General features: G+C 56.2%; 112 protein-coding genes and 2 tRNA genes. 53 read left to right on the forward strand and 61 right to left on the reverse strand.

The features are described 5' to 3' along the window. The first annotated feature begins 437 nt into the window (after positions 1 to 437). The 4 genes from ACR0L3_RS14175 (at position 438) to ACR0L3_RS14190 (ending at position 4,358) form a co-directional block, all read left to right on the forward strand. Positions 438 to 1,190, forward strand: a complete 753-nt coding sequence (locus tag ACR0L3_RS14175) for a 5-oxoprolinase subunit B family protein (protein WP_480746403.1) — start codon at positions 438 to 440, stop codon at positions 1,188 to 1,190. Next, positions 1,187 to 2,185 carry a 5-oxoprolinase subunit C family protein gene (locus ACR0L3_RS14180; RefSeq protein WP_480746404.1) on the forward strand — a complete coding sequence of 333 codons (999 nt, stop codon included), beginning with the start codon at positions 1,187 to 1,189 and terminating at the stop codon, positions 2,183 to 2,185. Before ACR0L3_RS14175 ends, ACR0L3_RS14180 begins: the two co-directional genes overlap by 4 nt. Positions 2,186 to 2,197: 12 nt before the next feature. Then, a complete protein-coding gene (locus tag ACR0L3_RS14185; RefSeq protein WP_480746405.1) occupies positions 2,198 to 2,959 on the forward strand; it encodes a LamB/YcsF family protein in 762 nt (253 codons plus the stop codon). Positions 2,960 to 3,110: 151 nt separating this feature from the next. Beyond that, the gene (locus tag ACR0L3_RS14190) at positions 3,111 to 4,358 is read left to right on the forward strand and encodes a hypothetical protein (RefSeq protein WP_480746406.1); all 1,248 of its coding nucleotides are present in this window, start codon (positions 3,111 to 3,113) and stop codon (positions 4,356 to 4,358) included. 58 nt (positions 4,359 to 4,416) lie between these two features. Here the strand turns inward: ACR0L3_RS14190 and ACR0L3_RS14195 are convergent, their stop codons facing one another. Next, positions 4,417 to 5,799 carry a D-alanyl-D-alanine carboxypeptidase family protein gene (locus ACR0L3_RS14195; protein WP_480746407.1) on the reverse strand — a complete coding sequence of 461 codons (1,383 nt, stop codon included), beginning with the start codon at positions 5,797 to 5,799 and terminating at the stop codon, positions 4,417 to 4,419. Between ACR0L3_RS14195 and ACR0L3_RS14200 the strand changes: the two genes are divergently transcribed. Then, the gene (locus ACR0L3_RS14200; protein ID WP_480746408.1) at positions 5,778 to 6,059 is read left to right on the forward strand and encodes a hypothetical protein; all 282 of its coding nucleotides are present in this window, start codon (positions 5,778 to 5,780) and stop codon (positions 6,057 to 6,059) included. The genes ACR0L3_RS14195 and ACR0L3_RS14200 overlap by 22 nt on opposite strands. 19 nt (positions 6,060 to 6,078) lie before the next feature. On the opposite strand, the gene ACR0L3_RS14205 is transcribed toward ACR0L3_RS14200, so the two are convergent. Beyond that, complete coding sequence (locus tag ACR0L3_RS14205; protein WP_480746409.1) at positions 6,079 to 6,780, reverse strand: HAD family hydrolase; 702 nt, start codon at positions 6,778 to 6,780, stop codon at positions 6,079 to 6,081. Positions 6,781 to 6,873: 93 nt separating this feature from the next. On the opposite strand from ACR0L3_RS14205, the gene clpS reads away from it, so the two are divergent. From clpS to hemF, 4 genes are read left to right on the forward strand one after another with little or no spacing between them, the layout of a single operon-like run. Continuing rightward, on the forward strand, positions 6,874 to 7,215 hold the full coding sequence (gene clpS / locus ACR0L3_RS14210) for an ATP-dependent Clp protease adapter ClpS (RefSeq protein ID WP_480746410.1): 342 nt from the start codon (positions 6,874 to 6,876) through the stop codon (positions 7,213 to 7,215). A gap of 28 nt (positions 7,216 to 7,243) precedes the next feature. After that, positions 7,244 to 8,209 (forward strand): class I SAM-dependent methyltransferase, encoded by a 966-nt coding sequence (locus ACR0L3_RS14215; RefSeq protein WP_480746411.1) that lies wholly within the window; start codon positions 7,244 to 7,246, stop codon positions 8,207 to 8,209. A gap of 37 nt (positions 8,210 to 8,246) precedes the next feature. Next, complete coding sequence (locus ACR0L3_RS14220; RefSeq protein ID WP_480746412.1) at positions 8,247 to 9,047, forward strand: SDR family NAD(P)-dependent oxidoreductase; 801 nt, start codon at positions 8,247 to 8,249, stop codon at positions 9,045 to 9,047. A gap of 5 nt (positions 9,048 to 9,052) precedes the next feature. Then, on the forward strand, positions 9,053 to 9,937 hold the full coding sequence (gene hemF, locus ACR0L3_RS14225; RefSeq protein ID WP_480746413.1) for an oxygen-dependent coproporphyrinogen oxidase: 885 nt from the start codon (positions 9,053 to 9,055) through the stop codon (positions 9,935 to 9,937). Between the two features lie 7 nt (positions 9,938 to 9,944). Here hemF and ACR0L3_RS14230 read toward each other — a convergent pair whose 3' ends face one another. From ACR0L3_RS14230 to modA, 4 genes are all read right to left on the reverse strand, one after another. Further along, positions 9,945 to 10,358 (reverse strand): hypothetical protein, encoded by a 414-nt coding sequence (locus ACR0L3_RS14230; protein ID WP_480746414.1) that lies wholly within the window; start codon positions 10,356 to 10,358, stop codon positions 9,945 to 9,947. 183 nt (positions 10,359 to 10,541) lie between these two features. Continuing rightward, positions 10,542 to 11,639, reverse strand: a complete 1,098-nt coding sequence (gene modC, locus ACR0L3_RS14235; RefSeq protein WP_480746415.1) for a molybdenum ABC transporter ATP-binding protein — start codon at positions 11,637 to 11,639, stop codon at positions 10,542 to 10,544. After that, entirely contained in the window at positions 11,636 to 12,328 is a 693-nt protein-coding gene (modB, locus tag ACR0L3_RS14240) for a molybdate ABC transporter permease subunit (protein WP_480746416.1), read from the reverse strand. Before modB ends, modC begins: the two co-directional genes overlap by 4 nt. A gap of 3 nt (positions 12,329 to 12,331) precedes the next feature. After that, a complete protein-coding gene (gene modA, locus ACR0L3_RS14245) occupies positions 12,332 to 13,111 on the reverse strand; it encodes a molybdate ABC transporter substrate-binding protein (RefSeq protein ID WP_480746417.1) in 780 nt (259 codons plus the stop codon). A gap of 219 nt (positions 13,112 to 13,330) precedes the next feature. Between modA and ACR0L3_RS14250 the strand changes: the two genes are divergently transcribed. Beyond that, a tRNA-Val gene (locus tag ACR0L3_RS14250) sits at positions 13,331 to 13,406 on the forward strand. Between the two features lie 334 nt (positions 13,407 to 13,740). On the opposite strand, the gene ACR0L3_RS14255 is transcribed toward ACR0L3_RS14250, so the two are convergent. From ACR0L3_RS14255 to ACR0L3_RS14270, 4 genes are all read right to left on the reverse strand, one after another. After that, positions 13,741 to 15,624 (reverse strand): amidohydrolase family protein, encoded by a 1,884-nt coding sequence (locus tag ACR0L3_RS14255; RefSeq protein ID WP_480746418.1) that lies wholly within the window; start codon positions 15,622 to 15,624, stop codon positions 13,741 to 13,743. Positions 15,625 to 15,693: 69 nt separating this feature from the next. After that, a complete protein-coding gene (locus ACR0L3_RS14260) occupies positions 15,694 to 16,872 on the reverse strand; it encodes a carbohydrate porin (RefSeq protein WP_480746419.1) in 1,179 nt (392 codons plus the stop codon). Next, positions 16,869 to 17,633 (reverse strand): DUF3299 domain-containing protein, encoded by a 765-nt coding sequence (locus ACR0L3_RS14265; RefSeq protein ID WP_480746420.1) that lies wholly within the window; start codon positions 17,631 to 17,633, stop codon positions 16,869 to 16,871. Before ACR0L3_RS14265 ends, ACR0L3_RS14260 begins: the two co-directional genes overlap by 4 nt. A 26-nt stretch (positions 17,634 to 17,659) precedes the next feature. Then, entirely contained in the window at positions 17,660 to 19,057 is a 1,398-nt protein-coding gene (locus tag ACR0L3_RS14270; RefSeq protein WP_480746421.1) for a metal-dependent hydrolase family protein, read from the reverse strand. Positions 19,058 to 19,199: 142 nt separating this feature from the next. Between ACR0L3_RS14270 and ACR0L3_RS14275 the strand changes: the two genes are divergently transcribed. Next, positions 19,200 to 20,204, forward strand: a complete 1,005-nt coding sequence (locus ACR0L3_RS14275) for a helix-turn-helix domain-containing protein (protein ID WP_480746422.1) — start codon at positions 19,200 to 19,202, stop codon at positions 20,202 to 20,204. 457 nt (positions 20,205 to 20,661) lie between these two features. Here the strand turns inward: ACR0L3_RS14275 and ACR0L3_RS14280 are convergent, their stop codons facing one another. Next, complete coding sequence (locus tag ACR0L3_RS14280) at positions 20,662 to 21,723, reverse strand: hypothetical protein (RefSeq protein WP_480746423.1); 1,062 nt, start codon at positions 21,721 to 21,723, stop codon at positions 20,662 to 20,664. A 392-nt stretch (positions 21,724 to 22,115) separates the two neighbouring features. Between ACR0L3_RS14280 and ACR0L3_RS14285 the strand changes: the two genes are divergently transcribed. Then, positions 22,116 to 23,114, forward strand: a complete 999-nt coding sequence (locus ACR0L3_RS14285; RefSeq protein ID WP_480746424.1) for a LacI family DNA-binding transcriptional regulator — start codon at positions 22,116 to 22,118, stop codon at positions 23,112 to 23,114. On the opposite strand, the gene ACR0L3_RS14290 is transcribed toward ACR0L3_RS14285, so the two are convergent. Both ACR0L3_RS14290 and ACR0L3_RS14295 read right to left on the reverse strand, forming a co-directional pair. Next, positions 23,115 to 24,248, reverse strand: coding sequence for a Gfo/Idh/MocA family protein (locus ACR0L3_RS14290; protein ID WP_480746425.1), 1,134 nt, complete (start codon positions 24,246 to 24,248; stop codon positions 23,115 to 23,117). A 36-nt stretch (positions 24,249 to 24,284) separates the two neighbouring features. Continuing rightward, a complete protein-coding gene (locus ACR0L3_RS14295) occupies positions 24,285 to 25,388 on the reverse strand; it encodes a Gfo/Idh/MocA family protein (RefSeq protein ID WP_480746426.1) in 1,104 nt (367 codons plus the stop codon). 112 nt (positions 25,389 to 25,500) lie between these two features. Here ACR0L3_RS14295 and iolC point away from each other — a divergent pair, with 112 nt between their 5' ends. From iolC to ACR0L3_RS14310, 3 genes are read left to right on the forward strand one after another with little or no spacing between them, the layout of a single operon-like run. Further along, positions 25,501 to 26,481 (forward strand): 5-dehydro-2-deoxygluconokinase, encoded by a 981-nt coding sequence (iolC, locus tag ACR0L3_RS14300; protein ID WP_480746427.1) that lies wholly within the window; start codon positions 25,501 to 25,503, stop codon positions 26,479 to 26,481. A gap of 9 nt (positions 26,482 to 26,490) precedes the next feature. Beyond that, positions 26,491 to 27,327 carry a 5-deoxy-glucuronate isomerase gene (locus tag ACR0L3_RS14305; protein ID WP_480746428.1) on the forward strand — a complete coding sequence of 279 codons (837 nt, stop codon included), beginning with the start codon at positions 26,491 to 26,493 and terminating at the stop codon, positions 27,325 to 27,327. Next, the gene (locus ACR0L3_RS14310; protein WP_480746429.1) at positions 27,324 to 28,163 is read left to right on the forward strand and encodes a class II fructose-bisphosphate aldolase; all 840 of its coding nucleotides are present in this window, start codon (positions 27,324 to 27,326) and stop codon (positions 28,161 to 28,163) included. The genes ACR0L3_RS14305 and ACR0L3_RS14310 overlap by 4 nt, the downstream gene beginning before the upstream one ends. Before the next feature lie 9 nt (positions 28,164 to 28,172). Here the strand turns inward: ACR0L3_RS14310 and ACR0L3_RS14315 are convergent, their stop codons facing one another. The 13 genes from ACR0L3_RS14315 to ACR0L3_RS14375 all read right to left on the reverse strand — a co-directional run bounded on the left by ACR0L3_RS14315 (position 28,173) and on the right by ACR0L3_RS14375 (position 39,168). Continuing rightward, a complete protein-coding gene (locus ACR0L3_RS14315; protein WP_480746431.1) occupies positions 28,173 to 28,931 on the reverse strand; it encodes an SDR family NAD(P)-dependent oxidoreductase in 759 nt (252 codons plus the stop codon). After that, a complete protein-coding gene (gene iolB / locus ACR0L3_RS14320; RefSeq protein WP_480746432.1) occupies positions 28,928 to 29,734 on the reverse strand; it encodes a 5-deoxy-glucuronate isomerase in 807 nt (268 codons plus the stop codon). Before iolB ends, ACR0L3_RS14315 begins: the two co-directional genes overlap by 4 nt. A gap of 28 nt (positions 29,735 to 29,762) precedes the next feature. Continuing rightward, complete coding sequence (locus ACR0L3_RS14325; protein WP_480746433.1) at positions 29,763 to 30,944, reverse strand: phytanoyl-CoA dioxygenase family protein; 1,182 nt, start codon at positions 30,942 to 30,944, stop codon at positions 29,763 to 29,765. A gap of 42 nt (positions 30,945 to 30,986) precedes the next feature. Continuing rightward, positions 30,987 to 31,886: a myo-inosose-2 dehydratase gene (iolE, locus tag ACR0L3_RS14330; RefSeq protein WP_480746434.1), complete on the reverse strand. Its 900-nt coding sequence runs from the start codon at positions 31,884 to 31,886 to the stop codon at positions 30,987 to 30,989. Next, positions 31,883 to 33,715 (reverse strand): 3D-(3,5/4)-trihydroxycyclohexane-1,2-dione acylhydrolase (decyclizing), encoded by a 1,833-nt coding sequence (gene iolD / locus ACR0L3_RS14335; RefSeq protein ID WP_480746435.1) that lies wholly within the window; start codon positions 33,713 to 33,715, stop codon positions 31,883 to 31,885. The genes iolE and iolD overlap by 4 nt, the downstream gene beginning before the upstream one ends. A gap of 85 nt (positions 33,716 to 33,800) precedes the next feature. Further along, on the reverse strand, positions 33,801 to 34,619 hold the full coding sequence (locus ACR0L3_RS14340; protein WP_480746436.1) for an ATP-binding cassette domain-containing protein: 819 nt from the start codon (positions 34,617 to 34,619) through the stop codon (positions 33,801 to 33,803). A 1-nt stretch (position 34,620) separates the two neighbouring features. Continuing rightward, on the reverse strand, positions 34,621 to 35,745 hold the full coding sequence (locus ACR0L3_RS14345; RefSeq protein WP_480746437.1) for an ABC transporter permease: 1,125 nt from the start codon (positions 35,743 to 35,745) through the stop codon (positions 34,621 to 34,623). A gap of 82 nt (positions 35,746 to 35,827) precedes the next feature. Further along, a complete protein-coding gene (locus tag ACR0L3_RS14350; protein ID WP_480746438.1) occupies positions 35,828 to 36,769 on the reverse strand; it encodes a sugar ABC transporter substrate-binding protein in 942 nt (313 codons plus the stop codon). A gap of 125 nt (positions 36,770 to 36,894) precedes the next feature. Further along, positions 36,895 to 37,908, reverse strand: a complete 1,014-nt coding sequence (gene iolG / locus ACR0L3_RS14355; protein WP_480746439.1) for an inositol 2-dehydrogenase — start codon at positions 37,906 to 37,908, stop codon at positions 36,895 to 36,897. Positions 37,909 to 38,021: 113 nt separating this feature from the next. Beyond that, positions 38,022 to 38,219, reverse strand: coding sequence for a hypothetical protein (locus ACR0L3_RS14360; RefSeq protein WP_480746440.1), 198 nt, complete (start codon positions 38,217 to 38,219; stop codon positions 38,022 to 38,024). Between the two features lie 61 nt (positions 38,220 to 38,280). Beyond that, positions 38,281 to 38,357, reverse strand: a tRNA-Arg gene (locus ACR0L3_RS14365). Positions 38,358 to 38,378: 21 nt separating this feature from the next. Then, the gene (locus ACR0L3_RS14370) at positions 38,379 to 38,855 is read right to left on the reverse strand and encodes a GNAT family N-acetyltransferase (protein ID WP_480746441.1); all 477 of its coding nucleotides are present in this window, start codon (positions 38,853 to 38,855) and stop codon (positions 38,379 to 38,381) included. Position 38,856: 1 nt separating this feature from the next. Next, complete coding sequence (locus ACR0L3_RS14375; RefSeq protein ID WP_480746442.1) at positions 38,857 to 39,168, reverse strand: ETC complex I subunit; 312 nt, start codon at positions 39,166 to 39,168, stop codon at positions 38,857 to 38,859. 152 nt (positions 39,169 to 39,320) lie between these two features. Between ACR0L3_RS14375 and uvrB the strand changes: the two genes are divergently transcribed. Next, positions 39,321 to 41,507, forward strand: coding sequence for an excinuclease ABC subunit UvrB (gene uvrB, locus ACR0L3_RS14380; RefSeq protein ID WP_480746443.1), 2,187 nt, complete (start codon positions 39,321 to 39,323; stop codon positions 41,505 to 41,507). Positions 41,508 to 41,566: 59 nt separating this feature from the next. Here uvrB and ACR0L3_RS14385 read toward each other — a convergent pair whose 3' ends face one another. Next, the gene (locus ACR0L3_RS14385) at positions 41,567 to 42,631 is read right to left on the reverse strand and encodes a DUF4917 family protein (RefSeq protein WP_480746444.1); all 1,065 of its coding nucleotides are present in this window, start codon (positions 42,629 to 42,631) and stop codon (positions 41,567 to 41,569) included. Between the two features lie 229 nt (positions 42,632 to 42,860). Here ACR0L3_RS14385 and ACR0L3_RS14390 point away from each other — a divergent pair, with 229 nt between their 5' ends. Next, complete coding sequence (locus tag ACR0L3_RS14390) at positions 42,861 to 43,568, forward strand: ORF6N domain-containing protein (RefSeq protein WP_480746445.1); 708 nt, start codon at positions 42,861 to 42,863, stop codon at positions 43,566 to 43,568. Here the strand turns inward: ACR0L3_RS14390 and ACR0L3_RS14395 are convergent. From ACR0L3_RS14395 to ACR0L3_RS14415, 5 genes are all read right to left on the reverse strand, one after another. Next, entirely contained in the window at positions 43,565 to 43,918 is a 354-nt protein-coding gene (locus ACR0L3_RS14395) for an MmcQ/YjbR family DNA-binding protein (RefSeq protein ID WP_480746446.1), read from the reverse strand. The two genes, ACR0L3_RS14390 and ACR0L3_RS14395, sit on opposite strands and share 4 nt — an antisense overlap. A 39-nt stretch (positions 43,919 to 43,957) precedes the next feature. Continuing rightward, a complete protein-coding gene (locus tag ACR0L3_RS14400) occupies positions 43,958 to 44,251 on the reverse strand; it encodes a hypothetical protein (RefSeq protein ID WP_480746447.1) in 294 nt (97 codons plus the stop codon). A 99-nt stretch (positions 44,252 to 44,350) separates the two neighbouring features. Next, entirely contained in the window at positions 44,351 to 44,773 is a 423-nt protein-coding gene (locus ACR0L3_RS14405; RefSeq protein ID WP_480746448.1) for an excalibur calcium-binding domain-containing protein, read from the reverse strand. Between the two features lie 31 nt (positions 44,774 to 44,804). After that, positions 44,805 to 45,212 carry a universal stress protein gene (locus tag ACR0L3_RS14410; protein ID WP_480746449.1) on the reverse strand — a complete coding sequence of 136 codons (408 nt, stop codon included), beginning with the start codon at positions 45,210 to 45,212 and terminating at the stop codon, positions 44,805 to 44,807. Positions 45,213 to 45,277: 65 nt separating this feature from the next. Beyond that, positions 45,278 to 45,604, reverse strand: coding sequence for an antibiotic biosynthesis monooxygenase family protein (locus ACR0L3_RS14415; RefSeq protein WP_480746450.1), 327 nt, complete (start codon positions 45,602 to 45,604; stop codon positions 45,278 to 45,280). 126 nt (positions 45,605 to 45,730) lie between these two features. Here ACR0L3_RS14415 and ACR0L3_RS14420 point away from each other — a divergent pair, with 126 nt between their 5' ends. After that, positions 45,731 to 46,417 carry a hypothetical protein gene (locus ACR0L3_RS14420; protein ID WP_480746451.1) on the forward strand — a complete coding sequence of 229 codons (687 nt, stop codon included), beginning with the start codon at positions 45,731 to 45,733 and terminating at the stop codon, positions 46,415 to 46,417. A gap of 45 nt (positions 46,418 to 46,462) precedes the next feature. On the opposite strand, the gene ACR0L3_RS14425 is transcribed toward ACR0L3_RS14420, so the two are convergent. From ACR0L3_RS14425 to phhA, 5 genes are all read right to left on the reverse strand, one after another. Beyond that, the gene (locus ACR0L3_RS14425) at positions 46,463 to 48,751 is read right to left on the reverse strand and encodes a glycosyl hydrolase family 28-related protein (RefSeq protein WP_480746452.1); all 2,289 of its coding nucleotides are present in this window, start codon (positions 48,749 to 48,751) and stop codon (positions 46,463 to 46,465) included. A gap of 134 nt (positions 48,752 to 48,885) precedes the next feature. Beyond that, the gene (locus ACR0L3_RS14430; protein WP_480746453.1) at positions 48,886 to 49,287 is read right to left on the reverse strand and encodes a DUF4864 domain-containing protein; all 402 of its coding nucleotides are present in this window, start codon (positions 49,285 to 49,287) and stop codon (positions 48,886 to 48,888) included. 48 nt (positions 49,288 to 49,335) lie between these two features. Continuing rightward, entirely contained in the window at positions 49,336 to 50,910 is a 1,575-nt protein-coding gene (locus ACR0L3_RS14435; RefSeq protein WP_480746454.1) for a lysine--tRNA ligase, read from the reverse strand. A 134-nt stretch (positions 50,911 to 51,044) separates the two neighbouring features. Beyond that, on the reverse strand, positions 51,045 to 51,398 hold the full coding sequence (locus ACR0L3_RS14440) for a 4a-hydroxytetrahydrobiopterin dehydratase (protein ID WP_480746455.1): 354 nt from the start codon (positions 51,396 to 51,398) through the stop codon (positions 51,045 to 51,047). A gap of 7 nt (positions 51,399 to 51,405) precedes the next feature. Then, positions 51,406 to 52,206, reverse strand: coding sequence for a phenylalanine 4-monooxygenase (phhA, locus tag ACR0L3_RS14445; protein ID WP_480746456.1), 801 nt, complete (start codon positions 52,204 to 52,206; stop codon positions 51,406 to 51,408). A gap of 109 nt (positions 52,207 to 52,315) precedes the next feature. Between phhA and ACR0L3_RS14450 the strand changes: the two genes are divergently transcribed. Further along, entirely contained in the window at positions 52,316 to 52,783 is a 468-nt protein-coding gene (locus ACR0L3_RS14450) for an Lrp/AsnC family transcriptional regulator (RefSeq protein WP_480746458.1), read from the forward strand. A gap of 156 nt (positions 52,784 to 52,939) precedes the next feature. Here ACR0L3_RS14450 and ACR0L3_RS14455 read toward each other — a convergent pair whose 3' ends face one another. Beyond that, entirely contained in the window at positions 52,940 to 53,692 is a 753-nt protein-coding gene (locus ACR0L3_RS14455; RefSeq protein WP_480746459.1) for a TylF/MycF/NovP-related O-methyltransferase, read from the reverse strand. 233 nt (positions 53,693 to 53,925) lie between these two features. Between ACR0L3_RS14455 and ACR0L3_RS14460 the strand changes: the two genes are divergently transcribed. After that, positions 53,926 to 54,348, forward strand: coding sequence for a tellurite resistance TerB family protein (locus ACR0L3_RS14460; RefSeq protein ID WP_480746461.1), 423 nt, complete (start codon positions 53,926 to 53,928; stop codon positions 54,346 to 54,348). A 2-nt stretch (positions 54,349 to 54,350) separates the two neighbouring features. On the opposite strand, the gene dacB is transcribed toward ACR0L3_RS14460, so the two are convergent. The 3 genes from dacB to ACR0L3_RS14475 all read right to left on the reverse strand — a co-directional run bounded on the left by dacB (position 54,351) and on the right by ACR0L3_RS14475 (position 57,019). Continuing rightward, positions 54,351 to 55,829: a D-alanyl-D-alanine carboxypeptidase/D-alanyl-D-alanine endopeptidase gene (dacB, locus tag ACR0L3_RS14465; RefSeq protein WP_480746462.1), complete on the reverse strand. Its 1,479-nt coding sequence runs from the start codon at positions 55,827 to 55,829 to the stop codon at positions 54,351 to 54,353. A gap of 66 nt (positions 55,830 to 55,895) precedes the next feature. Next, entirely contained in the window at positions 55,896 to 56,516 is a 621-nt protein-coding gene (locus ACR0L3_RS14470) for a nicotinate-nucleotide adenylyltransferase (RefSeq protein ID WP_480746463.1), read from the reverse strand. Positions 56,517 to 56,548: 32 nt separating this feature from the next. Continuing rightward, positions 56,549 to 57,019, reverse strand: coding sequence for an MOSC domain-containing protein (locus tag ACR0L3_RS14475; RefSeq protein ID WP_480746464.1), 471 nt, complete (start codon positions 57,017 to 57,019; stop codon positions 56,549 to 56,551). 138 nt (positions 57,020 to 57,157) lie between these two features. On the opposite strand from ACR0L3_RS14475, the gene ettA reads away from it, so the two are divergent. Then, a complete protein-coding gene (gene ettA, locus ACR0L3_RS14480; protein WP_170514038.1) occupies positions 57,158 to 58,825 on the forward strand; it encodes an energy-dependent translational throttle protein EttA in 1,668 nt (555 codons plus the stop codon). Between the two features lie 101 nt (positions 58,826 to 58,926). Here ettA and ACR0L3_RS14485 read toward each other — a convergent pair whose 3' ends face one another. Further along, entirely contained in the window at positions 58,927 to 59,622 is a 696-nt protein-coding gene (locus ACR0L3_RS14485; RefSeq protein ID WP_480746465.1) for a hypothetical protein, read from the reverse strand. Between the two features lie 184 nt (positions 59,623 to 59,806). On the opposite strand from ACR0L3_RS14485, the gene ACR0L3_RS14490 reads away from it, so the two are divergent. Both ACR0L3_RS14490 and ACR0L3_RS14495 read left to right on the forward strand, forming a co-directional pair. Beyond that, the gene (locus ACR0L3_RS14490; protein ID WP_170350547.1) at positions 59,807 to 60,013 is read left to right on the forward strand and encodes a cold-shock protein; all 207 of its coding nucleotides are present in this window, start codon (positions 59,807 to 59,809) and stop codon (positions 60,011 to 60,013) included. 190 nt (positions 60,014 to 60,203) lie between these two features. Next, positions 60,204 to 60,764: a L,D-transpeptidase gene (locus ACR0L3_RS14495; protein WP_480746466.1), complete on the forward strand. Its 561-nt coding sequence runs from the start codon at positions 60,204 to 60,206 to the stop codon at positions 60,762 to 60,764. Here ACR0L3_RS14495 and ACR0L3_RS14500 read toward each other — a convergent pair whose 3' ends face one another. Further along, entirely contained in the window at positions 60,765 to 61,424 is a 660-nt protein-coding gene (locus ACR0L3_RS14500; protein ID WP_480746467.1) for an arylesterase, read from the reverse strand. 27 nt (positions 61,425 to 61,451) lie between these two features. On the opposite strand from ACR0L3_RS14500, the gene ACR0L3_RS14505 reads away from it, so the two are divergent. Further along, positions 61,452 to 62,147, forward strand: coding sequence for an ABC transporter ATP-binding protein (locus tag ACR0L3_RS14505; protein ID WP_480746468.1), 696 nt, complete (start codon positions 61,452 to 61,454; stop codon positions 62,145 to 62,147). Beyond that, entirely contained in the window at positions 62,144 to 64,672 is a 2,529-nt protein-coding gene (locus tag ACR0L3_RS14510; protein WP_480746469.1) for an ABC transporter permease, read from the forward strand. Before ACR0L3_RS14505 ends, ACR0L3_RS14510 begins: the two co-directional genes overlap by 4 nt. Here the strand turns inward: ACR0L3_RS14510 and ACR0L3_RS14515 are convergent. Further along, positions 64,669 to 65,115, reverse strand: coding sequence for an RrF2 family transcriptional regulator (locus tag ACR0L3_RS14515; RefSeq protein WP_480746470.1), 447 nt, complete (start codon positions 65,113 to 65,115; stop codon positions 64,669 to 64,671). The genes ACR0L3_RS14510 and ACR0L3_RS14515 overlap by 4 nt on opposite strands. 93 nt (positions 65,116 to 65,208) lie before the next feature. On the opposite strand from ACR0L3_RS14515, the gene ACR0L3_RS14520 reads away from it, so the two are divergent. After that, positions 65,209 to 65,778, forward strand: coding sequence for a gamma-glutamylcyclotransferase family protein (locus ACR0L3_RS14520; protein WP_480746471.1), 570 nt, complete (start codon positions 65,209 to 65,211; stop codon positions 65,776 to 65,778). Between the two features lie 51 nt (positions 65,779 to 65,829). On the opposite strand, the gene gltX is transcribed toward ACR0L3_RS14520, so the two are convergent. Then, complete coding sequence (gene gltX / locus ACR0L3_RS14525; RefSeq protein WP_480746472.1) at positions 65,830 to 67,155, reverse strand: glutamate--tRNA ligase; 1,326 nt, start codon at positions 67,153 to 67,155, stop codon at positions 65,830 to 65,832. Between the two features lie 60 nt (positions 67,156 to 67,215). Continuing rightward, positions 67,216 to 67,650, reverse strand: coding sequence for a DUF1801 domain-containing protein (locus ACR0L3_RS14530; RefSeq protein ID WP_480746474.1), 435 nt, complete (start codon positions 67,648 to 67,650; stop codon positions 67,216 to 67,218). A 116-nt stretch (positions 67,651 to 67,766) separates the two neighbouring features. On the opposite strand from ACR0L3_RS14530, the gene ACR0L3_RS14535 reads away from it, so the two are divergent. Continuing rightward, complete coding sequence (locus ACR0L3_RS14535; protein WP_480746476.1) at positions 67,767 to 68,699, forward strand: MBL fold metallo-hydrolase; 933 nt, start codon at positions 67,767 to 67,769, stop codon at positions 68,697 to 68,699. Between the two features lie 2 nt (positions 68,700 to 68,701). Here ACR0L3_RS14535 and ACR0L3_RS14540 read toward each other — a convergent pair whose 3' ends face one another. The 3 genes from ACR0L3_RS14540 to ACR0L3_RS14550 form a co-directional block, all read right to left on the reverse strand. Then, on the reverse strand, positions 68,702 to 70,030 hold the full coding sequence (locus ACR0L3_RS14540; protein ID WP_480746477.1) for an NAD(P)/FAD-dependent oxidoreductase: 1,329 nt from the start codon (positions 70,028 to 70,030) through the stop codon (positions 68,702 to 68,704). Positions 70,031 to 70,188: 158 nt separating this feature from the next. Beyond that, complete coding sequence (locus tag ACR0L3_RS14545) at positions 70,189 to 70,467, reverse strand: hypothetical protein (protein ID WP_480746478.1); 279 nt, start codon at positions 70,465 to 70,467, stop codon at positions 70,189 to 70,191. Positions 70,468 to 70,754: 287 nt separating this feature from the next. After that, positions 70,755 to 72,413 (reverse strand): NAD+ synthase, encoded by a 1,659-nt coding sequence (locus ACR0L3_RS14550; RefSeq protein WP_480746479.1) that lies wholly within the window; start codon positions 72,411 to 72,413, stop codon positions 70,755 to 70,757. A 146-nt stretch (positions 72,414 to 72,559) separates the two neighbouring features. Here ACR0L3_RS14550 and ACR0L3_RS14555 point away from each other — a divergent pair, with 146 nt between their 5' ends. Further along, positions 72,560 to 74,017, forward strand: coding sequence for an MORN repeat-containing protein (locus tag ACR0L3_RS14555; protein WP_480746480.1), 1,458 nt, complete (start codon positions 72,560 to 72,562; stop codon positions 74,015 to 74,017). 10 nt (positions 74,018 to 74,027) lie between these two features. On the opposite strand, the gene ACR0L3_RS14560 is transcribed toward ACR0L3_RS14555, so the two are convergent. Then, positions 74,028 to 74,693: an SDR family NAD(P)-dependent oxidoreductase gene (locus tag ACR0L3_RS14560; RefSeq protein ID WP_480746481.1), complete on the reverse strand. Its 666-nt coding sequence runs from the start codon at positions 74,691 to 74,693 to the stop codon at positions 74,028 to 74,030. A 288-nt stretch (positions 74,694 to 74,981) separates the two neighbouring features. On the opposite strand from ACR0L3_RS14560, the gene ACR0L3_RS14565 reads away from it, so the two are divergent. Beyond that, entirely contained in the window at positions 74,982 to 76,550 is a 1,569-nt protein-coding gene (locus tag ACR0L3_RS14565; protein WP_480746482.1) for a 2-isopropylmalate synthase, read from the forward strand. A 145-nt stretch (positions 76,551 to 76,695) separates the two neighbouring features. On the opposite strand, the gene ACR0L3_RS14570 is transcribed toward ACR0L3_RS14565, so the two are convergent. Further along, positions 76,696 to 77,505 (reverse strand): 23S rRNA (adenine(2030)-N(6))-methyltransferase RlmJ, encoded by an 810-nt coding sequence (locus tag ACR0L3_RS14570; protein WP_480746483.1) that lies wholly within the window; start codon positions 77,503 to 77,505, stop codon positions 76,696 to 76,698. A gap of 155 nt (positions 77,506 to 77,660) precedes the next feature. Here ACR0L3_RS14570 and ACR0L3_RS14575 point away from each other — a divergent pair, with 155 nt between their 5' ends. Genes ACR0L3_RS14575 through ACR0L3_RS14600 form a run of 6 tightly spaced genes read left to right on the forward strand, consistent with a single transcriptional unit; the run spans position 77,661 to position 84,225 of the window. Then, a complete protein-coding gene (locus tag ACR0L3_RS14575) occupies positions 77,661 to 78,707 on the forward strand; it encodes a rod shape-determining protein (protein ID WP_008756832.1) in 1,047 nt (348 codons plus the stop codon). 56 nt (positions 78,708 to 78,763) lie between these two features. Then, positions 78,764 to 79,666 (forward strand): rod shape-determining protein MreC, encoded by a 903-nt coding sequence (gene mreC / locus ACR0L3_RS14580; RefSeq protein ID WP_480746484.1) that lies wholly within the window; start codon positions 78,764 to 78,766, stop codon positions 79,664 to 79,666. Then, positions 79,659 to 80,195 (forward strand): rod shape-determining protein MreD, encoded by a 537-nt coding sequence (locus ACR0L3_RS14585; protein ID WP_480746485.1) that lies wholly within the window; start codon positions 79,659 to 79,661, stop codon positions 80,193 to 80,195. The genes mreC and ACR0L3_RS14585 overlap by 8 nt, the downstream gene beginning before the upstream one ends. Then, positions 80,192 to 82,141 (forward strand): penicillin-binding protein 2, encoded by a 1,950-nt coding sequence (gene mrdA, locus ACR0L3_RS14590; protein ID WP_480746486.1) that lies wholly within the window; start codon positions 80,192 to 80,194, stop codon positions 82,139 to 82,141. Before ACR0L3_RS14585 ends, mrdA begins: the two co-directional genes overlap by 4 nt. Next, on the forward strand, positions 82,138 to 83,277 hold the full coding sequence (rodA, locus tag ACR0L3_RS14595) for a rod shape-determining protein RodA (protein WP_480746487.1): 1,140 nt from the start codon (positions 82,138 to 82,140) through the stop codon (positions 83,275 to 83,277). Before mrdA ends, rodA begins: the two co-directional genes overlap by 4 nt. Before the next feature lie 15 nt (positions 83,278 to 83,292). Continuing rightward, a complete protein-coding gene (locus ACR0L3_RS14600) occupies positions 83,293 to 84,225 on the forward strand; it encodes a 2-hydroxyacid dehydrogenase (RefSeq protein ID WP_480746488.1) in 933 nt (310 codons plus the stop codon). Here ACR0L3_RS14600 and ACR0L3_RS14605 read toward each other — a convergent pair. From ACR0L3_RS14605 to ACR0L3_RS14630, 6 genes are all read right to left on the reverse strand, one after another. Beyond that, positions 84,222 to 86,237, reverse strand: a complete 2,016-nt coding sequence (locus ACR0L3_RS14605) for a M3 family metallopeptidase (RefSeq protein WP_480746489.1) — start codon at positions 86,235 to 86,237, stop codon at positions 84,222 to 84,224. The genes ACR0L3_RS14600 and ACR0L3_RS14605 overlap by 4 nt on opposite strands. 57 nt (positions 86,238 to 86,294) lie before the next feature. Continuing rightward, positions 86,295 to 87,341 carry a HesA/MoeB/ThiF family protein gene (locus ACR0L3_RS14610; RefSeq protein WP_480746490.1) on the reverse strand — a complete coding sequence of 349 codons (1,047 nt, stop codon included), beginning with the start codon at positions 87,339 to 87,341 and terminating at the stop codon, positions 86,295 to 86,297. Continuing rightward, on the reverse strand, positions 87,341 to 87,796 hold the full coding sequence (dut, locus tag ACR0L3_RS14615) for a dUTP diphosphatase (protein ID WP_480746491.1): 456 nt from the start codon (positions 87,794 to 87,796) through the stop codon (positions 87,341 to 87,343). The genes ACR0L3_RS14610 and dut overlap by 1 nt, the downstream gene beginning before the upstream one ends. A gap of 18 nt (positions 87,797 to 87,814) precedes the next feature. Then, complete coding sequence (gene coaBC, locus ACR0L3_RS14620; protein ID WP_480746492.1) at positions 87,815 to 89,011, reverse strand: bifunctional phosphopantothenoylcysteine decarboxylase/phosphopantothenate--cysteine ligase CoaBC; 1,197 nt, start codon at positions 89,009 to 89,011, stop codon at positions 87,815 to 87,817. A 63-nt stretch (positions 89,012 to 89,074) separates the two neighbouring features. After that, positions 89,075 to 89,890: a ChaN family lipoprotein gene (locus tag ACR0L3_RS14625; protein WP_480746493.1), complete on the reverse strand. Its 816-nt coding sequence runs from the start codon at positions 89,888 to 89,890 to the stop codon at positions 89,075 to 89,077. Further along, a complete protein-coding gene (locus tag ACR0L3_RS14630) occupies positions 89,887 to 90,765 on the reverse strand; it encodes an RNA polymerase factor sigma-32 (RefSeq protein ID WP_480746494.1) in 879 nt (292 codons plus the stop codon). Before ACR0L3_RS14630 ends, ACR0L3_RS14625 begins: the two co-directional genes overlap by 4 nt. Before the next feature lie 100 nt (positions 90,766 to 90,865). On the opposite strand from ACR0L3_RS14630, the gene cobU reads away from it, so the two are divergent. From cobU to ACR0L3_RS14650, 4 genes are read left to right on the forward strand one after another with little or no spacing between them, the layout of a single operon-like run. Continuing rightward, on the forward strand, positions 90,866 to 91,387 hold the full coding sequence (cobU, locus tag ACR0L3_RS14635) for a bifunctional adenosylcobinamide kinase/adenosylcobinamide-phosphate guanylyltransferase (RefSeq protein WP_480746495.1): 522 nt from the start codon (positions 90,866 to 90,868) through the stop codon (positions 91,385 to 91,387). After that, on the forward strand, positions 91,384 to 91,962 hold the full coding sequence (locus tag ACR0L3_RS14640; RefSeq protein WP_480746496.1) for a histidine phosphatase family protein: 579 nt from the start codon (positions 91,384 to 91,386) through the stop codon (positions 91,960 to 91,962). Before cobU ends, ACR0L3_RS14640 begins: the two co-directional genes overlap by 4 nt. A gap of 58 nt (positions 91,963 to 92,020) precedes the next feature. Further along, positions 92,021 to 92,905, forward strand: a complete 885-nt coding sequence (locus tag ACR0L3_RS14645) for a glutathione S-transferase N-terminal domain-containing protein (RefSeq protein WP_480746688.1) — start codon at positions 92,021 to 92,023, stop codon at positions 92,903 to 92,905. A gap of 45 nt (positions 92,906 to 92,950) precedes the next feature. Continuing rightward, positions 92,951 to 94,465, forward strand: a complete 1,515-nt coding sequence (locus ACR0L3_RS14650; protein WP_480746497.1) for a YifB family Mg chelatase-like AAA ATPase — start codon at positions 92,951 to 92,953, stop codon at positions 94,463 to 94,465. Here ACR0L3_RS14650 and gshB read toward each other — a convergent pair. From gshB to rsmI, 3 genes are read right to left on the reverse strand one after another with little or no spacing between them, the layout of a single operon-like run. Continuing rightward, complete coding sequence (gshB, locus tag ACR0L3_RS14655) at positions 94,462 to 95,394, reverse strand: glutathione synthase (RefSeq protein WP_480746498.1); 933 nt, start codon at positions 95,392 to 95,394, stop codon at positions 94,462 to 94,464. The genes ACR0L3_RS14650 and gshB overlap by 4 nt on opposite strands. A gap of 60 nt (positions 95,395 to 95,454) precedes the next feature. Further along, on the reverse strand, positions 95,455 to 95,826 hold the full coding sequence (locus ACR0L3_RS14660) for a YraN family protein (RefSeq protein WP_480746499.1): 372 nt from the start codon (positions 95,824 to 95,826) through the stop codon (positions 95,455 to 95,457). Between the two features lies 1 nt (position 95,827). Further along, positions 95,828 to 96,685, reverse strand: a complete 858-nt coding sequence (gene rsmI / locus ACR0L3_RS14665; protein WP_480746500.1) for a 16S rRNA (cytidine(1402)-2'-O)-methyltransferase — start codon at positions 96,683 to 96,685, stop codon at positions 95,828 to 95,830. An 88-nt stretch (positions 96,686 to 96,773) separates the two neighbouring features. Between rsmI and ACR0L3_RS14670 the strand changes: the two genes are divergently transcribed. The 3 genes from ACR0L3_RS14670 to murJ are packed head-to-tail and all read left to right on the forward strand — an operon-like array spanning position 96,774 to position 102,263. Continuing rightward, positions 96,774 to 97,946 (forward strand): penicillin-binding protein activator, encoded by a 1,173-nt coding sequence (locus ACR0L3_RS14670; protein ID WP_480746502.1) that lies wholly within the window; start codon positions 96,774 to 96,776, stop codon positions 97,944 to 97,946. After that, a complete protein-coding gene (locus ACR0L3_RS14675; RefSeq protein ID WP_480746503.1) occupies positions 97,906 to 100,725 on the forward strand; it encodes a [protein-PII] uridylyltransferase in 2,820 nt (939 codons plus the stop codon). Before ACR0L3_RS14670 ends, ACR0L3_RS14675 begins: the two co-directional genes overlap by 41 nt. Next, positions 100,722 to 102,263, forward strand: coding sequence for a murein biosynthesis integral membrane protein MurJ (gene murJ / locus ACR0L3_RS14680; RefSeq protein WP_480746504.1), 1,542 nt, complete (start codon positions 100,722 to 100,724; stop codon positions 102,261 to 102,263). Before ACR0L3_RS14675 ends, murJ begins: the two co-directional genes overlap by 4 nt. Here murJ and ACR0L3_RS14685 read toward each other — a convergent pair whose 3' ends face one another. After that, positions 102,264 to 102,950: a rhomboid family intramembrane serine protease gene (locus ACR0L3_RS14685; protein ID WP_480746505.1), complete on the reverse strand. Its 687-nt coding sequence runs from the start codon at positions 102,948 to 102,950 to the stop codon at positions 102,264 to 102,266. It abuts the gene before it with no gap. An 86-nt stretch (positions 102,951 to 103,036) separates the two neighbouring features. Between ACR0L3_RS14685 and trpS the strand changes: the two genes are divergently transcribed. From trpS to ACR0L3_RS14740, 11 genes are all read left to right on the forward strand, one after another. Continuing rightward, entirely contained in the window at positions 103,037 to 104,065 is a 1,029-nt protein-coding gene (gene trpS / locus ACR0L3_RS14690; protein ID WP_480746506.1) for a tryptophan--tRNA ligase, read from the forward strand. A gap of 58 nt (positions 104,066 to 104,123) precedes the next feature. Beyond that, the gene (locus ACR0L3_RS14695) at positions 104,124 to 104,987 is read left to right on the forward strand and encodes a branched-chain amino acid aminotransferase (RefSeq protein ID WP_480746507.1); all 864 of its coding nucleotides are present in this window, start codon (positions 104,124 to 104,126) and stop codon (positions 104,985 to 104,987) included. 61 nt (positions 104,988 to 105,048) lie between these two features. Then, positions 105,049 to 105,504, forward strand: a complete 456-nt coding sequence (locus tag ACR0L3_RS14700) for a universal stress protein (RefSeq protein ID WP_480746508.1) — start codon at positions 105,049 to 105,051, stop codon at positions 105,502 to 105,504. A 9-nt stretch (positions 105,505 to 105,513) separates the two neighbouring features. Continuing rightward, a complete protein-coding gene (locus ACR0L3_RS14705) occupies positions 105,514 to 106,107 on the forward strand; it encodes a DsbA family protein (protein ID WP_480746509.1) in 594 nt (197 codons plus the stop codon). Between the two features lie 69 nt (positions 106,108 to 106,176). Then, positions 106,177 to 106,740 (forward strand): NifU family protein, encoded by a 564-nt coding sequence (locus ACR0L3_RS14710; protein ID WP_480746510.1) that lies wholly within the window; start codon positions 106,177 to 106,179, stop codon positions 106,738 to 106,740. Further along, positions 106,730 to 107,314: a tRNA (adenosine(37)-N6)-threonylcarbamoyltransferase complex dimerization subunit type 1 TsaB gene (gene tsaB / locus ACR0L3_RS14715; protein WP_480746511.1), complete on the forward strand. Its 585-nt coding sequence runs from the start codon at positions 106,730 to 106,732 to the stop codon at positions 107,312 to 107,314. The genes ACR0L3_RS14710 and tsaB overlap by 11 nt, the downstream gene beginning before the upstream one ends. Next, a complete protein-coding gene (locus tag ACR0L3_RS14720; protein WP_480746512.1) occupies positions 107,311 to 107,724 on the forward strand; it encodes a GNAT family N-acetyltransferase in 414 nt (137 codons plus the stop codon). Before tsaB ends, ACR0L3_RS14720 begins: the two co-directional genes overlap by 4 nt. 159 nt (positions 107,725 to 107,883) lie before the next feature. Continuing rightward, on the forward strand, positions 107,884 to 108,882 hold the full coding sequence (locus tag ACR0L3_RS14725) for a BMP family lipoprotein (protein ID WP_480746513.1): 999 nt from the start codon (positions 107,884 to 107,886) through the stop codon (positions 108,880 to 108,882). Positions 108,883 to 108,968: 86 nt separating this feature from the next. After that, complete coding sequence (locus ACR0L3_RS14730) at positions 108,969 to 110,498, forward strand: ABC transporter ATP-binding protein (protein ID WP_480746514.1); 1,530 nt, start codon at positions 108,969 to 108,971, stop codon at positions 110,496 to 110,498. A gap of 1 nt (position 110,499) precedes the next feature. Beyond that, positions 110,500 to 111,591, forward strand: a complete 1,092-nt coding sequence (locus ACR0L3_RS14735) for an ABC transporter permease (RefSeq protein WP_480746515.1) — start codon at positions 110,500 to 110,502, stop codon at positions 111,589 to 111,591. Further along, a complete protein-coding gene (locus tag ACR0L3_RS14740; protein WP_480746516.1) occupies positions 111,591 to 112,559 on the forward strand; it encodes an ABC transporter permease in 969 nt (322 codons plus the stop codon). The genes ACR0L3_RS14735 and ACR0L3_RS14740 overlap by 1 nt, the downstream gene beginning before the upstream one ends. Positions 112,560 to 112,716 lie beyond the last annotated feature (157 nt).

Genomic DNA, 112,716 nt, shown 5'->3' on the forward strand with positions numbered 1-112,716 from the left:
TCACCGCCGCTTCCGCAGCGTCCCAAGCGCCTCAGCAGCGCCGGTGAAGGGGGTTCTAAGTATAACCGACACTAGCCGCAAGTGGAAAATTACATCTTGCGCGTTTTTTTTGCGCATCTGAAAATTACTATTTTAAATCAGTTGGTTAAGTTCCACCCTACCCTGCCGAACACCATCAGATTGGCAAGGAACCAACTAACAGAACTACAGTCCCAAGCCGCTCGCACTCACCACCACCCCACATTTAGTGAGTCCGTCAAACTAAACCACAAGCCCGAAGCGAGTCGCCACCGTCAAACCGATTCAGATTTCACCCAAATCAACCGACTCGTCGCGCTTCACAGGGATGAAAAAACTGTGAGTAGTGGCTTCGGTCTTGCGCATTTGCGTCGGATACAGTCACCTCACCAAAATGATACGCTCAAAACCCTTGTAATATGACGCCCACTCGCCCCGACCGATTCCCCCGCGTACGCACTGTTGGCCTGGACGGCCTCTTGATCTCGTTTGACGATACGATGGCAGAATCGTCCAACCGGGCGGCACTGGCTTTCCGTAATGCAATTGATACCCAAGAGTGGGACGGGGTAATTGAAACGTCCGCTTCCTTAGCTTCAACATATGTCCGGTTTGATCCGCTTGGCCTACCGTGTTCGGAAATTCGCGCACGCGTGACGCAATTGCTGGATCAAAACGATTGGTATCACGCTTCGTTGCCTGTTGGGCGGAGACTGTGGAAGGTGCCCACAGTTTACGGGGGTGAGCTTGCACCTCAGTTGGATGAGGCTGCGGCGACGGCCGGGCTGTCTTCCGCAGAGGCGATACGACGCCTGAGCGAAACACGCGTACGCGTTCTCACGATCGGCTTTGCACCCGGGCAACCGTACCTGGGGCCGTTAGGGCCAGAATTCAACATCCCACGCCTAAAGGAACTGACCCCGATGGTGCCCACGGGCGCACTGGTTCTGGCAATATCGCAATTTGTGCTGTTTTCTGGCCCGACTCCGACCGGGTGGCGGCATGTAGGCCAAACAGCTTTTCGCTGTTTCCGTCCTGAATCCGAGAGTAGCTTTGCGTTGCGTCCAGGAGACGAGATGCAATTCTATCCCATCACTCGGGAAGAATTTGAGACCATACAGGCGACCGAAGACAACTCGGGCGGCGCGAGCTGCGAGGAGATTCCGGCATGAGCCTGATTGTCCGTACCATCGGTCCGGCCTGCACCGTGCAAGATCAGGGGCGCGTAGGATACCTGGATCAAGGTCTGTCGCGATCCGGCGCCGCCGACCAACAGGCTTTGCATGAGGGGGCAGCCCTACTGGGGCAAAGCCCAGATCATGCCGCGTTAGAAATGGCTGGAATGGGCGGCACGTTTGAGGCCACTCAAGCGGTCAATGTCGCTCTGACCGGTGCACCTATGCAGGCGAGTATTGATGGCACGCCGATTGTCTGGAATGCCTCTCATTACCTGAAGGCCGGCCAGCAACTGTTCATTGGGGCTGCAACGCAAGGCAACTACGGCTACCTGCACATCGGTGGGGGCATTGATACACCGGAATTCCTAGGGTCACGTTCAACACATCTGACTGCAAAGGTTGGGCGCGCCGTGGAAGCAGGGGATTTGCTGCCGATTGGTCCGCATTCGGGCTATGCGGGTATGAAGTTGCCACCAAACGCCCGGTTTGCCGGGGGCGTCCTTCGCGTGCTGGCCAGTTTTCAGACCAACCTTTTTGATGAGGAAACACTGGATCGGTTTAGCCAGACTACGTTTAAGCGTGGCACGCGGGCGAACCGGATGGGGATGCAGTTGGACAGAGATGGCAAAGGATTTGCCGCTAAAGGCCAGCTAAATATCTTGTCCGAGGTGATAACCCCCGGCGATATTCAAATGACCGGGACGGGGAACCCCTTTATCCTGCTGCCCGAATGCCAAACCACTGGAGGCTACCCTCGCATTGCCACGGTTCTACCCTGTGACCTGCCCCGCGCGGCGCAAACCCCGGCAGGCGGGCACATACAATTCCAATTCGTATCGATGGAAGAAGCCATCAAGCTGCACGCAGCCTATCTTTCCGAACTATCTAACATGCGGGCTCGAGTGGAACCATTGGTCCGCGATCCGCATGACATCCCCGACCTGTTATCCTACCAACTGATAAGCGGAATGATCTCTGCCACCGACTAAGGAGTTTTGCCGATGCCCAGCGTCGATCTGAATGCTGATATGGGAGAGAGCTTTGGCCCCTGGAAAATGGGCGATGACGAAAGCCTGCTGAAAATCATCACCTCGGCCAACATCGCCTGCGGTTTTCATGCCGGCGACCCGGATGTTATGGTCAAGACGATGGAGCTGGCAGCCGAAAATGGCGTGGGTATCGGTGCGCATCCGGGTTTTCCTGATCTTCAAGGCTTTGGCCGCCGCAACATGAAAGTACCCCATGCTTCATTGCGCAATCTGGTACGCTATCAGCTCGGTGCAGCTAAGGGTGTCGCCAAGGCTATCGGCACCGAGGTCCGGCATCTGAAACTGCACGGGGCGCTGGCCAATATGTGCTCTGTCGATATTGACATGGCGCGAGCGTGCTATCAGGGCGCTTTGGACGTGGACCCAGACATCATCATCATGGTTTTGGCCGTAACCAAGCAGGAAACAGCCGTGCGCGAATTGGGCTGTAAGTGGGTCGGCGAAATTTTTGCGGACCGTGCTTATAACGACGACGGTACTCTTGTTGATCGCAGCCTGCCCGGAGCGGTCATCCACGACCCCGCGCTTGCCGGGCCGCGTATCCTGAACATGGTCCGCGAAGGCGCCATAGTCACCGAATCCGGCAAACTCCTGGAAACCTCGATTGACACGATCTGCCTGCATGGGGATGGCCCAACCGCGGTACAGATCGCCCGGTCTGTGCGAGAGAACCTAATCACGGGTGGTGTCGAGGTGACAAAATTCATCCGATAGTCATCACGGCGTAAGTTTTGCGCCCTACCTTCTTACTGTTGCTCCGTCGGGTTTCTAACCCTAGCATGCCTACAAGTGCATGTTCTGATTATTGGAAATTCACATAGGGCCAAGTCCGCATACCACCGGGCAGGCGCAAGGAGGAAAATTCATGTCTTTCGATTTGATGTCTTACGAGCCTCGCGGCGACAAAAAAAACTCAGACTTCTTTCAGGAGTACTTGCCCAAGATTTACGAGAGGCGCAGCAGCTCGGGGGTTGCGGACCAGGTCAGCGCGATGCGCGCGATCGTTTTGCAGGTAGAGTCAACGGCGCTGTTCGATACATTGATCGAGCTGTATGTGATGACCCCTTACCGTCACACTGCCTCATATTTGGGTCAGACCCACAAGTTCGCGATCCTGCATTCGCATCCCAATTACCCAGCAATGATTGTGATGGCTCCGCTCAGCCCCAGTTTTGAGGACTTTATACCCCGCATCAACCGAATGTACCCGCTGGCCCGCAATACCCCGCAGACCCGCTATGTCGGAGAGATTTACGGCGCGACCGACCTAAAGGCTCTGACCAAGACACTGGAAGATCAGAACATCCGCTTTGAATATAGCGGCGACACTGAGAATCCGTTCTACACTTTGGACGGATTTCGATTCACCACCCCGTCAGATTTCACCTGCAACCGTGTCGGCTATTCCGTACTGGATTTTAATGAACCCGACAGTTTGGGTTTAGGCGACCGTGTCCTGCTGAGCGATGCCGAGCAAGCGCAGTTGGATCAGGCCGCAGCCTTCGGAGCGGACAGCAAGATCGCCCCGCTGATGCTGGGCATCGACCACCTTGCAACCCGCATTCTGGCCGGTGAGCGTGAGGACGCGATCCTCGAATTTCTGACGATGGTGCCTTATTACTTCTGGGGCGCGTACAACATCTTTGACATGAACTCGTCAACCAATGTGAACCGGAACGCGGATGTGGATGATGACAAGAAATCCCCCGCCAAGGTCTTCACGGCAAACAACACGCCATCATTTGTGAATTCCTTCGAGCAACTGCCAATGCCGACCGAAGACTTTGTCCGAAACTTTGGTCGCCGTCTTCATCACATGGCGGTTGAGATTCAGGATGGCGATCACGGCGCCGGGGAAAAGAACGTGGACTTTGTTGTGAACACGTTGAAGGACAAAGGCGTGCCATTCCTCGCCCATGTGGTGGGAGAGTGCAAAGACGACCCGAACCTCAAGCAGATCTTCTCTAAACACTCAAAGTACACCCTGCTCATCACCGAATATATCGAGCGCTGCCATCACTATGATGGGTTCTTCACCAAGGATAACGTAGCGGCCCTGACTGCTGCGGCCGGACAAGACGAGCAATATCACCACGGCGCGGTATTTGACTAAAAAAGGGCTGCGAGTTTCCCCGCAGCCCAGACCCATCCAGGAGAACACATGTCGGATCTTATGATGGTCCGATCATGAAACAGGTGACATTCCGGGCCTGAAGCCTGCGGCAAGCCAAATCAGCTTGTTCGCGGGTCATTCCTTGGAAAGTCGCTTCGAAACCGCGCGAGCTTTGGTTCACCTTGCGCAGCGTACCTTCCAGAGTGGTCATCTCCGACAGGGCAGTTTTCAGTAATATTTTCTCGGCTTCGTACCGGGTGGTATAGCGGCCTACATTGACGCCCCAAAGGTGCCCACCTGAGGTGGACAGTCGGGTCACGATTTCCTGCTCGGGTTCAGGAATGTCGGCCGGAGCGGTCGATGCAAGAACCACATCGTCCTCACGCGCTACAGGGCGTGTCGCATCGCCGGTCGTTTCCTGGATATCGGCGGCTGCAATCGCCGCCGCGATACCGTCTTGAATCCGCGTGCCATTTTTGGCGGCAGTTGCAGCAACGGTACCTGCAACTTGCACCGCAGCGCCTGGTCCCGGACGCAACACTGGCCGTAGGCTGGAGGCTGGCGCGCCGGTCAGGGCTGCTACTGTTGCGCCCAGTCCAGCGTTCCCGGCATAGGTTGGGCGGGCCGGCTTCCGGATAGGTGCGCGCGAAGGCGCGCGACGGAAGCCCATATCCAGCAGTTCTGCCACCCTGGCGTTGCGTGATGCACCGGACTTTCCACCGAAAACAGTCGCGATAATGCGTTCATCTTTGCGCTTGGCGGAAGCAACCAAGTTAAAGCCTGCGGCCCGCGTATAGCCGGTTTTTATCCCATCTGCGCCTTGATACGCAGCCAGCAAACGACGGTTGGTGTTCGGAACCGTCTTGATCCCGGCATGAGTCGATTGGCGCGAGAACAGGTTATAATACTGCGGATAGTCATACAGCAGATGGCGGCCCAGCGTGGTCATGTCCCGTGCAGTCGACAAGTGGCCCGATTCTGTTAGCCCATGGGCATTCTTGAACGTTGTGCGGCTCATGCCCATCGCCTTGGCGGTCCGGGTCATACGACGGGCAAACGCGGCCTCTGATCCGCTGATCGCGATCCCAATGGCAGTGGCGGCGTCATTGGCCGATTTCACCGCAGCCGCGCGAATCAGATATCGGAATGCAATCGTCTGACCCGAGCGCAAACCCAGTTTCGAAGGCGGCTCAGCCGCCGCTGCCCGAGTGATGCGAACCGGTGTGTCCAGCTCAATCTCGCCATTCCGCACCGCTTCGAACGCAATGTAGAGGGTCATCATTTTTGTAAGTGAAGCCGGATGAAGCCTTGTGTCGGCATTTCGCGAATGCAGCACTTCACCTGTGCGCGCGTCAATCACCATCGCCGCGTAGGGCGCTGCCACCGCTTGCAACGGCGCGAATGAGAGCAGCCACAAGAATGCTAAAAGAAATAAGCCCATTCGGGCCGGAACTGTCCGCCGAACCTGCACGATTTTTGCCTCTGTCTACCTCACGCCGCCGGGTTTTCCCGGTCAGCAGAAAACTTTTTATTAACGATGAGGCTAGCACATGGGCTTGGCGAAATAAACCAAAAGCTCGTGATTTGGCAATCTATAGAGACTTCTGGCTCGCACAACATTTTGTCGGACGCCAGCTACGCACCCACCACATCAATGAAAATGACGAAAGTTTGCCGTTGCCGGGCGTTGTTTTTCTATGACTGAGACCATTCGGCAACATTAGCTTAGTGCCTGCACAAGCTTTGCTAGCTGTCCCAAATCCTTCAACTCGTGGAAACGCGGATTGTCCGACGGCTTCTCGGCCTGCTCGATTTCCCAGACCAAGCCATGCGGCACATACACGCCCCAACATCCAGCCTGAATCGGCGCTACAACATCAGATCGCATTGAGTTGCCGACCATCATCGCGGATTCAGGTCCGCCTTTGTACTGATCAAATATGTGCCGGTATGTCTGAGGCATCTTTTCCGACACGATCTCAACCCCGTCAAAAAACTCGCCCAATCCTGACTGCGCGAGCTTTCGTTCTTGATCAATCAGATCGCCCTTGGTGATCAGCACGACTTGATGCGTGTCAGCCACGCTCTCGATCGCCTCGCGCGCATGCGGCAACAGCTCGATCGGATGCGCCAGCATCTCTTGCCCGGCTTCGATTAATTGACGGATCACCGAGGCCGGAACGCGGTCTTCGGTCACCTCGATGGCTGTTTCGATCATCGACAGGGTAAACCCCTTGATTCCATAACCATAGTGCCGGATGTTCCGCTTCTCAGCCTCTAACAAACGATCCAACAGGTGTTCCCGATCGGCATGATCGGCAAGCAAATCCGTGAAGTGAGCCTGTGTAAGCTGAAAAAACCGTTCGTTGTGCCATAAAGTATCATCCGCATCGAAGCCGATTGTGGTAAGGTTTTGACCCATGTCGATTACGTCCTGCTGGCTCTTTTCTCTGGCCCGTTCGACGTTATATAAGCGCTCAGATAAACCGAAGCCTGAATCGGACAGTAGAACGCGATGCTTGAACACCAATGGATGATGTCTGACAAATCGGACGACGAGGGCGACTCGTCCGTTCTGGTTGAGACGCGCCCCAAGACCAAGCGCCCGCCGCTGTACAAGGTTCTGCTGCTGAATGACGACTACACTCCGATGGAGTTTGTCGTACATGTGCTTGAGCGGTTCTTCGGCATGACCCACGCGCAAGCATTCGAAATCATGCTGACCGTCCACAAAAAAGGCGTGGCGGTTGTTGGCGTATTCAGCCACGAAATCGCCGAGACCAAAGTGGGACAGGTCATGGACTTTGCTCGCAGGCACCAGCACCCACTGCAGTGCACTATGGAACGAGAAGAGTAAGGCCCCGCCGCTCTGACCTGTATCGCTTATGTCCCCTCGCCTTGATCTTGCCTTGCAAAGCGGCCTGACACTGTCGCAACCGTTGACCGTTCTTGGGCCGACATTGGCTAGCGATTTGTCTGCATTGCCGCGTGAGACGCAAGTGGTGCAGCCCTTTAAACCCTTTCACGACCACTTTTCCAATCTGGGCTTTAACGTCAAACCCGAGACGCAAGACCCGTGTCATGACGCCATCGTCGTCCTGCCGCGTGCCAAAGCGCTGGCCCGGTCCATGGTGTACCAGGCCTGCAACCGCGCCACCGGTGTTGTTGTTGTCGACGGCACCAAGACCGACGGAGTGGACAGTCTGCTGAAAGATATACGCAAGCGCGTTGCCGTTGAGGGCCTGATTTCCAAGGCTCATGGCAAGATTTTTTGGTTTCAGTCTGACGCAAAAGCTTTCAAAGATTGGGCTGCACCCAAAAACCAGACCGCCGATGGATTTCAAACGGCGCCCGGCGTGTTTTCTGCCGACGGTATCGATCCTGCCTCAGCCCTTTTGCTGGAGGCGCTGCCCAAGAATCTAGGCGCCCGGGTTGCTGATCTGGGCGCCGGTTGGGGGTACCTCTCGGCGGGGTTGCTGCAGGCAGCCGGACTGAAAACCTTGCATTTGGTCGAGGCCGACCACACCGCTTTGACCTGCGCTCGGGCCAATGTGGTCGATCCCCGCGCTCAGTTTCACTGGGCAGATGCCGTGACATGGCATGCATCTGAACCCGTCGACATCGTCGTCATGAACCCACCATTTCACACGTCGCGCAGTGCCGAACCGGCATTGGGGCAGGGCTTCATCAAATCCGCAGCCAAAAATCTGACCCGTAACGGTTCACTTTGGATGGTAGCGAACCGCCACCTGCCCTATGAAACCACGCTTAACGAAACGTTCGCCCATGTTGAAGAAGTTGCTGGCGACAATCGGTTTAAGGTGTTCCACGCCTCTCGCCCTCGTCGGTGATCCTAGTTAACCTGCCCTGTGATTCAGGAGGAAACGCATGTCCTTTTCCATAGCTGGCAAAACAGCAATCGTAACCGGTGGCGCCAAAGGTGTGGGCCTAGCCATCGGACGTCACTTTGCCGATGCAGGTGCCAATGTCATGTTTGCCGACATGGACGAAAAACGGCTAATCGAAGAGTTGGGCGAACAGGCCGATGACAGCAACATCCGTTTCTTCGCGGGCGATTTGCGGGAAAAGCTGACCATTGCCAACTTGCTGTCAGCCACAATCGACGCGTTCGACCAGGTTGACATCCTGGTCAACGGCGCACGCCAAGTGATCCCATCTGATCCGCTGGATGTCGAAGATGACTCGGTACGCACACTGCTGAACCAAAACCTGATGCCTGCACTACGCCTCAGCCAACTAGTTGCAAAGCGAATGATCAAACAGGCCGGAGAAGACGAAAACAGCATCGCGGGTTCGATCATCAATTTGTCATCGATTGCGGCACGCCGCACTCACCCAGACCTCATGGCCTATTCGGTGTCTACCGCCGCCTTGGACCAGATGACCCGTTCTCTGGCCGTGGCGTTTGCGCCGAACCGCATTCGGGTGAATTCCATCGCACTGGGTTCTGTGATGAGTGCCTCGCTACAATCCACCTTGAAAGAAAACCGTGATTTCCGGGACGATATCGAAAAACACACGCCTTTGGCCCGCATCGCCGCCCCGACCGAACTGACAGAAACCGCACAGTTTCTGGCCTCTGACGCAGCCGGTTTCATTACCGGACAAATCCTGACCATTGACGGAGGTCGAACCTTGCTGGACCCCGTTGCAGCCCCGGCCCACTGACCCGCATGTTCGAAACTGAAAAATCTACCGCCTCGGCCTGGTTTCGCCAACTACGAGACGAGATCGTCGCCTCGTTTGAGGCTTTGGAAGACAGCCACGAAACGGGGCCGTTTTCAGACGCCAAACCTGGCAGATTTGAGGTCAAAGAAACCAGGCGACAGTCAGAAGATGGTTCCGACGCGGGTGGCGGGTTGATGTCTGTGATGCGTGGCGGTCGCGTGTTTGAAAAGGTTGGCGTCAATATTTCAACCGTTTATGGCACGCTTGGCGTTCGCGCGCAGCAAGCGATGGCTGCTCGCAAGGGCATTCCCGGCATGACCGAAGATCCACGCTTTTGGGCCTCGGGCATTTCGCTGGTCGCACATATGCAAAACCCACACGTCCCAGCGGTCCATATGAACACCCGCATGTTCTGGACTCCGCACGCGTGGTGGTTTGGTGGCGGGTCAGACCTGAATCCTTGCATTGAATACGAAGATGACACAGCCCATTTTCACGACACACAAAAAGCGCATCTGGATCCGCACGGACCAGCGCATTACCCACGCCTGAAGGAATGGGCAGACGAGTATTTCTACATCCCGCACCGAAAACGTGCGCGTGGCGTCGGTGGGATTTTCATGGATGACTACTGCACTGGTGATTGGGCTGCGGATTTTGCACTGACACAAGACATCGGTCGCGCTTTTCTACCTGCCTTTGTGCCACTGGTCGAAAAGCGCCGTGTGCAGGGGTTTAGCGACGACGACAAAAATACTCAGCTCGTGCACCGCGGTCTCTATGCCGAGTACAACCTAGTTTACGACCGGGGCACCAAATTCGGGCTGGAAACAGGTCACGATCCGGATGCCGTACTGATGAGTCTGCCGCCTATGGCGAAATGGATCTGATCCGCTTTCAGAAATCAAAATCCATAATATTGTCGAAGCAATGGCTCTGGGCCCCGCTGGCCGACATATTCTCACCTACGCGGCTAACCGTGATCGAATAGCTCTTTGACGTATCGGCACCTTCTGGCGGTGTCAGCGAGAACTGCACGGTCCTCGTCTGCTTTTCGTAGGCTTTCGAGACATAAATCCGTTGGTTTGTCGGCAGGCCAAGGGTGCGGATAGCGAAATCACCAATGCCACACCAGTAAGCAATTGCAGCCGACGACCCGTGTGTGGCCACCCTATAGGTCCCATCGTCCAGTGGCGTCACGGTCGCACGAAAGGCTGGATTGATACCAAACCCGATCCCGACTCCAGCTGAATGCGCCAGCGCAGGCAGTAACGCCACAACACCAACGCCGAAAACTTTGAATAATCTCATGGCATAACGCCTCTAATAAAAAAACTCTTGCCGTACATAGGATTATAGAGGGCATATCCGATGAGTAAAGTTTGAGACTCTCTGGCTGGGTCCTTCAACTATACGCTTTTTCAGGGGGACAGCTTGAACAGGACGTTCGCCCAACCGGCTGATTAGAGATTCCAGCCGCAATACTCACGGAATTTAGCGTATAGCTAACCGCCCTCCAACGTCCTGGGGCGCCAATGCCACAGTCTTGATTACCGCAAAACAGGACTTGCCGGGCGCCAAACCCAACGTTTCGACCGATCGGCGGGTAACACGCGCCAACACCGGTCCCGCCGGGGTCTTGACCGAAACAATGGCCCCCGGACCCTCGCCTGCGCGAATGGTTTCGACGACACCTTCAAGAATGTTGAGGGCCGACAACCCTTCAGGTCGTTTGTTGGACAAAATGACTTCTTGTGCGGGGATACGAATGCGCAGTTGTTCCCCTATCCGATGCGGGATGTTTGGCAGGAACAAGCGCGCGCCGCCTGCCTCAAGCTCGGTCAAACCGTCGACATGATGTTCCCGTACACACACATTTAGCACCGCACCCACGGCCCGAACGCCAGCCGGGGCCACGGACGGGTCGGCCATCACTTCAGAGGCTGGGCCATGCCGAACCGCTTTGCCGTCCTGCAAAGCAACCACGGATGTTGCTAGCCGAGCGACCTCGGCCGCAGAATGGGTTACATAAAGAATGGGCACTGAAACCTCATCCCTCAGCCTCTCGAAGTAAGGCAGGATTTCTGCTTTGCGTGCGTCATCCAGCGCCGCCAAAGGTTCATCAGCCAATATGAGCCGTGGACTGGCCAGCAGCGCGCGTCCGATAGCAACACGCTGCTTTTCCCCGCCCGACAGACCTGCCGGACGGCGATCCAACAGGTTTTCGATGCCCAGCATTTCGATCACTTTGTCTGAGTTTTCCAAGCGCGCACGCTTCGGTGCGAACCAACGACCATAGGCCAAGTTCTGCCGCACCGTCAGATGCGGAAACAGACGACCTTCCTGAAAGATATAGCCTAACCGCCTGCGATGTGGGGGTAGCCAATGGTTTTGCTCAGTATCGAACAGCTCCCAGTCGTTGACGGTGACACGCCCGGATTGAGGGCGCAACAGCCCGGCGACTGCATTCACAACAGTGGTCTTTCCCGAACCAGACCGCCCAAACAAGACCGTCACACCCGAAGGCGCATCAAAGCTTAGGTCCAATTTGAGATTGGGCAGGTCGTGTTGCAAGCGTACTGACAGGCTCATGATCCGGACACCCGAGCCGCGGCGCGACGCCCGACATACTCTGACAATAGAAGCGCGCCCATAGCGATGATGATGGACACCACGACAAGCCGAGTTGCGGCCGCCTCCCCTCCTGGAACCTGTAGGAATGCGTAAACCGCCGATGGCAGTGTTTGAGTTTGCCCTGGAATGTTCGACACGAAGGTGATCGTGGCCCCGAACTCTCCCATCGCCTTGGCGAAGGCTAGGATACTTCCGGCGATCACACCGGGCAAGATCATCGGCAAGGTAACCGTGGCGAACACAAACATCCGCGACGCACCCAGAGTGGCTCCGGCTTGTTCCAATTTTGGGTCCACGGCCTCAATCGACAGGCGAATGGCCCGGACCATCAAGGGAAAGGCCATAATTCCGGCTGCCAACGCAGCACCCGTCCAGCGAAATGCTACGACGATGCCAAACTCGGCCAACAATATCCCCAACGGACCTTGGATGCCGAAGGTCAACAGCAACAGATAACCCGTCACAACTGGAGGCAGAATCAGCGGCAAATGCACCAGCCCATTCAGCAACTGACGCCCGGGAAACCTCCACCGCGCCAACGCATAAGCTACAAAAATACCAAATGGCAGGGTCACTAGTGTGGCCCAGAAAGACACGCGCAGTGACAGTTTCAGCGCTTCAAGTTCCGCAGGACCGAGCCACCCCATGCGTCAACCGCCCGGCAGGGCAAAGCCCTGTTCCAAAAAGATGGATTGCGCCACCTCCGTTTCCAGAAAATCGAGAAAGGCCTGCGCATTAGGTGAAGCAGATACTGTTACTGCTGCCGGGTAGATGATGGGCGGGTGCAAATTTTGCGGAAAGGTCGCGACGATCTGAACCCGATCTTCGACCAACGCGTCCGATTGGTAAACAATCCCCAGCGGCGCCGCCCCCACTGAAACGAGTGCCAGCGCCGCACGGACATTGTCGGTTTGCGCAATCTGCGCCTGAACCTCATCCCACTGCCCAAGGCTCTGAAGAGCGGCTTTGCCGTAGATACCGGCCGGAACCGCGTCGACCAGAGCCATTGCCAGATATCCATCGTCCAATACAACTGACAGGTTGGTGTCCGGCTGGATTTCACCAATCTGAACCTTATCCAGCCCACCAATCAGGACCAACTCATTGCCCAGCAGTTCCGCCCGCGAGCTTACGTCAATCAACCCGTCATCTTGCAGGACATTCATCCAGTCTACATTGGCGGAAATGAAAACATCCACCGGCGCGCCCAACTGAATTTGACGCGCCAGAACGGATGAACCCGCATAGGATACGGTGATTGTGTTCCCCGTTTCTTGTTCAAAGATTGGTGCGATTTCATCCAATGCGGTCTTCAGACTAGCCGCAGCGAACACCAAAATATCAGCCGCTCCGGCCCGGACCGGCGCCAGCATCAATGTACCCAACACCAAGGCCGCGACGAGGTATCGGCGGGCAAGGGTCAGGATCATGGGCTCTCCCGTCTGAAAGGTTGCAGTCCCTTCGGGAATATCTGAGGCAACGGGGGGCGCGCAAGTAGCTTTACCGAGCACTGGAAACACAGCCTTTGGAATACAAGCGGTATTCACAGGGCCTGCGACAGCCAAAAAAGATCGTTCTGAAAATTAAGCAAAGAAATTGTGCTGAACCCTCTTGCACCCGCGCGCAGGCTTGGCTACATGCTCCGTCACGGGTGATTAGCTCAGTTGGTAGAGCGCTTCGTTTACACCGAAGATGTCGGGAGTTCGAGTCTCTCATCACCCACCATCGTTTCCCCACAATACACAAAGAACTTACGCAACTATTGTCTCTTTTGTGCCGCGCTCGAAAGTACGACCGCTGAGCCTGCGTTGCGCTTAAAACGAAGAAAGATGTCTCCAACGCAGTAGATTTGGTCCATTGCAACAAAAGCTTCATCTAACGCTTTTGAAGACCTGCTGCGAAGAAACTCAACGGCTGCATCCAGTGGTTGGCGGTTCGGCCTGTCAAAGATACAACCAGTCGAAGTCGTGCGAGCTCCGTAGTGCGCCCTTGCGTCGCCAGATGTTCGCGTCGTGCCAAAGGCGGGTTTTCGGCTTGCAGTAACTGTGCATTCCGAGAGTTAGTTTGCTCTTTGCATCTCTATTTGTTTGGATTTGTTGCCCCCAACCTTGGACAACATAGCCCTCGCATAGTCACGTTTTGCAGTCTCGCGATCTTCGAAGCGCGCGTGAACTACGCAAAAGAAGAGGGCACCGTCATCCAAGCCGTTGAGAGGTGCAAACCAATCATAAAGGTCGTATGGTTTTGCCGAGGCAAACTGATGGGGTCGTGGCACTACAGGTGCAGAATTGGATTCACTATTTGTGATATCATCGAGCAGTGTTGGACGGGCTGTGCCAGTGTCCGGCGTGAGAATACCCATGATTTGTTCGCGACCAGCAGGAACAAAGCGCCCGTTTTCCTCGACGGGAAACCGGATCGGCTGCCCCGCATAAACATCTCGCTGCACTTCACTGTTCTTAACAACAATGGTTCCGTTAACGAGCACATACGGAATACCTTCTGACGGAAGGCCTTGCTGACCAAGAGTATAGTTCGCCTTTTCGGTCACAGTTTCAGGATCAAAAATCGTGATGTCCGCGACCATCCCTTCTTGCATACGCCCACGCACCTGCATTGCTCGCAAGCCCGTGTCACCTAATCGCTTCGCATGGATGTAGCTTAGCTGAGTCAGTGTAAGCATTAGCGGCACATTCGCTTCACGGGCCAACCTCAAGACAAGCGCGTGGCTGCCTGCTGACCGAGGATGTCCTGCATAGTCTTCGTAGGGGGCATCCCAACTCATCAGATTGCCCTCGATGTCCAGCCCGGCCATACCGTCGCCCGAGATGCCATAGCCCGCAATGGTGATCCAATCGTTTAGCCATTGCTCTCTTGGAGGGCTAAAAACAATGGCTGTCCGTCCCGGTTCATTCTCAGCAAAACTCAAAAACTCGTCTTTGGTTACAAAGCGATCGAGCTGGGGGTCAAAGATGGTGTCTTCGTATTTGTAACCCATCGAACCTTCCCAATTTTCGGGGGCGATGATCGAGGCTCCGTAGTTTCCCGATCCGGCGGTCCAAGGATAGTAGCTGGACCAGACGTTGTAGCCTTGATCGCGAGCCATTTGGAGTTTTTCTTGGTTCTCCCACCAGCCATAGTCATTGTCATGGTGTATGTGAAGCGGTGCACCAAGCACCATCGCATTGACCAAGATTTCATTTACACCCGTCTGTGTTTCTGTCGGCGTCGAAGCACTTGGATGAAATCGGTGATGGACAGAGGTCAATCTACCGTAACGCGCCGCAGCCCGCTGCGCTTCGAACATCTCATAGGTTGTAATTCCTTCGCGGGCGTAGCCGATGGTCGATCCCACGCCGAGTGCTCCAAGACGCAGCCCCTCGTCAAGCTGCGCAGTGATTTCGTTCATTTGCTCACGGTTGCTTGGAACAGAGGACCACCCCTCGACGCCATCTTCCACGGATTGCGCCCTCAGTGCGAAGAAGTTCCGGAAGTCAATGTCCCCACCTTCAAGCACGAGGCCGTCATGAACCCGTATACGTGCGAATTCTTGCCCAACAACCGTGCCATAATTGGCCTGCGTTGCACCCTGTCGTGCTTCATACCATTCATCAATGTTAGCGGCCCCGACCTCAAAATCCATTTGGGTTGTGACGCCATCCCTAAGGTTTACTTTGATACCCCAAGGGTCCAACCCGTGTTGCTCCAGGTCGATAAATCCGGGAGCCACAACGTGTCCTGTCGCATCGATGGTCTCGCTACCGTTAATTTCCTCGTCGGTAATCGCAGTGATCCAGCCGTTGCTTATTCCTACGTTAGCAATCTGGTCGAACCCGGTTTCCGGGTCCATTACCCGACCGTTGAGAATGACGACGTCGTAAGTCTGCGCGGCGCATAGTGTCGAAAAAACAGACATCGTGCCCGCCAGAAACAAGGTACGCATGGATGGATCCTCCCTTTTACCGACAAAACTGAATGTTTCGTTATTTTTGGCGTCTGCTTTCCAACCACCTCAGAAAACGATCCGGGTTCTAAGGCCGAACAGCGTAATGCTATCCTGATCCGGGTTCAGAAGAGGGTCGGAAATGAACTGCACCGACGGTGTGATCTGCAGCCCCGGTGAGATTGAAAAGCGGTAGAAGGCTTCCAGCGTAAACTGATCACCGTCTATGCCTCTTGCTTCGGCCCAGTTCAGGCCCAGACCGGCCAAATCGGTATTGCGACCGTAGTAGCCAAGACCCGCAGAAACTGACCGATCGAAAAGTGCCGCTGTCCCTTTTGATGCCCCGGCCCGAAAGAACGGCATCCATTTATTGCCAACAAACCAAGCCGCTGAGAAGGCAGCCCCGTAATCTTCAGGGCGGCTGCCATCGTCGGCTGCATCCGCATGCCAAAGGGTCAAGTGGATATTGTCGAAGTAGATGCGATCAAAGCCGGAGGTGTAGCCAAGTTCGAGTGATTTGAAGAGACTGCCATCGCTAAACACATCAAAATTTGGATCAGACGGGTCAGCGTTTGCGTCTGATACGCTGGCAACGACGTAAAGGTTCTCACTCAGCTTTACCCCGCCGGCAATGCCAAGACCTTGGTTGGGCGTGTTAATAGTCGGGTTGGTGTTGAAGGACAGGTTCTGAAACCCACTAAAGGGACTGACCAGTCCGTATATATCCACAAAGTCGGTTACATCAATTTGGCCGACTTGCAGCGTCCACGAGCCGTTCTCGGCCCGTTGGGTCCAAAACAGGTTGGTCAACAACAGGCCATTGTCGTTAAACGCTGTGCCTGTGATCGAAAGTGCTCCGCCATCCAGCCCCAGAAACTGCGGGGCAACATCGGTGTAACTGTGCCGGTCTTCGATCTTGAATGTCAGAGACCCCCGTTCAGTTGCCTGCCAACTGCCGTAGAAACGCGCAATCCCGCTGGCCGCTTCACCGGTTCCCAGATCAGCATTCGTGGATTGGCCCAATGCCAAGTAATCGATATTGAACCGAAACCCACCCTCAGCCACACGGTCTTTCCACTGGAACCAACCCGGTGCGATATTGCGCGGAAAATCCGAACGGTATTGGGGATCAGTTAGCCCATCCCCGGGCTCTAGATCAGCTTCAACAGAAGAAGGTCCGGACAGTCCTTGCGCCGAGACCGCGCTCGCGAAGGCAACACTCAATGCGGCAATCAGAATTCTTATCATTCAGACGCCTTTGTCCCACCGGTCTTGCGATCCCCCGCCGCCCGGATGCGATCGGCGGCACGCTCTTTCCATTCCAACTTGCCTACCTCAGTTTCCAGAGTCTCTACGCTGCCTGTTTCCAACTGGAACGTCGCACTCATGGGCATCGGGCCGTCCACAACCATCATACTCTGAACAGAAGGATCGATAGTCAGCGTTCCCGTTAACCTTACGGGTTCATGAAAATAGCTGGGCGTCCAATCGCCGTTCAACCGCACACGGATCATCTGGTTGGGCGGAGGTGGAGGCATGTGACTGCACATCCCTCTTTCTGGCACCAAATATGCCACAGGCCGACCGTCCGGATCACTCGGAGCGGGAATGGCAAAGCCCGCAAGAGTGATTGTTTGACCATCGAATTGCGGATTTCCGATCGTGCCAGCCTTTCTTCGGCGTTCAGTCACAACCTCTCGCTGATCGAGTAGCCAGTCGACATCAATCCCATCACCTGCCAAGGCATCCTCAGTCTCGTTCAGAAGCTCCTGCCATTTTAGTCTCTCTTCTTCGCTGCCACTATCCTGCTGTAGCCTGCCGCGCAGCCTTACGACGTAAAGAACATCGTCGAATTGTTCGGCGCTAAGTTCGCGATAGGGGTCTTCAAAGACCTGCGCGGACGGGTCAGGCAAGTCAGACCAGTCCAACGCGGTTCCTGGCGTCGCCATGACAGGATGGCCACACCAAACCAACCCTGCAATTAGTAAGGAGCGGAACCAATGGTGCATAAATACTCTCCGGCTGTTTAGACTGGTCAGTCCAGTGTGTTTTTGTAGATGACGCCGTCCTTCATTATCAGGCGGATCGTATCTGGGCTTTCAGGCCTCGGGTCGGCACCGAACCACTGATCACCTGTCCCAACAACCGAGAAGTCTTCAAGTGGATTGCCGTCGATTAGCAGGATATCCGCATAGGCCCCTTCTTCGATCACACCCAGATTGCCCTCGGGATAGGGATTCATGAACGGTCCGGACAAAGCGGCGATTTCACCGCCAGTAGATGTCATTGCTACCAACGAGGCGTGAGAGCCAAAGAACTCATTATTGAGATGTTTTTCATAGGCAATTTGAATATTGCAGGCGGCTACAGAACCTACGCAATCCGTGTGAAACCCTCTTTTAGCTGGGCACTCATTCATGTTTTTTATGTAGTCGCCAAAAGCCTGCGTAGCTGACTGTGCCTTTCGCAAACTGGCTGGGACATCTCGAATGGCAGGAATATCGAAGAGATTTGGATCAAATGCAGTGAGATTGGTTGTGATGTAGGCCCCTTTCTCTTCCATCAGCGCCGATATTTCACAATCAAACATGAACCCGTGTTCAATTGATCGGACACCAGCATTCAGCGCCGCCATAATCGTTTCCTTGCGGTAGGAATGGGCCATGACGTAGCTTTCGTATTCGTTGGCGACCTGAACGGCCGCTTCTAGTTCTGCCGTCGATCCAGCCAACAACTGCCACGGGTCAAACGCTGAAACTACACCGCCTGACTGCATGTACTTCAGTTGCGTAGCTCCCATCCGGAAGTTGTTACGAGCAAACTTGTACATGTCAGAGACACTATCGACTTCTTGAGCCATGTTCAGACGGCTGAAGTTTGAAGACTGGCCAACAGGTGCTGTAAAGTTGGCAAAATCAGCATGCCCGCCTCGTGTACTTAGGAAAGCAGCTGCAGGGTAGAAACGCGGCCCGGCAATGGTTCCGGAGTCGATTGCGCGACGAAGACCTCCGTTAGCGCCGCCCGCGTCTCTTACTGTAGTGAACCCTTGCATTAAGTACATCTCAGCCATTTGAGTGCCGTGAATCGCAAGGTCTTCCCAAGTGCTGTTGGCTTCCATTGCGGGCAATGTGGGCCCGGGCAGCATCAGGTGTGCGTGATTTTCAATGAAGCCGGGGGTCAGTGTGCGCCCACCGCCGTCAATCACAGTTGCGTCTGGTGCGTCTATTACATCGGTTGAGACGGCTTTGATCAGATTGCCCTCAATCAGAACATTAGCGTTTTCAATACGCTGCTCATTCACACCGTCGAAGACATGAACATTGGTAAACAGCGTTTGTGGTTGTTCTTGATCCTGAGCCCTTGCGGACGCCGCAAAAGTAAGAACTGCTGCGACAATCACTGTCGAGCAAAGGGACATTCGTAAGCCGGACATAAGGTCTCCCTTCATATTCACGTTTTGCCAACTGTAGTCCGGAAAATCTTGGCTCGGTTGCCACTTTTGAATTATAATGTTCGAATGTGATTGCAAAAGTGGCCACTGTACAAAACTAACAATCCTAACAAAGGTGCCGAGCTTGCCTTTTAATTCCACCTCGCCAGAACATAGCGAGGGCTTTATTCGCCTCGCGTTAGCAGCTCCGTTTCTGGAATATCTCACCCAACACGGGATTGATCCGCAGCCAGCCTTGGACCAAGTCGGTTTAAAAGCTGAACTGTTGTCTGACCCATCTGTCTATGTCCATTCAGAGTTGGTCTATGGTTTGTTGAATGCCTTTTCGGATTTGTCGGGGGATCGATATCTTGGTCTAAACGTAGGAGAGACGTTTAACCTGCAGAGATGGCCTCCGTTTGCTCAGGCCCTGCAATCAACACAAACGTTGTTCGAGTTTTTTGCCCGTTTTGTCGGGCTTGTTCCACAAGAGTCCAATTCGGTGCGGCACAGCCTTGTCATTGAGGCGGACAAAGCGACTTATCGGATCGAGAGGCAACAAGAACCAACTGTCCCGCCCATTCAGGTCACCGGATTTGGAGCCGCGATCTATGTGCGCCTATTGCAGACAGTAGTTGGAAATTCCTGGGATCCATCTCGTGTGCGATGGGAAAGCAGGTACATTAATGGTCTGCCAATTGACTACAAAGGGATTGAAGTTGGTCTTGGGACCGATCCCGGGATGCAAATTAGCTTTCCTGTGGAATGGTTATTCTTGCACCATGTTTCAGAGGACTCTGCCACGCCAATAGCCTCGTATCGCGAAGATGAAGAAGTAACCGTGGTGGCCGCTTTGCGATCTGTCTTGCGTGATAAACTTGATGAAACGGACTTGGGGCCAGAGATGGTGGCCGGACTGCTGGGGATACAGCCAGAACGGTTATTGAAAGCACTTAAGCAACAACGCACAACGTTAACACGCGAGGTCAAACGACTGCGTATCGATGTCGCTAAGGAGCACCTCAAAAAGGACAAAATGACAATAGCTGAGATCGGCCTCATGCTTGGCTACTCGGACAAATCCCACTTCACTCGGTTTTTTCGTGGGCAGACCGGAGTGACACCCACCAAATTCCGTCTGGGTTCATAACTACCGTGCAAACACTCGGCTTGGCCGTCCAATGTTGGAACAGTAAAAGCCAACGAGAGCTTACAACGCATTTTGGGTCAAAATCTAACTATCGCAGGGGGCAATTGTCCCCTAGCGTCTTTAGCCGAGCATGCTGCGCTGCGCCGCCGCTGCGCAAACACTTTGCTTTTGTTCGAACGGCAATAAAATTGATCGCAGCAAGATGTCAGATGCGATTGAACCATCTGGAAGGTTGCGCAACATTCAACCTGCGAACAGTTCTGGACATCTCTCCAAGTGAGCGCTGGTTTCAGCAGTTCCAGACAATACATCGTGCACATGCGGATTGAGGCAGGGCGCTCAGCTTACTCTGTAGTCTAAGAGTTAATGAGTCCCTCACCACCCACTGTAAACTCGCAACTTAAGCATGGAAGTATAGCACAGAATTAGCTCCTATTGGCAGAGCCTTAGCTCATGTCTACTCGGTAGCGCCGCATAGCTCACGGATTGTGCGGGCTATGAGTTGGTCGACTTTGCTCTGATCAAATTGAAGTATTTCTTCCAATCCGGCTGAGTTAAGATCTAGTTCCGGCTGCACGTCTAGATTGTCATAGTCGATGCCGTCGAAGACAATGCCCAATTTCGATTTCAACCACCTCAACTCGTCCCGATTGTTATACAAGACAGTATTCGCAACATTTTCTTTCAATGCAGGCCGGTTAAGTTCTAGCCCTTCGGCCGCCCGAGCCAGCGCGAGGTTCAATTGTCTGTTCGGACCGGCAAAAACGCCCTCCAGATCCATGAATGCGCGGCTCCGGATCCAGTATTGCGCCACGATGACTTCCGCAGGATCCGAGATGTTCTTATTCACTCGTTTCAAAGATTTTATCGTAGCATCATCCACGCCCACAAAACTCAAAAAGTCGTCGACCACATCCCCTTGTCTTGAGTTTGCTTGGTCGAACGAGCGAATAGTTACAGCATCTCCGAAAACAGCGGAGAATTTCTCATATTTCTTGGAAATCGGTCGAGAAAATTTTTGAAAGTTTAATTTACTACCGCTGGCCTTCATCCGTTGCTGAATTTTGGACAAATAGGATTGGACCGGGTGCCTATAATAGCAGAGTACTCTTATTTTGGCGTTGAGTGGATCGAACAGAGCCTTTAAACGCGCAACCGAATTGCGGGTCAGCCCACCCAAGGATTCCGATGATATAACCACATGATCAGCTTCTGAGCTTGCGATCCGCTTCAAAACGCGTTCAAAAATCTGTTTTTCATGGTCAACAGCTGTGGCTACCATGGACTCCGGAATTCGTCCCCGTAAGCTTCGGGTCCAACAATTGCGATCGGGTTCGGCCAGAATAACCAAACCTCGGTGATTTCTGTTACTCCATTTTCGAAAAGAATCTTTAGTAGAATTCTCCAATGGGTATAAAAGGCCGTTTTTCTCCAAAAGCTTGCAATTGGCTTTGAGCGTTTCCTGGATGGATGTCGTGCCGGTTTTCGGATTTCCTATATGAATTGTGATGGTCTTCATAAATCTGAAACTTCCTCTCCCACCCATTAACACTTTAGACTATTGGTCGAGATCCAACTACACTAATCAGATGAACCACGGCCCGCCGAACCCTTCTTGCGGGTTGTGGGTGCATGAACTGATAAGCTCGCGCATGAATGTATTGACTGGGATGGCTTGGTACCCGAAGACGGTACCCAAACTGGAGTATCCCAATGCGTCGTGGACTTCGGACGCTTAACTTCCTGCAAATCTTCACCCAAATTCAATCTACCCAAGTCTACGAATAGTCGCAAAAACCGCATCCATTTGCATCACAGCCTTGCAACCGATTGCAAGTCTTGATCAATGGTGCATAGTATTTCCCCGATGAAGTCACTTATCAGCCTCACCTCAATCAGTGGACACCAGCCATGAGTGTCACCCTGAAGGATGTCGCCGCGTTGGCCGGTGTTTCGCGATCGGCCGTCTCGCGCACTTTTACCGAGGGCGCATCGGTCTCGGCCAAGACACGCAGCAAAGTTGAAAAGGCTGCCAAAGAGCTGGGCTACAGTCCCAATGCGCTGGCATCCTCGCTAACCACAGGGCGAACGAAGCTTATTGGTTTGATTTCAAACAACTTTCACAACCCAATTTTCCTTGAGGTTTTCGACCAGTTCACCCGCGCCTTGCAAGAACGCGGGCTGCGGCCACTGATTGTAAATCTGACTGACGAGACTGAACCTGCCAATTCGGTTCGAATGCTACGGCAATATTCTGTGGACGCCGTGATCGTAGCCTCATCCACACTGCCGCCCAGCTTTGCTAAGGCGTTCCACGATGCTGGTGTGCCAGTTGTGCACACGTTCGGACGCTCGGCAACTTCGCCAGAGGTCCACGTGGTGGGGATTGACAACATCGAATGCGGGCGTATGGCGGCGCGCGAATTGCTAGCGCGCGGGTATAAGCGCGTTGCATATATGGGCGGCCCCCAGAACGCGACTTCGGCCATGGACCGGTATCGTGGTTTTATGGAAGAGGTCGAAAGGCATTCTGACCTGGAAGTTTCGCACTCGTTTGCTGAAAACTATTCGTTTGAAGCCGGTCGGACCGAGATGTTGCGACTGCTGTCGGGCGCTCCAGCCCAAGGCTATTTCTGCGGCGACGACATCCTGTCAATCGGGGCGCTGTCCGCCCTACGAGACCACGGGCTAAAGCCAGGCAAGGATATCGGCATAATTGGTTTAAACGACATGGAGATGTCGCGGTGGGAAAGCATCGACCTGACTACCATCCACCAGCCGATCAAACAGATCATCTCGTCATCCGTTGATCTTGTTGTCGAAATGCTAAAAGAGCCTCAGAGATACCCAGAGGCTCGGATCTTTCCCTGCCGAGTGATCGAACGGGGAACGCTACGCCCCCGCCCCTGATTACCGGAACATCGGTGGTCTTGCGTCTTTCCAAGCACCGTCTTCTTTACCTGACGCAACCGCCGCATGTACGGCAGCAATGGAGCGAACCCCGTCTGATGCGCCTGGTAGACCGTCACGAACCTCGCCCTGTATCGCATCCGCCAAATCACAATAGATATTGGCGACCGCCAGCGGGAAACCCTCGGGGTGTGCGATGGCCACTCGAGACAGGCGTTGCACCTCATCGTGTAGGCCGCTCTCACCTTTTTCGATGATCTGAGTGCGCCCACCAACGGGCGTATAGATCAACTGATTGGGTTGTTCAGAGGCCCAACGAAGTCCGCCGGTTTCACCAAAAACCTGAATGTCGAAGCCGTGCTGCCGACCGATCGCTACGGACGAAGTCCACAGTCGGCCCACGGTTCCTCCTTCCATTCGGAAATTGACCATGGCGTCATCCTCCAACTCACGGCTGGGGATGGTCGAGGCCATGTCAGCGGACAACGTTTTTACCTCATCATCACAAATGAAACTGGCCATGTGCAGCGCATGGATACCGCAATCGGCGAACTGGCCCGAAACCCCCGCCATTGCAGGATCATATCGCCAACGAACGCGCGGGTTGTCGGCGTCCGTGGCATCACCGTGGTGACCGTGGCTGAAACTGGTCACGACCAGACGAACCTTGCCAATTTCCCCTGCCCGCACCATCGCACGTGCCTGCCGAACCATCGGATAGGCGGAATAACAGTAGTTCACGGCGCAGATTTTGCCCGAGGCTTCCGCAATTCGAACGATCTCTTCACCCTCTTCCACCGTCATGGTCATCGGCTTTTCACAGAGCACGTTGAACCCGGCCTCAAGAAAGGCTTTGGCGATCTCAAAATGCGTTGAGTTCGGGGTTGCAATCGTCACCAGATCAATTCGGTCATCGCGGTCTTTTTCACCTGCCAGCATCTCTTGCCAATCGCCATAGGCGCGGTCGGCGGCAACACCCAGCCGTTGCGCATAGTCCCGACCCACTTCCGGGCGGTGATCCAACGCGCCGGCGGTGAATTCGAACATTCCGTCCGCCAATGCTCCCAGACGGTGTGCCGGACCAATCTGGCTACCCTCACCGCCACCAATCATGCCCCATCTCAGCTTTGCCATGGTACTTGTCTCTCTTCAGGTTTTACGGTTGCGCGATCAGAAGTCGCGAATGTCTTGCCATGTCCGCTTTTCGGACGACGCCAGTGCTGCGGCTAAAACCCGGTTGACCTCGTGCCCGTCGTGGAACGTGGGCCAGATCGGTTGGCCAGTGTGTATGGATTCAAGGAAGTCTTTGGCTTCGATGATGATCTGGTCCTGATAACCGGTGCCGTGTCCCGGCCCCTGGCAGAACGGTTCGTAATCCGGATGTGCCGGGCCGGTCAAAATCTTGGTGAAGCCACGATGCGCCTCAGGGCCTTCTCGGCGATAGAACCACAGGGCATTCTGGTCTTCCTGATCGAACCGAAGCGCGCCTTTGGTGCCCGAAATCTCATAGGCGTAGCCCATCTTGCGACCGGTTGAGATGCGGCTGACATAGATGTTACCCATCGCACCGTTTTCGAACCGGCACATGATCTGGGCATGGTCGTCATTGGTGACCTTACCGCCGGGGCGGGTTTCGTGGACGGTTTCAACCTCGGCCATCACCTCGGCAATCGGTCCCATCAATGCCAGCGCACCGTTAACCATATGCGGCGCAAGATCGCCAATGGTGCCGTTGGCCATACCCGTGGTGCGCCACGTGGCCGGAGCATCGGGGTCGGCATAAAAGTCCTCGGTATGCTCGCCCCTGAACCAGGTGACATCACCCAGTTCACCATCGGCAATCAGTTTTCGCGCGAATTGAGTGGCGGGTGTGCGGACATAGTTGAACCCGACCATGTTCGTGACACCTGACGCCTGCGCCGCGGCAACCATCGCTTCGCCATCTGCCATCGACGCGCCCAAGGGTTTTTCACACAACACCGGTTTACCCAGTGCAAACGCCGCTTCGGCAATCTGCCGGTGGGTTTCCTGTGGCGAAGCAATGACCACAGCATCAACAGCCGGGTCATTGACCAGCGCCCGCCAGTCCCCGGTTGCGCGCTTGAATCCATAGGCTGTTCGATACCGCTCAGCACTTTCAGGACTTGATGCACAAATCATCTCCAATCGTGGGCGCAACGCCGTGTTGAACACCGCGCCTACGGCTGACATCGCGACCGAATGGGCCTTACCCATATAGCCGCCACCAACGATTCCAATTCCGATTTCAGGCATCTATCACGGCTCCGAACATATTATTTGCAACCGGTTGCAAAATCAGTATCGTGTGAATCGATTCAGCGCAAGGTCCAAACTTTGCCGACCCCACTTTGCCGGAGGACATGACGTGAGCGCTTTGATAGACGGTATCAAAGGAAACCGCTTTGCCGTACTAGGGCGTGCCGGCATGGACCTGTATGCCGACCCGGTCGGTGTCAAAAGCGAGGATGCCGACACGTTCCACGCCGATCTGGGCGGGTCATCCGCAAATATCTGCGCCGGTCTGGTCAAGCTGGGCAGTCAGGCCTCGCTGATCACCTCAGTCTCGGATGATGCGGTGGGGCGGTTCTGCGTGAACAAGCTACACCACTACGGCGTGGATACGTCCTATATCCGCGTTCTGGGCGGCGAATACCGTATGTCGCTGGCCGTCTACGAAAGCCGGATCGAGAACTTCCAGAACGTCATCTATCGCAATGGCGCAGTCGATTTTCAGGTCACAGAAGAAGATATGGACAGAATCGATTTCTCGGCTTTCTCTGCTGTGATTTCGGCTGGAACCGTCTTTGCCGCCGAACCTTCACGCAGCGCCACATTCCGAGCCTTCGACAATGCCCGCGCGGCTGGTCTGCCGATCATCTTCGACATCGACTATCGCCCCTACAGCTGGCCCTCGCCCGAAGTTGCCGCTGATGTGCTGTCGCGCGCAGGTGACGCCAGTGACCTGATCGTCGGCAATGATGAAGAATTCGGCTTCATGGCTGGAGGATTGGAGAAGGGGTTCGACAAGGCCAAGGAACTGGCCCAGAAACCGGGCCGCATAGTCATCTACAAGATGGGCGAAAAGGGTGCAGTCACGTTGGTGGACGGGCAGGAAATCCACACCGGCATCTACCCTGTCACAGCCGTTAAACCGAACGGAGCGGGCGACAGTTTCATGGCGGGCCTACTGGCATCCATCGCTGCGGGGCATTCGTTAGAAAATGCGGTCATGCGCGGCTCGGCTTGCGCCTCGATCGTGGTGTCACTGCCCGGCTGCGCTCCTGCCATGCCGACGACGTCGCAGCTGGACGCGTTCCTTTCCGATCATCCCGGCCCGACCACATAGGAGTATCCCATGCATATCGCGCCCTACGACAATCAGAACATACCCATCGTTGATGCAGATGACCCAACGGTGCCCCTCAACTATTTCAACATCGTCAAGCTGAAGAAAGGCGAGGCGTTCGAATATCAGGTCCCCGGCTATGAGACCTGTATTGTCCCTGCCACAGGAAGTGTGGATGTTGACGTGGAAGGCGTCCAATTTGCCAAGCTGGGCAACCGTGGCGAAGACGTTTGGGATGGTGAACCCGAAGGTGCTTATGTCCCGGTCGGTGCGAGGGCGCAAATGGTTTGCGTGTCGGATGAGGCAGAGGTATTCGTTGCCGGAGCCAAATTTGACAAGGTGCTAGAGCCCTTTGATGTTCGGCAGCATGATCTTGTGCAATACGGCAGCGATGACACCAAGACCCATCGCAAGATCAAACACATCCTGGGTCAAAAACAGCATGACAAGGTCGGACGCCTGCTTGTCAGTGAACTGTTCACTGTCGGCCAGGGCGGCTGGTCCGGCTTTCCGAGCCACAAACACGACACCAACCGCCTACCGGATGAAACACGGCACGACGAGACCTATAACTTCCGGTTCAAACCCAATTGGGGCTCGGGCCTTCAGATGTTGCAGCGCGAAGACAATGAGCCAGGAGATGCCTATCACATCGTCGATGGCTCAACGATCTGCATCGACACAGGCTACCACCCCTGCTGCGTGTTGCCGGGCTACGAGATGTACTATTTCACCATTCTCGGCGGCCTGAGCCAACGTTCTCTGGTTCAGTATTTCCAACCGACCCACGCCTATCAGATCGAGACCATTCCGGGCATCAAAGACATGATCGCGAAGTTCAAATGACCCTTGTTACACTCAAGGACGTTCTGCAGCCTGCGTATCAACAGGGTTACGCTGTCGGCGGGCTTGTGACGCTCGGTTGGGAGGACATGCGCGCCTACGTGGCAGCCGCCGAAGCAGAAAACGCCCCAGTGATCCTGCAAGCCGGACCCAGCTGCCGCGAACACACACCGCTGCCCATTTTGGGCAAAATGTTTCGCCATCTGGCCGAAAACGCCTCGGTTCCTGTGGTCGCCCATCTGGACCATGGCTATACATTCGAAGAGTGCAAGATCGCGCTGGACAGTGGCTTTACCTCACTCATGTTCGATGGGTCGCGCAAGCCGTTGCAGCAGAATATCGACGAAACCGCTGCAATCGCCGATATGGCCCATGCTGCTGGGATATCCTGTGAAGGTGAGATCGGATTTGTCGGTTATTCCGGCGGTGAAGGTTCCAACGGAACCGACCCCAGCGAAGCTGCGCAGTTCGCAAAGGAAAGTGGCGTTGATGCGATGGCCATCTCTGTCGGTAACGTGCACCTTCAGCAGAACAAAGAGGGCGGTTTGGACGAAGAACGCATCCACCAGATCGACGCCGTGACAGACGTCCCTTTGGTCATCCATGGCGGATCGGGCGTTCCGGTCGCGCAACGATCAAAACTGGCGCGAGAAACCTCGATCTGCAAATTCAACATAGGGACCGAACTGCGTATGGCCTTTGGCGCGGCGCTGCGCGAAGCGGTGAATCGGGACCCAGAAAGGTTCGACCGAGTTACCATCCTGAAAGAAACTCACGACCCTGTCGAAGCTGCCGCGCGTGTTATGATCCGCGCTTTTGGTGCACCGCCGCAAAGGTGAAGCTTTGCCCTAAATCGACCCACCCTCGACCATGAAGTTCCCTGCGCTGCACATTGCGGCATCGTCCGAGGCGAGAAAGACTACCATCCGCGCTACGTAGACCGGATCAATAGGATCGGGCAGGCATTGGCGTTCGACCTGTTTGGCCAATGCTTCAGGCGTAACCCAAAGGTCTTTTTGCCTCTCCGTCATGACCCAACCCGGTACAACCGTATTGACGCGGATGCGGTGATCGCCCAGCTCGCGCGCCATTGAGCGTGTCAGGCCATGAACGGCGGATTTGGCGGTGGCATAGGCCGGGAAACCAGCGACCGCTTCCCACCAGGAATTTGAGCCGAGATTAACGATAGATCCTCCGCCACGTTCGATCATTGCGGGAGCTACGGATTGAATGGCGAAAAACATGTGGCGAATGTTGGTCGCCATTCTCTCGTCCCAGTACTCCGGCGTCAACTCGCGCCAATCGTGTCTGTCGTCATGGGCGGCATTGTTGACCAGAATATGGGCGGCGCCCAGCTCCTCAGCCAGTTGCTCCAAGGCCACTCGCAATGCTTCGACGTCGCGCAAGTCGCATTGGGCAAAAGCATGTTCACCGTCTAGCTCAGCCAGCAAATCAAACCCGGCGTCGGTGTTGATGTCCAGAAAGCCGACCCTGGCACCTTGGGCAGCGAACGCCCGTACGGTTTCTGCGCCGATGCCCCCTGCCCCGCCAGTGATGAACACGGTTTTGCCGTTCAAACTGGGATAGGTGGCAAACTCTTGGGTCATCCGTCGCGCTCCATGATCCACTCGACCTCAGGGGCCGGAACAAAACGCCATTTCCGCAATGGGCCGGCCATAACGTTCAGGTAATACATCTCAAACCCATAAGGTGCACCGCAAGGGTGATGACCGCGAGGAACGGTCACAACATCGCCATCGGACACCGCCATCGTCTCATCCAATTGACCGTCATCGGTATAGACCCGCTGAATGCCAAACCCGTTGGCCGGATTCAGACGGTGATAATAGGTCTCTTCCAAATAGGTAATGCGAGGGTAATCATCCTCGTCATGACGATGGCTTGGGTAAGAAGACCAATGACCGTTTGGCGTGAACACTTCAGTGACCAAAAGGCTGTCGGCATAGTCTTCTGCCTCCATCGCGATGTTGTTGATGTGGCGCGTGTTTGCGCCCTTGCCGCGTTCCGTCAGGGTGATGCCGTCGGGCCCAATACGCCGCGCCTTATGCCCGCCTTTGCCCGGCGCGGTACAGACGGCAATGACACAGTCAGTCTCAGCAGTAGCTTCCCATTCGGTCCCATTCGGGAGGTAAAGGCAATGCGGTGGCGTCTTTTCGAACACGTTCATCCGGTCGCCCAAAACACCCCAATCCTGCCCCGCGCCATGGAAGCGGGCCTTGCCTTCCACCATGACGAGAATGACCTCGCGGTCGCCAGTTGCTTCGGCGGCCTTATCCCCCTCCCGAAGGTGGTAGAGACCAAACCCGACATAGCGCCATCCGGCACTGGCCGGGGTGATATCATGTACCTTGCCGTGCGCCCCAAAGGGTTTTTTCAACAGATCTGCCATTTTGCTGCTCTCCAAAAGGTCCGTTTCGTCAGGCCACCTGCCGCTTTTGCAGCGCCGCCAAAACTTCGGACAATTGCGCCTCGGACCAGGCCTCGGCCACCGCTCGACGCAGGATGTCCGCCTGACTTTCCGGAGCCAGCCCACCTACCGGCAAATCGGTGTCCAGATTGGTCGGAAAGGCGTAACCCTCGGCTGTTGCTGCAATGGCGGCATCCAATTCCGCGTCGGTCAGTTCTCCGCGCTGTTTCAGCGCTTTGAGCGACGGGAATACGGCCTGAGACATCGCGCGTCTGTCGACACTCTCGATTGAGCGTCCAAAAGGTGATGAGACCTGCAAAAGGTTCGCCATCCTATTGATGTCAGTGCTTCTGTTTTCACCTGCGGCATGAAAGAGCGCCGGATTGAAGAACAATGCATCGCCTTTGGTCAGCGGCAACTGCACACACGCCTCATCAAAATACGCCTGAAAATCAGGATCGTGAAACGCCAGATACCCCGGCGGATAAAGCTGGGAGAACGGCAGCAGTTTGGTTGGACCGCTTTCAACCGGCATGTCGCAATGAGCAATCCCACCCTGCAACGTCAACGCCGCCGAGACTAGATGCGCCTGCGCGGGAAACCGGGCGGCACTTTCGGCGGTCATAAAGCCTAGATGATAATCCCGATGCGCTTTCTGGGCCTTGCCACCCGGACGCACCTGATTGACCTGCGCGGTGATCTGGTAGTTCGGACCCAACCATGCCTCGCTGGCGGCCGCGACAATGGTGTTTCCGAAGTAAAGCGCGAACCCTTCCGGGTCGTGCAAGCACAGCTTTTGTAATGCATTCCAGATGCGGTCATTAGCGCCAGAAGGCGCGAAGTGATCTCCGTCGCCGGCGCCGGTCTGGCGCTCTTCCTCAATAATTTGGTTGAAGATGTCGGTGGCGCGATCGATCACCGAAGTGTCGGCAAACGCGCCCTTCAACACGATGATGCCTGCGGAGTTTCCCAGAACCCAGCCCCATTCTTTCAGCAGTGCTTGCCGTTGTTCTGGATCGGCCAGATTGGAACGCAACTTACTCATGTCATAGAGCGGGATGTTACGTTCTATACTTGCCGCATGAGGCACCGCAGAAGCCAAAAGATTTTGGGAGGTCAAAACCTTGAAATCATCCAGGTCACAAGAGTCCGGACCAAAGTAGCCGACATATCCAAGTTCCTGGCGTTCCATCGCAGTCTCCTTTGTCATCGCGCCAGCTGAGCCCAAGAGGCGCTAGGCCGCGATCTTCAACCCCGCCGCATTGCACACGTCGAGAATGTGCTCGTAACCCATCTTCGAATACTCATAGGGTGGTGCCTTGGCTGGGTCCTGCTCTGCCTCAACGACGATCCAGCCGTCATAATCCATCGCTTTCAAAGCGTTGGCGACAGATTGAAAATCAATGGAGCCATCGCTGGGAACGGTGAAAGCACCGGCGATCACTGCATCCAGAAAGCTAAGATCTTTTTCGCGAGTATTCTGTACAACCGCTGGCCGGATATCCTTGAAATGCACGTGATGCACCCGGTCTCCCCAGCGGTTCAGGGTCGCCAAAACGTCGCCTCCACCGAACAGCAGGTGGCCGGTATCAAAACAAAGCTTCACTTCGGGGCCCGAGCTCTCCATCAACCAGTTCACGTCATCTTCGCTTTCGATGATCGTACCCATGTGGTGATGGTAGGCCATCGGCATGCCCAGATCGGCCATCCATTTCGCCAGCTCAGTGATTTTGGTGGCATAGTCCTGCACCTCGTCGCGCGACAGTTTCGGACGGTGATTAACTGGCGTGGCGGCATGGGTCTGGATGGTGTTGGAGCATTCTGCATACACGATGCAAGGGCTGTTTAATGCCACGAATTGTTCAACTTGCTCCCGCACGGCTTCCCGTTCAGTGGCGAAATCATTGACGAGTGACGCGCCCGAACACCATCCACCGCACAGCGCGATGTCGTTGCTTTCGAGATAGGCCCGCAGCCCTTCGGTATCGCTGGGCATCCGTTGGCCGCGTTCGACACCGATATAGCCGATCTCGCGCGCTTCTTTCAGCGCTTGTTCCATTGTAAAGCCAGCCGTCAAATCCGGCAGATCATCATTCTGCCACGCGATCGGAGAGATCCCGATTTTCACGCTCATTTCGTATTTCTTTCTTTGATGGCGACTTCATAGGCCGCACGTTTTTCATTTACTTCGGGGCGGATGCTGACCTCGGGTATCGCCACTTCCCACCATGTGCCGCCATATTCGGTCGAAGGGTACGGGTCGGTATCAATGACAACCACGTACGGACCTTTGATTTCGGACCGTTTGGTTAGCGCTTCTTCAAGTTCAGCAATCGAGTTGACCTTGACCGAGGTTGCACCCATCGCCGCGGCATGGGCGGCAAAATCGATAGCCGAAGGGGTATCGTGCGCTGCATGATCCAGCAGGTTGTTAAACTCAGCTCCACCTGTGCCCATCTGCAGTCGGTTGATGCAGCCAAACCCGCGGTTGTCCGTGATCACGACTGTAAAGGACACGCCCATCATCGCCGCCGTCGCCATTTCCGAATTCGCCATCATATAGGTGCCGTCGCCGGTAAAGCAGATAACGTCGCGATCGGGTTGGGCCATCTTGATGCCCATTGCACCCGCGATCTCGTAGCCCATACAGCTGAACCCGTATTCCATGTGATAGGCCCCGGGCCGTGGCGCCTTCCAAAGCTTGTGCAGCTCACCCGGCATCGTGCCCGCAGCGCACATAACAACAGTACCGTCGTGCGAGGCGCGTTGCACCGCGCCGACCACCTGCATATCGGTGGGCAGGGCATTGCCATCACCGGGCGCGTCTGTCAGCTTATCAACTTTGCCAAACCACTCGGCCTTAAGCGTGTCGGCCACTGGATCTGCCCGGTAGCCCTGCAGCGCAGTGCCCAGCTCCTCTAACCCAGCACGTGCGTCGGATAGCAGCGGTATAGCCCCATGTTTCTCGGCATCATAGGCGGCGGTGTTTAAACACAGCATTTCGCGTTCGGGGTTCGAGAATAGCCCCCACGAACCGGTGGTGAAATCCTGCAATCGCGTGCCCACCGCCAACACCAGATCGGCTTCGGCACAAGTGGCATTGGCTGGTTCGCCCCCGGTCACACCAACCGGCCCAAGGTTCAGCGGATGATCCCAGGCCAGTGACGACTTGCCAGCCTGAGTCTCGGTAACGGGGATGTTGTGCGTTTCGATAAAGCTCTGTAACGCGTCGGTTGCGCCTGAATAATGCACCCCGCCCCCGGCGACGATAACCGGGCGTTTAGCTGCTTTGATCGCTGCCACTGCACGCGCCAACTCGCCTTCATCCGGGCGGATACGGCGCTGATACCATACGCGCGGCTCAAAGAAGCTTTCCGGATAATCGTAAGCCTCGGCCTGCACGTCCTGACAAAATGCCAGCGTCGCCGGGCCGCAATCTGCCGGATCGGTCATGGTGCGGAATGCGCGCGGCAACGCGGTTAGCAGATGCTCGGGGCGCGAGATACGATCATAGTACCGGCTTACGGGGCGGAAGCAGTCATTTGCGCTTACTGTTCCGTCTCCGAAGCTTTCGATTTGCTGAAGCACGGGGTCCGGACCACGGGACGCGAAGACATCTCCGGGGATAATCAGAACCGGCAAGCGGTTCACATGCGCAAGCGCCGCCGCTGTGACCATGTTCGTGCCCCCCGGCCCGATTGAAGATGTCACAGCCATTGCGCGTGTGCGGCGCATTTGCTTGGCATAAGCAATCGCGGAATGTGCCATAGTCTGTTCGTTGTGGCCACGGTAGGTGGGCAAGCTGTCTTTGACAGCGTGCAACGCCTCACCCAGCCCCGCCACGTTTCCATGACCGAAAATGGCCCAGACACCAGCGATGAAGGGCTCTCCGGCCTCATTCATCTGCGCACCCAGATAGCGCACCAAAGCTTGCGCTGCGGTCAGTCGGACTGTTTTGCCCATTGTGATCCCTTTCAACACACGGCCAGTTTGGCCAAGCCTGCAATTTTATTTGATGTCGGGCCGCAGCCCAAATGGGGAAACGATTCTAAACCGTCCCGCCCAGCGATCCTTCCAACTCGGCCAATTCCTGACCGCCTGCCATCAGGTCCTGCAACTCTTCCGGCGTGATTTCTCCACGACGTGCAGTGCCCAGTGTCTTGCCACGGTTCAGCACCGTAAAGCGGTCGCCCACCGCCAGTGCATGGCGCACGTTGTGGCTGATGAAAACAACACCCACACCCTGACTGCGCACCTTGTCGATGGTCGCCAAGACGTTAGAAGTCTGACGCACACCAAGGGCCGAGGTCGGTTCGTCCAGGATCAAAATCTTTGCGCCAAAATGAACCGCGCGAGCGATGGCCACTGTCTGACGCTCACCGCCCGACAAGGTGCCAACGGCCTGATCCGGGCCACGCAGGTTGATGCCCATCTTGCGCATCTCTTCCATGGTGATTTCGTCGGCAAGCTTCTTGTCGAAGAAATTGATCCCCGCCACCTTGCGCGTCGGTTCATTACCCATAAAGAAGTTCCGGCTAACGCTCATCAGCGGGATCATCGCCAGATGCTGGTGTACCGTCGCGATCCCGGCTGAAATCGCGTCACGCGGGTCTTCGAAATGCATCGGCTTGTCTTCAAAGAAGATCTCGCCAGCGGTTGGCTTGTGCACGCCTGACATGGTCTTGATGAACGTCGACTTGCCTGCTCCGTTGTCGCCCAGCAAACAGTGACATTCGCCGGGGCACAGGTCAAAGCTGACGCCAGCCAGTGCGATAACCGAACCGAAGTGCTTCTGAATATCGACCATGCGAATGATCGGTTTTTTTGCATGCGCATCGCCGTGATGGAATTTGGTGTCTTCGGTCATCTCAGCGTTCTCCTGTGATGATGCGACGGATGTATGTGTTCAGGATCACCGCACCAAGCAGGATGACACCCAGGAACACCCGGAAGAGCGAGCTTTCGACCCCCGCGAAGAACAGACCCTGCTGCACGACACCGAAAATCAACGCACCCAACGCCGCGCCGAGAACGGAACCATATCCGCCGGTCAACAGCGCGCCTCCGATCACAACGGCGATGATCGCCTCGAACTCCTTCAGCAACCCGCGATCAGCACCGGCCGAGCCGAACTCCATCACCTGACATGTGGCAAACACTGTGGCGCAGAAAGCCGTGAACATGAACATCAAAACCTTGACCCGGTTCACCGGCACACCCGAATTCCGGGCAGCTTCTGCATCACCGCCCGAAGCAAAGATCCAGTTTCCGAACTTGGTTTTTGTCAGCAGAACATGGCCAAAGATGATAAGCCCGACCGCCCAGATCAGCAGCATGGGTATCCCATCCACCACTGGCTGCCCCTCACGCGTGCCACGCTCGAACGTTTCGATCAAACCCTTGTCGCCTAGCCAGACAAAGAGACCTTGAAACACCTTGCCGCCAAAGATCGACGCCAGCCAGTCACCCTCGGCCACGTCCTTGATGCCGCCGATGATTGTCTTGCGCTCGATTGTCTGAGGCAGATAGATGGTAAAGCCGCGCAAAATGAACAGAAAAGCCAGTGTGACGATAAAACTAGGCAGGCCTGTTCGAATAACGATAAAGCCATTCAGCGCGCCGATTGAGACACACAAGGCAAACGTCACCAGGATCGCCATCCAGACCGGCCAGCTTAGCGTGACCGAGAAGATTGCGATCATCATGCCCGCAAATCCGATCATCGATCCGACGGACAAGTCAAATTCACCCGCGATCATCAGCAGGCAGGCCCCTACAGCGATGATCATGAACTGCGCCGAGACAATGGACCAGTTCATGATGCCCTGGCTGTTGAACATGCCGCTGTCAAAGGCGAACAACAGGAAAAAAGTAAACACGGCAACCGTTCCGACCATACCACCCAATTCGGGGCGGATCAGGGCGCGACGCAGTGGCGAGATCTCTTTGATCCGTTCGTCACCGCCTGCCGTGGATTGAACTGTCTCAGACATAGTGGTCCTCCCTAGCGCGGGCTTTCCAAAACTTGGAACCGTCAGCGGGCGCACTCCTCTTGCGCCCGCTGCGTTGCAATAATCAGCGGTATTCGCCTGCGAATTCTTCGATCTTCGCCAGACCGTCAGCTGTCACGAAGCCGGGGCCAGAATTGATGTTGTTGCCCGGCAGGACGCCATAACGGTGATAGTTCGCCATCACCACGACCGGCAGATAGGCCTGCAGGAAGGGCTGCTGATCGATACCCCACTGAATGGTGCCGTCTTTGATGCCTTTGACAATTTCACCGCCCAGATCGAACGTTCCGAAATAGATGTCACCGGCCATGCCATTTTCCTGCAGCGCCAGAATGGTCGGGTCAGCAGATGTCGGACCAAGCGTCAGAACAGCATCGGTGTCAGGATTGGCCGACAGGTAGGCCAGAACCCGGTTTTTGATCTCTGCAGGGTCCTGCCCTGCGTCGATCATCTGCTCGCCCAGTTCAACACCCAGACCGTCTGCAAAACCCTGGCAGCGTTCTTGGCTTGAGGGTTGAACAATATAGTGGTTCACGCACAGAAAGGACCCAATCCCATCCGCCTTGGCACGCTGACCGGCAGCCAAGCCGGCGTCATATTCAGGCTGACCGACATACATCAAGGCACCAACCTCGCGCGCCTTTTCAGGTGTACCGGTGTTCATGATAATCACGTCAATGCCGGAATCCACAGCGGCCTTGATCGGACCTTCCAGAATGTCAGGATCTGCCAGTGTAGTAATGATGCCATTGGGACCGGACGCTGCCGCCTGATCGATGATCCGAGCCATGTCGGCCAAGTCGCCCGTGGGCGGGTTGCGGTATTCAACCTCGACACCCATCTGTTCGCCCGCCAGGGCGATGCCATTCTTGATTGTGTTCCACCAGCTGTCGCTGTCAGGGGCGTGGCTGACCAGAATGTATTTTTCACCCTCTGCCGACGCACCGGTTGCGGCGACCAGCGCCAGTGCACTGGCTGCCAATGCGCCTTTTACGAACTTATTCATTTGGTTTCCTCCCATAAGAACAGTTTGTCTTTTTTGCCAGGGCACCAGCCCCAGTCATTCGGACGGGCCGAATCTCCTCCGCTCCGGGAATCTGGCGGAGCTTCCCCCAGTTTCCGGATATCCGGTCATTTTGCAACCGGTTTCAAAACGTCAGCCATCGCGACCGGTAGACCGGACCGCGCAGACCGCGTTGCGGCCTCGGCCATCGCAAGTGCTGCGACCCCATCCCCAAGTGTCACCGGCATTGCAGAACCAGACTGCACAGCCTGTACAAACGCATCCCATTCCGCACGGTAGGCAGGCATATATCGTTCAAGAAAAAAGTAGGTCGGTTTCGCCCCAGTCACGCCATCGGCCGTCGACTTGACCACGGCGTTTTCAAGTATGTTATGCGCCTGCAACAGCCCACCCGAACCCAACATCTCGATCCGCTGGTCGTATCCGTAAACAGCCCGACGCGAATTCCTGATAACCGCAATCTGACCATTTGCATAAGTCATTGTGGCAACAGCGGTATCTACGTCTCCGGCACGCCCAATCTCGGGGTCGACGATCGACGTACCAACAGCCGAAATCTGAACCGGCAGCTGGCCCATCAGATAGTTTGCCATGTCAAAGTCATGGATCATCATATCCCGAAACAATCCACCCGAGACCTTGATGTAATCAACCGGTGGTGGGGCTGGGTCAAATGACGTGATCGACAACATTTCGGCAGTACCAATCTCACCCTGATCCGCAGCGGCTTTTAGCGCCGAGAAACTGGGGTCAAAACGCCGGTTGAACCCCAACATCACCGGCTGACCGGTTTCTGCCACCACCGATTGACAGGCCAGCGCCCGTTCCAAACTTAGGTCAACGGGTTTTTCACATAAAACCGCCTTACCCGCCCGAGTCGCGGCTTCGATCAGGTCAGAATGCGTGTCTGTAGGCGTGGCAATCAGGACGGCATCTATCGATGGGTCCGCGATGATATCCATGGATTCTCGCGCTGTTGCACCTTGTTCGGCGGCAAGGCTTTCAGCAGCATCGGAAATCGCGTCAGACACCGCACAGAGTTGGCTTTGCGGATGCGCGGCAATGGCGTGCGCGTGTACGCGTCCAATGCGCCCGGCGCCAAGCAAACCAATTCTGAGCATGCGAGTCTCCCGATTCTTTACTTGGGGGACACCATGAGTCTCTTTGCAACCGGTTGCAAGATTTTTTTCAAGTAACCAACTATGGGACCGCAACCCGCCTGGGTCGCGTTAATTCAACTTGGTCGTACAGCGACTAAAACAACGTCCAGTTCATCTTCCAATGCCTGCAACTTTTTCAGGTCTCCCTTCGGTAAATTTGCAGAATCCGCTTCCACAGCGGCAAGCGCCACAACCGGGCTACCGATTTCCTTTTCAAGCGCCCGTACAGCTTCCAGTTTGTCAGCTTCCAGCGTTGCAATTGGGTAAAGCATGCGAGTCTCCTGTCTATCGATGACAGCGAGTATACCCGATTTTCTTTTGTTCCGAGTAATCTGGCGATCCCTGAAGGACTCGAACCCTCAACCTGCTGATTAGAAGTCAGCTGCTCTATCCAGTTGAGCTAAGGGACCGCTGAACCCTTCTTGCGGCTTTTATGTGCGGGGTTCAAGACCCAAGCGCATGAAGGCTGAATTTGGATCGGATTTGTATCCAAAGATCGGCCCGCAGTAGGAATATCCCAAAGCCTCATATAGTTTACGCGCTGCGTCATATTCCTGCAGATGAGCCGCGCCTGTTTCCAATACCAGCGCCTTGAAGCATTCGGTCCGTGCAATATCCTCAAGATGCATCATCATCTTGCGCGCCAGACCGCGTCCTCGGGCTTGCGAAAGAACGTGCACTGATTTCACTTCTGCGGACCCATCCGGCAGAACCTTGAGCGCACCACATCCGACGGCCTGCCCATCATCATACATCGCCCAAAACCGTATTTCAGGTTCTCGCAGCGCATCAACATCCAACGTGTGGTTCGATGTCTGAGGCGTCGCTTCCCAACTATGTTCCAGATGCGCCTGAATAATAGGGCGCAGGTCGTCGGCGCCTGGATCAGCCTCGCGGATTTCGATCAATTCAGTGAGTCCAAGGACCGCGCCGGTCGGTGGCGAAATTCTCACCGTAACCACGGGCGCGCAGGTTGGGCTTGCGCTTATGCGGCTCACTAACCTGCGCATCAATCCCGTTGTCCTTGGCGTAATCCAGCGCCTCTTCCTTGGTGTCGAATTTCAGGCGCACTTGAGTCTGCGTATCATTCGATGAGGTCCAACCCATCAACGGATCAACCTCACGGGTCGACGCAGGGGCGTATTCCAAAACCCACTTGCGAGTCTTGGCCATCCCCGAGGTCATCGCGTTTCGCGAAGGCTTGTAAATCCGTGCGCGCATGTCGCCTCTCCGTACTCACTTGGCTTGGCACTTTTATGCGTCAGACGCGCGGCTCGGACAAGCCCGCAATTGTCGCAATTTAAGGGTTTGGAAATGCCCCCTTGAACAAGAACAAAAACAGACCAAAATCAGGCGCGAAAGGAATCCCCCTGATGGCATATGCTCATTCCGACAAGACGCAACTGACTGCCGACGACGTGCGCGCCCGATTAAAGCTGGAAGGCGGCAAGGAATTCGTGATGCACACCGAATTCAACCCGGCCGGTGACCAGCCGACAGCGATCACGGAACTGGCCGGAGGTGTACGGGACGGCGAGCGAGATCAGGTGCTGCTGGGCGCGACCGGCACGGGTAAGACCTTCACCATGGCCAAGGTGATCGAGGAAACCCAGCGCCCTGCCATCATTTTAGCCCCGAACAAGACGCTGGCGGCGCAACTATACGGAGAATTCAAAGGCTTCTTCCCTGAAAACTCGGTCGAGTATTTCGTGTCCTACTACGACTACTACCAGCCCGAGGCCTACGTGCCGCGCAGCGACACCTATATCGAGAAAGAATCGCAGATCAACGAACAGATCGATCGCATGCGCCACTCGGCCACACGGGCGCTGCTGGAGCGGGATGACGTGATCATCGTGGCGTCGGTCTCCTGCATCTATGGTATCGGCTCGGTTGAGACTTACGGGGCGATGACGCAGGACCTTAAAGTCGGCAAGGACTACGATCAGCGGCAAGTGATGGCCGATCTGGTTGCACAGCAATATCGCCGAAATGATCAAGCGTTTCAGCGTGGGTCCTTTCGGGTCCGCGGTGACAGCTTGGAAATCTGGCCTGCCCACCTTGAGGACCGCGCCTGGAAGCTGTCCTTCTTCGGCGAAGAACTGGAACAGATCACTGAGTTCGACCCGCTGACGGGTGAGAAAACCGACACGATGGAGCAGATCCGGGTTTACGCGAACTCCCACTACGTGACGCCCAAACCGACGATGCAGCAGGCGATCATCGGGATCAAAAAGGAACTCCGCATCCGGCTGGACCAGTTGGTGGGCGAGGGCAAACTGCTGGAAGCGCAACGTCTGGAGCAACGCACCAACTTCGATCTGGAAATGCTCGAAGCCACCGGTGTCTGCAACGGGATCGAGAACTACTCGCGCTATCTGACCGGTCGCGCGCCGGGTGAGCCGCCCCCGACCCTGTTCGAATTTATCCCCGACAACGCGATTGTTTTTGCCGACGAATCCCACGTCAGCGTGCCGCAGATCGGCGGCATGTACCGGGGCGACTATCGGCGCAAGTTCACGCTGGCCGAACACGGGTTCCGCCTGCCGTCCTGCATGGACAACCGCCCGCTGAAGTTCGAAGAATGGGACGCCATGCGCCCGCAATCTGTTTTCGTCTCGGCCACCCCTGCGAAATGGGAGATCGAACAGACCGGCGGCGTTTTCACCGAACAGGTGATCCGCCCCACCGGCCTGCTGGACCCCGAGGTCGAAATTCGCCCCGTTTCCATGCAGGTCGACGACCTTCTGGACGAGGTGCGCAAAGTGGCCGCCGATGGCTACCGCACGCTGGTCACCACGCTAACCAAACGCATGGCCGAGGATCTGACCGAATACCTGCACGAGCAGGGCATCAAAGTGCGCTACATGCACTCGGACATCGACACGCTGGAACGGATCGAAATCCTGCGCGACCTACGGTTGGGGGCGTTCGACGTGCTGGTCGGCATCAACCTGCTGCGCGAGGGGCTCGATATCCCCGAATGCGGTCTGGTCGCCATTCTGGACGCGGATAAAGAAGGCTTTCTGCGCTCGGAAACCTCACTGATCCAGACGATAGGCCGCGCCGCGCGGAACGCCGATGGCCGGGTGATCATGTATGCCGACAAGATCACCGGCAGCATGGAACGCGCCCTGAACGAAACCAATCGCCGCCGCGCTAAACAGCTTGCCTATAACGAGGAACACGGCATCACCCCTGAGACGGTGAAAAAGAATGTCGAGGACGTTCTGGCCGGTCTCTACGAAGGCGACGTCGACATGAACCGCGTCACCGCCACCATCGATAAACCGATGCACGGCGCCAACCTCGAGGCCCATCTGGACGGGTTGCGCGACCAGATGCGCAAAGCTGCCGAGAACCTTGAATTTGAAGAGGCCGCCAATATCCGGGATGAGATCAAACGTTTGGAGGCGGTCGATCTGGCCGTCGCTGACGACCCCATGGCGCGCCAATGGGCGGTCGAGAAAGCCTCGGAAGACGCAGTGAAATCACGCGGACGGTCAACGGCTGGCAGGCCGGGCCAGCGGGGTGGGAATGTGAAGAGACGGAAAAGGTAGGCGACCACCTCTTTGGTGTTTCGGCAGTCGCCATCCGTAGGTTGCAGTTTGTTATTGTGCTAACCCCAAACTGCGGCGCTTGCCGCGTCATAAAATTTGACTTTTAGGGGATATCCGTCACTTCTGTTGGCTGCCAATGCATTTGCTTTCTTCGCGATTTCTTGGTTGGCATCGTTAGTAGGGTCTCCATGGAGACTGACATAGATTTTTTGGCACCTACCCCGAGCAATCTCTCGCAAAATATGATTATCATTGTCCGCAAGCGAATGACCGTGAATGAATAGACATGTCTTGATCACATCGACACAAGCTCTGAAGCTTTTTAGGCATTGGAATAGATATGCATGATGTTGAATTTTTGACGCTTTCTGGCCGGTATCGCCCTCTGCGACGAACAGTGGAAGTCTACCAGAACGCATCGCATTCCATGACTGGTCTTTTAGCCTTTCATCCTTTCTTACCCACGTGAACTTTTGAAGCTCTTTGCCTGCATCAAACAAATGCAATGCGCCGTGAAGATAGAAGATGTTGGAGTGCATCCTACTCCCTTCACCTTGCCAAGTAACATAGTCCTGCTTTTGACGTGGATCGTCGTCCCCAAAACCGTCAACTGATTTGAGATCCACTTTGGATCCATCTAAGAATTCAGTGTGCATCAGCGTCCAATAGAGCAACAGGTCGTAGTTCAAGGTGTAAATGTGGCCTCCCTTTTCTGGTCCGACAAAATTACTGAGGAATTGTCGGCAATGAAAAAACTCATCTTCGTCCAAGTCAAATGGCCCATCTGGATGGTTTTTCGTGACTGTGTTGATTAGAATTTTCTTTAGGTCGTCAGCATCTTGCTGCATAGCCTTTCCAGGGCTTGCACTACTGGGATAGTAGACTTTGGCTATGGAAGCTGCATTCTCCAGCGCTTTGATTGCTACTTCGAAATCAGTGGTACCCAACGCCTTAAAAACATTCGGCAAGTTTGGATTCTTTGAAAAGTCTGCATTCTGGAACAGGGAGCCGTATGTAAATATTTTTGGCTTGCAGGCGATGCTAAATCCATTTCCAAGCATCAGGTGGCGTTTTTTGTATTCTGCGCTGTCCTTGAGTGCCTGCTCGAATGTAAGTAGTTGCATTTATTGATCCAATTATGGTTTTTGAATATCTCTGAATGAGATTATTTGCAGATATCACTTTTCTGAACTCGCGCAATAGAAGAGTTTTCCTCCCCTAAATTCTGCTTGGAGTTAGCATCTATAGACCCAAACTTAAAACTATTTGGAAATTTCCGCTCGCTAGAAACTTGCACCCTGCTCCACCCTCCGCCACGTTTGAAATCACAAATTGTGATTCCAAACGGTTGCCATGACGAACTCCAGTTCCCTACCCAACACGCATGAGGTCCAAAGCGCCATTCACCGGGTGCGCGGCATCCGCGTAGTGCTGGCCGAGGACTTGGCGCAGTTCTATGGAAAATCCGTCAGCGCCTTCAATCAGGCCGTGTCGCGCAACAAGGACCTGTTCGAGGGCTACCGCTTTCAGCTGACCGATGCCGAGGTTGCCGATTTGCAATCACAGAATGTGATCTCAAAACCTAAGGGCCGCGGTGGGCGGCGGGTCAATCCGTGGGTCTATACCGATTACGGCGTGGCCATCGCCTCGGCCCTGTTCAAGGACCCGCGCGCGATCAAGATCACCCGGATGATCACCGAAGCCTTTGTCGATGGCGCGAATGCACTGGCCGAGACCCCGCGCAGCGTGCCGGAAATCCTGCCGCCCGAGGACGCCCCTGCCCCGCTGCTGCCCAATGGCGAGCAGTTGCGCGATCTGGCCGAAAACATCCTCGATTCCGGGCAGCAGAGCCTTGTCGACTACATCGCTAACCCCACCACCAAGCGGCAGCAGGCGGTGGCGGTGATCATGAAGACGCTGGCCGAAACCGCAGGCGAAGAGGTGCGCACCCAGCACGAACGCCTGCGCCTGAACATCGCCCAGCGACTTGCGACCGGCGACTACGCCGATGATGACGACCGCAAACGACTGCTGGACCTTCTGAACGCGATGAAGGGTTAAACCCCCAGCTCGGCCCGCAGCTTTTTGGTCAGTTTAGCCACCACCTGATCATAAGACGTCACAATATGTTCGCGCAGTGAAGCATCGCTCATCCCGCGTTCTTCGTAGACCTGCAGCCATTTCATCCCCCGCGACGCCAGATAAGGCGCTGGGCGAATGCCGGGTTCATCGCTAAGCACCTCAAAGGCCAGATCCGTAGCCTTAAAGGTGAACGCGTCTTTCCCGTCATTCCAGCCACAGATCGCAAAGACCTTGCCGCCGACCTTCCACACATCGGCATTGCCCCATTGCACCACATGAGTGGTGGCCTTGAGGCTGGCGCAAAATGTGTTGAATTCATCACGGGTCATCGCCCGAACCTCGGCGATCACCCGGATTTATGCAAGCGTTTAAAGGGCTTTATCCCAATGGACAACCACGTCGAACCCGGCAGGAGACGGCGGCCCTTCGAGGAACTCGGCAAAATTGCCCCAAAGCTCGGCCACTTTGGGCGCGTTGGCGTTCGAGGTTTCCTCGCTCTGCACCACCGCAACAACGAAACCACTTCCGTCTTCGTTCATGACATTGGTAAAGCTATGCATGCCTTCCATGCCCATAATCTGATCTTTAAGTTCATTCATCTTTGCTTCGGCTGCGTCGCGCATGCCGGGCTTCATTTTGAATTGAGTAATACGTGCAAACATGTCTTTCCTCCCTGTTTGGGCGAAAACCCCCAATGACGGCCAAAACGGCACGTCTTGCGCAGTGTAGCACAGCATTGATGAATCGCGCAGGCGCAGTGTTCAGGGGCGGACGAATTTGGCGCTTCCCACCGTGCGGGACGGTAAGGTTTCCGGCTGCTGCAGTGATGAATTTGTTGAAACAGGCGAAGCAACCGCACCACAGGCCACACCGTCGCCATCGGAATCATTGCGCAGATGATAGCCGGGCTCTCCGGCATAAAACGGCCCAGGGGCAAGGGCGGTAATCGCCTCGCAACCAGCCAGCGCAATCAGATGCAGCACGGCATCCTCTCGGTCGAATTCGGAAGTTCGAATAAACACACCCATGGCGATAACAGCCGTTGTTACCGGCAGCATAAGAACCATCAACGTAATCCGCACTGGTGACAAAGCGCGTTTGCGCGCAATGTCAGCCCGTTTATGGCGCTCTGCGGCGCTTGGGTCAAAAAAGAGAGATTTAAGCAAAGGCTTCCTAGATGACATTCAGTCGTTTTATCCCAAAACTTTTATTAAATCATCTCACCACGTGAACTGCACAAGCCGCGTGACGAACCACATGGTTTGTTGTTGACCCCAACAGAAGATCCTGCATCCCCGGTCGGTGCGATGCCATGATGATCAAATCCGGCTTGTGTGTTTCTGCCCAGTCCAGAATGGTACGACCTGAATGGCCTTCGACCAATACCCCAGTGGCGTTTGGCAGTTTGGCTGCCAAGTTGTCCAACTCTGTTTGAAGCGCTTTGCGCGCTTCGGTCAGGTATTCGGGCGGCATATAGGAAATCGCATAGCTCGGGATGTGCTCGACCACATGCATAAGTGTTACCTGCGCATCGGGCGTCGCCAGAATTTCTGCCAGCTTCAACGGCCCGGAAATATCCCGTTCGGCATCGAAAGAAATGGGAACAAGTATGTTGTGATACATGGCGCGTACCTCCGTTTTCTTTGCACCACTATGGGCGGCACCGGATGTTAAAGCTTTGATCCAAGTCAGGAACTTCCAAATGTTTCGGCCACGTCGTACATTACCGGCTCAAAGCTTTTGCACAATTCATTTATCTTTCGGTTTCGGTCGCGCATCTCTGGCGTTCGCAGCATCGCCAAGAAATCTTCGCGACGCTCCCATTGCGAGTAGTTCGCGATCCGGGTCTGGGCGTCGTTCACATGAAGCCCAGCCGAGACAAACCCTGGTTGCCTCGAAATGAACTCGGCATAAGCATCAGTCAGCGCTTCCAACAGGTCGTGGCAGGTTCCCGGAGTCATTTCGAACGTGGTGATGACTGTCTGGACGCTCGCGCTCTTGGAAATCTTCGGCATCTGGATTCTCCCTTGTCTGTCGTAAGCCTAACACAGGATTTTGAAAGGTCTCGCGTTTCCTTTCCCAATGAAGGCTCTTTAACGGTTTCCTAAAAAAGGAACCAAAAAACTAATCATTGGTTAACCATGCTGGCTGATGCTGCGCGCATGATCCGGGTCGTATTTCTTGTTTTTTCGCTACTGCTCACCTCAACCCCGGCTTGTTCGGGTGCATGGCTTCGTGAAAAGGACAAGGCCTTCTCTGCGACCTCTGTGACTGCATTCAAAGATCCTTACGGGACGTATGACTACAAAAACGCGTTTTATTTGGAGTTCGGAGTTAGGCCCAATTTGACCATCGGGTTGGATATTGAGGAACACCGTGACTATCACGGTCATGCACTTCTGTTCGCCCGGGTCCCTATTTCGGACCTAGGAAACTGGGGACGTTTTGCAGCTGAAATCGGGGCTGGCGCACATCACAGGCTGCGAGACGCCTGGGCTCTATACAAAGTGACGCTCTCGTACGGCAAAAGTTTTCAATCTGGCTGGGGAAATGGCTGGGTGGCCGTGGATTCTGCCATCGAATACCGCACCCATGACGCGGTGTACCGCAAACTGGACATTACGGCAGGACTTTCTGCAGATCGACTTTTTAACCCAATGATACAAGTCGAAACGGCCTACACCCCAAATAGACCGATATTTTGGAGGGCGCGCCCCTCTATCATGATCCGGCCCAAGGGCAAAAAAACCACATGGGTGCTGGGACTTGAGCGCAATCAGGCCCAAGACAATACGGGCCTGAAACTTGCTGTCTGGAGTGAATTCTGAACGCAGCCAACTGATACCACTTACTAAGGGTCGGGCATCCGCTCTTCAACGTTCCATACGGATGATTGCAGAGACTTCCCCGCTTAACGACTCAGACCAACGAAGGTTGACAGCGTCCTTGTCTGCGCCCTTTTCCACCTCTGCATAAGGGGTGCTATACTTTGTCGATCCAAAAACCGTCTTCAGCGGGCCAAGAACCGTAACAGCATCGCAGCTGCGGGCGTATCCGTTGAACGGCAACCCACCTGTGGTTTGAACTGCCCAAACACTTGAAGGGGAGCTTTGCTTGTGCCGAACGCGCAGGGGGTTGGCAACTTTCGTCGTGATCCCATGAAAGGTATTGTCCTGAAACGTCACATCCCGATGCGCAAGTCGGTTCAGGTCGGCATAGGTGGTATCCACCCGCTCCGCACGGTCGATATTCCCGCTGGTTGAACGGAACTTGTTCCCGGTCACCACAACACCGTTCAAGAAATGCCCGCTGCCGTGCGGGCGAATAACGATACAGCTAAACCACGGGGCAACTTCGCTGGAGTAGAAGATATTGTCGGTGATCGCCATTGAGCTGAACGAAAAACCGGCCGTGTAGACTGGATCCGCATCACGTTCATTGGTCCACTCCACAAAGCAATTGTCGACATAGTTTTCCGAGATCGTTGAACTGTTGTAAGTCCCGATCATGATCAGTCCTGCGCTGCGAACGCCTTGCGGGATGCTGTCACCTTGGAAAAAGTGATTGCCCAAGATCATATTGTTCGTCCCGCCCAGAACGGCGAAGTGCAGGAACCGAACAGCCCGGTTGTGACGCAGCTTTACATCATTGGCCGTGGTGTTCAGCGCAATCGATTTGCGATCCGAAACGTTGTAAGATTCCTCGGTGGACAAGAACTGACAATTGTCGATCAGCATACCCTGGCAACCGATCCCAATCGAAGTGATCCCTCGATCCTTGGGGCGGCTGATGAAGCAGTCAGAAATCGCAAAAGTGCTGCCCGAGGGGGCCAGCCGGATACCGCTGCTGCGGCCATTGCACTGAAACTCGATCTGTTCCATCCCGAATTTACGCAACGTGCTGAAGCCACTGAAATCCAGCAAATACTTGAAGGATTGGAACGTGAAGGTCTGTGTGCCCGAAGCATCATAGATCGGTGCGTTCAGCGTGATCTCACCCGCGCCGTCGTTCTTGGAACGCACGTAAATTTCGCGCCCGATCCCATTACCCTGCACCAACGAACCGACCGGAATGTTGGCTACATTGGCAACGTTGGTCAATCGGGTCGGATCTGACGAGTTATAGGTCGCGACCGAGGTGAACGTCTCAGTATCCCAGGCCGAGCTACTTTTGACGTCGAACTGTCCGTTGCGGACCACGCGTCGGGTCGAAAATCCGCTTTGCTTGTTTGGAACCGCAGCTGCCATGTCTATGGGTTCTGTTACCGACACCTTGCGCCCACCCATATCTAACGATTCATGGTCGGAATTGTTTAACAAGGCCTGAAATGCTTTTCTAAATGCCTGCATTTCATCGCCAAAAGCGTTGATATAGGTCGGCAGGTCAAAACTCTTGGTCAAAAGCAGCATCTTGTCGTCGGGCATTGTCACGGTGCCTTCGAAATCTATCTCGGACGCCATCGACGTGTCTTGTGCCAACAAATATGTGCCCGCTGGCACAAAAACGCGGCGGCCATTTGCGGCCTGATCTGCAGCTTCGAACGCAGCCGAGTCATCCGTCACGCCATCACCGACGGCACCAAAATCACGGACGTCGACAAGACTGATGAGGTCCCGCAAAAATACGCTGGTGACGTCCTCAATCTCGATATCGTCGACCCTGACAACAGCGCCATTCGCACCGTCGATATCCAGACCGAAATGCCCGTACAAGGCATCTACACCCCATGGCATATCCACGCCGGGGCGCTGACCAGTGCCGACAATGGCAGTGATCTCATGCACGGCGCCATAGCCCGAAAGCTGCGTTACTGGGCCTTGTTCGATTACACCAGTGACTTGCATATCACCCGCGCCGCCTGCCCAACCGGCAATGCGCACCTCTGGCAACGGGCCACTTATGGCTTTGACCCGCGCCTTGATCTGCAAATAGCATCCCGGCAACAACGGCGTTTGGCCCATATATCGCAGGCTCTGAGTTGTACTGACCTTGAGGATTTCCAAGCAACCGCCGAAATCCGCGTCGGCTGGAACAAAAGCACCTGTGCCAGACCCGTCATAGGTCGGCGATCCAGGCGTGCCGTCGCCACTGGACCATACGTTCAAACCGTTTGCAAAAGCAGGCGGCATGAACACGATACCGTCGGTGATTGCCTTGTTCATAGAAATCCCTTTCTCAATCGCACCGCATAAGCGCGCATAAACCTGATGCCCGGAGACATGTGTTCCGAACGCAAAAGTCTGAACAACGAAAAGGGATTAACCGCTACTCATATCGTCGTAACGGTGGTGTTGCTTCAAGTCGCCGGGTCAGAGTTGCCGAGCAGTTGCACGCCATTGATCTTCCAACCATTTTCCAACTGTACCATTTGATAGTCGAGAATGTGCACTCGACCGTCGCCGTCGGTGATCATGACTTTCTGCCAAAGGGCTCCGGCCACTTCACGCAGCTCCAGAAACCGAACTTCAGCCGGGCGCCAAACCATCGGGTAACCGCGCTGCACCATGACCCCGAAGTTCTCGGGGTCACCAAACAAACGCTGGATGTTTGGGCTTGCAAAGGTGAAGGCCGTTGCAAAATCATCCACCTTGAACGCTTGTATCTGAGACGTGATATTCGCTTCGATCTCAGCGTTCTGGGCAAAAGCACCCGAGGCCAGCCCGACACTCAGGGATACAACAAGTAGTAAACGACGCATGGGGCCACCTCCTGCATCAAGAGTAGCCCCACGCGGTATTGCGTCAAATTAGACCAGCTCTCCGGCTAACGCCTTGTCGATCAGAGCGATGGTTTCCGGCACGCCATATAGCGCGATGAAACCGCCAAAGCGCGGTCCCTGCGACGCACCCAACAGCACTTCATACAGCGCAGTGAACCAACCGCGCATGGGATCGAACCGTTCGCGCCCGATCGAATAAACGACCGATTGCAGTGCCTCATCCTCAGTTGGTCCGTCATATGCCTCAAGCGCGGCTTTCAACGCCTCCAGCGCTTCGCGTTCCTGATCCGTCGGGGCACGATGCTGACGGGTGGGTTTGACGAAGTCGTTGAAGTAACGCACCGCAAACCCAGCAGCCTGATCCAGGTCGGGATGGCTTTCAGCCGTAGCCTCTGGCGCGTAGCGGCGGATGAAACCCCACAGCGCCTCTTTATCCTCGGCACCCGAAACCGAAGCCAGGTTCAGTAGCATCGCAAACGGAACGATCAGCGTCGATTCAGGGACATCACCGCCATGGATATGCCAGACCGGATTGTTCAGCTGAGCCTTTAGGTCTTGCCCCGGATAGGCCCGCAATTGCTGATGATACTCATCATAGGCTTTCGGGATCACATCAAAATGCATCCGCTTGGCGGTTTTGGGCTTTTGATACATGAAATACGCCAGACTTTCGGTTGGCGCATATGTCAGCCATTCGTCAATCGACACCCCATTGCCCGACGACTTGGAAATCTTCTGACCATTCTCATCCAAAAACAGCTCGTATGAGAAATGCTCGGGCGCACGACCGCCCAAGGCCCGGCAGATCGCGTCGTAGATTTTCTCGTTGGTGGCGTGTTCCTTGCCGTACATTTCAAAGTCAACGCCAAGCGCGGCCCAGCGCGCACCAAAATCCGGTTTCCACTGCAGTTTTACGTTGCCGCCGGTTACAGGAACCGTCCATTCCTTGCCCGTCTCATCGTCAAAGGTCACGGTGTAGGTCTCGGCGCAGACCTTCTTCATCGGCACATACATCACCCGACCGCTTTCAGGATGCAGTGGCAGGAAGATGGAATAGGTCTGCTGGCGCTCCTCGCGCAGGCTTTTGAGCATGATCGCCATGATCTCGTCATAACGTTCGACCGCGCGCTTTAGGATTTCGTCAAACTGCCCGGACTCGTAGAATTCCTTGGCCGAGTAGAACTCATATTCGAAGCCAAACGTGTCCAGGAACCGCCGCAGCATCGCATTGTTGTGTTCGCCAAAGCTGTCGTACTCGCCGAACGGGTCGGGCACCGAGGTCAATGGACGTTGCAGGTGCTGCTCCAGAATTTCCGGATTCGGCACGTTGCTGGGCACCTTACGCATGCCATCCAGATCGTCCGAAAAACAGATCAGCTTAGTGGGGATATCCGACAGTGCTTCGAAGGCACGTTTGACCATCGTGGTGCGCGCGACCTCACCAAAGGTGCCGATATGCGGCAGACCTGAGGGCCCATAGCCAGTTTCGAACAACACAAAGCCCTTTTCCGGAGCTCCTTTCTGATAGCGTTTGAGCAACCGGCGCGCCTCTTCAAAAGGCCAGGCCTTGGACGACATTGCGGTGTCACGCAGTTCAGACATTTGATTGCTAGCTCCATCAGGAAAAACAGTGCCAGTCGCCCTGTGCAACTGACCGGCCCCTCCTATTGTGCCGGTGCAGCATGAGTCAATAAAGCGCTGGCTTTTTCCTGATGAGAAGGGCGGCTTACGACCCTTTATTCGGTAAGTTGATCCAGTTTCGCTGCCCAGATGAAATCATTCTCGCTGAGACCACCGATTTCATGGGTTGTCAGTTTGACATCCACGTATCCCCAGCCAAAGGTTACATCCGGATGGTGCCCTTGCTGATCGGCCAGCCACGCGCAAAGATTGGCAAGATACGTTGCCTTGGCAAACCCTTTGAAATTGTAATGACGACCAATGGCCTTTGCGTCCGCGTCCAGCTTCCAATCGGACTTGAGCTCGGCCATGTGAGTATTAGCTTCTTCCCGCGTCAATGCCGGAACTCCGCCTGAGCAAGGCACACAGGTGCGATCCGATAGGCTGCAGGTTTCTCCTGTAAGTGTCATGATCCGTTCACTCCGCTGCGGTTACTTTTTCTGGAAACTTATTCGGCAGCAGACCAAGGCCCTGCGCCTGACGCACATCGGCCAATAGATCACGGTCAGCGGCTGCAAACAGTTCCTCGGGCGAGTTTAGCACGAAATAGCCCATCTGGTGCATGTCGATCCGATACGGCGTGCGGAGGATCGTAAGGACATCAAATGGATCGCGGTCGGGAATATCGCTTTCAACGGCATAAACCAGCTCCGTGGGCGAAGAAGCCAACCCCGACCCCAACGCCTTGATCTCTTTGCCTTGACGGCGCAATCCGAATTCAATCGAGAACCAGTACAGCCGGATCAACCAGGAATAATCCTTATCCTGAGCCTGTACTCCTGCTCGACCGATGGCATGGCTAAATGCAGCAAAGCGTGGATCGCTCAGCAGAGGCGTATGGCCGAAAATCTCATGAAAAATGTCCGGTTCTTCGATATAGTCGAAATCTTCACGCGACCTGATAAAAGACGCGGCCGGAAACACGCGGTCCGCCAGCATTCCGAAGAAGGTCTTGAACCCGATCAAAGCTGGTACCGGCTGCACCCGCCAGCCGGTCATGTCTAACAAGCGTTCCGAAATATCGGCGCAAGAGGGTACACGGGTTTTCGGTAAATCCAGTCGCTCTAGCCCGGCCAGATAATCACGCGCCATGTAGCGTTGCACATTCTCTTCTTGCGCAGCGTAGAGGTCGGCCCAAACGCCATCTTCTTCAGCTGTATAAACGATATGGCCGCGCGCATCTGCCTGTTTGGCGGTGTATTTGGTCGATTTTGGCATCCATTTTCCCTCCACGGGAAAAGTATAGCCACTCTTTCGGGTAATTTTTCTTTGTTTGCTCCATGATTTCGGACTATTTTGAAGGATATGTGTCAAAGGATCATGCTTTGTGAAACAAACGCTTCAACCCGCTGACATAGCCATCCTGCAAGAGCTTCAGACCGATGGTCGCCTGTCGATGCAAGAACTGGCCGACCGTACCGGACTGTCCGCCTCGCAATGTTGGCGCCGCGTACGAGATCTGGAGGCGTCCGGCGTGGTCTCAGGTTACATCGCGCAGGTGCGTGCCAAATCCGTCGGTCTCGACGCCATTGCCTATGTCCATGTTGCTTTGCGCGATCACCAAGAGGACAGCATCACTTCATTCCTACGGCTGATAGAAACAGAGCCTCAAATCGTTGAATGTGCGTCGATCACCGGGGATCATGATTTCATCCTAAAGGTCTATGCCAAAACGCCCGAGGACCTTGAGCACTTCATTATGCAACGGCTTCTGAAATCCGGCTTGGTACGCGATACGCGTAGCAATTTTGTGCTGCGTCAGACCAAAACGCGCGGACCATTGCCCATTCTCTGACTTGGCACACCGCAAAATCCGTTGAACCTGATCGCCAGCCCTCCTTTCGAGCCGGTGCAGCCTGAGCCAGAAATAAATACGCTGGCGTCAAAGAAAACGATCCCGCTATTTTGTGATAGATGCCCTATTTTTGCAGGTAATTTCTTGTAAGAGCATTCAATTCCGGCGCGAGATTTTCAGCGACCCATATGAAGTATCAAAGTCAAAAAGCTCTCGTTTATCTTCAAAATAGGCATCAGTTGCATCACGACACCCGGACCAATCCTTATAATCGTCGATAATTATCATGCCGCCTGTAGAGAGCCGGGGAACAATTCTTTCCAACGACACCAGCACAGGATCATACCAGTCCACATCAATATGCGCCAACGCGATCGGCTCATTTACAATCATCGTATCTTGCAGCAGGCCTTTAAAGAACAATACATTGCTTTGTTCGATATCGACATCTGCATTTCGAAATGAGTTTTTCACCTTTTCTAATAAGTTTTCTTCGTAACCGTAATACGTGTCGGCGCCTATACCTTGTGACTTTCCGCTTGTAATTTCCTCGTAACGATCTTGGACATCTTGACCATCCTTTTCGCCGGGCGGCGGTATCATCTCAAAAACATCATAGATACGAAGTGGTCGCTCAGGTGATTTCTTCTTCGCCATCAGAATTGCAGATCCACCAAGTGCACAACCGGCTTCAAGGATATCTCCCGGAATTTTGCTTTTTTCAATGTAATCGATCGCGTGTACGATGCTTGCCAGCCGTTTCGGCCTCAGATAAGTCAGTCGAGAAGCAACTACTTTCTCAACAAGTTCAAAATCTTGCTGTTCCAGACCGAAATCTGAAGTCGAAGCAGTCGGCTTAATCTGCTTCTTACGCTTCAACTTCTTTTTAATCGACTTGAACAAGGACATTGTTGATAATTCCCTAAATTGACGCCTGTCCAGCCTGTATCATCTACACAACCTTTTTCTCAACAATTGTTTCAACTGAAATTCAGCCCGCTGAAACTAAACGGATATTTTACTTAACAAAGCAAATAAAGAAGCCGAATGCGTTTGTTCTGCAGGATTGCACCGGTGTACTTGAACCTACCTTTCGCCCCGCTTATCGTTCCAGAAAACTTTATTCCTACCAGGACGACACCATGACCGAACAGATACCTCACCCGATGTCACCGCAGGATTGCCTTGTTGCGATCATGGTCGCGATTTCTGCGTCGGATGAAACCATCCGCACGGCCGAGTTGGTTAAGATCGAGGGCGCGGTCAATATGCTGCCGGTGTTTGCCGAATACGATATCGACCGCACGCGCCGCGTGTCTCAGATCGTGTTTGACCTGTTCGAACAAGAAGACGGTCTGGACGCCCTGTTCGGCCTGATCCGTGACAACCTGCCGGAAAGGCTGAACGAAACCGCCTATGCACTGGCCTGCGATGTGGCCGCGGCGGATGGGTCGCTTGCGGAAACCGAACTGCGTTTGCTGGAAGAAATCCGCTATGAACTGAATATTGACCGCCTTCATGCCGCAGCAATCGAGCGCGGTGCACGGGCACGTCACACGACCTAAAGTCAACTACCGGCTAGAGAACCCCAGCGTTCGATCAGTGCCCGTTGCAATTTTCGCGACCTGTTGTTCCAACTGCGCGCGCCGTCCGGGCGTTCACGCAGTGCTCGGGGGATGGTCGCACGGTGTTCAACGTCGGCGGTAAAGACGGCGAAGGCGAGTTCTGAACCATCCGGCGCGGTTATGAATCCACCCAAACCCGATACGAAATTCAACGTCCCAGTTTTGGCATCCACCTTTATCGGGTGATCCTTGACCAGGCGGCCCTGACTATCTGCCAAAGTGAACTTTTTCAGCAGCGGTCGCAAAGCCCCGTTTTTTCGCGAGGCCACCAAAGCCGTCACCAGTGCGTCAGGCGCCATACGAGAAGCATCACCAAGCCCCGAGTGATCCACCATAGCGATCCCAGTCACCCCATAGGTCTCAGTCGCCCAACGGTTCATTTCTGCTGCTGAGTCGGCAAGACCCTGGATCTCCGCACCACGTGCATTCGAAGCGGCCATTCCAACCATTTCGGCTGTCAAGTTGGTCGAGTATTTCAGCATGCCACGCAAGATACTCTCCAGCGGGTCACTTTGATGCACCACCAAAACGGTACCGTGCGGTGTTTCCCGTGTTATCTGAACGCGTCCCAGGACAATGCCGTTAGATCGGACCAAAGTCCGGAACACATCACCGGCATAAAGCGCCGGTTTACGTACTGGTAACCAACGCGCCCCACCATTGCCCAATGCTCCGCTGGCTACGGTCCAGCGATCCTGTCGTGCGCTTGGCTGATAGGTGTAAATCGGCAAACTACGCTTTTCTACGCGCATCGATGCCATATCGACCGACGGCATATAACGGGCCGTGCGGGCGTCCATTGTCACGTTGTAATCTGTACCCGCGCGCTTCCATTCAAAATGCACACGATTGAAATTCAGCGCGATGCCACTGACAGCCGGGCTATAGCCCAAATGGTCTGGTTGCCCGGGATCAATACTGAACACGTAGGGCATCGCCCCATCGTAGACTTTGAACGCCCCTCGAACCTCGGTAATCCCTGCTTCGCGCAGGTTGGCCGCCATCGTCGCCAAATCATCTGTATCCAGCAGCGGATCCCCTCCGCCCACCAGAATCAGATCTCCGTCCAGAATACCGTTCTCGATCGGACCGTCTGCCAGCAAAGCCGTTTCGAACCGGTAATCCCCACCTAAGACATCCAACGCATAAAGCGCAGTCAGCGCCTTTGCGACACTAGCTGGGGGCAAACCCTGATCACCACTGAATGCCTCAAGCTGAGTGCCAGTTTCCACATCTGCCACAGCAAAAACGACTTCGCCCGGCAATCGTGCCGCTTGGATTATACGCTCTGCACCACTTGGGATATCCCCGCGCAACTGCGGGCGCAGCGATTGCAAGGGGGCATCGGCCAGCACCGCACTCGACAATGCCGAGGCGCCCAAACCGGCAAGAAACAAACGACGCGAAATACGATCAATCATGGGTCGAATAAAATCCCAGAGACCACGAGCAAACAACCGTTGATTGGGATTATGCGCCCATGGGGGCTATTCAGGCAACACTCCATCGCCCCACTCGCCCCGCGTGCGCAGCTCGGTCGAGCTGACATCCACCATCGGCACATTCACGAAACACCACGCCGGAGCCTCCGCCCGACCCAGCAGATGCCGCGCCTGCCCGTCGATGCGATACTTGGCGTATAGACGCGCGGCAGGTGACATCCGGGCCGAAATCCTATCACCCGGCCGTGCCACTACTCCAACCGGCACGCTATCCATAATCAGCCGCCAATCTTTCCATTTATGGAATTGCGCCAGATTGTCCGCCCCCATGAGCCAGACAAATCTGACCTGCGGATAAAGCCGCTGCAGCGCCGCCAGAGTATCCGCCGTCGCTCGCGTCCCGGTCAGCGCCTCAATATCCGTCACCTCAACGCGCGGATGCTGCATGACACCCCGCGCCGCCTCAACCCGCTGCTGCAACGGCGCGGGTCCACGTTCCTTCAACGGGTTTCCCGGAGACACCAGCCACCACACCCGATCCAGCCCAAACGCCTTCATCGCCTCAAGCGACACATGCACATGACCTTGGTGCGGAGGATCAAAAGACCCGCCGAACAACCCCACGACCTGCCCGGGCCGCGCGTATGGTATCGCGCTTCGCAACATTCTTTGCTGATGTTCAGAACTGAAGCGTCTTGTCAATCAACAGGTTGCACCGCATCGCCCAACCGAACATGCCCGGGGCGCAACACTTCGGCGCACCAGCCGCCATGTCCGCGCACCGCTGAGTAGCCGCCTTTTCCCAGCGCTTCCTCCATCCGACTGCACGGCGCACAGATAACGGTAAACCGTAAAACCGCCTCGCCCACCTGCACCTCCCGCCCATTGAGTGCCGCCAGATTGATCCCCGAAACCACCAGATTGCGCCGTAGTATTTCGGGCGCAATCGGTTCCCGCCCCACATATGAACCAATCGCTGCCAAATGTTCCTGCTGGATCAACGTCACTGCCCGCTTGCCCGCGCGGCTGCGATCACCATCCAATCCATCGGCGGAAATCATTGCATCGCTCAAAGTCACAATCTCTGCTCGCCGGGCCGGTCGCAAACCGATCCAATCGACGCGACCGGGTTTCGACCATCCAGCAATCAATTCTGCAAGTTTTGACATCTCGCTCGCCTCTCAAACCTTGGCCACTCTAGCTCGGTCAAGGTCTGAGCAAAAATCATGAAACCACCAGCTTGCTCCGCTTGCCCAGCTCGGATATCCAGCGTTCCAACTCAATTTCCCCGACCCAGAGGACGCGACATGGCCGCCTATCAATATGTCTACCACATGCAGGGTGTCTCCAAGACCTATCCCGGTGGCAAGAAGTGCTTTGAAAACATCCACCTGAGCTTTCTGCCCGGCGTGAAAATCGGTGTTGTCGGCGTCAACGGCGCGGGCAAATCGACGCTGATGAAAATCATGGCGGGCCTAGACACCGATTTCACCGGTGAGGCATGGGCCGCCGAGGGCGCCAAAGTCGGCTATCTGCCGCAGGAACCGCAGCTGGATGAATCGCTGACCGTCCGCGAAAACGTCATGCTGGGCGTGGCCGCGAAAAAGGCCAAGGTCGACCGCTTCAACGAAATCGCCATGGAGATCGCCGAGAACTACTCGGACGAGCTGATGGAGGAAATGACCACCCTGCAGGACGCCATCGACGCCGAGAACCTCTGGGACCTCGACAGCCAGATCGACGTCTCGATGGAGGCGCTGCGCTGCCCGCCGGATGATGCGAACATCGCCAACCTCTCGGGTGGTGAGAAACGCCGCGTGGCGCTCTGCAAGCTGCTGCTGGAAGCGCCCGACATGCTGCTGCTGGACGAACCGACCAACCACCTGGACGCCGAGACCATCGCCTGGCTGCAACAGCACCTGATTGACTATAAGGGCACCATCCTGATCGTCACCCACGATCGTTACTTCCTGGATGACATCACCGGCTGGATCCTCGAACTCGACCGCGGTCGCGGCATTCCTTACGAAGGCAACTACTCCGCTTGGCTGGAACAAAAGGCCAAACGGCTGGAGCAGGAAGCGCGCGAGGACAAGTCCAAGCAGAAGACCCTGCAGCGCGAGTTGGAATGGATGCGTCAGGGTCAGAAGGCCCGTCAGGCCAAATCCAAGGCCCGGATCAACGCCTATAACGAACTGGCAGACCAGTCCGAACGCGAAAAGTTGACCCGCGCCCAAATCGTCATCCCCAACGGCCAGCGTCTTGGCGGCAAGGTGATCGAGGTTGAGGGCCTGTCGAAACACATGGGCGACAAGCAACTGATCGAAGGGCTGGATTTTGCCCTGCCCCCCGGCGGCATCGTCGGCGTCATCGGTCCCAACGGTGCCGGTAAATCGACCCTGTTCAAGATGCTGACTGGTCAGGAACAGCCCGACAGCGGCACCATCACATTGGGCGACACGGTCGAGCTGTCCTATGTCGACCAGTCCCGCGATGACCTCAAAGACAATGACACCGTGTGGGAAGCGATCACCGGCGGCGCCGAGATCATCCAACTGGGCGACGCGCAGGTCAATTCCCGCGCCTATTGCTCGTCCTTCAACTTCAAGGGCGGCGACCAGCAGAAGAAGGTCTCGCTGCTGTCAGGCGGTGAGCGCAACCGAGTCCACATGGCACGTCTGCTGAAAGAGGGCGGCAACGTCCTGCTGCTCGACGAACCGACCAACGACCTCGACGTCGAAACCCTGCGAGCGCTCGAAGACGCCCTGGTCGATTTCGCCGGCTGCGCGGTGGTGATCTCACACGACCGTTTCTTCCTCGACCGGATTTGTACGCATATTCTGGCCTTCGAGGGTGACGCTCATGTGGAGTGGTTCGAGGGCAACTTCGAGGACTACGAAGAGGACAAAAAACGCCGTCTGGGACCGGATGCGCTGGAGCCTAAGCGCTTGAAGCATAAGAAGTTTGCGCGGTAATCTTAGCCGTCCAAACCCCGCAACACGCAAGAAAGCGTCTGCCACGCGGACGCTTTCGTCCTTTTCGCGATCCGCGTTCTTAACCCGCTCACCAAAACGGCTTAAGCACGAACAACCTCGCATTTACTCAGCCCAAAACGCCCCGTGACCTTTTCAGCCCTTAGTGATTTCACCAAACGGTCGCTGAGGAAAAGGCTTCTGCGCAAGTGAGGATCGACCCACAAATCTACACCTTCCAATGCGATATCTCGAACAACAAAATCAAAATCTTCAGGCTTGCGACCTCGTTTAATCCAAGTGTCAGGTACATTCCCAAAGGGTGCGACCCGGTTTGACCGTTCTGGAACGAACGCGGCTTTTTGCTCTCCTAGAACCAGAAAATAATATTCCCCTTCGACCGGTGTCACGCGGTCGTGTTGGCAAACACTCAAGGGGTATAGCCTTGTCTTCCCAAGTTCCGCCTCGTGGAGAACGTCAGCAACTGCGCGAGATACGACAAGGCCACATGGCCCGAAGAAAATGTCGGGTTGTGCATTGAGCTTCTTGTTTGGATACGTTCCAAAAATCACATTGGGAAAAGCTTCGCGGGATTGAACAATACCTGCCATGTTTTTTTCGTCCACCGCACCGGCGGCCTGTATATCGTTCAACGCTTGCTCTGACGTGAAGGGCTTTATCAACGTCGAGTCGGACATCACACAGCTATACCAGACGCCAAATTTATTCGTCACTCTTTCACCTTTTTCAAAAATACTCTGAAACTCAATCAGGTTCCTATTCTTAACTTCCAAAAGCAAGAGAATGTCGGACGCAAAAATCCAATAACCCTTGCCACATCCCCACCTCAATGCCATATCAAGGGTGCTTACGTTTTTCTATTTCGACCCACTGTCTCCTTTTACGGCGCTCAGTCTATCGATCCAGACAACGACGCCAGGCTGCCGCATCCACGTGGGCAGCACAAAACAGGAGACAACGGATATGCCCGCAGGCACCGTAAAATGGTTCAACACCACCAAAGGCTACGGCTTTATCGCACCCGAAGATGGCGGCAAAGACATCTTCGTTCACATCTCGGCTGTCGAACGCTCGGGCCTGACCGGTCTGGCCGACAACCAGAAAGTCACATACGAGCTGCGCTCGGGTCGTGACGGTCGCGAAAGCGCCGACGATATCCAGCTGGCCTAAGCTTTTGAAAGGGCCGAGCATTTCTTGGCCCTTTCCTTTCCCGTGCCCCGCAAGCGCGGCCAAGCCCGGTTCAAAAGTGTGTCCCGGCGATAACATCAAACTTTCGTTATTTCCGCCCGGCGATTGACCAAATCGGCTATCATTCCGACATTAGAGTTAAGTTTTTACTGTTCTGTTGAAGAGAGCTGCAATGTTCACGCGCCGTACATTCCTGACAGCAACCGCCGCCGCAAGCCTGACGCCCGGCGTCGCGATGGCAAAAACAAAAGCTGTCGAATACGATCCCACGCCACAATTCGTTCGGATTAAGAAGGAGTTCTTACCGGGCCAGCTGCTCGTGGTGCCACGATCCTTCTACCTCTACTACGTGACCGAGCCGCGCAAAGCGATCCGTTATGGCTGTGGTGTCGGCAAAGCCGGGCTGGAATTCACCGGCACCGCCACGATTGACGTTAAGAAAGAATGGCCAACCTGGCGCCCGACTGACGAAATGATCGAGCGTGAGCCAAACACTTATGCCCGGTTCAAGGACAATGACTATGTCCAACCCGGCGGCAACGATAACCCGCTGGGTGCGCGGGCGCTTTATCTGTTCCAGAACGGCGTCGATACCTATTTCCGTATTCACGGCACCACCCAGCCGCAGACCATCGGGCATGCGGCGTCAAACGGATGCATTCGGATGCTGAACGCGCATGTCATTGACCTGTATGAGCGTGTGCCGATTGGAACAGTTGTCACCGTCGTCTGATCACTGCTGGCTCGCAGCCACAAGCTCTAAGACGTAAGGGCCGAGGTTTTCGACAATCAACGCTACGCCGTTGGCGTTCGGGTGGATTCCGTCTGGTTGCATGTAGCTACGGGCAGCATCCGGATCACCTTCGGCGGTCAGCCCAGTGAAGAAACTGGGCGCGTAGCCTGTTTCATACTGTTCAGCCAAATCGGGATAGATCGCATCGAACGCCTCTTTGTAATCCGCGCCATAATTTCCCGGTGCCTGCATTCCTATCAACAGCACGTCGGTCCCCGACGCCTTCGCAGCTTTGACAATCGCCTCAAGATTTGCGCGCGAGACCGCCGGATCAATCCCCCGCAACAGATCATTGCCACCCAGCACAACGATCATCCCATCCACATCCGGCGTCAGCGTCCAGTCCACTCGCGCGGCCCCTCCCGCCGTGGTGTCGCCCGATACGCCCGCATTGATCAGACGCACATCTGCGCCTTGATCCTGCAGCCACTGTTCCAATTGAGGCACAAAGCCATCCTGTTCGGGCAAGCCATAGCCTTGCGTAAGCGAGTCCCCCAACGCGGCAATCACAACCTGTTCAGCTGTGGCGGCAAAGCCGCAACACGCAAACAGCACCGTTATCAAAACCTTGCGCAATTTCTGAACCGCTCCATATCCCAATTAACCGCCTCCGTTTTGGAATAGCTTATGACAACATTTGCCCATTCGCTTCAAAATGCCGCCTTATCGCTGGAAGGCAATGCCGGACGGGTGAATATCCTGCACGATATCACCCTGACTGTGGAGCAGGGCGAAACGCTGGGGTTGGTTGGGCCGTCGGGGTCGGGCAAGTCCTCATTGCTGATGCTGATGGGCGGCCTGGAACAAGCGACCGGAGGCCGGATCACGGCACTTGGTCATAACCTGACAGATATGGGCGAGGATGCCCTCGCCCGCTTCAGGCGCGATACGATGGGGATTGTGTTTCAGAATTTCCACCTGATCCCAACCATGACGGCGCTGGAGAATGTCGCCACACCGCTGGAGCTGGCCGGGCACAGGGATGCGTTTGACCGTGCCGAGGCGGAACTGGATGCCGTCGGTCTGTCGCATCGGCGCGATCATTATCCGTCGCAATTGTCCGGCGGTGAGCAGCAACGCGTGGCGCTGGCCCGCGCCTCGGCCCCACGGCCACGGATATTGTTGGCAGACGAGCCCACAGGAAATCTGGACGAAACGACCGGCGCGACTATTGTCGAACTGTTGTTCCGCCTGCGCGACAGGCATGGCGCGACGCTGGTACTGGTCACTCACAGCCACAGTCTGGCCCGAAAATGCGATCGAGTGGTGCGCCTTCGCGACGGGACAATCGCAGAGGACACACAACAAGAGGCTGCGGAATGAGCTTGCGACTGGCCGGTCGTCTGGCGCGCCGGGAACTGCGAGGTGGTGTCCGCGGCTTTCGTGTCTTTATCGCCTGTCTTGCTTTGGGTGTGGCAGCTATCGCCGCAGTCGGATCTGTACGCCAAGCCATTCAGACCGGGCTGACGCAAGAGGGCGCGGCCTTGCTGGGCGGCGACGCCCAATTGGAATTCACCTATCGGTTCGCCAGTGACGCGGAACGGAACTGGATGCAGCAGGCTGGGACAGATGTGTCCGAAGTGGTTGACTTCCGCTCAATGGCCGTTGTCAGACAAGGAGACGACACCCAGCGCGCCCTGACACAGGTGAAATCCGTTGACGCGGCCTATCCGCTACTGGGCACACCTCAGCTAGATCCGGACCAACCACTCACCATCGCGCTGGACGGTGATCAGAACCTGCCCGGCGCCGTCATGGACCCGGTTCTAATGGATCGCCTTAACTTGTCCATCGGAGATCGTTTCGCCCTTGGCACGCAGGATTTTGTGCTGACGGCTGCCTTGATCCATGAACCGGACGGAGCCGCCGATGGGTTCGCACTGGGACCGCGCACGCTGGTTCGGACGGATGACCTGCGAAACTCGGGCCTGTTGGAGCCGGGAACGCTGTTTTCTACGAAATATCGGCTGAACCTGCCGCCCGAAACCGACCTAGATGTCCTGTCCAACGCCGCAAGGCAGAGTTTCGACGGCACCGGAATGCGCTGGACCGATGCCCGCAATGGCGCGCCGGGAATTTCTGAATTTGTCGCCCGCCTCAGCGCCTTTCTGGTACTGGTCGGTCTGTCCGGTCTCGCGGTCGGCGGCATAGGGGTATCTGCTGCTGTTCGCGCTTATCTGGCGCAGAAGACCGAAACCATCGCGACGCTGCGCACTTTGGGCGCGGATCGGGCCACAATCTTCCAGACCTACATGATCCAAATTGGGGTTCTGTCGGGGATCGGCATTACTCTGGGCATTCTTCTGGGTGGCTTTCTACCGTTACTACTGGCCCCACTTATCGAAGAACGCTTACCTGTCCCCGCGGTCTTTTCGCTCTATGCAAGTCCATTGGCTGAGGCAGCGCTATACGGCGTTCTAACCGCATTTCTGTTCACGCTCTGGCCTCTTGCGCGCACCGAAGAAGTGCGCGCTGCGACCTTGTTTCGCGATGCCCTGTCGTCGGCCAGTGCAATTCCACGTGCAGTTTTTGTAGTCGCGGCAGGTGTTGGCTTGGCGGCTCTGATCGCAGCGGCTTCCTTGTTCAGCGGCTCGGTTCGCCTGACGCTGTGGACCAGCGGAGGGTTGATTGGCGCGCTGCTTCTTCTGGCGCTCTCTGCCTATGCGATCCGCAAGCTGGCCCGTGTTAGCACAAAATCGGCGCGCGGTCGTCCTGCCCTGCGGTGGGCTTTGTCCGCCATCTCGGACCCGCGTGAAGGGGCTGCATCGGTCGTGTTATCCCTTGGGTTGGGGTTATCCGTGTTAGCCGCCGTCGGCCAGATCGATGGGACCTTACGCAACGCGATATCGGGCAACCTGCCTGACGTGGCCCCGTCGTATTTCTTTGTCGACATCCAGAAAGATCAGATGCCAGACTTTACCCATCGGCTGGAATCCGATCCAGCCGTCAGCCGCATCGAAAGTGCTCCGATGCTGCGGGGGATAATCTCGCAGATCAACGGCCAGCCCGCACGAGAGGTAGCCGGTGACCACTGGGTGCTGGACGGCGACCGGGGCGTGACCTACTCCGCAGTGCCGCCAAAAAATGCTCATATCACTGCTGGCGAATGGTGGTCTGAGGACTATGCTGGCGACCCGCAAATCAGTTTCGCCGCCGAAGAAGCTGAGGAAATGGGTCTGTCTATTGGCGACGAATTGACGGTCAATATCCTAGGTCGTGATATCAGCGCCGAAATCACATCTCTGCGTGAGGTCGACTTTTCAACGGCGGGTATGGGCTTCATCATGTCGATGAACCCGTCTGCCTTAGCCGGCGCTCCGCACAGTTTCATCGCTACTGTTTATGCCGAAGAACAGGCCGAAGCAGCCATTCTGCGCGACCTCGCAGGACAATTCCCGAACATCACAGCCATCAGGGTGCGCGACGCGATAGATCGCGTCTCAGGCCTGCTAAGCGGATTGGCCGCGGCGACCTCTTACGGTGCGGGTATTTCCCTGCTGACAGGCTTTCTGGTTCTGATCGGGGCCGCCGCCGCTGGGGAAACCGCGCGCCGCTACGAGTCTGCGGTTCTAAAGACGCTGGGCGCGGACCGCAGGCGTATCCTTGTCAGCTTTGCGCTACGGTCGATCCTGTTGGGCGCAGCGGCAGGCGGTGTTGCCTTGCTAACCGGCATAATAGGCGGTTGGGCCGTGGCTACTTACATCTTCGATACCGGCTTCACGGTCATCTGGACTTCGGCCTTCGGGATCGTGCTGGCCGGAATTCTTGTGACTTTAAGCGCGGGCCTTGTTTTTGCGTTGCGCCCGCTCGCAGTACGCCCGGCGCGTATCCTGCGCGCCGCTGATTAACGGACGCAGGCCACAGGTTGCAGTATCTGCAACAGCCGGTCGTTGTCGCAGACCAGCGCGTCCAGTGTTATTTCATCCAGCGAAGCATAGAACACCTCAGCCGCGTCTCGCAGGGCTACACGCAAACGGCAAGCATCTGTCAAAGGGCAGGTGTTGTCGGCATCGGCGAAACACTCTGCGATCGGCAAGTTGCCTTCGACATGACGAAAGACGGACCCAATACGAATTTGATCCGCCGGACGCGCCAGCGACATACCGCCATTGCGGCCCCGGTGGGTGCTGAGATAGTTCAGCTGACCCAGCTGATTGATCACCTGCGCCAAGTGATTTTCCGAAATGTTGCATACATCCGCGATCTCGGACTTCGTTACCAATCGATCCTGATGCGCCGCACAATACATCAACAAGCGCACCGCTATGTTTGTCCGTTTGGTAATCCTCATGGTAGCCTCCCCGAATTCATGATGCAGCCTTATTGCATGTCCCGGAAAAAAGCGGTTTGACATACATCAATCGCTGAAAAGGACATTGGCCCCGTGGCAGACCCTTACTTCTTTGGCTATGGCAGCCTCGTTAACCTCTCCACCCACGATTTCTCCGACCCTCATCCTGCCCGGTTGAAAGGTTGGCGTCGCGCATGGCGGCACACCGACTTGCGCCCGGTGGCATTTCTAAGCGCAATTCCGGACCCAGACTGCGAGATCGAGGGAATGATTGCTCACGTACCCAAAAACGACTGGGCGGCGCTGGACGAACGGGAATGGGCCTATGATCGGGTTCAGGCGACGCATGCTGTTACGCATCCTCTAACCCATCAGGTCGAAATTGCCGTTTACGCAGTTCCACACGACCGCCAAAGCGATCCGACAAATCGCCACCCAATTTTGCTGAGTTATATTGACGTCGTTGTGCAGGGATACCTGCGGGCCTTTGGCGAAAGTGGCGCAGACCGGTTCTTTGATACAACCGAAGGGTGGGACGCGCCGATCCTGGATGACCGTGCTGAACCGCGCTACCCACGGCACCAGCAGCTCAAACCCGTCGAAGCCGAATTCGTGAACGACCGCTTGAACCGTTTGTCTGTACGCTTCGTACAAACCGCATAGAAAAAGGCGGGGCCACGTGACCCCGCCTTTATGAATTCTGTACTTCTACAATCAGCTACGCGCGCGGATCACCTGCAGCAATGGCAGCAAAGTAGCCATTTCCGGGCCACGCTCCATGCCAGTCAACGCTTTCCGCAACGGCATGAACAACCCTTTTCCCTTGCGGCCTGTGGCCTCTTTCACGGCTTGGGTCCAATTGCCCCAAGTATCGCCATCAAACGGGCCTTCGGGCAACAATGCGATGGCCTGTGTGATGAATTCTCGATCCTCATCCGCGATCAAAGGCTCAGCCCCATCGCGGCACAGGTCCCACCACCCTTTGAGGTCGCTCAGAGTGGTGATGTTTTCGCGCGCCATCGCCCAGAAGGGTTCGGCAAGCTCTGCCGGAACACCGGCATCCGCGACCGCATCTGCGACGTCAGCCAGCGGCAGCGACTGCAGGTGCTTTGCGGTCAGAGGGAACAGGTCCTGCACATCAAACTTTGTTGGTGCCGCACCGAAACGGTTCACATCGAAGCCTTCAATCAACTCAGCCATCTCCGAGCGCAGCTCGACCGGATCGGATGACCCCAGACGCGCCATCAAGCTCAGCAGCGCCATAGGCTGCACGCCCTGCTCGCGCAGGTCACGCAGCGCCAGCGTGCCAAGGCGTTTTGACAATGCCTCGCCCTGCGGGCCGGTCAACAGCGAATGGTGCGCGAAACGTGGGCAAGTGCCGCCCAGCGCCTCAATGATCTGAATCTGAGTCGCCGTGTTAGTCACATGGTCCGAGCCGCGCACTACGTCGGTCACTCCCATCTCGGTGTCATCGACCACGGACGCAATCGTATAAAGAACCTGACCATCTCCCCGGATCAGCACTGGATCAGACACCGAGGCCGCATCAATCGAGATGTCGCCCAAGATACCATCATTCCATTCGATCCGCTCGTGATCCAGCTTAAAGCGCCAGACACCATTGCCACGCTCGGCGCGCAACGCCTCTTTTTCGGTATCAGACAGGTTGAGCGCAGCGCGATCATAGACCGGTGGCTTACCCATGTTCAGCTGCTTCTTGCGCTTGAGGTCCAACTCGGTCGGCGTCTCAAACGCCTCATAAAACCGGCCCATCTCGCGCAGTTTGTCAGCGGCTTCGGCGTAACGGTCCAGACGATCTGACTGACGTTCGATCCGATCCCAATGAAGACCCAGCCACTCCATATCCTGCTTGATGGCGTCGACATATTCTTCTTTCGACCGCTCAGGATCGGTGTCGTCAATACGCAGGATGAAGGTGCCGCCAGCCTTGCGGGCGATTAGATAGTTCATCAGGGCGGTGCGCAGGTTACCCACATGGATGTAACCGGTGGGCGACGGGGCAAAACGGGTGGTGGTCATGGAGTTCTCCTGTTGGCGCGGCTCATGTCACAGGATGGAACTTTTGTCCAGCAAAGGCGTTCAGGTCGGCTCGACCGGCCAATACCGATCAAGGTCCTTCAACCCTGCGCGGATTAACTCGGACAGAACATCCAAATCGATATCGGCCAGCTTGTTCACGTAAAGACAGGATTTGCCCAGCTTGTGTTTACCAAGACCGGACAGGATGTCTGCGAAATCCGCATAACCCGGCATTATATAAATCGACAGCGCCGCCTTGCGCGGGGAAAAGCCGGTGGCCAGAAAGTCACCCTCGCGCCCAGATTTGTAGCGGTAATGATAGCGACCATAGCCTACAATCGATGGCCCCCACATCACCGGGGAAAAGCCCGTCACATTGCGAAAAAGCGCGTCCAGTACCTGGGCATCCTCTGCTTTCGAAGGCGGCTCCACGGACTGCAGGAACCAATCGACACATTGGTCGGTGGGTTCGGTCTTGTTTGAAGATCGCGACATGAACAAAAATTAACACGACATGTTCATCCACGCAGCCCATTTCCTGTGTGTATAAACTGGCAAGTGACTCGCGCCGACCTAATTCACCGTATGGTGTTCTGACAGGGAGAACCAAAATGACCATGAAACTCACACGCCGCGCGGCCTTGGGGTCGGCGGCTGCTTTGCCGTTTGCTGCCGCCACGACTCCGCTTTTGGCAGCCGGGGCCGAGACCAAGGCAAACTCAACCATCGCTAAGTCGTTCACCTTGGGCGACTTCACCGTCACCACGCTGCTGGATGGCAGCGCACCGCGCGACGACGTCAAAGAGATGTTTGGCGAAGGCGTGCCGGATGCGGATTTTGCCCGTGTCTCGTCCGAGAATTTCATCTCGCCCGATAAGGCGCTGTTGCCCTTTACCCCGACGCTGGTCAACACCGGGTCCGAGCTGGTTCTGTTCGACACCGGCCTTGGTCAGGGCGGCATTCAGGCGGCACTGGCAGATGCGGGCGTGACCCCGGATCAGATTGATGTTGTTGTAATCACCCACATGCACCCTGACCATATCGGCGGCATGACCACGAATGACGCGCCGACCTTTGCAAACGCGCGCTATATCACGGCAGCAGCCGAGTATGATTTCTGGTCGGCGCAGGAGGCGGGCAACCGTGTCGGTGACATAGTCGCTGCCAAGGTCACACCGCAGGCCGAAAAGATGAGCTTCATTGACAACGGCGGCGAAGTGGCATCAGGCATCACTGCGATTTCCGCCGCTGGTCATACGCCGGGGCATACGGTGTATCATCTGGAAAGCAACGGTCAGCGGCTGGTGCTGACCGCAGATTTGGCCAATCACTATGTCTGGTCGTTCGCTCACCCCGAATGGGGGTTCAAGTTTGACATGGACAAAGCCGCAGCAACCGCATCCCGGCGCAATGTGCTGGGCATGCTGGCCGCCGACAAGGTACCGATGATTGGCTACCACATGCCGTTCCCGGCTGCTGGTTTCGTCGAACCTCGCGGGGACGGGTTCCGATTTGTCCCGGTCAGCTATCAGATGATGGGCTAAGCCTAATACCCTGCGTCCGGCCGCACCTTAGAGCCATCCGTAAAACGGGACAGGCGAAAAGCGGCCGGATCGACGCAAGGCGTGGTTTCGGCGACCAAGTCGGCCATCAGACGGCCCGCCGCAGGGCCAATACCAAACCCGTGGCCAGAAAATCCCGTAGCAATATACATGCCTGAAATCCCGTCCACACCTGAGATCACAGGCACCGCGTCTGGCGTTACATCAATCATCCCCGCCCAGCTTTGAACGATCTCAGCTTTCTCCAACACCGGGAAACCTTTGCGCGCCCGCGCCCAAGCCCGCCGCAGCGTTTTCGCTGAAGGTTCGGGATCCAGAACCCTACACTTTTCGAATGGCGTCACATCGGTAGCCAGCCAACGCCAATCCTCTTGCGTTTCTATACGCCAACGACCTGAAAACCGAAAACGCAGGGATCGCCATTCCTGTCTAAAGGCGGGCAGAAATCGCCGAGCAAGACGAAAACTATCAGGCACGATATCAACCGTATTTTCGTGACCAGATGCGATGGTATAGCCCCCATCGGCGCGCTTACGCACAGCGAATTCGTCTGACCAAAGTGCGGCCTCAGGTCCTTCAACTGGTGACGTGCGTAACACGGTATTCAGGACCTTCATCTGCGGCAGGTCTATCCCTGCGTTGCCAGCAAACAAACGCGACCACGCTCCCCCAGCCAAAACAACACGACCACACGCCACCCGACCACGCTCTGTGAAAACACCTTTGATGCGCTTGTCGTGGACATCGACACTGCGCACAGCGCAATTGGTCATTAACAGAGCGCCTCGTTCCCGTGCCGCTTCGGCAATCGCGGGGGCCGCCCACTGCGGTTCCGCCCGACCGTCCCCTGGCATGTAGAGGGCGCACTCAAAATTAGTCTGATTGCCCGGCAACAAGGCGTTCAATTCTGACCCAGTTACAAGTTTCGCACCGGTCTGCAATCCATCCACATTGTTCAGCCAGCGTTCCAGTTGCCCCCTGCCGCGCTTGCCAGAAGCACCAAAAAGAATGCCCGAGCGGGTGTATCCTGTTTGGCGCCCGGTCCGATGGTCCATCCCCTGCCACAATTTCAAAGCCTCGACCATAAGCGGGATTTCCCGAGGGTCACGCATACCCAGACGCACCCACCCCCAGTTACGAGAACTTTGTTCGCCTGCGATCTGCCCTTTTTCACATAGCAGAACCGAGGCGCCACGTTCAGATAATTCCAAAGCTGTCGAAGACCCAATTATGCCGCCGCCTATGACAACAACGTCCACGGTCTTTGGCAGGTGCATATCGGATTCGACTGGGGTGGGCTTGGGACCGGGCATCAACCGCTCGTACTTCATGGCTCGGACCGCCATCAAGGCGCGGCGCGGTCACGCTGGCAACATGCCTTGTACGGCAAGGCTCATGTTTTTTGAAAGCTGTGGCCTACACGCAAAAGCGGCGCGAATTTCGCACCGCCTAGACCTACTTCAGGTGTACTTTATGCAGCGCCGCGCAGCTCGGCCCACTTTTGGCGTAACGTTGCTGCAAGGCCCGTTTCCTGCGGGCAGTCCACTTCGTCTATCGTTGCTTGATCGGTCAGTTGGGGGAAGACGGTTTGCGCATCCTCAGGTTCGACCTCAAGCTCATCCGAGTCTTCGCCGCGCAATAGTTCAGCAATCGCAGAATCGACTTCGCTTTCGTTCAGCGCGCACCCTTCAGATTCCATCGACTTATACTTTATTGGCGGATGGAGAGGTTTGTCATATTCCTTATACATCGTAACACCAAATCGTTAACTCAGACATTCAAACACTTACACACAACATATCCGATTTTGGCATCTACCCACCTGCCTAACAAACAACCGAGATATGCCGCGGCGCCCCATATGGGGCAATAACTAAGCTAAAATGTGGCAAAAAAATGTCTCATTTTCAAGGCGCAAGTTGAACCGTCGCCCGTGAAACTTGCGAACCGTCAATGATGTAGCAACTGTGCTCATCATTTCTCTGAACTGTTCAGATTTCAGAAACACTCAGGTCAGACAAATGAGTCCGGATTAGATCACCCTCGATCCCGCCAGCGGTTTACGATCGGGTACCTGCGATCCAGCCAGAACGCCCGGCTGGTTAGGCGCGTTCCGGGGGCGGACTGAAACCGTTTGTACTCGCTGATGTATATTAGGTGCTCGACCCGCCGCGCATCCGCTTCGTCAAGACCCGCAGCCACACAATCAGTAATTGACCCTTCTTGATCGACCAAGATATCCAAAATAGCGTCCAGAACCGGGTAATCCGGCAGGCTGTCGCTATCTTTCTGATCCTCGCGCAATTCCGCGCTTGGGGGCTTGTCGATGACCGAAGGCCGGATAACTTCACCCTCAGGTCCCATCATCCAGTCGCGGTGATTAGCATTCCGCCAGCGGCACGTTTCGAACACGCGTGTCTTGTACAGATCCTTGATCGGATTATAGCCGCCGTTCATATCGCCATAGATCGTGGCGTAGCCCACGGCGATCTCGGATTTATTGCCGGTGGTTAGCAGCATCTCGCCGAATTTGTTTGAAATTGCCATCAAAAGCAAACCGCGCAGACGGGACTGAATGTTCTCTTCGGTAAGGCCAGCGTCTCGTCCAGCGAACAGCGGGGCCAGCGTTTCGGTCACGGCTGCCCGGCTGTCGGAAATCGGAACGTAATCAAAATGAACACCCAGTGCCTTGGCGACCGCTTCGGCATCGTCCAATGAACCCTGACTGGTGTATTCGGACGGCAGCATCACACAGCGCACATTCTCCGCCCCAATAGCATCCACAGCGATAGTCGCGACCAAAGCAGAGTCGACCCCACCCGACAGGCCCAACAATGCTTTTTTGAAACCTGTCTTGCCCATGTAATCGCGCAGGGACTGCACCATCGCGCGGTAATCCTGCTCCCACTCATCCGGTTGCGGCACGATTTCGGCGGGCGCAATACGCCAACCACTATCACCGCGTTCAAGATCAATATGTGTTACCGCCTCATCGAAAACTGGCATTCGAAACGCCAGTTCCCCGCCTGGGTTTAGGCCGAACGTGGTTCCGTCAAACACCTGATCGTCCTGACCGCCTACCATGTTCAGATATATCAGAGGCAACCCGGTTTCGACCACGCGCGCCACCATGTGATTCAGGCGAACGTCATATTTGTTGCGGAAATAAGGCGAGCCATTGGGAATCAGGAGGAACTCAGCCCCGGTTTCCTCCAACGTTTCGGCTACATCAGGGTGCCAGCTGTCCTCACAGATTGGGCTACCTATACGGGTATTTCCAACCGAGTAAGGTCCACCCATTGGTCCAGCGTCGTAAAGGCGTACCTCGTCAAAAACGGTCTCGTTTGGCAAGTGATGCTTTAACACCTTGCTGCTGATCCGACCGCCTTTTAGGATCAGGTATGCGTTGAACAGACTTCCATCCTCGACCCAAGGTCCACCGATCGCTACCGCTGGGCCATCAGCGCATTGGATGGCCAGTTCTTGGACCTGAGCCATCGCTGCCTGATGAAACGCCGGCTTCATTACCAAGTCCTGCGTGTTGTAGCCGGTGATGAACATCTCGGGGAACGCGACCAGATCGGCTCCGGCCTCACGCGCCTGTTCCCACACGGCCAACGCCTTGGAGGCATTGCCCTTGATATCCCCCACAGTCGGGTTGAGTTGCGCAAGCGTGATGCGGAAACGGTCGGCCATTGTGCCCTCTTGCCCTCGTCAGTCTTATTGCCATTTAGCAGATCATTGCGCGAGTGAAAGGCAAATGCGGCAAAACCCGTTGCCCTACCCCCACGGGTACCTTAGTTTTGGGCCAAAAGATGAATTCTGGGCAGGCAGGACCGAACATGAACGCTTTCCGCATTTCCATAGCCGCTTCCGCAATGGCCCTGATCGCTGCGGGTGCCACCGCGCAAAGCGATGAAGTAATCGTCGCCGATGACGAGGTCGGCGGAGTGTACGAGGGCACGTTCGAAAACGGGTTGCGGCACGGGACGGGCACGTACCGTCTGCCAGACGGGTTCGAATACGAGGGCGAGTGGGTCGAGGGCGAAATTCAGGGCAAGGGTGTTGCACGCTATGCCAACGGCTCGATCTACGAAGGCGACTTCGTTAAGGGTCAACCCGAAGGGCGAGGAAAGATCATCTATCCCGATGGTGGTACCTATGAAGGTGAATGGTCCGGGGGCACAATCAACGGTACTGGAACAGTCAGCTATGCTAACGGTGCCCGCTATGAAGGCAGCTTCCGGAACGCGCTCCATCACGGCAAGGGCGTGCTGACCGATCCCAGCGGCTACAGCTTTGACGGCGATTGGGTTGACGGGGTAAAGCAGGGCAAAGGTAAAATCACCTATGCCAAAGGCGGCGTTTACGAAGGCGACATTCAAAATGGTCAACGTCACGGTCAAGGGACCCACACGTCCCCTGATGGCCAAGTATACACTGGCGCGTGGGTCAATGATCAAGCCACTGGAAAAGGCCGATTGTTGCAAGCTAACGGCGATGTATACGAAGGCGACTTGGTCAATTGGCGCCGCCAGGGGCAAGGCAAGGCCACCTATGCCAACGGTGCAACATATGAAGGCGACTACTCTGAGGATCGCCGCCACGGCAAAGGACGATTTTTGGGCACAGATGGGTTTGACTATACCGGTGAATGGGCAGACGGCCAGATCGAAGGGTTTGGTGAACTGACCTATCCAGACGGTTCGACTTACATTGGGGATTTCAGCGCCGACTTACCGGATGGGAAAGGTATGCACACCTTCTCTGATGGCATTATTTACGAGGGCGAGTGGATTGCCGGAGTTTTCGAAGGTGACGGCAAAGCGACTTACCCGAATGGTGTTGTCTACACCGGGCAGTTCCAAAACGGTGTTAGCCACGGCAATGGCGTTCTGACCTTTGCAAACGGATATCGCTATGAAGGTGAATGGGCTGAAGGTGTTCGCCAAGGGAAGGGCAAAGCCAATTTCCCCGACGGTACCGTCTATGAAGGTGATTTCGTGAACGGCCAGCGCCAGGGCAAAGGAACCATCACAATGCCAAGCGGATACACTTACACCGGTGATTGGGTCGAAGGAAAAATCAGCGGGAACGGCATTGCAACCTTCGCGACCGGCGATGTTTACGAAGGCGGGTTTCTGGACAACAAGCGTCACGGCGACGGAACAATGCGCTATGCCAATGGCGAAGAAGAATCCGGCGTCTGGGAAAACGATGCACTTGCGACACCTGACCAAACAGAACCCGAAACGACGCCCGCGACACCTCCTGCCGAAACCAGCAGCTCAGACGGCTGAGCCCAGCATCTTACCACGGCACAGGTTTTCCCGCCCAATCAAAAAAGCCACCTGTATCTTGCGGAGTCAGCTGCTGAATTACAGAAAGTAGATTGGCGGCAGCGGTATCCGGGGCGACCGCTGGGTGACGACCAAGGTACTTTCGGGTGAACTCGGTCTCGACAGTGCCAGGGTGCAATACAACGCAGATCGCGTGTTTGTGTGTTCGGGCAAGCTCAATCGCACCTGTATGGACAATCTGATTAACAGCCGCCTTCGAAGCGCGATAACTGATCCATCCACCTAGCCGGTTATCACCTATCGAACCCACACGCGCCGAAAGGACTGCAAAGACAGCACGCCTATCACGTGGCAACAATCGCGATGCATGGCGCAAGATCAAAGCCGGTCCGACAGCATTCAATGCAAACTGGTCCATCATCGCACGCGCTGATAAGGCACGAACCGTCTTTTCAGGTTCATCTCCGTTGATTTCCAACGCACCAGAAGCGACGAAAATCAGATCGAAATGTCCCGAGAGCTTTTCCAGCGCGCGATTAACGCCTTCGGGGTCACTTAGGTCAAAACCGTCAGCAGAGCGCGACAAAGTGGTTACTTCCACGCCCTGCTCTCTTAGGCGCTGACAAACCGCCATACCGATTCCGCCCGACGCGCCGATGATAAGTGCATTTGTCATGGCGCATCATCTAGCCGACAGCGAAAGCGGATCAATGCGATTCAAAAAAGAATATCTTTTAACGGTTGCTACACCGCAAATGAGGCTTTTCATTCCGCTCTGGCGCTGTATAAACTCCGCTCATGATCAACCGCGCAGATATCCCTTTTGTCGACACCGCCCGTAGCGGTGCGTCGCTGCGTGGCCTACTGATCCTAATCCGCCTCTGAGCGTGCCATCCGGCGCGCCCGCTCAGAGGAGGACGCCAGCGCGCCATAGGCTTTAGGACAGAAGAAGAAAGAGATTCCCATGACCAACGTAACCGACCAAGACCGCGTCTTGATCTTTGACACCACTTTGCGCGATGGCGAGCAAAGCCCCGGCGCCACCATGACCCATGACGAAAAGCTCGAGATTGCCGAGCTGCTGGACGACATGGGCGTCGACATCATCGAGGCCGGATTTCCCATCGCGTCCGAGGGAGATTTCAAAGCGGTTTCCGAAATTGCCGAACGGTCCAAAAACAGCCGCATCTGCGGTCTGGCCCGTGCCAATTTCACCGATATCGACCGCTGCTGGGAGGCGATCAAACACGCCGAGAAAAGCCGGATTCATACCTTTATCGGCACCTCCCCACTGCATCGCGCCATTCCAAACCTGACGCAGGACGAAATGGCCGAGAAAATCCACGAGACGGTCACCCACGCGCGTAACCTTTGCGAAAACGTGCAGTGGTCGCCGATGGATGCGACCCGGACGGAATGGGATTATCTGTGCCGCGTGATCGAGATCGCGATTAAAGCAGGTGCGACGACAATCAACATTCCCGACACAGTTGGCTATACGGCACCGTTGGAATCCGCCGACTTGATCAAACGCCTGATCGAGACCGTTCCGGGTGCTGACGAGATTGTCTTCGCCACCCATTGCCACAACGATTTGGGCATGGCGACGGCGAACTCGCTGGCCGCTGTAATCGGCGGTGCGCGACAGATCGAATGTACGATCAATGGCCTGGGTGAACGCGCTGGGAATACAGCTTTGGAAGAGGTTGTGATGGCAATGCGAACCCGCAATGACATTATGCCGTACCACACCGGCATCGACACCACCAAGATCATGCATATCTCGCGTCGGGTTGCCACGGTGTCGGGCTTTAACGTGCAGTTCAACAAGGCCATCGTCGGCAAGAACGCTTTTGCTCATGAAAGCGGTATCCACCAAGATGGCATGCTGAAAAACCGCGACAATTTCGAAATTATGCGTCCCGAGGACGTGGGTTTGTCCGGCACGTCACTGCCGTTGGGCAAACACTCGGGGCGTGCGGCGTTGCGCGACAAGCTGGAAACGCTGGGGTTTGAGGTTGGTGACAATCAGCTCAAGGATATCTTCGTGCGGTTCAAGGATCTGGCCGACCGCAAGAAAGAGGTGTTTGACGACGATCTCATCGCGCTGATGACGTTGGATGACGCTGACGACCACCTGCAACTGGTGTCGATGAAGGTGACCTGCGGCACCGGCGGACAGGCGGAATCGACTGTTGAGTTGGAAGTGGACGGTAAGGACACCATCGCCACCGAACACGGGGACGGTCCGGTGGATGCGACATTCAAAGCAATCCGCGCGATCCATCCGAACAAGGCCCATTTGCAACTTTATCAAGTGCATGCCGTAACCGCAGGCACCGATGCGCAAGCTACGGTTTCGGTACGCCTGGAAGAGGACGGCATGATCGCCACCGGTCAATCGGCCAATACCGACACCGTTGTAGCCTCGGCCAAGGCCTACATCCACGCGCTGAATCGCCTGATCGTGCGCCGCGAAAAAACCGGACCGGGCGCAGATGCGCGTGAGATCAGCTACAAGGACCTAACTTAAACGGGCGAGTCAGGGCTCCCGCACCAGCGGCGGCCCGGCTTCGCCGACCCTTCTTGGGTTTTGGGCCCGGCAGTGCGCCTGTGGCGCACTGCCGGGCCCAACTCGTTTGACTGCATCTTTGATGCGGGCAAGCGAGGCGGGAGTTCTACCTTGTCTTTGAATGATATGCCCGAAGCCTTCCGAACAGCTCTGACAGACGGGTAGCCTCGTCTTCCAAACCGTAGGGCGTGTTAACGATAAACATGCCCGAACCGACCATGCGGTGCCCCTCTCGCACCGGGTCAAACCGCACCTCATGATTAAGGGTCTTTGGCAGGTTTTGAGATTTCAGCGCAGAGATCATTGCGCTATGGCGATCATCCGTCAGAACGGGATACCAAAGGGCGATGACCCCGACATTCCACTTGCGATGAATTTTGGAAATGATGCCGGGCAGGCGGTCATATTCCGATTTCACCTCATAACTTGGATCAATCAGTAACATCCCCCGCCGGGGCGTCGGCGGCAACAGGGACTGTGCCAGTTCGTACCCGTCTTGCTGATACACTTTCGCCCCATGGGGAGACATTGCCAGAGCCAGAGCCGTGTGTTCCTGCGGATGCAACTCTGCAAAATGCAAACTATCCTGATCCCGCAAAAGACCGGCAGCGATCAACGGAGAGCCGGGATATGCCGCTATCCCGTGTTGTTTCTGGACTGCTTTAATCGCACGGTTCAGTGGATGATCCACACCAAACCAGTTCTCCTGCTGAACCCGAAAAATGCCCGCCTGCGCTTCGCCCGTGCGCGTTGCTTCCTCAGCATCCAGCTTGTAAAGCCCTCGTCCTGAGTGGGTTTCGAGATAGGTCAATGGCTTGTCTTTGCGGGTCAAATAGTCCAGCGCACATGCCAATAAAGTGTGCTTTTGCACATCAGCCAGATTTCCTGCGTGGTAAATGTGTTGATAAGAGAGCATGTTGCCTTCTAAAGTCCCTCTGAATAAGGCGGAAAGGTGCTGATTGTCGCGGAATCAGCCCTTTTACCGGGCGTGCTGGCACCCTATAAGTCATCCGTCCCGGAACCGTCGAGTCGCGGGCAGTAGAAAAATCGACATACAGGATCAGGGGAATCATGGGGATCTTTGGCAATCTGGGCGGCCTGTTCACAGCGGACATGGCCATCGACCTTGGGACAGCGAACACGCTGGTTTATGTCAAAGGGCGCGGCGTGATCCTATCTGAACCGTCAGTGGTGGCCTACCATGTCAAAGACGGCGTGAAGAAAGTACTGGCCGTGGGTGAGGACGCCAAACTGATGCTGGGCCGGACACCCGGTTCGATCGAAGCAATCCGCCCGATGCGCGAAGGCGTCATTGCCGATTTCGACACAGCGGAAGAGATGATCAAGCATTTCATTCGCAAAGTGCATAAACGGTCAACCTTCTCGAAGCCGAAAATCATTGTCTGCGTCCCGCATGGCGCGACTCCGGTTGAAAAGCGCGCGATCCGGCAGTCGGTTCTGTCCGCAGGTGCCCGCCGGGCCGGTCTGATTGCCGAACCGATTGCAGCTGCGATTGGTGCCGGCATGCCAATTACCGATCCAACGGGTAACATGGTTGTCGATATTGGGGGCGGCACCACGGAGGTTGCGGTTCTTTCGCTGGGCGACATCGTTTACGCACGTTCAGTCCGTGTTGGTGGCGACCGGATGGACGAGGCCATTATCTCATACCTACGCCGTCAGCAGAACCTACTGGTCGGTGAATCCACCGCTGAACGGATCAAAACAACCATCGGCACTGCCCGCATGCCCGACGACGGGCGCGGGCAGTCGATGCATATCCGGGGCCGCGACCTGCTGAACGGCGTGCCGAAGGAAATCGAGATCAGCCAGGCTCAGGTGGCCGAGGCTCTGTCGGAACCGGTGCAAGCGATCTGCGAAGCCGTAATGACTGCGCTTGAGACCACGCCGCCCGATCTGGCCGCTGACATCGTCGACCGGGGCGTGATGCTGACCGGCGGTGGTGCGCTGTTAGGTGATCTGGACTTGGCCCTGCGCGAACAGACGGGTCTGGCCGTGTCGATTGCTGATGAAAGCCTCAATTGTGTGGCTTTGGGCACCGGCAAGGCATTAGAATACGAAAAACAGCTGCGCCACGCGATTGACTACGAAAGCTAAGGCGCGCACCCTTTAAGGGATAACACTCGGGCACGAGCAGCACGGGAAGGAGTCCTGTGGCAAAGGACCGATCACAGCGCGACGAATACACCACCCCTTTGCGCCGCTTGCTATTGGGGATCGTGGTGTTGTGTCTGCTGGGCATCTTTCTGGTCTGGCGCATCGACAGCCCACGGGTGGAACGGTTCCGTGCGCAGGTGGTGGATCGGGTGGTGCCCTCAATGGAATGGGCCATGGTGCCCGTCACGGCAATCGTCAATCTGGCCCGCGACTTTCAAAGCTATCAACGCCTGAGCGAACAGAACCAAGAGTTGCGCAGCGAACTGCGCCTGATGCGCGCCTGGAAAGAAGCTGCATTGCAATTGGAGCAGGAAAACGCTCGCCTCCTGGATCTTAACAATGTTCGTCTCGATCCGCGGCTGACTTATATCACCGGAGTTGTGATGGCAGACAGTGGCTCACCCTTCCGTCAATCCGTTCTGCTCAATGTAGGTGAGCGCGACGGCATCACAGACGGTTGGGCCACCATGGACGGGATCGGTGTGGTTGGTCGTATTTCCGGCGTCGGCCCGGATACAGCAAGAGTGATTTTGTTAACCGATGCTTCCAGCGCAATCCCAGCTACCATCCAGCCTTCGGGACAGACTGCCCTGATCACCGGCGACAATACTTCGGCACCAGCGGTAGAGTTTCTGGAGAACCGAGAACTGGTTCGGCCCGGCGACCGTGTTGTAACCTCGGGCGATGGTGGCGTATTCCCCGGCGGCTTGCTGATTGGTCAGATTACTGCCGATCCCGGCGGTCGCTTGCGCGTGCGCCTTTCGGCGGATTTCGAGCGCCTAGAATTCCTTCGCGTTTTGCGATTCCAATCAGCGCCACTTATTCGCGATCCCGGTGATATCGTGGGTCCTAGAAGCCCCGAAACAGCTCTAAGCCCTGCCGAGGTGGGAGATGGATAGCGCAAACTCACAGCTCTGGTCCAAACGGGCGCTGTACCTTTGTCTGGCCGCGCTAATCCTGTTCCTGCATCTGCTGCCGCTCGACACAAAACCGGATCGCTGGCCGTTTCCGGACTTGCTGATCGCTCTGACGTTTGCCTGGGTGCTGCGGCGGCCTGAATTTGTGCCGACCCTGTCAGTGGCCATCGTGATGCTGATGGCAGATCTATTGTTGCAACGCCCGCCCGGTCTGCTGGCCGCGCTAGTTGTTCTTGGTGCGGCGTACTTGCGTTCAGCAGCGTTTGGATCACGGGATTCCGGCTTTGTCAGCGAATGGATTACCGTCGCGGTAGTGATCACAGCAGTTTTTATGCTGAATCGCGTCCTTCTTGCTATTCTGTCGGTGCAGCAGGCAGCTTTAGGACCAGTTGTGATACAATTAGTTCTGACAATTGCAGTTTATCCACTGATCGTTCTGCTGAGCCAGAATGGATTGGGTGTGCGCCGAAGAGCTGCGTCTGACACCAGTGCGCTGGGGGCTCGAGGATGAAGCAGCGAAAGCCAACGCCCCAGGGGCTTGCTTATAAACGCCTGCCGCGCAGGGCGTTAATTGTGGGCGGATTGCAAGCCGCCTTTATTGGCGGGCTGGCTGCCCGAATGCGTTTCATGCAGGTGGATCAGGCCGATGAATATCGCCTGCTGGCCGAGGAAAACAGGATCAATATCCGCCTGATCCCGCCGACCCGTGGCCGTATTTATGACCGAAACGGAGAGATCATTGGTCAGAACTCGCCCTCGTACCGCATTGTAATGGTGCGCGAGGATGCTGGAGACGTCGACCAAGTAATCGCCAAACTCTCAAACCTGATCCCTTTGACAGAAGAGGAAATTGAGCGGGCCAAGACAGAAATGCGCCGCTCTGCCCCGTTCCTGCCCGTTACACTGGCTGACCAGGTCACTTGGGAAGATATCTCGAAGGTCGCGGTCAATGCGCCTGCCCTTCCCGGTGTGATCCCCGAAGTGGGGCAAACCCGACAATATCCCCGTTATGAGGATTTTGCCCATGTTGTCGGCTATGTCGGTCCAGTCAGCGACTATGATCTAAGCCAAATCGAAGACCCTGAACCTGTTCTCCGGATACCGCGCTTTCAAATCGGGAAAGTCGGTCTTGAGGCTAAACAGGAAATAAGCCTGCGCGGCAAAGCAGGGGCCAAAAGGGTCGAGGTCAACGCCACCGGTCGTGTGATGCGCGAATTGGATCGGCAAGAAGGTGAAGCCGGGGCCGACCTGCAGCTTTCGGTCGATGCCGATCTGCAGCAATACGCTCAGGCCCGGCTGGCCGGAGAAAGCGCCGCTGCCGTTGTGATCGACTGCGAAACCGGCGATATCCGTGCCATCAGCTCGGCCCCCAGTTTCGACCCGAACCTCTTCGTGCGCGGCATCTCGGTTGCTGATTACCGAGCGCTGACGCAAGACAATTACCGCCCGTTGGCCAACAAGACCGTGCAGGGTACTTACCCGCCCGGCTCGACATTCAAAATGATCACCGCCATGGCGGCGCTCGAGGCTGGCGTGATTAGTCCCTCAAATACCGTTTACTGCCCCGGGCACCTGAAGGTCGGCAGCCGCCGCTTCCACTGCTGGAAGCGTGGCGGACATGGAACGGTTGACCTGAATTTGTCACTGAAGCGCAGTTGCGACGTTTACTATTACGACGTGGCGTTGCGCGTAGGTATCGACAAGATTTCCGAGATGTGCCGCATCTTTGGGCTGGGCGTCAAACATGACATTCCAATGTCCGCCGTTGCTGAAGGGTTGGCTCCGAACCAGGAGTGGAAGGAACGTGTCCACGGAGAAAGCTGGCTGGTCGGCGACACGGCGAATGCTTCGATCGGTCAGGGTTTCATGCTGGCCTCGCCCCTACAACTTGCGGTCATGACAGCGCGGATTGCCACGGGGCGCGCTGTCAAACCGCGTTTGGTACGATCTGTAAACGGGGTTGAGCAACCTTCTGGTACAGGTGAGCCGCTGGCCGTTAATCCGAACAACCTGGACCACATCCGCAAAGCAATGTTTTCGGTTTCAAATGACCGGGGCGGCACGGCCTATCGCAGCCGCATCATCGCGGATGACCTGCGTATGGCAGGTAAAACCGGCACCAGTCAGGTGCGAAACATTACCAAGGCCGAACGCGCCGCCGGTGTGATCCGCAACGAAGACCTGCCCTGGGAACGCCGCGACCACGCGCTGTTTGTCAGCTTTGCACCCTATGACAACCCGAAATACGCAATTGCTGTGGTGGTTGAACATGGCGGCGGCGGCTCAAAGGCGGCCGCTCCAGTCGCTCGGGACATCATGCTGCAAGCGCTCTACAACGGCACACCCCCGCTTGAGGCTTATCCGGTTGCCGATCGCGAACGCATCAAAGAACAGCAGAAAAAGCTGGAGGGTGACCGTCGCCCCAAAGCGCGTCCGACCGAGAAGGACCGCGCATGAGCTATCTTGAATACGCCGTCAAATCTACGCCGTCAGGGTTCCGCAAGTTTCTATATATGAACTGGCCCCTGACATTGCTGCTAATAAGCGTCGCCAGCGCTGGCTTCTTGATGCTCTATTCTGTTGCTGGCGGGTCGTGGACCCCGTGGGCAGAACCACAGTTGGAGCGCTTTGGACTAGGCCTGACAGTAATGTTCATTATCGCGCTGGTACCGATCTGGTTCTGGCGGAACATGTCCGTTGTGGCTTACCTTGGATCAATTGTTCTTCTTGTTTTTGTTGAGCTTTTTGGCACCATCGGGATGGGCGCGCAGCGCTGGATCGACCTAGGTTTCATGCGGCTACAACCGTCTGAGGTTATGAAAGTTGCACTAGTCATGGTTTTGGCCGCCTATTACGATTGGCTGCCGTCGCACAAAACCTCGCGACCGCTTTGGGTGCTAATCCCAGTAGCGCTGATCCTGATCCCCACTTTCATGGTTCTGAAACAACCGGATCTGGGTACTTCAATCCTGCTGTTGGCGGCAGGTGGAGGGCTCATGTTCCTTGCTGGCGTCCACTGGGCTTACTTCGCTGCCGTCATCGCTGCTGTGGTTGGGTTGATTGCGACTGTATTCAACAGTCGCGGCACAGAATGGCAGTTGCTCAAGGATTACCAGTTCCGCCGGATCGACACCTTTTTGGACCCGTCGACCGACCCGCTGGGCGCGGGGTACCACATCACTCAGTCCAAGATCGCATTGGGATCGGGCGGCTGGAACGGACGCGGTTTCATGCAGGGCACGCAATCCCGCCTGAATTTTTTGCCCGAGAAGCACACCGACTTTATCTTTACGACGCTGGCTGAGGAGTTCGGATTTGTCGGCGGCATTACCCTGTTGACCCTCTATGGCTTGATCTTGGTGTTCTGCCTAGTCACTGCGCTTTCAACGAAGGATCGTTTCTCGTCTCTGGTAACACTAGGGATCGCGCTGAACTTCTTCCTGTTTTTCGCCGTCAACATGTCGATGGTCATGGGTCTTGCACCGGTTGTTGGCGTACCGCTACCCATGGTCAGCTATGGCGGCTCGGCCATGCTGGTTCTGATGGCCGCCTTCGGCATAGTCCAAAGCGCCCATATACATCGCCCCCGCTGATCTGAAAGGCCCTCCATGCCGGTGAACATCCTGTTTTCAGCGCGCCCTGCGCTCTGGCCCATCTACGAACCACTGCTGACCAAAGGATTGACCGATGCCGGCTTGGACTTTCAGATTGGCACTGAATTTGAACCGGATCAGGTTGACTATATCATCTATGCCCCAAATGGCGGGTTGTTGGATTTCACACCCTATACCAGGCTAAAGGCCGTGCTCAGCCTTTGGGCGGGTGTCGAGCAGATCGCGGGCAACGAGACACTGGTTGTGCCGCTTGCGCGGATGGTGGATCATGGCCTGACGCAAGGTATGACGGAATGGGTTGTTGGCCACGTGCTGCGCTATCACCTTGGGATGGATCAACACATTACGGTTCAGGACGGTGTCTGGACACCCGACGCTCCGCCTTTGGCAACTGAACGTCGAGTCTGCATTCTGGGCCTTGGCGCATTGGGAGAGGCCGCCGCCGATGCGCTGGCCGCGTTGAACTTTGATGTGACAGGCTGGAGCCGAACAGCCAAGGACATTCACGGGATCAAATGCCTGCATGGCGCAGACGGGCTACGCACCGCTCTGTCACAGGCCGAAATCGTGGTTCTGCTGTTGCCGGACACGCCGGCTACGGAAAACACATTGAACGCCGAAACGCTGGCCCTGCTGCCCAAGGGCGCACGGATCATCAACCCCGGCCGAGGACCTCTGATTGACGACGATGCCCTGTTACAGGCGCTTAATTCGGATCAGATCGGCCACGCCACGTTGGACGTGTTCAGGGTTGAGCCACTGCCCGAGGATCACGCCTTTTGGGAACATCCAAATGTGACGGTGACGCCGCACATTGCCTCGGAGACCCGGCCAGTGACAGCCGCGCAGGTGATTTGTGAGAACATCACACGAGGAGAGAAGGGTGAGCCCTTCCTGCACCTCGTGGATCGTTCTTTGGGCTACTAGGCCGCGACCAACCCGCGCCCTTTCAGCAGGGCGTCTACGCCCGGTAGGCGTCCGCGGAAGGCCAGATACAGGTCTTCTGCCTCGCGCGAACCACCGGTTGAGAGAATGCTTTCTTCCAGTGCTTTGGCACGCTCGGGGTCAAAGGCGCCTCCAGCCTCTTCAAAGGCGGCAAACGCATCGGCATCCATGACCTCGGACCACATGTAGCTGTAGTAGCCCGAGCTATACCCGTCACCCGCAAAAACATGCGCGAAATGCGGGGTCGCGTGGCGCATACCGATGGCGTGCGGCATGCCGATTTCTGACAAAACCTCAGCCTGTTTTGCCATTGGGTCAGCAGGCGCTGCGCCATCGTGAAACGCCAGATCAACGAGAGCCGAGGCGACATACTCAACCGTCTGGAACCCCTGATCGAAATTGGCTGCTTTTAGGACTTTATCTAGCATCTCTTGCGGCATTGGCTCGCCTGTTTCCGCATGCGTGGCGAACTCGGCCAACACCTCGGGTACCTCCAGCCAATGTTCGTACAGCTGGCTGGGCAATTCGACGAAATCCCGCGCAACACTGGTTCCCGAGATACTTTCATAAGTCACATCTGACAGCATCTGGTGAAGCGCGTGACCAAATTCATGGAACAACGTCCGCGCGTCGTCATAAGACAGTAATGCCGGATCACCCTTGGCGAAGTTGCAGACATTGATCACGACCGGCGCTTGTACCTTAGGGAACTTGGCCTGTGACCGCATCGCACTGCACCAAGCACCGGACCGTTTTGATCCACGCGCAAAGTAATCGCCAATGAAAACCGCAATATGCTGACTGTTTCGTGTGACCTCCCACGCGCGACAATCGGGGTGGTATAGCGGCACGTCCAAAGGCGCAAACTCCAACCCGAACAGGCGGTTGGCGCAGGCAAAGGACGCCTCGATCATGCGCTCCAATTGCAGGTATGGCTTCAACGCAGCCTCATCCAGATCATGCTCGGCCTTGCGGCGTTTTTCGGCATAGTAACGCCAGTCCCACGCTTCCAACGGGCCGTTGACGCCGTCTTCCTGCATCATCTGCGTGAGGATGTCTGCGTCTGTATCAGCGCGCGTCTTGGCCGGGTCCCACACTTGCATCAGCAAATCGCGAACCTTGTCAGGCGTCCGGGCCATTTCAGTTTCCAGCTTGAAATCGGCGAAGCTGTCATAGCCTAACAGCTTGGCACGCTCTTCCCGCAGGTTCAGGATTTCAGCGGCGATATCCCGGTTATCCGTCTCGCCCCCGTTTGCCCCCCGCGCGGCCCAGGCTTGATACGCCTTTTCCCGCAGATCACGGCGCGGCGAGAATTGCAAAAACGGCACTATGAGGGAGCGCGACAAGGTCACAACCGGACCTTCGTCGCCTTTCTCCCGCCCCGCTGCGCGGGCGGCGTCCACGACGAAATCCGGCAAACCTTCCAGATCGCTTTCCGACAAGTCCATGTACCAATCACGCTCATCTGCCAGAAGGTTCTGGGTAAAAGACGTGCCTAGCGAGGCCAATCGCGCCTTGATCTCTTGCATCCGGGCGTCATCATCACCTTGCAACGCCGCACCTGCGCGAACAAAACCGCGATGGGTCAACATCAACACGCGGTCCTGTTCATCCGTCAGGTTCAGTTCGTCCTTGCGCGCCCATAAATCCGCCACGCGTTGAAACAGAGCCTTGTTCGACGAAATGCTCGAGAAATGCGCGGCCAGTTTGGGCGAGAAGTCCCGCTGCAACGCTTCGCGTGCCGGGTTGCTGTCGGCCCCTGCGACCGTAAAGAACACTGACAGAACTTTGTCCATCTGTTCACCTGCGGCCTCAAGCGCTTCGATCGTGTTGGCAAATGTTGGGGCGTCCGAATTGGCCGCAATAGTATCAATCTGGGCATTGTGGGCCTGCATGGCCTGATCCAATGCTGGTGAAAAATCGTCATCGGAAATTGTATTGAATGGTGCGATTTCAAAGGGCGTGGTCCAGTCGGACAGGATGGGGTTGGTCATGCGTGTCTCCTTTGACCACACAGGTAGGAACGATGGGCCAGATGATCCAAAACGGGGTTACGCACCGGCTCCACAAATCGGGCAATCAGCGCGGCGGGACAGGGTGATCTTGCGGCTTTCCCCATAAAGCGCGTCGTATATCAGCATTTCGCCTCGCAGCGGCTGGCCCGCTCCGGTGATCACCTTAATCGCTTCGACCGCCATCATAGATCCTACCACGCCGGGCAATGGGCCGATCACGCCGTCTTCGGCGCAGGATGGGGCCAAACCTGGCGCTGGAGCCTCGGGGAAGATGCATTGATAGCACGGGGATCCATTGGCTGGGTCAAACACGCTGAGCTGCCCTTCCCATTGCGACAGGGCACCAGAGATCAGGGGCTTGCCCTGCGCGACTGCGGTACGGTTGGCCAGATAACGGGTGTCAAAATTATCGGTGCCGTCGAGGATCAGATCAAAATCGTCGAACAGGTCCGCGGCGATCTCTTCGGTCAGGCGACGGTGATAGGGCAGGACCACCACGTTGGGGTTCTGCGCCTCCATCGCCTGTTGCGCCGAAAATACCTTGGGCATTCCGATATCGGCATCCCGGTGAATTACCTGGCGCTGCAGGTTGGCGTTCTCAACCTCGTCATCGTCGATCACGCCGATTGTACCCACCCCAGCGGCGGCAAGGTATTGAAGGGCTGGCGCGCCCAGCCCACCAGCACCGATGACCAGCACTCGCGCCATTTTCATCTTCTTTTGACCGGGGCCGCCGAGTTCCCGCAAAACAATGTGGCGGGCATAGCGATCAAGCTCGGTTTCAGTGAACTGGTCGGATGGCATCTTTGGCTCCTGGGCTGAGGCTGGCGCGGCGCGATTGCGCAGCGCTTTCAGCACTTGCCCATAGAGCAGAACCAGTAGCGCGGTACCAGCCAAAAGCAGCCACATGGCCGCAGAGCCGCCAGTCGCTTCTCGCAAGGGATGACCATCGGGCAAAAGCAGTTGAGCAATGATGACACCCAACAGCAAAACGGCAACTGACACCATGCGTGCGGTCTTGGACACACCGGCAAGATAGCCGATGCCCCACAGCGCCCCAGCTAGAATAAAGACCAGCAGCATCAGCCCCGCCCGGTCGAGCCGAAGCCGCCCGCGCCGCGATCCGTATCGCTTAGTATGTCAGTCGCTTCGAACGTGGCTTGAACAACAGGGGCAACAATCAGTTGTGCGATACGTTCCCCGTGGGTGATGTCGAATACCTCTTGCCCGGCATTCAGCACAATCACACCCAGCGGACCGCGGTAATCACTGTCGATTGTTCCCGGCGTATTGGGCAGCGTAATCCCGTGTTTCAAGGCAAGGCCCGAGCGGGGACGCACCTGTACCTCATACCCTTGCGGGATTTCGATCCGCAACCCAGTCGGCACCAAAGCGCGCTGGCCGGGTTCGAGCGTGATCGATTGCCCATCCGGCAGGTTCGCCCGTACATCCGCGCCAGCAGCCCCGGCAGTTTCATAGGATGGCAGAGGCACCGAAGGATCTGCGCCTTCCTCGCGAATTACACGAATAGCAACCATCACGGCTCCTTCTTTTGTTTAGCTTGTCAGCGTGTCGGCAATCTTTTGCGCCAAACGACTGGCCACTTCCGCTTTGCCCATGCGCGGCCATTCCTCGACGCCCGTTTCCGAAATCAGGGTAACCGCATTCTCGGACCCACCCATGATCCCCGTTGCCGGACTGACGTCATTGGCTACGATCCAGTCACAGCCTTTGCGTCCTCGCTTTGAGGTGGCGTGTTCGATCACGTTGTCTGTCTCGGCGGCGAAGCCGACAACCAACGCAGGGCGTCCGGTTTCGAGATGCGAAATTCGCTTTAGAATGTCTGGGTTCTCGGCAAACTCTAGGGCTGGCATCCCGTCACGACTTTTTTTCAACTTCTGGTCCGAGGCGCTGACCACCCGCCAATCCGCGACGGCCGCTGCGAAAACGCCTGCATCAACCGGCAGAGCAGCGTCTACCGCGTCTGACATTTGCTGGGCGGTTTCAACCGAAACGACCTGAACACCTTCGGGAGGCGGCACGTCAGCCGGGCCGGTGACAAAGATTACTTCAGCCCCCAATAACGCCAGTGCTTGGGCCACTGCGGTGCCCTGCGCCCCGGACGAGCGATTGGCGATATAGCGCACGGGGTCGATGGGCTCATGCGTAGGGCCCGAGGTCACCAGTACGCGTTTGCCTGTAAGCGGACCATTGCCCAAGTGCGTTTCAATCGCGTCAACGATTTCAAGCGGTTCAGACATTCGGCCGGGACCGAATTCGCCGCAAGCCATGTCGCCTTCTTTCGGGCCGACAAAGCGGATGCCGTCCGCCTGGAGCTGTCTCAAATTTCGCTGCGTTGCGGGGTGGTTCCACATACGTACATTCATTGCAGGTGCACAAAGAACCGGTGTGTCCGTCGCCATCAACAGGGTCGAGGCCAGATCGTTGGCCAGCCCCCCTGCCATCTTTCCCATAAGGTCTGCAGTTGTGGGTGCAACAACAATCAGATCGGCAGAGCGTGACAGTTGGATATGACCCATCTCAGCCTCGTCGGTCAGGTCAAACAGATCGCGATAAACCTTTTCTCCAGCCAAGGCTGATACAGACAGAGGTGTCACGAACTCTTCACCCGCGCGGGTTAGAACAGGTGTCACAAAGGCGCCGCGCTCACGCAAACGCCGGATCAAGTCCAACGACTTGTAGGCTGCGATCCCACCGCCGATGATCAGCAGAATGCGTTTCGATGCCAGCATATTGAACCCTTCCCGTCCCGGTCGGCCCTGACATTAGGCAAGCGGGCCGGACAGTACCAGCGGTTAATTCTGTGTCTCGAAGGCCAAGCAAGGATCTTCGCGTTCGATACTCGGGCTGTCGATAACAGCGTCGAATTCGCCCTCGACTACTCCATCCTCGGACTGCCCCAGTACGAACACTTTCAGCCCCGGGCGCAAACGCGCAAGAAACGTTGGAATGCCCCGATCTTTTCGCGCGTGGCCATTGCCAGTGATCACCGCGACCGGCCCACCGGTTTCGTCCGTTGCACGCAGGATCGCACGGGTCAGCACCGCATCACGCAGACGCTGGATGGCAACCATTTGCGGCAAGGCACTTTGCGGAATTGCGTTGCAATGCGCGGCCAATTGATCCGCTTCACGTTCGGCCTGCTCAGCAGGTGGCAACGGAACCGTCAAACCATAACGCGCCGCATCTGCCCCTAAAGCAGTGGCTGCACCACGCTCCATCGCGGCACGGGCGGCCGCACGTGGGACCATGGCCCCGTAAACTGGCGCGTCTGACGCTTGAAATACCGGGTAGTACATGCTGAGCGGCGGCCATCCGGACTCGAGCCACTCGAGGATACGCGCCAGTTCGTCCGGGTTTGAAATTGCTTTGTCTGAAAGGCGCTGAGCGCCCTCTTCAGTTACCATCTCCCACACAACGGCCGAAGGCGTAATGCCCTTCAAGGCCTCTGCCTGAATAATATGGTGCTGTGGGTTGTCGTGGATTTCGCCCAGAATAATTACGTCAGACGATTTCATCGCCGCCATAATATCGTCCGGTATCAGGTCCTCGGCATAGCCAGGGCCTGCTATAACCACAAGTATACTAAGCAGAATCGCAAGCTGTCTCATGCGATGAAGTGTTGCACCTCGCGCGATTGCGCTTCAAGGTTCTTGCGCATTTTCACGAAAGCCGCCGCTTCAAGCTGACGCACCCGTTCCTTGGACAGACCAAGCTCTTGCCCCAGGCTTTCAAGGGTCCGCGCGGGTTCGCGCAGCTTGCGTTCGCGCACGATAAATCTTTCGCGATCATTCAGCGCCTGCATCGCTGTCACCAGCCATTCGCGAAGCTGTTCAGTGTCGTGGCTGTTTTCAACGGTCTCGGCTGCTTGTTCACGTTCATCTTCCAGCGCGTCGATCCACTCCCGACCGTCCTCATCCGTCGACTGAACCGCATTCAGAGAGAAATCAGATCCTGACAAGCGCCCTTCCATCATCTCAACATCTCGGAGGGGCACGCCGATCTCGGCGGCAATCATTTGATGAAGCTGGTGGCGATCCAGATCCATCCCCTCGGTCGCGGCCTCACGCTCCAACCTCGCCTGAACTCGGCGCATGTTGAAAAACAGGGACTTTTGGGATGAGGTCGACCCGGTTCGCACCATCGACCAGTTGCGCATCACGTAATCCTGGATGCTCGCCTTGATCCACCAAACCGCATAAGTTGAAAAACGCACGCCCCTGTCCGGGTCGAACTTGTCGGCGGCTTTCATCAGACCCAGACCAGCCTCTTGGATCAAATCGTTCATTGGCGCGCCATAACGTTTGAATTTGGCGGCCATCGAAATCGCCAAGCGCATATAAGCTGTGATCAACCGGTGCAAAGCCTGCTCATCGCGCTCGTCACGCCAAGCGTATGCCAGCTTTAGCTCGGTCTCCGCGTCCAGCAGTTCAGCCTTCATCGCTCGCCGGGACATCGAGAAATCGTTCGCATTGTCGAGTGCCATTGAAATCTCCCCTTTTCACAGGCGCCGGCCGGGCTTGCTTTGCCGACCTAAGGTCGATACGCAGAACAAAACCGGGTGGATCACATGAAAGGTAATAATAGTGTATCCGGATTTAACCTTTGTGTTGGGCGGCGCGGCATCTGGAAAATCGTCATATGCCGAGCAACTTGTTGCTTTGTCAGGGAAAAATCGAAATTATCTCGCCACATCACAAGTGTTTGATGACGAGATGCGCGGCAAGGTCCAGCGCCACATCGCCCAACGAGGCGAGGGCTGGAAAACGGTCGAAGCACCTTTTGAATTGGCCCCTGCGCTGAGAGGGCTGACACCCGACGATATTTGCCTGATCGACTGTGCGACCATGTGGCTGACCAATCATCTGCTGGCCGAGAATGACCTACAACAGGCGCAAACCGCGCTGATGAGAGAGCTGAGTTCCTGCCGCGCTCCTGTCGTCGTTGTTTCGAACGAAGTGGGCCACGGGATCGTACCTGACAACGCTTTGGCTCGGCGGTTCCGTGAAGCCCAGGGCCGGCTGAATATCGCATTGGCGGCTCAGGCCGATCTGGTGGTACAGGTCACCGCCGGGCTACCACTGGTGCTGAAGGGGCAATTGCCGTGACCCGCCTGCACCTTGTCCGTCATGGGCCGACGCATGCGAAAACGATGGTTGGCTGGACCGACTTACCAGCCGATCTCAGCGATCACGCCGCCATCGCGCGTTTGCACGATCACCTCCCAACTCAGGCATTAGTGATCTCCTCAGATCTGTCGCGTGCCGTTGATACCGCGTCAGCCATTCAAGGGGCACGCCGACGATTGCCTCACCACCCTGATCTGCGCGAGATTCATTTCGGCACTTGGGAGTCACGCGCATTCAAAGAAATCGAGGCCGAAGACCCAGACCTTGCCTTTTCCTACTGGGACAACCCCGGTGACGTGCGCCCTCCCAAAGGCGAAAGTTGGAACGAGGTTCGAACGCGCGTTGACGCCGTTGTCGACCAACTTATCGCCGATCATACAGACCGCGACCTGGTCATCGTCGCCCATTTCGGCGTGATCCTGACACAAGTTCAACGTGCCCTTAGCATGGATGCCCAACAGGCGTTCAGCCACCGTATCGACAATCTTTCAGTCACGGAGATCACTCATCGCGGAGACCGATGGACGGTTGAGAGGATTAATCACCTTCCGTGATAACACCCCGCACAAATCACCGATTTACTGAATGATCCCGCCGCGTCATCGTAGTGGCATGACCTATGATTTGTTTATCGGCGACCGTCTGTTTTCCAGCTGGTCTTTGCGCGGGTGGCTGATGCTGGAAAAGTTTGGCCTGCCTTATCGAACCAATATGATTGGCCTTTATTCCGGCACCATGGCCGAGGATATGAAACCGCTGACACCAGCCCGGCTTGTGCCTGCGCTGCGTCTTCCCGACGGAACCGTCGTGGGCGAAAGCCTGGCCATGGCCGAAACACTGGCCGAGCGTCACCCCGAAGCCGGTATGTGGCCTCAAGACCCCGCCGCACGCGCAACAGCTAGATGGCTTTGTGCCGAGATGGTGGGCGGATTCAACGCCTTGCGCGGGGAATGCCCAATGCAGCTGAAGCACTGCTGGCAGGGTTTCGACTGCTCGCCGGAAACGCTGGCTGACTTAGATCGAATTGAAACCCTCTGGGCTCATGCTCGCACTGTGTCAGGCGCTGAAACTGGTCCTCTGTTTGGCAGCTATTCTCTTGCAGATGTATTCTACACGCCAGTTGCGGCGCGGATCATTGGGTACGGATTGCCTGTTTCCGATACCAATCGCGATTACTGCTTGGAATTGTTGGCGGATATGACGGTTCGGCAATGGCGCGCGATGGGTTTGACCGTAAACTATGACCCCTTTCCGTATGCGCTGGACCTGCCGTCGCAGATCTGGCCGATCGGAGGGCAGTCCCAAGCAAAACCTGTTGAGGGTAATGATTCAGTCAATGAAGCCTGCCCTTATTCCGGCAAACCGGTCACTCATGTTCTTGAGTTGAACGGTCAGCGCTGGGGGTTTTGCAACGAGACATGCCGCGACAAAACCGTTGCAGATCCCGGCGCTTGGCCAAAATTTATCGCGATGACGAATGCCGTTAACGAATCTTAAACGGCGATCATGGCAGCAACGACCTGTTAACCAAAAAGGTCGTTCATGGTCGCTCGTTCTCACACAGTCGCTTTCCAGGGGGTCGATGCCCGCCCGGTCGAGGTGCAATGCGCGGTCTCGCCGGGCTTGCCTGCCTTTTCCATCGTTGGTTTACCCGACAAAGCCGTATCAGAAGCCCGCGATCGTGTTCGTAGCGCGCTAAGCTCGATGGCCATTGCGCTGCCTTCAAAGCGGATCACTATCAATCTGTCACCCGCTGACCTGCCAAAAGAGGGTAGCCACTTTGATCTGCCGATAGCGGTGGCCTTATTGTCAGCCTTGGAAATAATCCCGCACGACGCCGCCGAGGGGGCCGTTTCTTTAGGTGAGCTGTCTTTGGACGGCTCGCTGGTACCGGTCGTAGGCGCATTGCCAGCGGCGATGACCGCTGCGGCTTACGATCGTACACTGCTGTGCCCTAAGGCCTCGAGCGCCGAAGCCGCTTGGGTAGACGCTACGCGAGTAATCGGAGCGGAGTCTTTGGGCGACGTAGTGCGCCATTTCTCGGGCCAGTCGCCGTTGCCAGCCGCTCAGCCGGGCGAGGTAAACCTTGAGCCCAGCGCTCGGGACCTACGCGACGTGAAGGGACAGGAACGCGCCAAGCGAGCGTTGGAAATCGCAGCCGCAGGGCGCCACCATCTGATCATGATCGGTACGCCGGGGTCGGGCAAATCCATGTTGGCTGCGCGTCTGCCCGGTATTCTGCCGCCTCTGACACCGGCTGAAGCGCTTGAAACCTCAATGATTCAATCCCTGTGCGGGCTTCTCGATGAAGGCGGTATCAGCCGCACACGGCCGTTTCGAGAACCGCATCATACGGCCTCGATGGCGGCCATCGTTGGTGGCGGTAAAGGGGCCAAGCCGGGCGAGATTTCGTTAGCCCATAACGGCGTTCTCTTCATGGATGAGTTTCCGGAATTTCCCCGAACAGTTTTGGAAACGCTGCGCCAGCCGATTGAAACCGGCGAGGTCATGGTTGCCCGTGCAAACGCCCATGTGAAATACCCTTGCCGCTTCATGTTGGTGGCTGCCGCCAACCCTTGCAAATGTGGTTACTTAACTGATCCCGCTCGCGCCTGCTCACGCGCGCCTGTCTGCGGAGAGGATTACCTAGGCCGCATTTCTGGCCCGCTAATGGACCGTTTCGATCTAAGGATAGAAGTACCGCCTGTTGGCTTCACCGATCTCGACCTGCCACCATCCGGAGACAGCTCGGCCACCGTTGCCGCACGGGTCGAAGCAGCCCGCGCTGTTCAAGCGGAACGGTTCAGAGACACGCCTGGCACCCGACAGAATGCGGATGTCGAGGGTAACGTGCTTGAAGAAATTGCCGCGCCAGACACCGAAGGCAAAGACTTGTTGGTGAAAGCTGCTGAACGGTTTGGCCTGTCAGCCCGTGCGTTTCATCGCATCCTGCGGGTGGCGCGCACGATTGCTGATCTGGATGGGGCGCCGGATGTCCGCCGCCCGCATGTGGCTGAGGCGCTGAGCTTTCGCATCAGCGCAAAGGCCGCGTCTTAAACTTTGGCCTCAATCGCCTGCCAGATCTTCTCGGCGATGTTCACGCCGTCAAAGCGCTCCAATTCCTGAATCCCCGTGGGCGAAGTCACGTTAATTTCGGTCAGGTAGTCTCCGATGACATCAATCCCCACGAAAATCTGACCCTTTTCCTTCAGCAAGGGCCCAATCGCAGCGCAGATTTCCAAATCGCGCTCGGACAGGTCGATCTGTTCAGGGCGGCCACCTACATGCATGTTTGAACGCGTCTCACCCGCCGCTGGAACGCGGTTGATCGCGCCAACGGGTTCACCGTCCACCAGAATCACCCTTTTGTCGCCGTTGCTGACGTCCGGTAGGAATTTTTGAACGATCAAGGGCTCGCGTGAGAACCCAGTGAATAACTCGTGTAGCGAGGTCAGGTTGCGATCATTCACGTCCAACCGGAATACTCCTGCACCCCCATTGCCATAGAGCGGTTTCAAGATCACGTCGCCGTGCTTTTCTTTGAAGACCTTGATGGTTTGAAGGTCCCGCGCAATCGTCGTCGGAGGAGTCAGATCTGGAAAATCCAGAACAAGCAGTTTTTCAGGGTAGTTTCGCACCCAAAACGGATCGTTGACAACCAATACCTGCCCTTTCAGACGATCCAGCAGGTGGGTCGACGTGATGTAATGCATATCGAACGGAGGGTCCTGGCGCAGCCAGATCACATCGAATTCGGCCAGATCAACTTCACGCTCAGGACCCAACTCAGCCGGATTGCCTGCAACGCGTTGAACTTTCATGTCATGACCGCGCGCTGTGATGCGGCCTTCCTGATAGGCCAAGTGGTCAGGGCTGTAGAAAAACAGAGTGTGCCCGCGCGCCTGCGCCTCTTCGGCCAAGCGGAATGAGCTGTCTGCGTTGATATCCACGGCCCCGATTGGGTCCATCTGAAAGGCGATTTTCATGGCGTGTCCCTCAGTTTCACGCCAGATACATGGCCTAGCGAGACCCAGGGTTCAATGGGGTCAGACCTGACCAAACGCGTTTTCGATGATTTGAACCGCCCCCGATGCGTCCACCAATGCAGCATCAAACCGGGCATTTGTCAGCTGCCCGTCGGGTTCGTGTTCCAGATATTCTGACGCCGAGGCGTAAATACGGGCCATCTGGCGTTTACTGATCCGGGCTGCGGCCTTGTCAAAGCTAGAACTCTTCTTCACCTCGATAAACACGACACCGTCAGCATCACGAGCGATCAGATCAATCTCACCCCCTGCGCCCCGCCAACGGTGTTGCGCAATGGTGAAACCGCGCCGCTTGTATTCTGCCGCGATCTGAAGCTCCGCCGCTTGCCCTGCGTGATAAGAAACCGAGCTTCGGACGGATCGTGCGGTCATGCTATCCCTTTCCCAGTTTAAGGGCCTGCTGATAGATCGGGCGGCGTGGCAATTTGTACATCTGCGAAACCAAATCCGCCGCGTCCCTGACCGAATGAGTTTCCAAGGCCTGCTTCAAAGCCTCTTCTATGTCGGATTCGTTAACAGTCTCCGAATGGCCGCGGTCCACAAGAAGGACAATTTCACCTTTGACAGTTTGCCCCTGTAAGTCGGCGGCCAACTCGCCAAGCGATCCGCGCCGGACCTCTTCGAACTTTTTTGTCAACTCGCGGCACATCGCAGCAGAACGGTCTTCTCCCAGCACCTCGGCCAGATCTGACAGGCAGGCAGCCACCCGTTTCGGTGATTCGTAGAAAACCAACGTGCCCGGAACGTCGCGGAGTGCCTCAATCCGCGACCGGCGCGCACTGGATGCGTTTGGTAAAAACCCCGCAAAAAAGAATGCATCCGTTGGCAACACTGCCAGCGTCAGCGCCATCAGAGCAGCCGACGGACCTGGCGCGCAGGTCACGACATGGCCCGCCTCAGCCGCCAGTCGCCCAAGGTCATAACCAGGGTCGGCAATCAGTGGCATTCCGGCCTCGGACGCGTAAGCAACGGATTTCCCTTCGGCCAGCGCGTCAAGAATTTTACCGCGCGCACCGGTACCACTGTGATCGTGATACGCTAGGATTCTTCGTCCCTCCAACGGAACGCCGTGTATCTCCATCAATCGGCGGAGGCTGCGCGTATCCTCGGCCGCAATCACATCAGAGGACGCCAACACATCTAGTGCTCTGAGCGTAATATCGCGTGCAGCACCGATCGGAGTGGCAACAAAATACAGGCCGGCACCCAATCTGACTTTTTGGAAATTCAAAGCTGGACCCTCACAGCGTGACGTTTATTATCGCGGCGCAATAGATTGGTGGTACACCAAGCCGCCGGGACAGGGAGTTTTCATTCAGATGTTTAACGTTTGCAAGCCCGTTCGCAAACTGGCACGTACCGCCGCCGTGTTGGCCACCGCCGCATTTTTGGCCGCCTGTGACGTCGGAACAATTGGCGGAGGTCCTTCGATCAACACGTCAGAACCCGTCCCGGTCGCCTTGCTTGTACCGGCAGGATCGGGACAAGCCGGAGACGCTGCACTGGCGCGCAGCCTTGAAAACGCGGCCCGTCTTGCGATGGCCGACTTGCAAAACGTCAATATAGACCTGCGTGTTTATGATACTCGCGGCAGTTCAAATACGGCTGCCGATGCTGCACAGCGCGCGGTGGCAGATGGCGCAAAGATCATTCTTGGCCCAGTCTATGCCCAAGCGGCAAATTCAGCAGGCCTTGCAGTGCTGAGTAACAACGTCAACGTGCTTTCATTTTCAAACAACACTAGCATTGCAGGTGGCAATGTATTCGTGTTGGGCCCGACCTTCGACAATACAGCCAATCGCTTAGTTGGCTTTGCAGGATCGCAGGGCAAATCTAACATGGTTATCGTTCACAGCAACGATTCGGCAGGCCAGCTGGGACAATCCGCAATTGCGACAGCACTGAGCAGCAGCCGGGTAAACAACGCAGGTTCAGTCGGTTACGACCGGTCACAACAGGGCGTGATCAATTCGGTTCCCACGGTGAAGGCCACCGTAGACGCATCAGGTGCAGATTCTCTGTTTTTGACAGCGACCACAGCCGGTGCTCTTCCGCTGTTTACCCAATTATTGCCTGAGGCAGGCGTATCTCCGGCAACGACGCAGTTCATCGGCCTGACGCGCTGGGACATTCCACCGCAAACACTGGACTTACCTGGCGTGCAGGGCGGCTGGTTCGCACTGCCAGATCCGTCTAAGGCACAGGCTTATCGTCAGCGCTATAACAACACCTATGGTGAAGCTCCGCACCCGATCAGCGGGTTGGCTTATGACGGTATCGCCGCAATCGCCGCGCTGGTCAGTCAAGGCAAGTCCAACGCGCTCACCGCTGCGGCACTGACGCAAAATGCCGGTTTCCAAGGTGTTGGCGGCATCTTCCGCCTGCGCTCGAACGGCACCAATGAACGTGGTCTGGCTGTCGCCACGATCCAGAATAAACAGGTAGTAGTGATTGACCCTGCCCCACAAAGCTTCTCAGGCGCCGGTTTCTGATCGACCGGGCCTGTCGCTGACCCCCAAAGGTGAGCTGATTTGCCCTGCCGATGAAATTTTCGACAGTACCGCAGTCATAGCGCGACTATCGGAAGCCTTCGACAAAATCTCGGGCAACGCCGAACGTCGGAATGAGGCCGTCCGGATTTTGCGTGATGCCCAGAAAACCGGGCGTCAGGCGATTGCCGATGCGTTCGCAAAACGTCCATTTGACGCAAGGCCGCTGACGCGATCCTACACTTACCTGACCGACGGTCTGGTCTGCACCGCCATGAAGGTTTCAAGCGAATACTTGCACCCACTGGCCACTCCGACCCGCGGAGAGAAAATCGCCGTTCTGGCCGTGGGCGGATATGGCCGCGGGGAAATGGCGCCTGCATCAGACGTCGATCTGCTGTTCCTAACGCCCTACAAAATCACCGCTTGGGCCGAGAGCGTGATTGAATCGATGCTCTATATCCTGTGGGACTTACGCCTAAAGGTTGGTCATTCGTCACGCACGATCAAGGATTGCCTGAGGTTGGGGTCCGAAGACTTCACCATCCGTACCGCCATGCTAGAGCAACGCTATCTGGCTGGGGACACCGAGCTTTCAGCCGAGTTGGACAGCCGCCTGAAGTCAGATCTGTTCAAGGGCAGTGAAAGGCAGTTCATCGAAGCCAAATTGCACGAACGCGATGAGCGGCACAAAAAGCAAGGCCAACGCTATATGGTCGAGCCCAACGTGAAAGAGGGCAAAGGCGGCCTGCGCGATCTGCAATCACTCTATTGGATCGCAAAATACGTCTATGGCGTTCAAGATGTGGCCGAACTGGTGCCATTGGGCCTGTTTACACGCGATGAATTCAAAACCTTCGTTAAAGCCGAGGATTTTCTGTGGGCCGTGCGATCGCATTTGCATCTGATTACTGGCCGCCCAACCGAGCAACTGACCTTTGATCTGCAGGTCGAGGTAGCCGAGCGAATGGGATACGAAGACCGGGCCGGACGCCGCGCGGTCGAGATATTCATGCAGCGCTATTTTCGCGAGGCAACATATGTGGGTGAATTGACCCGCATCTTCCTGACCAAGCTGGAGGCTTTGCACATGAAAGGCGAAGCACTGCTAGATCGAATTTTACGCCGTCGTCCCCGGGTCAAGGAAGGCTACAAGGTTGTGCATGGGCGTCTGGACGTGGCCGACCCCGAGCAATTTTTAACCGACAAGCTGAACCTATTGCGCTTGTTCGAAGAAGGATTGCGCACTGGCATGCTGATCCATCCAGACGCAATGCGCTTGGTAACAGCAAACCTTAGCCTGATCGACGAAGACATGCGTGAAAATCGCGAAGCGCAGCGCATCTTCCTTGATCTGATGCTGAAACACGGTAACCCCGAACGCGCCCTGCGCCGGATGAATGAATTGGGTGTACTGTCCGCTTTTCTGCCGGAGTTCGAACCCATCGTGGCTATGATGCAGTTCAACATGTACCACAGCTATACGGTCGACGAGCATATCATCCAGTGCATTGTTAACCTGGCCCAGATCGAACGTGGTGAGCTGATTGAATCGCTGCCGCTTGCGTCATCGATCCTTAAGGGCGGCGTAAACCGCAAGGTACTGTATGTGGCTTTGTTGCTGCATGACATCGCTAAAGGACGGCCCGAAGATCACTCGATCCTCGGTGCGCAGATTGCTCGCAAAGTTGCGCCGCGACTTGGGTTGAACAAGGCAGACTCTGAAACTGTGGAGTGGCTGGTGCGCTATCACCTGCTGATGTCAGACATGGCGCAAAAACGAGACATCTCGGACCCGCGCACTGTACGCGACTTTGCCAAAGCGGTGAAAACGGTCAAACGGCTGGACCTGCTAACAGTGCTGACAGTCTGCGACATTCGCGGTGTTGGACCGAACGTGTGGAACAACTGGAAAGCCACCCTGCTGCGCGCTCTGCATGCAGAAACCAAACGCGCGCTGGAAACAGGGATGGAAGACCTCAACCGGGCTAACCGTGGCGCTGAGGCCAAGAAAGCCCTGCGAGCCGAACTGGCGGATTGGACCAAACCAGACCTCAAGGCGGAAACGGGCCGACACTATCCGCCCTATTGGCAGGGCTTAAACCTGTCGACCCACGTGGAATTCGCCGAGATGCTGCGGGCGCTGGAGCACAGCGGCGATCCGGGAGAGATGGAAATCCGTCTGCATCCGGATGAAGACCGTGACGCCACCCGTGCATGTTTCGCGATGGGGGATCACCCTGGCATCTTTGCGCGGATCGCAGGCGCACTGGCATTGGTCGGGGCCAACGTGGTGGACGCGCGCAGCTACACCACAAAAGATGGCTACGTGACTGATGCGTTCTGGATTCAAGACGCCGACGGCCACCCGTTCGAAGCCAGCAGACTTCCACGCCTAACACAGATGATCCACAAGACGCTTAGGGGCGAGGTGGTAGCTCGCGACGCGCTGAAGTCACGCGACAAGATCAAGAAACGCGAGCGCGCCTTTAACGTGCCAACCCATATCACCTTCGACAATGACGGGTCCGAAATCTACACGATCATTGAGGTCGATACCCGCGATCGGCCCGGCCTGCTATATGATCTGGCGCGCACGTTGGCCGCAGCCAATGTCTATATCGCCAACGCGGTGATCGCGACCTATGGCGAGCAGGTCGTCGATACGTTCTATGTCAAGGATATGTTTGGGTTGAAATACCATTCGGAAAGCAAACAGCGCACGCTGGAAGACAAGCTGCGCAGCGCCATCACCGAAGGCGCTGAGCGCGCGGCCTCATGAAGCAGATTCGTCTGTTTTCGGGCCTATTCACAGTCGGGTTCTGGACCCTGACCAGCCGGATACTGGGCTTTCTTCGAGAAATACTTCTGACTGCCTACATCGGGCCAGGGCCTGTGATGGACGCTTTCGTCGCAGCCTTCCGCCTGCCCAACATGTTCCGCCGTTTCTTTGCCGAGGGCGCGTTTAACGCAGCCTTTGTGCCGATGTTTTCCAAACGGCTGGAGGGGGATGAGAACGCCGAAAGGTTCGCGCAAGACGCCTTCAACCTGCTGGCAGTGGCGGTGCTGGCTTTGGTCGGTCTGGCGATGGTGTTCATGCCCGCGCTAGTTTGGATCACCGCCGAGGGCTTCTATGGCGATGAGCGGTTCGATCTGGCAGTGGACTATGGTTATGTGGTCTTCCCCTACATCCTGTTCATGTCGCTGGCGGCGTTGTTTTCCGGCGTTTTGAATGCCACTGGACGGTTTGCTGCCGCGGCGGCTGCACCCGTATTGCTGAATATCTTCGCCTGTACCGCTCTGATTGCGGGCGCAGCGGCAGGGGGTGAGGTAATCCGTTGGCTGATCACCGTCATTCCCTTGGCGGGTATAGCACAGCTTGCACTGGTTTGGGTGGCGACTGAGCGCGCTGGTTTTCGCATTCGCCCCGGCATACCGAAACTCAGCCCTGAGATGCGCAACATGGTCCGTATTGCTGTTCCCGCCGCCTTGGCGATGGGGGTCACTCAGGTCAACCTGGTAGTCGGGCAATTGGTGGCCTCGAAAACCGAAAAGGCGGTCAGCTGGTTGTTTGCGGCGGACCGGTTGTACCAATTGCCTCTGGGCGTGGTGGGTATTGCCGTGGGGATCGTCCTGCTGCCCGATCTGTCGCGACGTCTGCGTTCCGGAGATAAAGACGGAGCCCGCAACGCCTTCTCGCGCGCCGGTGAATTTACCCTGCTGTTGACCATCCCCTCGACCGTGGCATTTGTGATCCTTCCGAATCCGCTGGTTTCGGTCCTGTTTGAGCGTGGCCAGTTTAGCGCCGCAGACACCACCGCCACAGCACTTGCAGTCGCAGTCTACGGTATCGGCCTGCCCGCTTTCATGCTGCAAAAGCTGCTGCAACCGCTCTATTTCGCGCGCGAAGATACACGAACGCCATTTCACTATGCGATTGTAGCGATGATCGTGAATGCGGGTTTGGCCTTTGGCCTTTATCCACTGGTGGGGTGGATCGCTCCGGCAATTGCAGCTTCGGCTGCGGGTTGGGTCATGGTCGGTCTGCTGATCATCGGTGCGCGCCGCATGGGAGAAGAGGCCCGTTTCGACGACCGCTTCAAACGTCGGGCATGGCGTATTGTTGTTGCATCCTTGGGGATGGGCGCTGTTTTGTTTGCCGCGATTCACCTGTTCGGTTGGACATTCGAACTGCCGGGATGGCGATATCTAGCGCTGATCATTCTGATCAAGGTCGCGGCGGCCACCTATTTCTTCTTGGGTCACCTGCTGGGTGCGTTTGAAGTCTCCGAATTCAAAAAGGCTCTGCGCCGCTCGTGATTAGTCGCGGCGTATACGCCCAACAATCCGGGCCCAGCCGCCCGGTGCCAGAAAGAAGGACAGGCCGAACCCGGTAGCGAAACCGCCCAAGTCGGCCACCCAGTCGGACGTTCCGCCAAACAGCAGACCAAAGACCAATTGGATACCCATCAGCACCGCGATTAGGCTGAACGCACGCGACTGATTTTCCCCGACCAATGACAGTTTGCGCCAGAGCAACCAAGTGAATGCGCCGATCAGGCCATAGACGGGCGGAAAGCCTCCAACCAGCGGGTAGTTCGGATCCAACAGTAGCGCATAGGCCAGTGCGCCTCCTACTCCGGACAGCACAAAGATCACCAGCATTGGGAAACCGCCAAATACCTCGGCCACCATCTTACCCATCGCCAGAACAAACACGCATACAAAGATGGCCTGCGTAAAACTGCCCGAGACAAACGGGTAGGTTACGAAGCGTATCACATGCTCAAGCGGCCAGCGCCCGTTCTGAACCATCCAGTCAAATATATCTGGCGAGAACGAATAGCTTTGCAGTGCATCAAGCCGCCAGCCAACCGCCGATGGCCCACCGATTAAACCACGGGCGCCCAAGGTAAAGGCCAGTTCCACCCCCATGATGAACAACACCAATGCCACCACCACGGGCGGAAGCGGGTTTACGGCGGGTGTAGAATGTTCACTGCTCATTGGGCTGGCCTTTCGCGGCTGTTGACGTCCCTTGGCCTCATGGGTAAGCGACGGGGGCTGATTTTTCCAGACGGGAGTTCCCTTCGATGACCGAGACCCAGTTCACACCGCGCGTGTTTTCCGGCATCCAGCCGTCGGGGAACCTGCACCTCGGTAACTATCTAGGCGCGCTCAAGCGGTTTGTGGATATGCAGCAACCGGATATGGAGACCATCTATTGCATGGTCGACCTGCATGCGATCACCGTCTGGCAGGACCCAAAGGAACTGGCGCATTCGACGCGTGAATTGTGCGCGGGCTTCATCGCTGCTGGCCTCGACCCCGATAAGTCGATCTTGTTCAATCAAAGCCAGGTGCCCGAACACGCACAACTCGCGTGGATCTTCAACTGCGTCGCCCGCATGGGTTGGATGCAGCGGATGACTCAGTGGAAGGACAAGGCCGGGAAGAACCAGCAAAACGCATCGTTGGGTCTGTTCGCCTATCCGTCACTGATGGCGGCAGATATTTTGACCTACCACGCGACCCATGTTCCGGTTGGCGACGACCAGAAACAGCATCTGGAACTGACCCGAGACATCGCGATCAAGTTCAACCATGACTATGGCGTCGACTTCTTCCCGATCACCGAACCCGTGATCGAAGGGGCCGCAACGCGTGTCATGAGCCTGCGTGACGGATCGAAAAAGATGTCGAAATCCGACCCGTCGGATATGAGCCGCATCAACATGACCGACGACGCTGACACGATTGCCAAAAAGATTCGAAAGGCAAAGACCGACCCGGATGCACTGCCTTCGGAAGTCGACGGCCTTGAAGACCGTCCCGAAGCGCGCAATCTGGTCAATATCTACGCCGCCCTAAGCGATCAATCCGCAGGACAGGTTCTGGCCGAGGTTGGTGGCAAGCAATTCGGTGAATTTAAGCCGATGCTGGCAGAGCTGGCGGTCTCGAAACTATCGCCAATCTCGTCCGAGATGGCACGTTTGATGGGCGAAGAAGCTGAAATTGACCGGATCCTTGCCAAAGGTGCGGAAAAAGCCCGCGCCGTTGCTTCCCCTATCCTGCAACAGACCTACGAAATCGTGGGTATGGTAGGTTCGAAACAGGGCTGATTGTACTGGACCTTACCTTGACGCCTTCCTAGGTTGCGCAAAAGTACGGGAGGGCGTCATGGCCGTTGGCAAAAATATTCGCACCTATTTCAAGGGTCAGTGGCACGATGGCGACGCGCCAATTATGCGGGCTGCTGATCACGGATCGTGGCTGGGGTCTTCGGTCTTTGATGGCGCGCGGTATTTCGACGGCATAACCCCAGATCTGGAATCCCATTGCGCCCGCGTGAATCGTTCTGCAAAGGCGATGATGCTAACGCCGTTCGTCGAGACCGATCAGATGATTGAGATCATCCGAGAAGGTCTAGAAAGCTACCCTTCAGACGCCGCTGTCTACATTCGCCCGATGTATTGGGGCATTGACGGTGATGCCACAGCTATTGTCCCGCAAGAAAACAGCACTGGTTTTGCCATCTGCCTTGAAGAGATTCCGATGGCGCCCGAGGCCGCCTCTGTGACGCTGGGATATACGCGGTTCCGCCGTCCAGTTTTGGAATCCACGGTGGTGAATGCCAAAGCCGGGTGCCTTTATCCCAACAACGCGCGCATGCTGCGTGAGGTGCGCGCCAGGGGTTTTTCCAACGCTTTGGTAGCCGACGCATTGGGACATGTCGCAGAAACGGCGACGACCAATGTCTTTTTCGTCCGTGACGGAGAGGTGTTTACCCCCGTCCCAAATGGCACCTTTCTGGCCGGAATCACCCGTGCACGTCACATCGAAAACCTGCGCGCCGACGGAGTCCCAGTGCACGAAGCGATCCTTAGCTTTGATGACTTTCACAATGCGGATGAAATTTTTATCACTGGCAACATGAACAAGATCACGCCGGTCACGGCGCTGGAAGATACACAGTATCAAGTCGGACCCATTACCCGACGTGCACGTGATCTGTATTGGGACTGGGCTTTGAGTACGCGCTAACCTCTGGTTGCCAGCGCGTATTTGGTCGGGCATGATCGCTCGAAATGAATGAGGACACTTCATGCGCAAATTCCTGGTCGTTCTGGATGACAGTCGCGAATGCCTGAACGCGATGCGCTTTGCCGCTATGCGTGCCGCCCATACTGGCGGAGGTGTGACAATCCTTTCGGTCATTCCACCGGATGAATTCAACCACTGGATCGGTGTGGCCGAAGTGATGCGTGAAGAGGCGCGCGAACGTATCCACGCCCATTACGAGGTGTTCGCCAAGTGGATGCGTGACAAACAGAGCGTCGATCCGGAACTGGCAATTCGCGAAGGTGATCCAGTTGCACAGATCATTGAACACGTGCAATCAGACCCCGAAATTGGGGTACTTGTTCTGGGCGCAGGTGTTGAAAAAAAAGGTCCAGGGCCACTGGTCACGCAGCTGACGAAAAACTCGGGCAGCCTGCCGATCCCGATCACCATCGTTCCCGGTGACCTGAGCAAGGAAAAGCTGGAAGAAATTACCTGAGGCTTAACCATGACGCGCAGCATCCAGTTCTGGTTCGAATTTGCGTCGACCTATTCCTACCTAAGTGCGATGCGGATCGAGGATCTGGCGGCGCAGCACGGGGTCACTGTTGAATGGCAGCCTTTCTTACTCGGTCCGATTTTTGCCTCACAAGGCTGGGACAATTCGCCGTTCAACATCTATCCGGCCAAAGGACGCTATATGTGGCGTGATTTGGAGCGGTTGTCCGCCCAGCGCGGATTACAGTTCTCGCGACCTGATCCCTTTCCACAAAACGCTTTAAAGGCCGCACGGCTGGTCCTGACGATTGAAGCCCACCCTCAAAGGGCGGCGTTTGCTCGCGCTGTTTATGCAGCCCAATTCGTCGACGGGCAAAACATCTGGGACGACCAAGTGCTGGTCGATTGCCTGTCACAAGCCAGCCTCCCAGCCGAAACTCTCACGCGCTGCCAAGAACCTGCAATCAAGGCTGCACTGATGGAGCAGACGCAAACCGCCCAGGCCGCAGGGATATTCGGAGCGCCCAGTTTTCTGGTAGGCGACGAACTTTTCTGGGGGGATGATAGGTTAGAGGACGCCATGCATCTGGCGGTTAAAATTTAGAACCGTTCCAAATCTTGACTTCCCCGGCCCGGACCCGCATATCAAGGACAACTGAAACGGAGCCGCGCCATGTTCATTCAAACCGAATCCACGCCGAACCCTGCAACGCTGAAATTCCTGCCCGGTCAAACCGTGTTGGAAGCTGGCACCGCAGACTTTCCAACGGCGGAGGCGGGTGAGAAGTCGCCCTTGGCCAAACGGATTTTCGCAGTCAGCGGTGTGACTGGCGTGTTCTTTGGCAATGACTTCGTGACCGTGACCAAATCGGACGATGTTCAGTGGGACCACATTAAACCCGCAATTCTGGGTGCTGTGATGGAACATTTTCAGTCCGGCCAGCCGGTCATGGGTTCCGAGGCCGTGAATGCATCAGGCCATGCAGAACATACCGGTGAAGACGCTGAAATCGTAAACCAGATTAAAGATCTTCTAGATAGCCGCGTACGTCCTGCGGTTGCTCAGGACGGTGGCGACATTACTTTTCACGGGTTTGATCGCGGTGTCGTGTACCTGCACATGCAAGGCGCCTGCGCTGGTTGCCCATCTTCGACCCTGACGCTGAAAATGGGGATCGAGAACCTGCTGCGCCATTATATTCCGGAAGTGACCGAGGTTCGCCCTGTTGCCGTCTGACCCGATAATTCTGGCGTTTGATACATCGGCCGCGCATTGCGCGGCCGCTTTGTTGCGGGGTAACGACATCATCACATCGCGCGTCGAACCGATGTCGCGCGGTCAGGCTGAGCGGCTGATGCCACTGCTCGAAGAAGTACTGGCCGAGGCGGGTATCAAATGGCGCGATCTGACGGCAATTGGGGTTGGAATTGGACCGGGAAATTTCACCGGAATCCGTATCTCGGTTTCCGCCGCAAGGGGGCTTGCCCTTGGACTTGGCGTTCCGGCCGTCGGCGTTTCCGGGTTTGATGCTTTAGCTGAAATCGGTGATGGATTACCCGCAATCCGGGCTCCGCGCGAACAGGTTTACGTCGCATTGCCTAATGAGGATCCGATTCTGATTGCACGGGATGCAGCAGAATCACTTGGCCCCCTGATCATGAATGACGATGCCGATCTTCAAGTCCGGACCATTGCACGACTGGCGGCGCAAAGAATGTCTACCGGGACCGCTCCACCGGCCCCCCTTTACGTGCGCCCCGCTGATGCGGCCCCTTCAAAAGATACTCCACCGATTTTACTGGACGAATGACCCCACAGGAAATGGCCCATACCCACGCGGCAGCTTTCACCCAGTCGCGCCCTTGGACAACCTTGGAATTCGCCGATCTGCTAGGCAACCGATTCACGCATGTCATTGGCAACGCGCACTCTTTCGCTCTGTTTCAAGTCATCATGGATGAGGCGGAGTTGCTGACAATTGCCACTCATCCTGACCATCAACGCAAGGGTTTGGCTCTGCGCTGCATGCAAGAATGGCAGGCAAAAGCTAAAAGTTTGGGCGCTACCCGCGCTTTTCTGGACGTTGCGGCAGATAATGATCCGGCCATAGCACTGTATGAACGCTGCGGTTACGCACGCAGCGGTGTGCGAAAGAACTACTATCTGCGCGAAAAAGCTGAGAAAATTGACGCCATCGTCATGACCTTCAATCTAACTTAAGCGGCCTGAGCGAATTTTTTCGACCAAATGGTCAAAAATCAGTTGACCACACCGGTTGCAAACGCCCTTAATTCCCGCCATCACAACAGTTATGCTCGCTCATAGTGGGTAAACGGGACTATCTTGGCCCCAACCGACAATAACAAACGGGAGTATGAAATGAGCCTGATGAAATCCTTGATGGGCGCTGCCGCAGCCGTCGCGCTGACCGCAGGTGCGGCCCTGGCTGAGCCGGCGCTGATCTTTGATCTGGGCGGCAAGTTCGACAAGTCGTTCAACGAAGCCGCGCATAACGGCGCGTCGCGCTGGTCAGAAGAAACCGGCGGCTCATACCGCGAGATCGAGCTGCAATCCGAAGCGCAACGCGAACAAGCGCTGCGCCGCTTTGCCGAAGCGGGATCAAACCCGATCATCACTGTAGGTTTCGCGATGGCCGATCCGCTGTCGGCCGTGGCGGGTGATTACCCTGACACGAAATTCGTCGCGATCGACGTCAACTGGCTGGACGCAGAAAACATCCGTCAGGTCAGCTTTGCTGAACACGAAGGGTCCTATCTGGTCGGCATGATGGCTGCGATGGCGTCCGAGTCGGGCACTGTTGGTTTCATTGGCGGCATGGATATTCCGCTGATCCGTCACTTTGGCTGCGGCTACGCGCAGGGTGCCAAGGCCGTCAACCCAGATATTAACATCGTTGCGAACATGACGGGCACTACACCCGCAGCTTGGAACGACCCGGTGAAGGGTTCGGAACTGACCAAGGCACAGATCAGCCAGGGCGCTGACGTGATTTACGCAGCAGCGGGTGGCACCGGCGTTGGTGTACTGCAAACCGCCGCTGACGAAGGCATCCTTTCGATTGGCGTGGATAGCAACCAGAACCACCTCCATCCGGGCAAGGTTCTGACTTCGATGCTGAAACGCGTTGACGTCGCCGTTTATGAGGCGATGAGCGCAGGTGAAAACCTGGAAACCGGCGTATTTGCCATGGGTCTGGCTGAAGATGGCGTAGGCTATGCGCTGGACGAAAACAACGCGCCGCTGGTGTCGGATGAGATGAAGGGCGCAGTCGACAAGGCACGTCAGGATATCATCGATGGCAACGTGAGTGTAACCAGCTATTACGAGAACGACAGCTGCCCAGCACTGCAGTTCTGATATCGCGTGGGGCGGGGGTTGAACCTCCGCCTCGCTTCCATTTCGCCGCGCCGTCCGCGCGGCTCTTCGGCAATTGAGGACAAGACATGACCGTCCCCGCCATTGAGCTCAAAGGGATTTCCAAAGCCTTTGGGCCGGTTCAGGCCAACAAAGACATTTCCATTAGCGTCGCCCCCGGCACGATCCATGGGATCATCGGTGAAAACGGTGCGGGCAAATCCACGCTGATGAGCATTCTCTACGGGTTTTACAAAGCCGACAAAGGCGAGATTTGGATTAACGGCAACAAGACCGATATCCCTGACAGTCAGGCTGCAATTGCCGCAGGCATTGGGATGGTGTTTCAACACTTTAAGCTTGTTGAGAACTTTACCGTTCTGGAAAACATCGTTCTGGGCGCTGAAGATGGAGGCATGCTTGCCCCGTCCCTGGCAAAGGCCCGCAAGGAACTGAAAGCGCTGGAAGAAGAATACGAGCTGTTCGTCGATCCAGACAAGCGCATTGACGAGATCGGCGTTGGGATGCAGCAGCGCGTCGAAATACTCAAGGCGCTGTACCGTAAGGCCGAAATTCTGATTCTGGACGAACCCACCGGCGTTCTGACGCCGTCTGAGGCCGATCAGTTGTTCCGCATCCTTGACCGCCTCAGGACCGAGGGGAAAACGATCATCGTCATCACCCACAAGCTGCGCGAGATCATGGAAAACACCGATACGGTCTCGGTCATGCGGCGCGGACAAATGACGGCGACTGTTAAGACATCTGAAACGAACCCCGAGGAACTGGCCGAACTGATGGTCGGCCGTAAGGTTCTGCTGCAGGTCGACAAAGTGCCTGCGAAGCCCGGCAGCCCTATTCTGGAAATCGAAAACCTGCAAGTCTTTGACAGCGCCGGTGTCGAACGCGTCAAAGGCATCGACCTGACCGTCCGCGCCGGTGAGATCGTCGGCATCGCCGGTGTGGCGGGCAACGGTCAGTCGGAACTGCTGGAGGTTCTGGGCGGGATGCGTCCCGGTCAGGGCTCGATCAAGCTGAACGGCACCCCGCTAGCGTTGAGCGGCGCAGGATCAGATGGGCAGGCGCGGCGCGCACAACATATCGCCCACGTCCCCGAAGACCGTCAGCGCGAAGGCCTGATCATGGACTTTCACGCGTGGGAGAACGTGGCCTTCGGCTATCACCGCGACCCGGCCTATAAACGCGGTATCTTCATGGACAACGCAGCCCTGCGTGCCGATACCGAAGCCAAAATCGAAAAGTTCGACGTGCGCCCGCCCAACGGTTGGCTAACGGCCAAAAGCTTTTCGGGCGGTAACCAGCAGAAAATTGTTGTCGCCCGTGAAATCGAACGGAACCCTGATCTGCTGCTGGTAGGCCAGCCGACCCGCGGTGTAGATATCGGCGCGATTGAGTTCATTCACAAACAGATCGTTGCCCTGCGCGATCAGGGCAAGGCCATCCTGCTCGTCTCGGTCGAGCTGGAAGAGATTTTCTCGCTGTCCGACCGGATCGCGGTGATGTTTGACGGACATATCATGGGCGAACGTCTGCCCGCCGAGACAGATGAAAAAGAACTGGGCCTGCTAATGGCCGGTGTTGCGGGAGAGGCCGCGTAACATGGAAAAAATGCCCAAATGGGCCGATGTAGTTCTGATCCCTGTTATCAGTCTCTTGTTGGCCACAATCCTTTCGGCACTGGTCATTCTGGCCATCGGTGAGAACCCAGTTGAGGCGGTGAACCTGATGGTCACCGGCGCGCTAGGGTCGACCTATGGCTGGGGCTACACGCTATATTACGCGACCAACTTCATGTTCACCGGTCTGGCCGTGGCCGTGGCGTTCCACGCGCGGCTTTTCAACATCGGCGGCGAAGGTCAAGCAATGCTGGGAGGTTTAGGCGTCGCCATGGTCTGCCTTTACATCCCGTGGCCACATTGGAGCATTGCTTTGGTCGCCGCAGCACTGGCCGCTGCCCTGTTTGGCGCTGCATGGGCTGCGATCCCGGCCTATCTGCAAGCCAAGCGCGGCAGCCATATCGTGATCACGACGATCATGTTCAACTTCATTGCTGCTGCCCTATTAAACTACATGCTGGTCAACGTGATGCGCCCGCAAGGTTCGCAGGACCCAGCAACCGCGCGTTTCCCTGAAGCGGTACATCTGCCGACCTTCCAATCGATGTTCTCGAGCGCTGAAAACATTGTGTTCCGCGGCGCGCCAGCCAACATCTCATTCTTCGTGGCGATTCTGGCCTGTGTTGTGGTTTGGGCGCTGATCTGGCGCACCCGGCTGGGCTATGAAATCCGCGCCTATGGTCATTCCGAAACCGGTGCCGTTTATGCCGGCATTTCACCGGTGCGCATCACGATCGTCGCTATGCTGATCTCGGGCGCGTTGGCGGGCCTAATGGCCATCAACAACGTGATGGGAGAGGCTGAACGTCTGGTCCTGAACTCAACCGAAGGCGCAGGATTTATTGGTATTGCCGTTGCGCTGATGGGCCGTTCTCATCCCTTCGGCGTGTTCCTTGCGGCGCTGTTGTTCGGGTTCCTCTATCAAGGCGGCGCAGAGCTGGCGCTGTGGACCTCCATCCCGCGCGAACTGATCGTTGTGATTCAAGCGCTGGTGATCCTGTTTACCGGCGCTTTGGACAATATGGTTCGAATGCCGCTTGAAAAGCTGTTCCTGAGCCTGCGGGGTATGCGGTGATGGAGTTTTTCGTAACACTTATCCAAGTCTTTGACTCGACCATCCGTTTGGCTACACCACTGCTGCTGGCTTGCCTTGCCGGTCTTTATTCCGAACGCGCAGGTATCTTTGACATCGGGCTGGAAGGCAAGATGTTGATCTCGGCCTTTTTCTCGGCTGCGATAGCGGCGGTGACCGGGTCTGTTTGGCTGGGTCTGCTGGCAGGAATCGGAGCTTCGCTTGTTCTGTCTGCGTTGCATGGAGTGGCGTCGATCACCTTCCGGGGCAATCAACTGATTTCCGGGGTCGCCATCAACTTTTTGGCATCTGGACTGACCGTGCTGATCGCCCAAAGCTGGTTCAAACAAGGCGGGCGCACTCCGTCGCTTGTTGGCGGCGGTCGGTTTGAACCTATCAACTTTCCATTTGCGGAATCGCTCAGCGGTGTTCCGATCATCGGGCAGATTTATTCCGAGTTGCTATCGGGGCACTCGATCCTGGTGTACGTGGCCTTCCTGATGGTCCCTCTGACCTGGTGGGTTCTGTATCGCACCCGGTTTGGCTTGCGTCTTCGAGCAGTTGGTGAAAACCCGGCAGCCGTGGATACCGCGGGGGTTTCCGTGGTAGGTCTACGCTTCGCCGCCGTCGCCATTTGCGGCGTGCTTTGTGGAATAGCCGGAGCGTATCTTGCCACTGCATTGCAAGCCGGGTTCGTCAAAGAAATGACTGCCGGACGCGGGTTCATCGCCTTGGCCGCGCTGATCTTTGCGAAATGGCGGCCGTGGCACGCGATGTGGGCTTGTTTGCTGTTTGGCCTGCTTCAGGCAATTGCCCTGCGATTCCAGAACATTGATCTGGGTGGCGTGGTCATCCCGGTGCAGGTGATGGACGCCCTGCCCTACATCCTAACTGTGGTCATTCTAGCCGGGTTCGTTGGCAAAGCCATTCCGCCTCGTGCGGGTGGCGAACCTTATGTGAAAGAACGCTGATAGGTCCAGTTTTGAACTCAGTTCAGTCCTGTTCGCTGCAGAGCGGCATGCACAGTTGATTTTGCATGCCGCAACCGTTCTAAAGGGGTATGTGTGTGTTTCCTGTTATAACCGAGATCGGATTGAGTCCCACTGGGGCCAGGAAGACACATGATGG

This window comes from Ruegeria sp. CK1, assembly GCF_056536545.1.

Excerpts from the sequence above, each read along its gene's own strand:
- ACR0L3_RS14175 (WP_480746403.1), top strand. The coding sequence starts at position 438 with ATGACGCCCACTCGCCCCGACCGATTCCCCCGCGTACGCACTGTTGGC.
- ACR0L3_RS14180 (WP_480746404.1), top strand. The coding sequence starts at position 1,187 with ATGAGCCTGATTGTCCGTACCATCGGTCCGGCCTGCACCGTGCAAGAT.
- ACR0L3_RS14185 (WP_480746405.1), top strand. The coding sequence starts at position 2,198 with ATGCCCAGCGTCGATCTGAATGCTGATATGGGAGAGAGCTTTGGCCCC.
- ACR0L3_RS14190 (WP_480746406.1), top strand. The coding sequence starts at position 3,111 with ATGTCTTTCGATTTGATGTCTTACGAGCCTCGCGGCGACAAAAAAAAC.
- ACR0L3_RS14200 (WP_480746408.1), top strand. The coding sequence starts at position 5,778 with ATGCTAAAAGAAATAAGCCCATTCGGGCCGGAACTGTCCGCCGAACCT.
- ACR0L3_RS14195 (WP_480746407.1), bottom strand. The coding sequence starts at position 5,799 with ATGGGCTTATTTCTTTTAGCATTCTTGTGGCTGCTCTCATTCGCGCCG.
- ACR0L3_RS14205 (WP_480746409.1), bottom strand. The coding sequence starts at position 6,780 with ATGGGTCAAAACCTTACCACAATCGGCTTCGATGCGGATGATACTTTA.
- clpS (WP_480746410.1), top strand. The coding sequence starts at position 6,874 with ATGCTTGAACACCAATGGATGATGTCTGACAAATCGGACGACGAGGGC.
- ACR0L3_RS14215 (WP_480746411.1), top strand. The coding sequence starts at position 7,244 with ATGTCCCCTCGCCTTGATCTTGCCTTGCAAAGCGGCCTGACACTGTCG.
- ACR0L3_RS14220 (WP_480746412.1), top strand. The coding sequence starts at position 8,247 with ATGTCCTTTTCCATAGCTGGCAAAACAGCAATCGTAACCGGTGGCGCC.
- hemF (WP_480746413.1), top strand. The coding sequence starts at position 9,053 with ATGTTCGAAACTGAAAAATCTACCGCCTCGGCCTGGTTTCGCCAACTA.
- ACR0L3_RS14230 (WP_480746414.1), bottom strand. The coding sequence starts at position 10,358 with ATGAGATTATTCAAAGTTTTCGGCGTTGGTGTTGTGGCGTTACTGCCT.
- modC (WP_480746415.1), bottom strand. The coding sequence starts at position 11,639 with ATGAGCCTGTCAGTACGCTTGCAACACGACCTGCCCAATCTCAAATTG.
- modB (WP_480746416.1), bottom strand. The coding sequence starts at position 12,328 with ATGGGGTGGCTCGGTCCTGCGGAACTTGAAGCGCTGAAACTGTCACTG.
- modA (WP_480746417.1), bottom strand. The coding sequence starts at position 13,111 with ATGATCCTGACCCTTGCCCGCCGATACCTCGTCGCGGCCTTGGTGTTG.
- ACR0L3_RS14255 (WP_480746418.1), bottom strand. The coding sequence starts at position 15,624 with ATGCGTACCTTGTTTCTGGCGGGCACGATGTCTGTTTTTTCGACACTA.
- ACR0L3_RS14260 (WP_480746419.1), bottom strand. The coding sequence starts at position 16,872 with ATGATAAGAATTCTGATTGCCGCATTGAGTGTTGCCTTCGCGAGCGCG.
- ACR0L3_RS14265 (WP_480746420.1), bottom strand. The coding sequence starts at position 17,633 with ATGCACCATTGGTTCCGCTCCTTACTAATTGCAGGGTTGGTTTGGTGT.
- ACR0L3_RS14270 (WP_480746421.1), bottom strand. The coding sequence starts at position 19,057 with ATGTCCGGCTTACGAATGTCCCTTTGCTCGACAGTGATTGTCGCAGCA.
- ACR0L3_RS14280 (WP_480746423.1), bottom strand. The coding sequence starts at position 21,723 with ATGAAGACCATCACAATTCATATAGGAAATCCGAAAACCGGCACGACA.
- ACR0L3_RS14285 (WP_480746424.1), top strand. The coding sequence starts at position 22,116 with ATGAGTGTCACCCTGAAGGATGTCGCCGCGTTGGCCGGTGTTTCGCGA.
- ACR0L3_RS14290 (WP_480746425.1), bottom strand. The coding sequence starts at position 24,248 with ATGGCAAAGCTGAGATGGGGCATGATTGGTGGCGGTGAGGGTAGCCAG.
- ACR0L3_RS14295 (WP_480746426.1), bottom strand. The coding sequence starts at position 25,388 with ATGCCTGAAATCGGAATTGGAATCGTTGGTGGCGGCTATATGGGTAAG.
- ACR0L3_RS14305 (WP_480746428.1), top strand. The coding sequence starts at position 26,491 with ATGCATATCGCGCCCTACGACAATCAGAACATACCCATCGTTGATGCA.
- ACR0L3_RS14310 (WP_480746429.1), top strand. The coding sequence starts at position 27,324 with ATGACCCTTGTTACACTCAAGGACGTTCTGCAGCCTGCGTATCAACAG.
- ACR0L3_RS14315 (WP_480746431.1), bottom strand. The coding sequence starts at position 28,931 with ATGACCCAAGAGTTTGCCACCTATCCCAGTTTGAACGGCAAAACCGTG.
- iolB (WP_480746432.1), bottom strand. The coding sequence starts at position 29,734 with ATGGCAGATCTGTTGAAAAAACCCTTTGGGGCGCACGGCAAGGTACAT.
- ACR0L3_RS14325 (WP_480746433.1), bottom strand. The coding sequence starts at position 30,944 with ATGGAACGCCAGGAACTTGGATATGTCGGCTACTTTGGTCCGGACTCT.
- iolE (WP_480746434.1), bottom strand. The coding sequence starts at position 31,886 with ATGAGCGTGAAAATCGGGATCTCTCCGATCGCGTGGCAGAATGATGAT.
- iolD (WP_480746435.1), bottom strand. The coding sequence starts at position 33,715 with ATGGGCAAAACAGTCCGACTGACCGCAGCGCAAGCTTTGGTGCGCTAT.
- ACR0L3_RS14340 (WP_480746436.1), bottom strand. The coding sequence starts at position 34,619 with ATGACCGAAGACACCAAATTCCATCACGGCGATGCGCATGCAAAAAAA.
- ACR0L3_RS14345 (WP_480746437.1), bottom strand. The coding sequence starts at position 35,745 with ATGTCTGAGACAGTTCAATCCACGGCAGGCGGTGACGAACGGATCAAA.
- ACR0L3_RS14350 (WP_480746438.1), bottom strand. The coding sequence starts at position 36,769 with ATGAATAAGTTCGTAAAAGGCGCATTGGCAGCCAGTGCACTGGCGCTG.
- iolG (WP_480746439.1), bottom strand. The coding sequence starts at position 37,908 with ATGCTCAGAATTGGTTTGCTTGGCGCCGGGCGCATTGGACGCGTACAC.
- ACR0L3_RS14360 (WP_480746440.1), bottom strand. The coding sequence starts at position 38,219 with ATGCTTTACCCAATTGCAACGCTGGAAGCTGACAAACTGGAAGCTGTA.
- ACR0L3_RS14375 (WP_480746442.1), bottom strand. The coding sequence starts at position 39,168 with ATGCGCGCACGGATTTACAAGCCTTCGCGAAACGCGATGACCTCGGGG.
- uvrB (WP_480746443.1), top strand. The coding sequence starts at position 39,321 with ATGGCATATGCTCATTCCGACAAGACGCAACTGACTGCCGACGACGTG.
- ACR0L3_RS14385 (WP_480746444.1), bottom strand. The coding sequence starts at position 42,631 with ATGCAACTACTTACATTCGAGCAGGCACTCAAGGACAGCGCAGAATAC.
- ACR0L3_RS14390 (WP_480746445.1), top strand. The coding sequence starts at position 42,861 with ATGACGAACTCCAGTTCCCTACCCAACACGCATGAGGTCCAAAGCGCC.
- ACR0L3_RS14395 (WP_480746446.1), bottom strand. The coding sequence starts at position 43,918 with ATGACCCGTGATGAATTCAACACATTTTGCGCCAGCCTCAAGGCCACC.
- ACR0L3_RS14400 (WP_480746447.1), bottom strand. The coding sequence starts at position 44,251 with ATGTTTGCACGTATTACTCAATTCAAAATGAAGCCCGGCATGCGCGAC.
- ACR0L3_RS14405 (WP_480746448.1), bottom strand. The coding sequence starts at position 44,773 with ATGTCATCTAGGAAGCCTTTGCTTAAATCTCTCTTTTTTGACCCAAGC.
- ACR0L3_RS14410 (WP_480746449.1), bottom strand. The coding sequence starts at position 45,212 with ATGTATCACAACATACTTGTTCCCATTTCTTTCGATGCCGAACGGGAT.
- ACR0L3_RS14415 (WP_480746450.1), bottom strand. The coding sequence starts at position 45,604 with ATGCCGAAGATTTCCAAGAGCGCGAGCGTCCAGACAGTCATCACCACG.
- ACR0L3_RS14420 (WP_480746451.1), top strand. The coding sequence starts at position 45,731 with ATGCTGGCTGATGCTGCGCGCATGATCCGGGTCGTATTTCTTGTTTTT.
- ACR0L3_RS14425 (WP_480746452.1), bottom strand. The coding sequence starts at position 48,751 with ATGAACAAGGCAATCACCGACGGTATCGTGTTCATGCCGCCTGCTTTT.
- ACR0L3_RS14430 (WP_480746453.1), bottom strand. The coding sequence starts at position 49,287 with ATGCGTCGTTTACTACTTGTTGTATCCCTGAGTGTCGGGCTGGCCTCG.
- ACR0L3_RS14435 (WP_480746454.1), bottom strand. The coding sequence starts at position 50,910 with ATGTCTGAACTGCGTGACACCGCAATGTCGTCCAAGGCCTGGCCTTTT.
- ACR0L3_RS14440 (WP_480746455.1), bottom strand. The coding sequence starts at position 51,398 with ATGACACTTACAGGAGAAACCTGCAGCCTATCGGATCGCACCTGTGTG.
- phhA (WP_480746456.1), bottom strand. The coding sequence starts at position 52,206 with ATGCCAAAATCGACCAAATACACCGCCAAACAGGCAGATGCGCGCGGC.
- ACR0L3_RS14455 (WP_480746459.1), bottom strand. The coding sequence starts at position 53,692 with ATGTCCTTGTTCAAGTCGATTAAAAAGAAGTTGAAGCGTAAGAAGCAG.
- ACR0L3_RS14460 (WP_480746461.1), top strand. The coding sequence starts at position 53,926 with ATGACCGAACAGATACCTCACCCGATGTCACCGCAGGATTGCCTTGTT.
- dacB (WP_480746462.1), bottom strand. The coding sequence starts at position 55,829 with ATGATTGATCGTATTTCGCGTCGTTTGTTTCTTGCCGGTTTGGGCGCC.
- ACR0L3_RS14470 (WP_480746463.1), bottom strand. The coding sequence starts at position 56,516 with ATGTTGCGAAGCGCGATACCATACGCGCGGCCCGGGCAGGTCGTGGGG.
- ACR0L3_RS14475 (WP_480746464.1), bottom strand. The coding sequence starts at position 57,019 with ATGTCAAAACTTGCAGAATTGATTGCTGGATGGTCGAAACCCGGTCGC.
- ettA (WP_170514038.1), top strand. The coding sequence starts at position 57,158 with ATGGCCGCCTATCAATATGTCTACCACATGCAGGGTGTCTCCAAGACC.
- ACR0L3_RS14490 (WP_170350547.1), top strand. The coding sequence starts at position 59,807 with ATGCCCGCAGGCACCGTAAAATGGTTCAACACCACCAAAGGCTACGGC.
- ACR0L3_RS14495 (WP_480746466.1), top strand. The coding sequence starts at position 60,204 with ATGTTCACGCGCCGTACATTCCTGACAGCAACCGCCGCCGCAAGCCTG.
- ACR0L3_RS14505 (WP_480746468.1), top strand. The coding sequence starts at position 61,452 with ATGACAACATTTGCCCATTCGCTTCAAAATGCCGCCTTATCGCTGGAA.
- ACR0L3_RS14510 (WP_480746469.1), top strand. The coding sequence starts at position 62,144 with ATGAGCTTGCGACTGGCCGGTCGTCTGGCGCGCCGGGAACTGCGAGGT.
- ACR0L3_RS14515 (WP_480746470.1), bottom strand. The coding sequence starts at position 65,115 with ATGAGGATTACCAAACGGACAAACATAGCGGTGCGCTTGTTGATGTAT.
- gltX (WP_480746472.1), bottom strand. The coding sequence starts at position 67,155 with ATGACCACCACCCGTTTTGCCCCGTCGCCCACCGGTTACATCCATGTG.
- ACR0L3_RS14530 (WP_480746474.1), bottom strand. The coding sequence starts at position 67,650 with ATGTCGCGATCTTCAAACAAGACCGAACCCACCGACCAATGTGTCGAT.
- ACR0L3_RS14535 (WP_480746476.1), top strand. The coding sequence starts at position 67,767 with ATGACCATGAAACTCACACGCCGCGCGGCCTTGGGGTCGGCGGCTGCT.
- ACR0L3_RS14540 (WP_480746477.1), bottom strand. The coding sequence starts at position 70,030 with ATGCCCGGTCCCAAGCCCACCCCAGTCGAATCCGATATGCACCTGCCA.
- ACR0L3_RS14545 (WP_480746478.1), bottom strand. The coding sequence starts at position 70,467 with ATGTATAAGGAATATGACAAACCTCTCCATCCGCCAATAAAGTATAAG.
- ACR0L3_RS14550 (WP_480746479.1), bottom strand. The coding sequence starts at position 72,413 with ATGGCCGACCGTTTCCGCATCACGCTTGCGCAACTCAACCCGACTGTG.
- ACR0L3_RS14555 (WP_480746480.1), top strand. The coding sequence starts at position 72,560 with ATGAACGCTTTCCGCATTTCCATAGCCGCTTCCGCAATGGCCCTGATC.
- ACR0L3_RS14560 (WP_480746481.1), bottom strand. The coding sequence starts at position 74,693 with ATGACAAATGCACTTATCATCGGCGCGTCGGGCGGAATCGGTATGGCG.
- ACR0L3_RS14565 (WP_480746482.1), top strand. The coding sequence starts at position 74,982 with ATGACCAACGTAACCGACCAAGACCGCGTCTTGATCTTTGACACCACT.
- ACR0L3_RS14570 (WP_480746483.1), bottom strand. The coding sequence starts at position 77,505 with ATGCTCTCTTATCAACACATTTACCACGCAGGAAATCTGGCTGATGTG.
- ACR0L3_RS14575 (WP_008756832.1), top strand. The coding sequence starts at position 77,661 with ATGGGGATCTTTGGCAATCTGGGCGGCCTGTTCACAGCGGACATGGCC.
- ACR0L3_RS14585 (WP_480746485.1), top strand. The coding sequence starts at position 79,659 with ATGGATAGCGCAAACTCACAGCTCTGGTCCAAACGGGCGCTGTACCTT.
- mrdA (WP_480746486.1), top strand. The coding sequence starts at position 80,192 with ATGAAGCAGCGAAAGCCAACGCCCCAGGGGCTTGCTTATAAACGCCTG.
- rodA (WP_480746487.1), top strand. The coding sequence starts at position 82,138 with ATGAGCTATCTTGAATACGCCGTCAAATCTACGCCGTCAGGGTTCCGC.
- ACR0L3_RS14600 (WP_480746488.1), top strand. The coding sequence starts at position 83,293 with ATGCCGGTGAACATCCTGTTTTCAGCGCGCCCTGCGCTCTGGCCCATC.
- ACR0L3_RS14605 (WP_480746489.1), bottom strand. The coding sequence starts at position 86,237 with ATGACCAACCCCATCCTGTCCGACTGGACCACGCCCTTTGAAATCGCA.
- ACR0L3_RS14610 (WP_480746490.1), bottom strand. The coding sequence starts at position 87,341 with ATGCTGCTGGTCTTTATTCTAGCTGGGGCGCTGTGGGGCATCGGCTAT.
- dut (WP_480746491.1), bottom strand. The coding sequence starts at position 87,796 with ATGGTTGCTATTCGTGTAATTCGCGAGGAAGGCGCAGATCCTTCGGTG.
- coaBC (WP_480746492.1), bottom strand. The coding sequence starts at position 89,011 with ATGCTGGCATCGAAACGCATTCTGCTGATCATCGGCGGTGGGATCGCA.
- ACR0L3_RS14625 (WP_480746493.1), bottom strand. The coding sequence starts at position 89,890 with ATGAGACAGCTTGCGATTCTGCTTAGTATACTTGTGGTTATAGCAGGC.
- ACR0L3_RS14630 (WP_480746494.1), bottom strand. The coding sequence starts at position 90,765 with ATGGCACTCGACAATGCGAACGATTTCTCGATGTCCCGGCGAGCGATG.
- ACR0L3_RS14645 (WP_480746688.1), top strand. The coding sequence starts at position 92,021 with ATGACCTATGATTTGTTTATCGGCGACCGTCTGTTTTCCAGCTGGTCT.
- ACR0L3_RS14650 (WP_480746497.1), top strand. The coding sequence starts at position 92,951 with ATGGTCGCTCGTTCTCACACAGTCGCTTTCCAGGGGGTCGATGCCCGC.
- gshB (WP_480746498.1), bottom strand. The coding sequence starts at position 95,394 with ATGAAAATCGCCTTTCAGATGGACCCAATCGGGGCCGTGGATATCAAC.
- ACR0L3_RS14660 (WP_480746499.1), bottom strand. The coding sequence starts at position 95,826 with ATGACCGCACGATCCGTCCGAAGCTCGGTTTCTTATCACGCAGGGCAA.
- ACR0L3_RS14670 (WP_480746502.1), top strand. The coding sequence starts at position 96,774 with ATGTTTAACGTTTGCAAGCCCGTTCGCAAACTGGCACGTACCGCCGCC.
- murJ (WP_480746504.1), top strand. The coding sequence starts at position 100,722 with ATGAAGCAGATTCGTCTGTTTTCGGGCCTATTCACAGTCGGGTTCTGG.
- ACR0L3_RS14685 (WP_480746505.1), bottom strand. The coding sequence starts at position 102,950 with ATGAGCAGTGAACATTCTACACCCGCCGTAAACCCGCTTCCGCCCGTG.
- trpS (WP_480746506.1), top strand. The coding sequence starts at position 103,037 with ATGACCGAGACCCAGTTCACACCGCGCGTGTTTTCCGGCATCCAGCCG.
- ACR0L3_RS14695 (WP_480746507.1), top strand. The coding sequence starts at position 104,124 with ATGGCCGTTGGCAAAAATATTCGCACCTATTTCAAGGGTCAGTGGCAC.
- ACR0L3_RS14700 (WP_480746508.1), top strand. The coding sequence starts at position 105,049 with ATGCGCAAATTCCTGGTCGTTCTGGATGACAGTCGCGAATGCCTGAAC.
- ACR0L3_RS14705 (WP_480746509.1), top strand. The coding sequence starts at position 105,514 with ATGACGCGCAGCATCCAGTTCTGGTTCGAATTTGCGTCGACCTATTCC.
- ACR0L3_RS14710 (WP_480746510.1), top strand. The coding sequence starts at position 106,177 with ATGTTCATTCAAACCGAATCCACGCCGAACCCTGCAACGCTGAAATTC.
- ACR0L3_RS14720 (WP_480746512.1), top strand. The coding sequence starts at position 107,311 with ATGACCCCACAGGAAATGGCCCATACCCACGCGGCAGCTTTCACCCAG.
- ACR0L3_RS14725 (WP_480746513.1), top strand. The coding sequence starts at position 107,884 with ATGAGCCTGATGAAATCCTTGATGGGCGCTGCCGCAGCCGTCGCGCTG.
- ACR0L3_RS14730 (WP_480746514.1), top strand. The coding sequence starts at position 108,969 with ATGACCGTCCCCGCCATTGAGCTCAAAGGGATTTCCAAAGCCTTTGGG.
- ACR0L3_RS14735 (WP_480746515.1), top strand. The coding sequence starts at position 110,500 with ATGGAAAAAATGCCCAAATGGGCCGATGTAGTTCTGATCCCTGTTATC.
- ACR0L3_RS14740 (WP_480746516.1), top strand. The coding sequence starts at position 111,591 with ATGGAGTTTTTCGTAACACTTATCCAAGTCTTTGACTCGACCATCCGT.